The 112,769-nt window shown below is 68.0% G+C and carries 103 protein-coding genes and 1 pseudogene; 39 read left to right on the forward strand and 65 right to left on the reverse strand.

Annotated elements, in window-relative coordinates; all coding sequences use genetic code 11:
* A pseudogene (locus tag OL599_RS13485) lies at window positions 1-567 on the forward strand (ornithine cyclodeaminase family protein); the annotation flags it as partial.
* A 3-nt stretch (window positions 568-570) separates the two neighbouring features.
* On the opposite strand, the gene OL599_RS13490 reads toward OL599_RS13485, so the two are convergent.
* The 4 genes from OL599_RS13490 to OL599_RS13505 form a co-directional block, all read right to left on the reverse strand.
* The gene (locus OL599_RS13490) at window positions 571-2,151 is read right to left on the reverse strand and encodes an ABC transporter substrate-binding protein (RefSeq protein WP_264714312.1); all 1,581 of its coding nucleotides are present in this window, start codon (window positions 2,149-2,151) and stop codon (window positions 571-573) included.
* Window positions 2,152-2,363: 212 nt separating this feature from the next.
* Window positions 2,364-2,924, reverse strand: a complete 561-nt coding sequence (locus tag OL599_RS13495) for a TetR/AcrR family transcriptional regulator (protein ID WP_264714313.1) — start codon at window positions 2,922-2,924, stop codon at window positions 2,364-2,366.
* A gap of 4 nt (window positions 2,925-2,928) precedes the next feature.
* Window positions 2,929-3,402 carry a nuclear transport factor 2 family protein gene (locus OL599_RS13500; protein ID WP_264714314.1) on the reverse strand — a complete coding sequence of 158 codons (474 nt, stop codon included), beginning with the start codon at window positions 3,400-3,402 and terminating at the stop codon, window positions 2,929-2,931.
* A 143-nt stretch (window positions 3,403-3,545) separates the two neighbouring features.
* A complete protein-coding gene (locus OL599_RS13505) occupies window positions 3,546-4,574 on the reverse strand; it encodes an L-idonate 5-dehydrogenase (RefSeq protein ID WP_264714315.1) in 1,029 nt (342 codons plus the stop codon).
* 76 nt (window positions 4,575-4,650) lie between these two features.
* On the opposite strand from OL599_RS13505, the gene OL599_RS13510 reads away from it, so the two are divergent.
* The gene (locus tag OL599_RS13510) at window positions 4,651-5,811 is read left to right on the forward strand and encodes a C45 family autoproteolytic acyltransferase/hydolase (RefSeq protein WP_264714316.1); all 1,161 of its coding nucleotides are present in this window, start codon (window positions 4,651-4,653) and stop codon (window positions 5,809-5,811) included.
* 114 nt (window positions 5,812-5,925) lie between these two features.
* Here OL599_RS13510 and OL599_RS13515 read toward each other — a convergent pair whose 3' ends face one another.
* Window positions 5,926-6,543 (reverse strand): LysE family translocator, encoded by a 618-nt coding sequence (locus OL599_RS13515; protein ID WP_264714317.1) that lies wholly within the window; start codon window positions 6,541-6,543, stop codon window positions 5,926-5,928.
* 378 nt (window positions 6,544-6,921) lie between these two features.
* On the opposite strand from OL599_RS13515, the gene OL599_RS13520 reads away from it, so the two are divergent.
* From OL599_RS13520 to OL599_RS13530, 3 genes are all read left to right on the forward strand, one after another.
* Window positions 6,922-7,533, forward strand: a complete 612-nt coding sequence (locus tag OL599_RS13520) for a hypothetical protein (RefSeq protein ID WP_264714318.1) — start codon at window positions 6,922-6,924, stop codon at window positions 7,531-7,533.
* Window positions 7,534-7,743: 210 nt separating this feature from the next.
* Complete coding sequence (locus tag OL599_RS13525; RefSeq protein WP_264714319.1) at window positions 7,744-8,028, forward strand: hypothetical protein; 285 nt, start codon at window positions 7,744-7,746, stop codon at window positions 8,026-8,028.
* A gap of 60 nt (window positions 8,029-8,088) precedes the next feature.
* Entirely contained in the window at window positions 8,089-8,829 is a 741-nt protein-coding gene (locus tag OL599_RS13530; protein ID WP_264714320.1) for an SDR family NAD(P)-dependent oxidoreductase, read from the forward strand.
* A gap of 28 nt (window positions 8,830-8,857) precedes the next feature.
* On the opposite strand, the gene OL599_RS13535 is transcribed toward OL599_RS13530, so the two are convergent.
* Complete coding sequence (locus OL599_RS13535; protein WP_264714321.1) at window positions 8,858-9,739, reverse strand: phytanoyl-CoA dioxygenase family protein; 882 nt, start codon at window positions 9,737-9,739, stop codon at window positions 8,858-8,860.
* Between the two features lie 118 nt (window positions 9,740-9,857).
* Between OL599_RS13535 and OL599_RS13540 the strand changes: the two genes are divergently transcribed.
* Window positions 9,858-11,153, forward strand: a complete 1,296-nt coding sequence (locus tag OL599_RS13540) for a GTP cyclohydrolase II (protein WP_264714322.1) — start codon at window positions 9,858-9,860, stop codon at window positions 11,151-11,153.
* Window positions 11,150-11,776: a uracil phosphoribosyltransferase gene (upp, locus tag OL599_RS13545; protein ID WP_264714323.1), complete on the forward strand. Its 627-nt coding sequence runs from the start codon at window positions 11,150-11,152 to the stop codon at window positions 11,774-11,776. The genes OL599_RS13540 and upp overlap by 4 nt, the downstream gene beginning before the upstream one ends.
* Window positions 11,777-11,975: 199 nt before the next feature.
* On the opposite strand, the gene OL599_RS13550 is transcribed toward upp, so the two are convergent.
* Window positions 11,976-12,197: a hypothetical protein gene (locus OL599_RS13550; protein ID WP_264714324.1), complete on the reverse strand. Its 222-nt coding sequence runs from the start codon at window positions 12,195-12,197 to the stop codon at window positions 11,976-11,978.
* Between the two features lie 90 nt (window positions 12,198-12,287).
* On the reverse strand, window positions 12,288-14,237 hold the full coding sequence (locus tag OL599_RS13555) for a S53 family peptidase (protein ID WP_347403206.1): 1,950 nt from the start codon (window positions 14,235-14,237) through the stop codon (window positions 12,288-12,290).
* Window positions 14,238-14,615: 378 nt separating this feature from the next.
* Between OL599_RS13555 and OL599_RS13560 the strand changes: the two genes are divergently transcribed.
* The gene (locus tag OL599_RS13560; RefSeq protein WP_264714325.1) at window positions 14,616-14,984 is read left to right on the forward strand and encodes a hypothetical protein; all 369 of its coding nucleotides are present in this window, start codon (window positions 14,616-14,618) and stop codon (window positions 14,982-14,984) included.
* A 15-nt stretch (window positions 14,985-14,999) separates the two neighbouring features.
* On the opposite strand, the gene OL599_RS13565 is transcribed toward OL599_RS13560, so the two are convergent.
* Window positions 15,000-15,851 carry a sulfotransferase family protein gene (locus tag OL599_RS13565; RefSeq protein ID WP_264714326.1) on the reverse strand — a complete coding sequence of 284 codons (852 nt, stop codon included), beginning with the start codon at window positions 15,849-15,851 and terminating at the stop codon, window positions 15,000-15,002.
* 341 nt (window positions 15,852-16,192) lie between these two features.
* Here OL599_RS13565 and OL599_RS13570 point away from each other — a divergent pair, with 341 nt between their 5' ends.
* Window positions 16,193-17,659, forward strand: coding sequence for an extracellular catalytic domain type 2 short-chain-length polyhydroxyalkanoate depolymerase (locus OL599_RS13570; RefSeq protein ID WP_264714327.1), 1,467 nt, complete (start codon window positions 16,193-16,195; stop codon window positions 17,657-17,659).
* A gap of 124 nt (window positions 17,660-17,783) precedes the next feature.
* Window positions 17,784-18,443 (forward strand): hypothetical protein, encoded by a 660-nt coding sequence (locus OL599_RS13575; protein ID WP_264714328.1) that lies wholly within the window; start codon window positions 17,784-17,786, stop codon window positions 18,441-18,443.
* Between the two features lie 111 nt (window positions 18,444-18,554).
* On the opposite strand, the gene OL599_RS13580 is transcribed toward OL599_RS13575, so the two are convergent.
* From OL599_RS13580 to OL599_RS13675, 20 genes are all read right to left on the reverse strand, one after another.
* Window positions 18,555-19,358 carry an undecaprenyl-diphosphate phosphatase gene (locus tag OL599_RS13580; RefSeq protein ID WP_264714329.1) on the reverse strand — a complete coding sequence of 268 codons (804 nt, stop codon included), beginning with the start codon at window positions 19,356-19,358 and terminating at the stop codon, window positions 18,555-18,557.
* Window positions 19,359-19,368: 10 nt separating this feature from the next.
* Entirely contained in the window at window positions 19,369-21,291 is a 1,923-nt protein-coding gene (locus OL599_RS13585) for a hydantoinase B/oxoprolinase family protein (protein WP_264714330.1), read from the reverse strand.
* 2 nt (window positions 21,292-21,293) lie between these two features.
* Complete coding sequence (locus OL599_RS13590; protein ID WP_264714331.1) at window positions 21,294-23,327, reverse strand: hydantoinase/oxoprolinase family protein; 2,034 nt, start codon at window positions 23,325-23,327, stop codon at window positions 21,294-21,296.
* A 5-nt stretch (window positions 23,328-23,332) separates the two neighbouring features.
* Window positions 23,333-25,024: a gamma-glutamyltransferase gene (gene ggt / locus OL599_RS13595; RefSeq protein WP_264714332.1), complete on the reverse strand. Its 1,692-nt coding sequence runs from the start codon at window positions 25,022-25,024 to the stop codon at window positions 23,333-23,335.
* Window positions 25,025-25,115: 91 nt separating this feature from the next.
* Window positions 25,116-26,045, reverse strand: coding sequence for a nucleoside hydrolase (locus OL599_RS13600; RefSeq protein ID WP_264714333.1), 930 nt, complete (start codon window positions 26,043-26,045; stop codon window positions 25,116-25,118).
* Window positions 26,042-27,106, reverse strand: coding sequence for a branched-chain amino acid ABC transporter permease (locus OL599_RS13605; RefSeq protein WP_264714334.1), 1,065 nt, complete (start codon window positions 27,104-27,106; stop codon window positions 26,042-26,044). Before OL599_RS13605 ends, OL599_RS13600 begins: the two co-directional genes overlap by 4 nt.
* A complete protein-coding gene (locus OL599_RS13610) occupies window positions 27,103-28,089 on the reverse strand; it encodes a branched-chain amino acid ABC transporter permease (RefSeq protein ID WP_264714335.1) in 987 nt (328 codons plus the stop codon). Before OL599_RS13610 ends, OL599_RS13605 begins: the two co-directional genes overlap by 4 nt.
* Window positions 28,086-28,814 (reverse strand): ABC transporter ATP-binding protein, encoded by a 729-nt coding sequence (locus tag OL599_RS13615; protein WP_264714336.1) that lies wholly within the window; start codon window positions 28,812-28,814, stop codon window positions 28,086-28,088. The genes OL599_RS13610 and OL599_RS13615 overlap by 4 nt, the downstream gene beginning before the upstream one ends.
* Complete coding sequence (locus tag OL599_RS13620) at window positions 28,807-29,574, reverse strand: ABC transporter ATP-binding protein (RefSeq protein ID WP_264714337.1); 768 nt, start codon at window positions 29,572-29,574, stop codon at window positions 28,807-28,809. The genes OL599_RS13615 and OL599_RS13620 overlap by 8 nt, the downstream gene beginning before the upstream one ends.
* Window positions 29,574-30,773 carry a substrate-binding domain-containing protein gene (locus tag OL599_RS13625; protein WP_264714338.1) on the reverse strand — a complete coding sequence of 400 codons (1,200 nt, stop codon included), beginning with the start codon at window positions 30,771-30,773 and terminating at the stop codon, window positions 29,574-29,576. The genes OL599_RS13620 and OL599_RS13625 overlap by 1 nt, the downstream gene beginning before the upstream one ends.
* Before the next feature lie 68 nt (window positions 30,774-30,841).
* Window positions 30,842-32,875 carry a hydantoinase B/oxoprolinase family protein gene (locus OL599_RS13630; protein WP_264714339.1) on the reverse strand — a complete coding sequence of 678 codons (2,034 nt, stop codon included), beginning with the start codon at window positions 32,873-32,875 and terminating at the stop codon, window positions 30,842-30,844.
* Entirely contained in the window at window positions 32,872-34,890 is a 2,019-nt protein-coding gene (locus OL599_RS13635) for a hydantoinase/oxoprolinase family protein (RefSeq protein ID WP_264714340.1), read from the reverse strand. The genes OL599_RS13630 and OL599_RS13635 overlap by 4 nt, the downstream gene beginning before the upstream one ends.
* A gap of 120 nt (window positions 34,891-35,010) precedes the next feature.
* Window positions 35,011-36,519, reverse strand: coding sequence for an ABC transporter substrate-binding protein (locus OL599_RS13640; RefSeq protein ID WP_264714341.1), 1,509 nt, complete (start codon window positions 36,517-36,519; stop codon window positions 35,011-35,013).
* 59 nt (window positions 36,520-36,578) lie between these two features.
* Window positions 36,579-37,514, reverse strand: a complete 936-nt coding sequence (locus OL599_RS13645) for an ABC transporter permease (protein WP_264714342.1) — start codon at window positions 37,512-37,514, stop codon at window positions 36,579-36,581.
* A 10-nt stretch (window positions 37,515-37,524) separates the two neighbouring features.
* Complete coding sequence (locus OL599_RS13650; RefSeq protein WP_264714343.1) at window positions 37,525-38,478, reverse strand: ABC transporter permease; 954 nt, start codon at window positions 38,476-38,478, stop codon at window positions 37,525-37,527.
* Between the two features lie 3 nt (window positions 38,479-38,481).
* Entirely contained in the window at window positions 38,482-39,444 is a 963-nt protein-coding gene (locus tag OL599_RS13655; RefSeq protein ID WP_264714344.1) for an ABC transporter ATP-binding protein, read from the reverse strand.
* Entirely contained in the window at window positions 39,441-40,406 is a 966-nt protein-coding gene (locus OL599_RS13660; protein ID WP_264714345.1) for an ABC transporter ATP-binding protein, read from the reverse strand. Before OL599_RS13660 ends, OL599_RS13655 begins: the two co-directional genes overlap by 4 nt.
* Window positions 40,403-42,031 (reverse strand): peptide ABC transporter substrate-binding protein, encoded by a 1,629-nt coding sequence (locus OL599_RS13665; RefSeq protein ID WP_264714346.1) that lies wholly within the window; start codon window positions 42,029-42,031, stop codon window positions 40,403-40,405. Before OL599_RS13665 ends, OL599_RS13660 begins: the two co-directional genes overlap by 4 nt.
* Before the next feature lie 192 nt (window positions 42,032-42,223).
* Window positions 42,224-43,888, reverse strand: a complete 1,665-nt coding sequence (locus OL599_RS13670) for a peptide ABC transporter substrate-binding protein (RefSeq protein ID WP_264714347.1) — start codon at window positions 43,886-43,888, stop codon at window positions 42,224-42,226.
* A 436-nt stretch (window positions 43,889-44,324) separates the two neighbouring features.
* Complete coding sequence (locus tag OL599_RS13675; RefSeq protein ID WP_264714348.1) at window positions 44,325-45,392, reverse strand: ketopantoate reductase family protein; 1,068 nt, start codon at window positions 45,390-45,392, stop codon at window positions 44,325-44,327.
* 71 nt (window positions 45,393-45,463) lie between these two features.
* On the opposite strand from OL599_RS13675, the gene OL599_RS13680 reads away from it, so the two are divergent.
* Window positions 45,464-46,327: an isocitrate lyase/PEP mutase family protein gene (locus OL599_RS13680; protein ID WP_264714349.1), complete on the forward strand. Its 864-nt coding sequence runs from the start codon at window positions 45,464-45,466 to the stop codon at window positions 46,325-46,327.
* On the opposite strand, the gene OL599_RS13685 is transcribed toward OL599_RS13680, so the two are convergent.
* Window positions 46,288-47,052, reverse strand: a complete 765-nt coding sequence (locus tag OL599_RS13685; RefSeq protein WP_264714350.1) for an RNA polymerase sigma factor — start codon at window positions 47,050-47,052, stop codon at window positions 46,288-46,290. The genes OL599_RS13680 and OL599_RS13685 overlap by 40 nt on opposite strands.
* A 127-nt stretch (window positions 47,053-47,179) precedes the next feature.
* Between OL599_RS13685 and OL599_RS13690 the strand changes: the two genes are divergently transcribed.
* Together OL599_RS13690 and OL599_RS13695 are read left to right on the forward strand one after the other, a co-directional pair.
* Window positions 47,180-47,422, forward strand: coding sequence for an anti-sigma factor family protein (locus OL599_RS13690; RefSeq protein WP_264714351.1), 243 nt, complete (start codon window positions 47,180-47,182; stop codon window positions 47,420-47,422).
* Between the two features lie 76 nt (window positions 47,423-47,498).
* Window positions 47,499-48,692, forward strand: coding sequence for an enolase C-terminal domain-like protein (locus OL599_RS13695; protein WP_264714352.1), 1,194 nt, complete (start codon window positions 47,499-47,501; stop codon window positions 48,690-48,692).
* A gap of 146 nt (window positions 48,693-48,838) precedes the next feature.
* Here OL599_RS13695 and OL599_RS13700 read toward each other — a convergent pair whose 3' ends face one another.
* From OL599_RS13700 to OL599_RS13720, 5 genes are read right to left on the reverse strand one after another with little or no spacing between them, the layout of a single operon-like run.
* A complete protein-coding gene (locus OL599_RS13700; RefSeq protein WP_264714353.1) occupies window positions 48,839-49,231 on the reverse strand; it encodes a Zn-ribbon domain-containing OB-fold protein in 393 nt (130 codons plus the stop codon).
* A gap of 5 nt (window positions 49,232-49,236) precedes the next feature.
* Window positions 49,237-50,406 carry a thiolase domain-containing protein gene (locus OL599_RS13705; RefSeq protein ID WP_264714355.1) on the reverse strand — a complete coding sequence of 390 codons (1,170 nt, stop codon included), beginning with the start codon at window positions 50,404-50,406 and terminating at the stop codon, window positions 49,237-49,239.
* Window positions 50,407-50,430: 24 nt separating this feature from the next.
* Window positions 50,431-50,844 carry a Rieske (2Fe-2S) protein gene (locus OL599_RS13710; RefSeq protein WP_264714356.1) on the reverse strand — a complete coding sequence of 138 codons (414 nt, stop codon included), beginning with the start codon at window positions 50,842-50,844 and terminating at the stop codon, window positions 50,431-50,433.
* A 2-nt stretch (window positions 50,845-50,846) separates the two neighbouring features.
* Window positions 50,847-51,968 carry an amidohydrolase family protein gene (locus tag OL599_RS13715; protein WP_264714357.1) on the reverse strand — a complete coding sequence of 374 codons (1,122 nt, stop codon included), beginning with the start codon at window positions 51,966-51,968 and terminating at the stop codon, window positions 50,847-50,849.
* Between the two features lie 10 nt (window positions 51,969-51,978).
* Window positions 51,979-53,049 (reverse strand): amidohydrolase family protein, encoded by a 1,071-nt coding sequence (locus OL599_RS13720; protein ID WP_264714358.1) that lies wholly within the window; start codon window positions 53,047-53,049, stop codon window positions 51,979-51,981.
* Between the two features lie 151 nt (window positions 53,050-53,200).
* Between OL599_RS13720 and OL599_RS13725 the strand changes: the two genes are divergently transcribed.
* Both OL599_RS13725 and OL599_RS13730 read left to right on the forward strand, forming a co-directional pair.
* The gene (locus OL599_RS13725) at window positions 53,201-54,013 is read left to right on the forward strand and encodes an SDR family NAD(P)-dependent oxidoreductase (protein ID WP_264714360.1); all 813 of its coding nucleotides are present in this window, start codon (window positions 53,201-53,203) and stop codon (window positions 54,011-54,013) included.
* A gap of 29 nt (window positions 54,014-54,042) precedes the next feature.
* Window positions 54,043-54,897 (forward strand): polysaccharide deacetylase family protein, encoded by an 855-nt coding sequence (locus OL599_RS13730; protein WP_264714361.1) that lies wholly within the window; start codon window positions 54,043-54,045, stop codon window positions 54,895-54,897.
* A 30-nt stretch (window positions 54,898-54,927) separates the two neighbouring features.
* Here the strand turns inward: OL599_RS13730 and cnbZ are convergent, their stop codons facing one another.
* Together cnbZ and tsaA are read right to left on the reverse strand one after the other, a co-directional pair.
* The gene (gene cnbZ, locus OL599_RS13735) at window positions 54,928-55,683 is read right to left on the reverse strand and encodes a 2-amino-5-chloromuconate deaminase CnbZ (RefSeq protein WP_264714362.1); all 756 of its coding nucleotides are present in this window, start codon (window positions 55,681-55,683) and stop codon (window positions 54,928-54,930) included.
* A 75-nt stretch (window positions 55,684-55,758) separates the two neighbouring features.
* On the reverse strand, window positions 55,759-56,244 hold the full coding sequence (tsaA, locus tag OL599_RS13740; RefSeq protein WP_264714364.1) for a tRNA (N6-threonylcarbamoyladenosine(37)-N6)-methyltransferase TrmO: 486 nt from the start codon (window positions 56,242-56,244) through the stop codon (window positions 55,759-55,761).
* Window positions 56,245-56,408: 164 nt separating this feature from the next.
* On the opposite strand from tsaA, the gene OL599_RS13745 reads away from it, so the two are divergent.
* A complete protein-coding gene (locus OL599_RS13745) occupies window positions 56,409-57,572 on the forward strand; it encodes a CaiB/BaiF CoA transferase family protein (RefSeq protein WP_264714365.1) in 1,164 nt (387 codons plus the stop codon).
* Here the strand turns inward: OL599_RS13745 and OL599_RS13750 are convergent.
* Entirely contained in the window at window positions 57,569-58,981 is a 1,413-nt protein-coding gene (locus tag OL599_RS13750; protein ID WP_264714366.1) for an amidase family protein, read from the reverse strand. The genes OL599_RS13745 and OL599_RS13750 overlap by 4 nt on opposite strands.
* Window positions 58,982-58,991: 10 nt before the next feature.
* Window positions 58,992-60,389 (reverse strand): aspartate aminotransferase family protein, encoded by a 1,398-nt coding sequence (locus OL599_RS13755; RefSeq protein WP_264714367.1) that lies wholly within the window; start codon window positions 60,387-60,389, stop codon window positions 58,992-58,994.
* Window positions 60,390-60,514: 125 nt separating this feature from the next.
* Between OL599_RS13755 and OL599_RS13760 the strand changes: the two genes are divergently transcribed.
* Window positions 60,515-61,642: an amidohydrolase/deacetylase family metallohydrolase gene (locus OL599_RS13760; RefSeq protein WP_264714368.1), complete on the forward strand. Its 1,128-nt coding sequence runs from the start codon at window positions 60,515-60,517 to the stop codon at window positions 61,640-61,642.
* A gap of 10 nt (window positions 61,643-61,652) precedes the next feature.
* On the opposite strand, the gene OL599_RS13765 is transcribed toward OL599_RS13760, so the two are convergent.
* Window positions 61,653-62,573 carry a dihydrodipicolinate synthase family protein gene (locus tag OL599_RS13765; RefSeq protein ID WP_264714369.1) on the reverse strand — a complete coding sequence of 307 codons (921 nt, stop codon included), beginning with the start codon at window positions 62,571-62,573 and terminating at the stop codon, window positions 61,653-61,655.
* A gap of 36 nt (window positions 62,574-62,609) precedes the next feature.
* Complete coding sequence (locus tag OL599_RS13770) at window positions 62,610-62,852, reverse strand: CDGSH iron-sulfur domain-containing protein (RefSeq protein WP_264714370.1); 243 nt, start codon at window positions 62,850-62,852, stop codon at window positions 62,610-62,612.
* Window positions 62,853-63,068: 216 nt separating this feature from the next.
* On the opposite strand from OL599_RS13770, the gene OL599_RS13775 reads away from it, so the two are divergent.
* From OL599_RS13775 to OL599_RS13785, 3 genes are all read left to right on the forward strand, one after another.
* Entirely contained in the window at window positions 63,069-64,175 is a 1,107-nt protein-coding gene (locus OL599_RS13775) for an efflux RND transporter periplasmic adaptor subunit (protein ID WP_264714371.1), read from the forward strand.
* A gap of 3 nt (window positions 64,176-64,178) precedes the next feature.
* Window positions 64,179-67,349, forward strand: coding sequence for an efflux RND transporter permease subunit (locus tag OL599_RS13780; protein ID WP_264714372.1), 3,171 nt, complete (start codon window positions 64,179-64,181; stop codon window positions 67,347-67,349).
* Window positions 67,350-67,486: 137 nt separating this feature from the next.
* Entirely contained in the window at window positions 67,487-67,864 is a 378-nt protein-coding gene (locus OL599_RS13785; protein ID WP_283949709.1) for a DUF3574 domain-containing protein, read from the forward strand.
* Here the strand turns inward: OL599_RS13785 and OL599_RS13790 are convergent.
* The 4 genes from OL599_RS13790 to OL599_RS13805 are packed head-to-tail and all read right to left on the reverse strand — an operon-like array spanning window position 67,856 to window position 72,258.
* Window positions 67,856-68,833, reverse strand: a complete 978-nt coding sequence (locus OL599_RS13790) for a sulfotransferase family protein (protein WP_264714373.1) — start codon at window positions 68,831-68,833, stop codon at window positions 67,856-67,858. The genes OL599_RS13785 and OL599_RS13790 overlap by 9 nt on opposite strands.
* An 11-nt stretch (window positions 68,834-68,844) precedes the next feature.
* A complete protein-coding gene (locus OL599_RS13795) occupies window positions 68,845-69,852 on the reverse strand; it encodes a GNAT family N-acetyltransferase (RefSeq protein ID WP_264714374.1) in 1,008 nt (335 codons plus the stop codon).
* Window positions 69,849-71,051, reverse strand: coding sequence for a pyridoxal phosphate-dependent aminotransferase (locus tag OL599_RS13800; RefSeq protein WP_264714375.1), 1,203 nt, complete (start codon window positions 71,049-71,051; stop codon window positions 69,849-69,851). The genes OL599_RS13795 and OL599_RS13800 overlap by 4 nt, the downstream gene beginning before the upstream one ends.
* Window positions 71,052-71,055: 4 nt before the next feature.
* Window positions 71,056-72,258, reverse strand: coding sequence for a pyridoxal phosphate-dependent aminotransferase (locus OL599_RS13805; protein ID WP_264714376.1), 1,203 nt, complete (start codon window positions 72,256-72,258; stop codon window positions 71,056-71,058).
* A 286-nt stretch (window positions 72,259-72,544) separates the two neighbouring features.
* Between OL599_RS13805 and OL599_RS13810 the strand changes: the two genes are divergently transcribed.
* Both OL599_RS13810 and OL599_RS13815 read left to right on the forward strand, forming a co-directional pair.
* On the forward strand, window positions 72,545-72,907 hold the full coding sequence (locus tag OL599_RS13810; protein ID WP_264714377.1) for a nuclear transport factor 2 family protein: 363 nt from the start codon (window positions 72,545-72,547) through the stop codon (window positions 72,905-72,907).
* A 35-nt stretch (window positions 72,908-72,942) separates the two neighbouring features.
* Window positions 72,943-73,248 carry a hypothetical protein gene (locus tag OL599_RS13815; protein WP_264714378.1) on the forward strand — a complete coding sequence of 102 codons (306 nt, stop codon included), beginning with the start codon at window positions 72,943-72,945 and terminating at the stop codon, window positions 73,246-73,248.
* Here the strand turns inward: OL599_RS13815 and OL599_RS13820 are convergent.
* The 3 genes from OL599_RS13820 to OL599_RS13830 form a co-directional block, all read right to left on the reverse strand.
* Window positions 73,233-73,931 (reverse strand): DUF1194 domain-containing protein, encoded by a 699-nt coding sequence (locus tag OL599_RS13820; protein WP_264714379.1) that lies wholly within the window; start codon window positions 73,929-73,931, stop codon window positions 73,233-73,235. The genes OL599_RS13815 and OL599_RS13820 overlap by 16 nt on opposite strands.
* Window positions 73,932-74,133: 202 nt before the next feature.
* Window positions 74,134-75,270 (reverse strand): alpha/beta hydrolase family protein, encoded by a 1,137-nt coding sequence (locus OL599_RS13825; RefSeq protein WP_264714380.1) that lies wholly within the window; start codon window positions 75,268-75,270, stop codon window positions 74,134-74,136.
* Window positions 75,271-75,335: 65 nt separating this feature from the next.
* Window positions 75,336-76,847, reverse strand: a complete 1,512-nt coding sequence (locus OL599_RS13830; protein ID WP_264714381.1) for a carboxypeptidase M32 — start codon at window positions 76,845-76,847, stop codon at window positions 75,336-75,338.
* 230 nt (window positions 76,848-77,077) lie between these two features.
* Between OL599_RS13830 and OL599_RS13835 the strand changes: the two genes are divergently transcribed.
* Both OL599_RS13835 and OL599_RS13840 read left to right on the forward strand, forming a co-directional pair.
* Window positions 77,078-78,550 carry an MBOAT family O-acyltransferase gene (locus OL599_RS13835; protein WP_264714382.1) on the forward strand — a complete coding sequence of 491 codons (1,473 nt, stop codon included), beginning with the start codon at window positions 77,078-77,080 and terminating at the stop codon, window positions 78,548-78,550.
* 15 nt (window positions 78,551-78,565) lie between these two features.
* On the forward strand, window positions 78,566-79,648 hold the full coding sequence (locus tag OL599_RS13840) for an alginate O-acetyltransferase AlgX-related protein (RefSeq protein WP_264714383.1): 1,083 nt from the start codon (window positions 78,566-78,568) through the stop codon (window positions 79,646-79,648).
* 111 nt (window positions 79,649-79,759) lie between these two features.
* On the opposite strand, the gene OL599_RS13845 is transcribed toward OL599_RS13840, so the two are convergent.
* From OL599_RS13845 to OL599_RS13855, 3 genes are all read right to left on the reverse strand, one after another.
* Window positions 79,760-80,182, reverse strand: coding sequence for a MaoC/PaaZ C-terminal domain-containing protein (locus tag OL599_RS13845; protein WP_264714384.1), 423 nt, complete (start codon window positions 80,180-80,182; stop codon window positions 79,760-79,762).
* A gap of 11 nt (window positions 80,183-80,193) precedes the next feature.
* A complete protein-coding gene (locus tag OL599_RS13850) occupies window positions 80,194-80,676 on the reverse strand; it encodes a MaoC family dehydratase N-terminal domain-containing protein (RefSeq protein ID WP_264714385.1) in 483 nt (160 codons plus the stop codon).
* Window positions 80,677-80,788: 112 nt separating this feature from the next.
* Window positions 80,789-81,184 (reverse strand): carboxymuconolactone decarboxylase family protein, encoded by a 396-nt coding sequence (locus OL599_RS13855; protein ID WP_264714386.1) that lies wholly within the window; start codon window positions 81,182-81,184, stop codon window positions 80,789-80,791.
* Between the two features lie 147 nt (window positions 81,185-81,331).
* Between OL599_RS13855 and OL599_RS13860 the strand changes: the two genes are divergently transcribed.
* Complete coding sequence (locus OL599_RS13860) at window positions 81,332-81,874, forward strand: MOSC domain-containing protein (RefSeq protein WP_264714387.1); 543 nt, start codon at window positions 81,332-81,334, stop codon at window positions 81,872-81,874.
* Window positions 81,875-81,919: 45 nt separating this feature from the next.
* On the opposite strand, the gene OL599_RS13865 is transcribed toward OL599_RS13860, so the two are convergent.
* Window positions 81,920-82,288 (reverse strand): DUF983 domain-containing protein, encoded by a 369-nt coding sequence (locus OL599_RS13865; RefSeq protein WP_264714388.1) that lies wholly within the window; start codon window positions 82,286-82,288, stop codon window positions 81,920-81,922.
* A gap of 161 nt (window positions 82,289-82,449) precedes the next feature.
* Between OL599_RS13865 and OL599_RS13870 the strand changes: the two genes are divergently transcribed.
* Entirely contained in the window at window positions 82,450-83,835 is a 1,386-nt protein-coding gene (locus OL599_RS13870) for an aminotransferase-like domain-containing protein (RefSeq protein ID WP_264714389.1), read from the forward strand.
* Window positions 83,836-83,878: 43 nt separating this feature from the next.
* On the opposite strand, the gene OL599_RS13875 is transcribed toward OL599_RS13870, so the two are convergent.
* Window positions 83,879-84,778 (reverse strand): LysR family transcriptional regulator, encoded by a 900-nt coding sequence (locus OL599_RS13875; RefSeq protein ID WP_264714390.1) that lies wholly within the window; start codon window positions 84,776-84,778, stop codon window positions 83,879-83,881.
* Between the two features lie 161 nt (window positions 84,779-84,939).
* Here OL599_RS13875 and OL599_RS13880 point away from each other — a divergent pair, with 161 nt between their 5' ends.
* The gene (locus OL599_RS13880; protein WP_264714420.1) at window positions 84,940-86,205 is read left to right on the forward strand and encodes a 3-isopropylmalate dehydratase large subunit; all 1,266 of its coding nucleotides are present in this window, start codon (window positions 84,940-84,942) and stop codon (window positions 86,203-86,205) included.
* Window positions 86,202-86,708, forward strand: coding sequence for a 3-isopropylmalate dehydratase small subunit (locus tag OL599_RS13885; RefSeq protein WP_264714392.1), 507 nt, complete (start codon window positions 86,202-86,204; stop codon window positions 86,706-86,708). The genes OL599_RS13880 and OL599_RS13885 overlap by 4 nt, the downstream gene beginning before the upstream one ends.
* A gap of 36 nt (window positions 86,709-86,744) precedes the next feature.
* Here the strand turns inward: OL599_RS13885 and OL599_RS13890 are convergent, their stop codons facing one another.
* The 7 genes from OL599_RS13890 to OL599_RS26060 all read right to left on the reverse strand — a co-directional run bounded on the left by OL599_RS13890 (window position 86,745) and on the right by OL599_RS26060 (window position 93,278).
* Entirely contained in the window at window positions 86,745-88,115 is a 1,371-nt protein-coding gene (locus OL599_RS13890; RefSeq protein ID WP_264714393.1) for a serine/threonine-protein kinase, read from the reverse strand.
* A complete protein-coding gene (locus tag OL599_RS13895) occupies window positions 88,112-88,987 on the reverse strand; it encodes a c-type heme family protein (protein ID WP_264714394.1) in 876 nt (291 codons plus the stop codon). Before OL599_RS13895 ends, OL599_RS13890 begins: the two co-directional genes overlap by 4 nt.
* A 37-nt stretch (window positions 88,988-89,024) precedes the next feature.
* Entirely contained in the window at window positions 89,025-90,071 is a 1,047-nt protein-coding gene (locus tag OL599_RS13900; protein ID WP_264714395.1) for a peptidoglycan-binding protein, read from the reverse strand.
* 138 nt (window positions 90,072-90,209) lie between these two features.
* The gene (locus tag OL599_RS13905; RefSeq protein ID WP_456306702.1) at window positions 90,210-90,869 is read right to left on the reverse strand and encodes an amino acid ABC transporter permease; all 660 of its coding nucleotides are present in this window, start codon (window positions 90,867-90,869) and stop codon (window positions 90,210-90,212) included.
* Window positions 90,869-91,537: an amino acid ABC transporter permease gene (locus tag OL599_RS13910; RefSeq protein ID WP_264714397.1), complete on the reverse strand. Its 669-nt coding sequence runs from the start codon at window positions 91,535-91,537 to the stop codon at window positions 90,869-90,871. Before OL599_RS13910 ends, OL599_RS13905 begins: the two co-directional genes overlap by 1 nt.
* A 6-nt stretch (window positions 91,538-91,543) precedes the next feature.
* Window positions 91,544-92,338 carry a transporter substrate-binding domain-containing protein gene (locus tag OL599_RS13915; protein WP_264714398.1) on the reverse strand — a complete coding sequence of 265 codons (795 nt, stop codon included), beginning with the start codon at window positions 92,336-92,338 and terminating at the stop codon, window positions 91,544-91,546.
* Between the two features lie 481 nt (window positions 92,339-92,819).
* A complete protein-coding gene (locus OL599_RS26060) occupies window positions 92,820-93,278 on the reverse strand; it encodes a DUF6494 family protein (protein ID WP_347403207.1) in 459 nt (152 codons plus the stop codon).
* Here OL599_RS26060 and OL599_RS13925 point away from each other — a divergent pair.
* From OL599_RS13925 to OL599_RS13955, 7 genes are all read left to right on the forward strand, one after another.
* On the forward strand, window positions 93,237-94,949 hold the full coding sequence (locus OL599_RS13925) for an NAD(P)H-dependent oxidoreductase subunit E (RefSeq protein ID WP_264714400.1): 1,713 nt from the start codon (window positions 93,237-93,239) through the stop codon (window positions 94,947-94,949). The two genes, OL599_RS26060 and OL599_RS13925, sit on opposite strands and share 42 nt — an antisense overlap.
* Window positions 94,946-97,699, forward strand: a complete 2,754-nt coding sequence (gene fdhF, locus OL599_RS13930) for a formate dehydrogenase subunit alpha (protein WP_264714401.1) — start codon at window positions 94,946-94,948, stop codon at window positions 97,697-97,699. Before OL599_RS13925 ends, fdhF begins: the two co-directional genes overlap by 4 nt.
* A 579-nt stretch (window positions 97,700-98,278) precedes the next feature.
* A complete protein-coding gene (locus tag OL599_RS13935) occupies window positions 98,279-99,082 on the forward strand; it encodes a cytochrome c oxidase subunit II (protein WP_264714402.1) in 804 nt (267 codons plus the stop codon).
* A 103-nt stretch (window positions 99,083-99,185) separates the two neighbouring features.
* Window positions 99,186-100,949 carry a cytochrome c oxidase subunit I gene (locus OL599_RS13940; RefSeq protein ID WP_264714403.1) on the forward strand — a complete coding sequence of 588 codons (1,764 nt, stop codon included), beginning with the start codon at window positions 99,186-99,188 and terminating at the stop codon, window positions 100,947-100,949.
* Entirely contained in the window at window positions 100,946-101,665 is a 720-nt protein-coding gene (locus tag OL599_RS13945; protein WP_264714404.1) for a cytochrome c oxidase subunit 3, read from the forward strand. Before OL599_RS13940 ends, OL599_RS13945 begins: the two co-directional genes overlap by 4 nt.
* A gap of 18 nt (window positions 101,666-101,683) precedes the next feature.
* Entirely contained in the window at window positions 101,684-102,406 is a 723-nt protein-coding gene (locus OL599_RS13950; protein WP_264714405.1) for a heme-copper oxidase subunit III family protein, read from the forward strand.
* Window positions 102,407-102,415: 9 nt separating this feature from the next.
* On the forward strand, window positions 102,416-102,751 hold the full coding sequence (locus tag OL599_RS13955) for a cytochrome C oxidase subunit IV family protein (protein WP_264714406.1): 336 nt from the start codon (window positions 102,416-102,418) through the stop codon (window positions 102,749-102,751).
* Between the two features lie 12 nt (window positions 102,752-102,763).
* Here OL599_RS13955 and OL599_RS13960 read toward each other — a convergent pair whose 3' ends face one another.
* Together OL599_RS13960 and OL599_RS13965 are read right to left on the reverse strand one after the other, a co-directional pair.
* Complete coding sequence (locus tag OL599_RS13960; protein ID WP_264714407.1) at window positions 102,764-104,110, reverse strand: sensor histidine kinase; 1,347 nt, start codon at window positions 104,108-104,110, stop codon at window positions 102,764-102,766.
* On the reverse strand, window positions 104,110-104,778 hold the full coding sequence (locus OL599_RS13965) for a response regulator transcription factor (protein WP_264714408.1): 669 nt from the start codon (window positions 104,776-104,778) through the stop codon (window positions 104,110-104,112). The genes OL599_RS13960 and OL599_RS13965 overlap by 1 nt, the downstream gene beginning before the upstream one ends.
* Before the next feature lie 133 nt (window positions 104,779-104,911).
* On the opposite strand from OL599_RS13965, the gene OL599_RS13970 reads away from it, so the two are divergent.
* The 4 genes from OL599_RS13970 to OL599_RS13985 all read left to right on the forward strand — a co-directional run bounded on the left by OL599_RS13970 (window position 104,912) and on the right by OL599_RS13985 (window position 108,141).
* On the forward strand, window positions 104,912-105,685 hold the full coding sequence (locus OL599_RS13970; RefSeq protein ID WP_264714409.1) for an ABC transporter ATP-binding protein: 774 nt from the start codon (window positions 104,912-104,914) through the stop codon (window positions 105,683-105,685).
* Window positions 105,686-105,698: 13 nt separating this feature from the next.
* Window positions 105,699-106,580: an ABC transporter permease gene (locus OL599_RS13975; RefSeq protein ID WP_264714410.1), complete on the forward strand. Its 882-nt coding sequence runs from the start codon at window positions 105,699-105,701 to the stop codon at window positions 106,578-106,580.
* Window positions 106,581-106,603: 23 nt separating this feature from the next.
* A complete protein-coding gene (locus tag OL599_RS13980; RefSeq protein WP_264714411.1) occupies window positions 106,604-107,626 on the forward strand; it encodes an ABC transporter substrate-binding protein in 1,023 nt (340 codons plus the stop codon).
* Between the two features lie 362 nt (window positions 107,627-107,988).
* The gene (locus OL599_RS13985) at window positions 107,989-108,141 is read left to right on the forward strand and encodes a hypothetical protein (protein ID WP_264714412.1); all 153 of its coding nucleotides are present in this window, start codon (window positions 107,989-107,991) and stop codon (window positions 108,139-108,141) included.
* 188 nt (window positions 108,142-108,329) lie between these two features.
* On the opposite strand, the gene OL599_RS13990 is transcribed toward OL599_RS13985, so the two are convergent.
* The 3 genes from OL599_RS13990 to OL599_RS14000 all read right to left on the reverse strand — a co-directional run bounded on the left by OL599_RS13990 (window position 108,330) and on the right by OL599_RS14000 (window position 112,406).
* Window positions 108,330-108,653 (reverse strand): hypothetical protein, encoded by a 324-nt coding sequence (locus OL599_RS13990; RefSeq protein WP_264714413.1) that lies wholly within the window; start codon window positions 108,651-108,653, stop codon window positions 108,330-108,332.
* A 464-nt stretch (window positions 108,654-109,117) separates the two neighbouring features.
* Window positions 109,118-109,585: a hypothetical protein gene (locus OL599_RS13995; protein WP_264714414.1), complete on the reverse strand. Its 468-nt coding sequence runs from the start codon at window positions 109,583-109,585 to the stop codon at window positions 109,118-109,120.
* Window positions 109,586-109,853: 268 nt separating this feature from the next.
* Entirely contained in the window at window positions 109,854-112,406 is a 2,553-nt protein-coding gene (locus OL599_RS14000; protein ID WP_264714415.1) for a zinc-dependent metalloprotease, read from the reverse strand.
* Between the last annotated feature and the right edge of the window lie 363 nt (window positions 112,407-112,769).

The following is a 112,769-nucleotide window of genomic DNA, read 5'->3' on the forward strand; positions in this document are numbered from 1 at the left end:
GCGGCGTCGCTGCTGATCGTCGGCGCCGGCCACGTCGCCGGCATGATGGCCGACGCCTACCGCGCCGTGCGCCCGATCCGCCGCGTGCGTGTGTGGAACCTGCGCGCGCCGAAAGCGCAGGCGCTGGCAGCGGAATTGCGCGGCCGCGGATACGACGCCGAGGCCGTCACCGATCTTGAAGCCGCGGTGCGCGCGGCCGATATCGTCACCTGCGCGACGCTCGCCACCGCCCCCTTGGTGCACGGCGCGTGGCTGCGGCCGGGCACGCATCTGGACCTGATCGGCGGCTTCAAGCCGGACATGCGCGAAGCCGACGACGACGCCATCCGCCCCGCCCGCGTGTTCATCGACACGCCCGCAGCACTCGCCGAGGCCGGCGACATCACCCAGCCGCTGGCATCCGGCGCACTGGCGCAGGACGCCATCGCCGGCACCCTCGCCGCGCTGTGCCGCGGCGAGAACCCTGGCAGAACCGCCGTCGGCGAGATCACGTTGTTCAAGTCGGTCGGCAGCGCCTTGGAGGACCTGGCGGCGGCGGCCCTGGTCTACCAGGACGCCGCCGCCTGAAGCTCAGACCCGCTTCACCCCCCAGAACAGCATCAGCCCGGCTTTCACGAAGCCGGTGAGGTTGCTGCGATGGGCCGTCGGTGTGAACCACTGGCCCACCGGGTAGAATGGCACGTTCTGGAACGCCAGGCGCTGCATGTCCTCGCAGATCTTCTTCTGCGATGCGAGGTCCGGCGCCTCGAACCACTGCTCGCGCAGCGCTTCCATCCTGTCGTCCACCGGCCAGCCGAACCAGCCGCCGTTGCCGTTGCCGCGCAGCGGGAAATGGCTGCCGGGGTTGGACACGCTGAGCCCGCCCCATGTGGTGCAGAAGCTGTTCCAGCCGCCTTTGTCGGACGGTTCGTGGTTGGCGCGGCGGGTCACCAGGGTGCCCCAGTCCATGCTGGTATACTGGGAGTTCAGGCCCAACGACTTGTAGAGCGCATCGGTCACCAGCGCCATCTGCTGCAGCTGCGGCTGGTCGGACGGCGACATCAGCAGGATCGGCTCGCCCTTGGTGCCGCTCTCCGCTACCAGCCGCCTGGCCAGCGCCACGTCGCGCTTGCCGGTCAGCACCTCAAGGTCGACATCGCTCGCGTAGGGCGAGCCCGGAATGAACACGCCGGCCTTGCGGCCCAGTGTCTGCTGCTCGCCAAGCACCGCATTCAGGTAGTCCTGCTGGTCGATCGCCGGCAGCAGCGCCCGCAGCAGCTTCGGGTTGTCGAATGGCGGCTGGGTGTGGTTGACGGCGACCACACCCAGCGCCCCCAGCGGGTCCAGCACCTGCACCGTGAGGCCCGGCGCAGTGCGCAGGCTCGGCAGCAGATCGAAGACCGGATTCTCCCACCAGTCCACCTCGCCACGCTGCAGCGCCGCCGAGGCCGTGGCGGGGTCCATGATGTTCCACTCGACCCGGTCGAAATTCACCACCTTGCCGCCGGACCAGTAGCTCGGGGCCTCCTGGCGCGGCACGTATTTCTCGTTCTTCGCCCAGGCCGCGGATGCGCCGGACACCCACTCGTCCTTGAGGAATCTGAACGGCCCGCTGCCGACATATTCGGTGATCTGGGTGAACGCATCGGTGACGGCGACGCGTTCCGGCATGATGAAGCAGCCGGTGGCGCCGAGCGCATAGGGCAGCAGGGCAAACGGTTTTGTCAGGCGGATATCGAATCGCTTGTCGTCCACTGCCTTCATCTCGGCGGTCTGGCTCAACAGCCGCTGGCCGAAGCCGTCGCGCTTGCCCCAGCGCCTGATGGAGGCGATGCAGTCCACGGCGCGGACAGGCGCGCCGTCATGCCACATCAGACCGTCGCGCAGGGCGATGCGCCAGGTGAGTCCGTCCGCGGAAATCTCGTGCCCGGCGGCCATTTGCGGCCGCGGGATCAGCCCCTCGTCAATGCCGTACAGCGTGTCCCACACCATGTAGCCGTGCAGCGCAGCCACGGTCGCGGTGGTCCAGATCGGGTCGGGATTGGCCAGGTTCGCCTGCGGCACGTAGCGCAGGACCTTCGCCCCCTGCGCCACCGCAGGCCGCGCCAGCCCGGTGGCGGCGGCGGCCAGCGCGGCCCCGCCGGCAGACAGAACGCTCCGTCGCTTGATCATGAAACCCTCCCCTTGCTTGTTTGCAGCGAGCGTCTCGATCCAGGCGGATCACCGCACCGGCCGCGGTATTCCGTCGGCGTGCGGCACGGCGCATGCTAATCCAAACGCGCGTCCGGGGGGGCGCCGACGCGCGGGCTTCTCACCATATCGCGCCGCCCCTGGCAGCTTGCGAAGGGCGGATCGTCAGCGCGGCGGACGCGAGAGCGACCGGCTCACGCCGTCTCGAGCCGCGCCTTCAGGCGCTCGAGCGCGCGCTGGAACGAGCCGGGATCGTTCAGTGCCCTGGCCAATACCAGGCTCCCCTGGATCGCAGCGAGCACTTCCTCCGCGAGAGTCCGCGCGGTCTCCTCGTCCCGGCCTGCCCGCACCAGGGCGCCGCGCAGCGCGTCGTTCCAGACGGCGAAGTAGGCGTGGATCTGCGCGGCGAAACGATCGCGTGCATCACCAAGCGCGAAGGCACCGACGAGGCACACCCGCTGCCCGGACCGGAAATACGTGTCCACGGCCTCGAACATCCGGCCGATCGCGCGCCGCGGGTCGTTCTCGTCGCGCAGCGGCTTGAAGACGCTGGTCTCGAACCAGGCGCCGATCTCGCCGAGCACGGCCGACGCCATCTCCTCCTTCCCGCCGGGAAAGAAGTGATAGAGGCTGCCCTTGCCGAGATTCGTCCGCTGCCCGATCAGCGCCAGGCTGGCGCCTTCGAAGCCATGCTCGCGGAACACCTCGGTCAAGGCCGGCATCACGTCGGCGCGCTCGCTCACGACTCTCGGCACGAAGTCACATCCCGAGGTCGCTCAGGCCCGGGTGATCCGCGGGCCGCGGGCCGCTCCGATCCCAGTGGAACTTCCGCTCGGACTCCTTGATGGGAAGGTCGTTGATGGAAGCGTGGCGCCGCCGCATCAGGCCGTTCGCGTCGAACTCCCAGTTCTCGTTTCCGTAGGCGCGGAACCAGTTGCGGGCGTCGTCGCGGAACTCATAGGCGAAGCGGACCCCGATTCGGGTTGCATCGAAGGCCCAAAGCTCCTTGATGAGACGGTAGTCCAGCTCCCGCACCCATTTCCGCTTCAGGAACGCGATGATCGCGGTACGGCCCTGCACGAACTCGGCGCGATTCCGCCAATCGCTGTCTTCCGTGTAGCCGAGGGCGACGCGCTCGGGATCGCAGCTGTTCCAGGCGTCCTCCGCAGCGCGGATCTTCTGGATGGCGGTTTCGCGGGTGAATGGCGGCAACGGCGGGCGAGCGGCGGACATGGGTCTCTCCTGTGGCTGGCGTCTCGGCTGTACCGAATGGAAATGACTTGACCATTCGGTACAGTCGCGACGCCAGACTGTCAAGGCGCTTCAGGCAAGCCCCCCGTGCCGGCCGTCTGGTCCGCCGCTCCCCGCCGCCAGTCCTATAGTGCGAGCTGCACCTTCATGGCCCGCTTGCGGTCCGTCGCCAGCGTGAACGCGCGGGTGGCCTCGGCCAGCGGGACGATCTCGGTCAGCAGCGGCGCGACGTCCAACGCCCCGCTGGCCAGCATCTGCACGGCCAACTCGAACTCCGCGTGGAAGCGGAACGTGCCGCGCAGCGTCATCTCCTTCGCCACCACCACGTTCAGCGGCACCGGCGTCTCGGCCGCGCCGATCCCGACCTGCACGATCGTCGCCCGCGGCCGTGCCGCCTGCAACGCGCCGGCCAGCGCGGCACCGCTGCCCGAGGCCTCGAACACCACGTCGAAATACCCCTTGTCCGCGCCATAGGCCGCGAGCGCCTGCGCGTCCGTCGCCACGTTGATGGTCCGGTCCGCGCCGATCCGCCGCACGGTCGCCAGCGGCTCGTCCATCAGGTCGGTCGCCACGATCTCGCGGGCGCCGGCATGGCGCGCGACCATGGCGCACAATGCGCCGATCGGCCCGGCCCCGGTCACCAGCACGCGCCGGCCCATCAGCGGGCCGGCCTGACGCGCGGCATGCAGACAGACCGACAGCGGCTCGGCGAAGGCGGCGCGGTGCAGCGGCATGTCCGCCGGCACCGCCTGGCTTTCGGCGCACACCAGCACTTCGCGGAACCCGCCCTGCACATGCGGCATCCGCATGGCGCTGCCGTAGAAGCGCATGTCCAGGCAATGCTGCTGCTGCCCCTCCAGGCAGTAGCGGCAGGCGTTGCAGGGCAGGCTGGGATTCACCGCCACCGTGTCGCCGGGCCGCACCCGCGTGACCGCGCTGCCGATCTCCACCACCTCGCCGGCGACCTCGTGGCCCAGGATCATCGGTTCCTGGATGCGCACGGTGCCGAACCCGCCGTCGTGGAAATAATGCAGGTCCGAGCCGCAGATGCCGCCGTTGCGGATGCGCAGCTTCACGTCCCGGGCGCCGAGGCCGGGTGTGTCGCACTCCTCGATTCGAAGATCGTGCGGCGCATGGATGACGGCGGCCTTCATGACATTCCTCCCTGGGCATTCCGCCCACGCCGCGACAGGATACTATGGCCGGCACCCACGGCAACCGGAGGCAACCATGACCGAACCCTTCCCACTGATCGATGTCTCCGGCCCGCCGCATGAACGTGGCCGCCAATACGGCGAACAGGCGGCCGCGCGCATTCGCAAGGGCGTGGCGCATTACAGCGGCCAGCTCGCCCGCCTGGGCCTGAACGAGGACGGCATCGACGCCCTGGTGCGCGCCTATCTGCCGGTGATCGAGCGCTTCGACGCCAGCTACATCGAGGAGATGCAGGGCATCGCCGCCGGCGCCGAGATCACGTTCGCGCATGTGGCGCTGCTCAATGCCCGCACCGAGATCCTGAAGCTCGCCGAACGGCCGGACCTGCGCGCGAAGCTGCACGAGCCAGACGGCTGCACCGGCGTGGTGGCCATGCCCGCCGCCACCGCGGACGGGTGGCTGCTGCATGCCCAGAACTGGGACTGGAAGGCGGAATGCGCAGAGACCGCCGTGGTGCTGCGCATCCGCCGCGACGACGGACCGGATATCCTGACCTTCACCGAAGCCGGCGGCCTTGCGCGCTCCGGCCTCAATTCCGCGGGCATCGGCATCACCGCGAACTACCTGCAATCCGACCGCGACTACCGTGATGTCGGCGTGCCACTGGCGCTGATCCGCCGCAAGGTGCTGCAGGAGCCGCATGTGGCCCTGGCCATGAAGGCCGTGTATGCAACAGCGAAGTCGGCCAGCAACAACATGATCGTCAGTTGCAGCACCGCCCCGGCCGGCGGCGCGCCCGCCGACGGCGTCGCCATCGACTTCGAATGCGCGCCGGACGAAACCTTCCAGGTGCATCCGGAGCACGGCCTGCTGGTGCACGCCAACCATTTCGTGAGCCCGGTGGCGCTGGCAAAGCTGAAGGACACCGGCATCGCCAGCACGCCGTGCAGCCTGTACCGCGACCTGCGCGTGCGCGACCTCCTGGCGCCCGCGATCGGCGGCATCACCCTGCGCCACATCAAGGCGGCGCTGGGCGACGATTTCGGCTCGCCCTGGTCGGTCTGCCGCCCTCCGCGCCCGAGCCTGGAGAACAACCTCACCGCCACCGTCGCCATGGTGGTGATGCAGCCCGCGCGCGGCATCATGGAGGTCGCCCCCCTACCCGCCCTCGGCGCCAGGTTCACCACCTACGCCCTGGCGGCGGACCAAGCCGCCACCCGCGCCGCGGCGGAGTAGCCGGCGCGCCCCTGGAGCATGATCGGTGCAGACAGAAGCACCGACCATGCTCCAGGTCTTTGTTTTGTCGCGTGATTCGCGCCTCCGTGTGATTCCACCTGTGGCGATGACGCTCTATTTGTGCCGCGCCAGCGCCAGCCCGACTCCGGCGCCGATCAGCAGCCCGCCGGACAGCCGGTTGCGCAGCTTCCCATGCGTCGCCAGCACCCCCCTGGCGCGCCCGGCCAGCACGGCCCAGCCGCCGTCCAGGAGCACCGCCACCGCGACGAAGGTCACCGAAAGCAGCGCCAGCTGCGCCGCGAAATCGCCATCGGGCGAGATGAACTGCGGGAAGAAGGCCCCATAGAACAGCAGCGTCTTGGGATTGGTCAGCGATACCAGCAGGCCGCGCGCGAAGATCTCGCGGGTCGAACGCTTCTGCGGCCGCGCCTGCGTAAGATCGACCGGCATGGCGCGCCACTGCCGCACCCCCAGCCACACCAGATACGCGACACCGAGCCAGCGGATCCATTCGAAGGCCTGCGCCATCACGCCCATCAGCGCGGTCATGCCCAAGGCGGTCAGCGCCAGCTGCACAAGCATCGCCGTGCTGGTGCCGACAACCGTCAGCAACCCATAGCGGGTGCCATAGGCCACGCTATTGGCCACGATCAGCGCCACGTTCGGGCCAGGGATCAGCATCAGCACGCTGGTGGCCAGGATGAAGCCCAGATAGAGATTTATGTCGATCACGGGACGATCCTTCGCGGAACGGGGTGGGGCGCAGGCGTGGCCGGGAAAAAGCGAAGGCCCCGTCGGTCGCTGCCGGCGGGGCCTTTCGGTGCTTCGGTTCGCGGCGCGGGCGGAGCAGCCGGAGCTGGTCCTAGCCTGCGCGCGACCCGGGCTTGCATGCACCGGCGGCGCCGCCTTGGGGGCAACGTTGCGGTTGGCGTCCGGTGCTGCGGAATTTCGATGTCACGCGGGAACGCTAGAAGCCCGGCCGGCCGGGCGTCAAGCGCTGCCTGCGCCGAACGCGGTTGTTGACGGCTGCACGGCAAGCGGGAACTGTCCACGCAACGCCGGCACCGAGGCATGCAAGCCGCGCATCGACGAACCGGACAGGAGGAAGCCATGGCCGACCCGACCGTCTTTCCCGGAACTGTCGAATGGTCCGGGGAGAACCCCGGGATCTCCTTGAAGGAGCAGCCGGACGGCCCGTTCACCACCCTTGCCAGCTTCTTTCGCGTGGTGCTCTCGCCGCATGGCCGCGGCCACGCGCTGGTGTTGATGCAGTCCCCTGAGGACGCCGACCCGCCGGCCGAGCGGGCAAACTGGTGCCTGCACGACAACGAGGCGCTGGCCCGCTACCTCGTCGCCGACTTCGTCGCACATTTCGGCGCCTTCCGCGGCCTGCCGGGCCTGCAGGGGCTGAACTATCGCCAACTCGACGGCGTTCAGGCCTCAGGCGATCCGCGGACCAGCTACAGCGAGTCGGTGAAGGCCGGGGACCTCACGGTTCAACTCGCCTGGAGCGGCCTCGGCCAGCCCTTCTGCTTCGTGCTGCCGCCGGACAGGTCGGCGACCGGCCGGCACCACATGCCCAGCCTGTTCGTCGGCTGCCAGGATGCGACGGTGTCGGTGAACGGCCAGCTTCGCCCGGGCCGCCCGGTGCCGCGCGACATCGCCGGCCGGACGATCAGCACAGCGATGCTTGCGTTCTCGGAGACCTGGATCAAGGCGTAGGATCGGCTCTGGCCGGGCGCTTCATGGTCGACGCGTGCAGATGCGGCGGGTAAGCTGGCCCGACCTGCCCACCATCGCACCGCGCTGGAGGGTAAGCGCTTGCCGGGTGTACGACCATTCGAGTGAGGCCGAACGTGACTCCGCCACCTTCCCGACGAGGCGCCGCATGAGTGGTGTCTGGGCGCGCGCCGGGCGCCACCCTTGGTCGGCATGAACCAGATCGTCAGCCTCGTCCGTGCCGTCGACGACACGCTGTGGGCGGTGGTCGCCTCGGTCGGCCGCCACAGCCGGGTGGCCGACATCTATGCCAGCCGCGACGCGGCCCTGGCCGACCGGGCTTGGCGGGAGCAGCAGGTCAGCGCCTATGCCGCCTTCCTGCGCACCTGCCGCCAGCCGGCGCCGCGCTACAGCGTGGCCCCGGTGCGGCGGACGGACCTGCCGAAAGGCTGGAAGCCGCTGCCGGCGCTCGGCTTCCTGCGCGGCCAGTTCATCTGAGCCGGCCGGCCGAGCCACGCTGCTTGCCGGATGTGCCGGCTGCGAGGATGATGGCACCCGATGGAAACGCGCCAGAAGATCCTTGTCCTCACCGGCGCCAGCCGGGGCATCGGCCACGCCACGGCCCGCCTGTTCAGCCACGAGGGCTGGCGGGTGATCACCGTGTCGCGGCATGCCTTCTCGCCCAAATGCCCATGGTTGGCCGGGCCGCAGGACCATCTGCAGCTCGATCTCGGCGATATCGGCGCGCTGCCGCATGGCATCGCGGAGATGCAAAGCCGGCTTCCCGACGGAAAGCTGGATGCGCTGGTCAACAACGCCGCCATATCGCCCAAGGGACAAGGCGGCGCGCGGCTGGGCGTGCTGGCGACCGACCCATCCACCTGGCTGCAGGTGTTCAACGTGAACCTGTTCGCGGTGGCGCTGCTAGCGAAAGGTCTGATCGATAATATTTCGTCAGCGAACGGTTCCATCGTGAACGTCACCTCCATCGCCGGCTCGCGGGTGCATCCGTATGCCGGGGTCGCCTACGCCGCCTCCAAGGCCGGGCTGGCGGCGTTGACGCGGGAGATGGCGGCGGAGTTCGCGCCGCGGGGGGTGCGGGTGAACGCGATCTCACCGGGCGAGATCGACACCGCCATCCTGTCGCCGGGCACCGCCGCCTTCGCCGACCGCGAAGTGCCGATGCGCCGGCTGGGCCGGCCGGAGGAAGTGGCGTCCTCGATCCACTTCCTGTGCAGCGACGCCGCCAGCTATGTGAACGGCGCGGAGCTGCACATCAATGGCGGCCAGCACGTCTGACGGCGCGGCCGCCACCCGGGCGTGACCCTCAGCCGCTGGTATCCACCGGCTCGATCCGGCGTGGCAGGCCGTTGCGGTAGGTGTAGTTGCTCTGGGCCGGGTCGCCGTGCGGCACGGTGCAGCCGGCATAGGCGCCGGTCTCGTCGTGGAACAGGCGCTGGTGGTCTTCCACGCTGCCCCAGACGGCACCGGTCTGGTGATAGTGGAACTGGATGGCGCGGCGGCGCAGGTCGGATTTGTTGGGCGCCGTGAAGTGGTGCAGCAGGGAATGGAACACCAGGGCGTCCCCCGGCTGCATCTCGATGGCGATGCGCTCGCGGGCGCGGACCTTGGGCGGGATGATGCGGCAGCGGTTGAAGTCGTTCTCGTGGACATGGGGCACGGCGCCGTCGAGATGCGAGCCGGCCACCAGCTCCATGCAGCCGTTCATCTTCAGGGCCGGGTCGAGCGCGATCCAGACGCCGGCGATGAGGCCAGGATCAGTGACGCGGAAATAGGCGGCATCCTGGTGCCAGGGCTTCTCCGAGCCGATGCGGGGCGGCTTCACCAGGGCCATTTCCTGGAACAGCACCCTGCCCTGGCCAAGGATCTGGTCGAGGATGCGGTGCAGGCGCAGGCTGTTGGCGGCGGCCTTCAGCGCCGGCGCGTCCTCGACATAGTCCATGTATTTGCGGATGTGCAGCTCGCGGTCGGCAGGCGACAGGCCGGCGGGGCCCACGCCGGTCTCGAACATCAGCTGGGTCTCGCGGGCCGGCAGGCGGCCGGTGGCGAGGTCCGACAGGGCCTGGACGCAGGCCGCAATGGTGCGGGGCCCCAGCAGATTGCGGATAACGACGTAACCGTCGCGGCGGTACTGGGCGATCTCATCCACGCCGAGCAGGCCTGTGTCGCGCACGGGTGCGATGTCCATTTGTTCCCTCCTTCCCATATTTCGCATGAGTATTGCCGAAGTTGCGGACGCGCCAAAGCCTATTGGAACTTCGGGCGTTTCGTCCGTAACCTTTGGTTTCACGACGAAGGCCTGACGCATGAAAACCACCAGCCGTACCGGATCGTCGAATATTCCGCTGGCCAATGACCGCCGGAACACGCGTGCGATCGTGCTGACATCGCACCCCGGCAACGATGCCGCCCGCCTGTTGCCGATCGCCTGGGGCGCGGGCGCCGCACAGGCCCGCGGGCCCGTGGTCGGCACGCTGCACAACCCCGGCGGACGCAACGCCATCGGCACCCATGCCGGCGCCTATTCCCTGTATCGGGCGCTGGCGGTGGCGGCCGGCCAGTTGAACGCCGAGCACCGGCCGGACCTGACCAACACGGCTCCGGCCGTGCCGATCGGGCCGTTCCCGCAATGGAGCGATCCCGACCGTATCGTGAGCATGGACCCCTGGGGGCACATGACCGGCCAGGCGTTCGGCGCGCAACTGGCGCAGGGCTGGGACATCCGCCCGACCATCGCGGTGACGAAAGCGCACATCAACATGCCGGAGATCCTGGCGGCGATACGCGCCGGGCGGCTGCAGCCGGATGGCGACGTGCTGAGTGCGAACGGCGACGCGCGGGTGACGAAGGTGGCGATCGAGCCGGTGTGGTGGCTGCCGGGGGTGGCCAGGCGCTTCGGCATCTCCACCACCGACCTGCGGCGCGGGCTGTTCGAGCAGACCGGCGGGATGTTCCCGGAACTGGTGACGCGGCCGGACCTGGACGTGTTCCTGCCGCCCATCGGCGGCATGACGGTCTACCTGTTCGGCGACCCCACGACGCTCGGCCGCCCGGAGACGAAGATCGCCTGCCGCGTGCACGACGAGTGCAACGGCAGCGACGTGTTCGGCAGCGACATCTGCACCTGCCGGCCCTATCTGGCGCACGGCGTCGAGGTCTGCATCGAGACGGCGCAGGCCGGCGGCGTGGGCGTGATCGTCTACAACCGCAAGGAAGGCCGGGCGCTGGGCGAGGTGACGAAGTTCCTGGTCTACAACGCCCGCAAGCGCCAGGAGGGCGGCGACCGGGCGGAGAGCTATTTCCTGCGCACCGAATGCGTCGCCGGCGTGAATGACATGCGCTTCCAGGAGCTGATGCCGGACGTGCTGCACTGGCTGGGCATCGCCCGCATCGACCGCCTGGTGAGCATGAGCAACATGAAGTACGCGCCGATCGTGGCCAGCGGGATTGACGTGGTGGAGCGGGTTCCGATACCCGACGCCCTCATCCCCGCCGATGCCAGCGTAGAGATGGACGCGAAAAAGGCCGCCGGCTATTTCACCGACAGCGTTCCTGAAGCGGACGAATTGAAACGGGCCAAGGGCCGGGGTTTGGAAGAATGAACGTTACGGTCCTTGACCACCCGCTGATCCAGCACAAGCTGACGCTGCTGCGGGACAGGGAGACGAGCACGGCGGGATTCCGGCGCATCGCCCGCGAAATGAGCATGCTGATGGCCTATGAGGTCACCCGCGGGCTGAAGCTGGAGATGATCGAGATCGAAACGCCGCTGGAGCGGATGGAAGCGCCCCAGCTGTCGGGCAAGAAGCTGTGCTTCGTGTCGATCCTGCGAGCGGGGAACGGTATCCTTGAAGGGATGCTGGACCTGGTGCCGGGGGCGCGCGTTGGTCATATCGGGCTGTATCGCGATCCACAGACGCTGGTGCCGGTGGAATACTACCTGAAGCTGCCGGACGATATCGGCGAGCGGATGGTGATCGTGGTGGACCCGATGCTGGCGACGGGGCATTCCGCGGCGGCGGCGGTGGGGCGGCTGAAGCAGGCCGGCGCCGCGCAGATCCGCTTCGCCTGCCTGCTGGCGGCGCCCGAGGGGTTGGCGGCGCTCCAGGCCGAGCATGGAGATGTGGAGGTGTTCACCTGTGCGGTGGACCGGCAGCTGGACGACCACGGCTACATCCGGCCGGGGCTGGGCGACGCCGGGGACCGGCTGTACGGGACGAAGTAGGCCGGCGCGCCCGGGCCGTTCCGGGTGGCGAGGACGTGGCAGTACGGACCTGCTGCCACAGAAAGAAGGCTCTCCCGAGGGGAGAGCCAAGTCTTCGCGGGAAGGCGAACCGGCGCGGACCATTCGACCGTGCCACCGCCCCCCGTCTCAGCTCAGCCGCATCACGCTCCGCTTCCGGGCGAAGGCCGGGAAGCCGGGCTCACAGGAAATAGTAGACCTGCACGTTGCCGTTGGGGAGATCGGAGAGCGATGCTTCGCCGGCTCCCTGAGGAGGCGGGGCGTTGAGGAACGCCACGGCTGCGGCAGGCGTGGCGACCGTGACGGTTCGCCAGATCTTCACCGACGGAGCCACGGCCTGCGCCGCGGCAGCCGGCGCTTGCGCACGTTTCAGGAGAACCGCGTCCTCTGCTGATAGCGACATTTACGTGTCCTTTCCCAAGAGATGGGCAACCCGCTTGCTGACGCGAGGGCTGCGAGACTGTGCCCCTCGCGTGCGGGGCGTCGCGGGCATTCACCCCGGACCCGATGATCCGCCCAGGCCGTAGACCCACACATTGACCGTGGCGGCGCCAGCGGTCCCGACCGCGTCGGCGGAGATCGCGAGCCTGGTACCGGGTATCTCGTAGACGCGCGTGATCTGCGCGTGCGACGCGACCGGCAACACGTCGAGCAGGCCCACCGGTTCGGTGCCCTCGGTCATGGTCAGGCGGATGCTGGCACTGGCGCCATTGTCGGCGTGCTCCTCGGCGACCACCCGAATCCGCTCGAAGCCGTGCACGTTGATCACCCCGAGGTCGCGCGACATGCCCGGCATGATCGTCACCCCGCCAGGCGATGTCCGGAATGCGAGTGTCGTCGCCTTCGGCCCGCCTGGCGGCGGCGACGGTTGCGGTTGCGGCTGGGGCGTCACGCCGGCAAGGCTCGCCGCCAGCTTCGCGCCGTCGGGCGATCCCAGGCCGGTGCAGGCGTCCCAGCCCGGCTGCGCCTGATAGGGGCCACCCTGTCCGCTGGCGTCGTTGTTGCCGGAGACGATGTCGTGGAAGGCGCCGGCCGCGGGCGGGATGGCGTAGATCCGGGTATTGAGGAAGCCGGCATTCCCGCCGTTCATCTGGTTGATGCGCGCCGTGAGCCCGGCCCATAGCGGCGCGACGGCGCTGGTTCCGCCATAGACGAGCTGCTGACCGTCGATCAGCACCTGATACCCCGTGGCGGGGTCCGCGTTTGCGGCAACGTCGGGCACGCCGCGGCCGGCATGGCCATCGTCGCCGGCCGGGGGAATCGCGGCCGTGGCCTGGTAGTCCGGAGCGGGATAGAGACGGCTGACGCCACCGCCGGTGGCTCCGCCGCCATGATTCCAGGTGCTCTCGTCCGCAATGCCGCCGTTTGCGGACACCAGCGTGGTTCCGCCGCAGCCGGTGACCCAAGGACTTGCCGCTGGATAATCGGGGTGCAGGAGGCCGTCGTTCACGCCGTCGCTCGAACCGCTGTCACCCGATGCCGCGAACACCGATACGCCGAGCAGGGCGGCGTCCTCGAACGCCTGGTCGATGGCTTGCCGCGTCGCGGCGACCCACTCGTCCTCGGCGGCGCCCCACGAAATCGAGATGACCGATGGCGTGTTGGCCGCGTCGTGCACCGCTGACGAAACCGCGTCGATGAAGCCCTGGTCCGTATTGGGTGCGAAATAGACCACCTGGCGCGCGCCTGGCGCGACCGCACCGATCACCTCGATGTCGAGACCGACCTCGCCATCGGGGCTGGTCGGGTCGCCGGTCGGCTGGTTGCCGGCACCGTCGATCGCGACGCTGGTGACCTGCGGCCGATTGACGCCGAGCTGGGCGAAATAGGCATCGAGGTCGGCGTCGTTATAGCCGCCGCCGAATTCGAGGATGCCGATGGTCTGGCCGGAACCGTCCGTGCCGGCAGGAAAGTCGTACAGCTCGGCTATCCGCGTTGGCGCGAACGTTCCGTTCGTCGTGCCGACGCCTGCAGCCTTGCGAAAATGCGGCCGTACGACTGGGCGATCGTCGAAGCCGGCGACGGTCTGGATGATGCCGTGCAGGTGCTCCGGAACATGGAGGGGGCCGACCCGGCCGCGATGCCGGCCGCCGGCGTGCTCGACCTGGACCACCGACGTGCCGAATGCCGCGCTGAGATCGGCAATCCTGCCGCCGAGGACGATGCGGCGCTGTGCGGGCAACGTTTCGACCACGTCGATGCCGTATTTCCGCGCGTATGCCGCGACCGCATCGAGATCGGCGGCACTGGCTCCGTGGGCCGCGGCGAACTGCTCGCGGGTGAGTTGCTGCTGCGCCTGCAGGCGTTGCTGGTGGAGATCCGCATTGGCCCGGCGCACGATGACGGTCACCGTGATCCGTTCCGCTGGATCGGCAGGGCCGAGAACCTTTGCGCCAGGCAGCAGATGGCGCTCGCTGCCGGAGAGCGGCAACATCTTGACCATGGATCTTTCCCTGGTTCTCGGGCTTCGCCGTGCTCCGCGGGTGAAAGGCAGATGTCCGGCGCATCACGAAGGGCCTGGACGAGCCTTCAAACTCTCTGCGGGCACATTGCGGTATGATTTCAGCACAAGCATCCGCTGCGACGCAAATCACGTTAACGTCACGTAACCAACCAGGGCTCTCGCAAACGGGCGATGCGGGCGCCGTCCTGGCCGTTACACGAAATTGATGCAGGCGAAACCGGGCAACCTCCGAAGGCCGGGTATCGCACGGTCATGGATATGGCGTCTGATGCGCTGGGGCCGGGTCCCGATCTCGCAATGTGCGGGGCAGGATCGACGTTCCCGCTGCACGACGAGCCGCTTGCGAAGGAGGCGCGCATGAGATTTCGCCAGTTGTGGCCGGTGGCGCTGTTCGCCGCGCTGCTGTTCTTCGCCGCCGGCTGCGCACGCGGGCCCTCAGGACCGACAACGAGCGCGTTCGACGGCACCTACCAGGGAACGGCCTACAACATCGGCGATCCTGGCGGCGGTTGCGTGCTGCGCACGCCGACGAGCGTGATGACGGTGTCCCAAGGGTATGTCCAGTTCGGACAATACAGCGGGACGGTTTCGCCTTCCGGTTATGTGCAGATGCTCCACGGGTGGTTCAGCGTCTCCGGCCAGTTCGGCGGCGGCAAGTTCCAGGGTGAGGTGCGCTATCCGCAGCCGGGCTGCCTGTACCGGCTCGACATGCCGCGCATCGCGTAGGCACGCGCTGCGGCATCAGTGGTGGGCCGGGATCGCCGGACCATGATCCGGCGCCATGGCAGCGGCGGCGGGGGCGGCCGCGCGGAAGCGCGACAGCGCCCATTGGTAGAGTTCGAGATCGAGGCTGTTGGCGTCGAGCAGGCGCTGGAACAGGGCGGGGCCGAGTTCGTCGCTGGCCCGGTCCCATTCGTCGCGCTCGGAACGGAAGGCGGGGTTGGTGCTGTTGGCATGGACCTCACCGGCGAACAGGCCGGGGAAGCGCGTGCCGTAGGCGCGGTCGAACCACCGCAAGGAGTCGGCGAAGCGGCGCACGATGCCGAAGGCGGGCCAGGACCGCAGCAGGGCGCGGGCTTTGCGCAGGTCGGACGCGGTCGCGTGGGTGTGCCAGATATGGGGGGTGCGGAATGAGGCCGCGGAGAGGTGGATGACCTGGTAGTTGCGGATGACGACGCCGCCGCCATCCGGTTCATCGAGCGCCCAGGCGACGAAGCCGGCGAACGAGCGGGCGGCGGCGATGCCTGCGCCCGGCTGGGTGGGATCCTGCGCGAGGTAGCGATAGACCGAGCGGGCGCGGTCGATGGGATCACGCAGGAAGACGATCGGCGCACAGCCCCGCGCCGGCAGCGGCGGGCGTGCGAGATGGCTGGAAACGGCGCGGATGTCGGGGTGGGCGGCAAGGTACGCCGCAAGACGCCGTGCATCGACGATGTCGACCGGGGTGGCGCCTTCGAACGCGGCCCAGGACGATCCGAAATAGCCGGCCAGAAGACTGTCGACGCTCGTGCCGGCGTTCTTGAAGATGTGATAGTGGATCAGCGCCGTTCGTCGCCTGATGCGCAAGGTTGGCCATGGCCTGACGAGTTGCATGATCAATGCTCCCTCCCGGACCTGGCGGAGCACGGCCCAGGCGGGGCCGGCCGCGCCAGACGGATGGCGCCGCGGTCACGGCGGCGTTTCGTTGCGCAAATGAAGTCGATGCGAAAGACGTACTGTTACAGTATCCGTTTAATCCAGGCGACCTTGCACCGGGCTCGCCATGGCATTTCAAAATGGCAATCCGTTGCCAACGCGCCTCGTGCATGATGGCGCGCGCAACACGTTCCTGTGCGCGGCGGGTTAATCAGCGACAGACCGCCGGCCCGTGCGCTATTGCAGTGCAGCACGCTTGGCTATCGCAGCCACCTCCGCACAAGCAACGGAACACGTTCATGTTCGGCCGTCTCGTCTGGCGCAACGCGCTGCGCTGCGGCATCGTGGCATCGGCCTGCCTGTTGGCGTACGCGCCGGTAGCGGCGCGGGCAGCCGAGCCCGCCGTGCTGCGCGGCTACAACGCCGACATCGCGCAGAGTTCAATCTCAGGCATCTCCTCGGGCGCGTTCATGGCGGTGCAATTCGCCACCGCGTGGTCTTCGGTTGTCCGGGGCGTCGGGGTGATCGCGGGTGGGCCGTTCTACTGCGCCCAGGCGTCCTCGGCGGACATCATCAACGGCTATCTCCAGCCGCTGATGACGGCGACGGGGCCATGCATGCAGGGGCCGGCGCCGGACGTGGACGGGTTGGTGGCGAGCGCAGAGCAAATGGCGACGGCACGGGAGATTGACCCCACCGACAACCTGCGCCGGCAGAAGGTCTATGTGTTCCACGGCTACAACGATGCGGTGGTGGCGCGATCGGTCACCGACGCAACCGTCGCGTTCTATCGCAGCTATCTGGGCGATGCGGGGCGCGGCGATCTGTTCTACCAGACCGCGGTCGGGGCCGGGCATTCGCAGGTGATCCTGAAGCAGGCGCACGCGAACGGATTGAACGGATGCGCCGACAACACCGACCCGTATATCGACCAGTGCGGCTACGACCAGGCCGGGATCATCCTGCAGCACATCTACGGTGCGCTGAATCCGCGCGATACCGGGAAACCGGCGGGGATGCTGAAACGTTTCGACCAGACGACATACACGGCCCCATTCGGCGCTTCGGTGCTGAGCATGGGCGACACCGGATACGTGTATGTTCCCGATGCCTGCGCCCAGGGAGCGGCGTGCCGCGTGCACATCGCCCTGCACGGCTGCAAGCAGGATGCGGGGGACATCGGCACGCGCTTCGTGGAGCATGCCGGCTACAACGCCTGGGCGGACAACAATGGCATCATCGTGCTGTATCCGCAGACCACGGCCAGCTTCGGCCCGGACGTCATCGCGCCGGTGAACCCGCAAGCATGCTGGGACTGGTGGGGTTATGTGACCCACGATGCCAGCTATGTCACCAAGGGCGGGCGCCAGATTGCCGCGATCAAGGCGATGCTGGACGCGCTGACCGCCGGGGCGAAGCCGGCGCCACCGGCCGCCGGGGCGGCGGGCGTGGCCCCCGGAGGGCTGGTGGCCACCGATATCGCCGACGACGCGGCCGCGCTGGCCTGGACGGCGGTGGCGGGCGCCGACTTCTATCGCGTCTACCGGGCGGGGACGCAGGGCGAATTCCTCCCCGCCGGCAGTGTCGCAGGACCGAGCTTCGGGGATTCGGGGCTGGCGCCGGCAACAAGCTATCGTTGGCGCGTGACCGCCGTGGTGGGCGGGATCGAGGGGCCGGCCTCGGCGTCGGTTGCTGCTGCCACGCGCGCCACGCCGCCACGCTGCGATCAACCCGGGACATGCCCGGTGGCGCAGGCGGGCAATTGACGGCGCTTCCCCTCCCCTGCGCGTTCAAGACCACCGGACGGGGGCCAGCGTCGAAAAATTGGTGGGTGACACCCTGGCTCCGGGATTCTATCAGGCAGCCTGAACAACTGACGGATGCGTAGAGGTGTTCCGTTTCGTCAAACTCGCGGCTTCGGTGATTCTGCTGGCCTCGGTGGCCGGGTGCGGGCCGGATTACTCGCCGAATACCTATTCCGGCGCCGCGGTCCAGCAGGCGAACAAGGTCGACAGGGGCGTGGTGGTCGGCGTGCGGACCGTGGACGTTTCCGCAGCCGGGGCGGTGGGCGCGGTGACTGGCGGGGCCGCCGGCGGAATCGTGGGCTCACAGACCCCGGGCGGCGGGGTGGCGAGCGCGTTCGGGGCGCTGGGCGGGACCGTGCTGGGCGGGCTGGTCGGCACGACGGTCGAGCACACGGTGGCGGATACCAAGGCCTTCGAATACGTCGTGCGCAAGCCGAACGGCGACCTGCTGTCGGTCACGCAGAAGGACGCGACGCCGCTGTCGCTTGGCCAGAAGGTATTGGTGATCGCCGGGGCGCAGGCGCGGATCGTGCCGGACTACACCGTGACGGTGGAACCGGAGGCGCCGGCCGCCTCCGCCAGCGACAAGGCGGAGACGAAGGACGTCCCGGCGCCGGTGACCGCCGCGCCGCTGGAAGCGCCCGCACCGGCCGCGACCTTGCCTGCGGCCCTGCCCTCGCTTGTGCCCCATATGAGCCTGCTGGACGCGGTGCCGGGGGCAAAGCCGGCCGCCGCCGCGCCGTAGAGCAATATCGCTGGAGGTGGACTCACCGGGCGATAAAATTGCTCGTCAGAACAATAAGCTAGAGCATGATCGGTGCTTCTGTCTGCACCGATCATGCCCTGGCCAGGACGATCACCGCCAGGCGAGCAAGGCCAGCATGACCGTGCCGACGATGATGCGGTAGCAGGCGAACGGCGCGAAGCCGTGGCGGCCGACATAGGCGACCAGGCTGCGCACCACCAGCAGTGCCGCCACGAAGGCCAGGACGAACCCGATCGCGATCAGGCCGGCACCGTCGAGGGTCAGCGTGTCCCGGTTCTTGTAGAGGTCGTAGGCGGTGGCGCCAAACATGGTGGGAATGGCGAGGAAGAACGAGAACTCGGCCGCCGTCCGCCGCTCCACGCCCAGCACCAGGGCGCCCATGATGGTGGCGCCGGAGCGCGAGACGCCGGGGACCATGGCGAGGCATTGGCAGAGGCCGATGCCGAGGGCCAGGCGCGGCGTGAACGTGGCGATGGATGTGTGCCGCGGCGTCGGGCGCGTGCGCTCGATCGCAAGGATGGCGATGCCGCCGAGGATGAGGCTGACGGCGACGACCCAGGGCGAGAACAGGACCGACTTGATGAAGCCGTGGGCGAACGCGCCGATGACCGCGGCCGGCAGGAAGGCCAGCAGGATGGCCAGGATGAAGCGGCGCACCGCCGGATCGGTGGGCGCGGTGACGACGACGCGCAGCAGCGTGCGGGCATAGGCGACGCAGACCGCGAGGATGGCGCCGAGCTGGATCGCGACCTCGAACACGCGGCCGGGCGGGCCGTCGAAGCCGATGAGGTCCCCGATGAGGATCATGTGGCCGGTGGAGGAGACGGGGATGAACTCGGTGAGGCCTTCGACAATGCCGAGGAGGGCCGCTTCGAGCCAGAGCTGGTCGATCATGGGTATCCGATCAAGGGTCAGGAGCGGCAGCGACGGCCGCCGGGGTAACGGAACCGTCGGTGCAAGCGAGGTCTGCGCGCAGGGCGGCGAGGATGTGGGCGCGCAGGGCGGCGGGTGCCGCCATCGCGCGCGTGGCCAGGGCCATGCTCGCGGCAGGCGGCCATTTCGCTTCCAGCGCCGTGCGCGCCGGACCGAGGCTGAAGGAGCCGGGCGGCGGCCGGGGTCCGGCGCGCAGCGCTGCGGTGGCTTCGGCGTCGCCGGCGACACCGTATTGCGCGCGCGCCTGCTCGGCGGTCAGCAGGCCGTCTGCGACCTCGGACAGGACCAGGGCGGGGTCGCGGGTGAATGGGTCGCCGAAGCCGCCGCCGCTGGGGGTGATCATCCGCAGCACGTCGCCGCGCCGCATCTCCAGCACGTCGATCTTGCCGATATCGCGTTCCTCCGGGGTGCCGGGATTGAGGACGGCGCTGGCGGCACTGCCGCAGGCGCCGCCGGCCACGCCCCAGGGCTGGACGCGGAAGCGGTCGAGGCCGCGCACGGTGACGGTGGCGGCGAGGCCGCGATTCTCCAGCTCGATGCGCATGGCGTAGCCGCCGCGGTGCCGGCCGGGCGCGGCGCTGCCGGGCTCGAAGCGGAAGCTGCGCAGGACGAGGCTGGTCTCGACCTCCACCACCTCGGCGGGCGCGGAGCGGAGGAAGGCGACGGGCTGGTCGATGCCGTCCACGCCGTCCGCACCCTGGCGGCCACCGCTGCCGCCGATGAAGGGCTCGACGACGCTGACATGGCGGCGGCCGGTGCGGGCATCGACGGCGGCGACGGAGATGATGCCGGCCTGACCGGAGCCGGCGGCGGCGAGCCCGCCCGGGAGCGCCTGGTTGAGGCAGCCGAGCACGGCGTCATAGACGCGCATCACCGCGACCCAGCGGTTGCCCATGGCGGCGGGAAACTCGGCGTTCATCAGCGTGCCCTTGGGGGCATGGGTGCGGATCGGGCGGATGATGCCGCCGGTAACGGGGATGGTGGGCTCGACCGTCTGGATCCAGTTGATCACGGGCATGCACAGGAACGGGTGCGCCCGCTCGCCGGTGACGAAGTTCAGCGCGTAGCGGACCTGCGGGTCACTGCCGGAGAAATCGACGGCGAGGCTGTCGCCGGCGACGGTCATGCGCGCGTGCAGGAAGATATGGCCGTCGCCGTTATAGGCCTCGAGATAGTCGCTGAATTCGTAGCTGCCGTCGGTGAGCCGCGCGATCGCCTGGCGGGCCTTGAGCTCGGACAGGGCGATGACGTCGGCGATGCTGTCGCGCAGGGCGGCGGTGCCGTAGCGGGCGCACAGCTCCTGCATACGGGTGTCGAGCAGCGCGAGGCCGGCCAGCATGGCCTGCAGGTCGCCCCAGATCAGCTCGGGGATGCGGCTGTTGTCGGCGAAGAAATGCCAGAGCTGCGCGTTCAGTTCGCCTTCGCGGTAGAGCAAGGCCGGGCGGATGCGCACGCCTTCCTGGAACACCTCGTAGCTGGTGGGCGAGATGCTGCCGGGCACCGCGCCGCCGATGTCGGAGGCGTGGATGAAGGCCCAGGCGAAGGCGATGATGCGGCCGTCGCGGAACACCGGGCGCAGCAGATGGATGTCCATCGTGTGGGTGCACAGCGCATCGCCGGAGAACGGGTCGTTGGTGATGACGATGTCGCCGGGCTTCAGCGTGTCGAGGCCGATCTCGTCGACGAGGCCGCGGACGTTCTGGCAGACGGACGAGGTGACGCCGGCGCGCATGGGATAGGCAAAGAACTCGCCGTCCAGGCTGGCAAGGGCGACCTGGTAGTCCTGCGTCTGCTTGACGAAGGTGGTGTAAGCGGTGCGGTAGGCGACGTTGCTGGCCTCCTCGGCGATGGCGGCGAAGCGGTTGCGCATCACTTCGGTGCGGACGGGGTCCATGCCTAGCGCTCCCGGTCCAGGACGAGATCGCCATAGGGGCCGACGGCGACGGTGAAGGCGGGCGGCACCACGACGGTTGCCGTCTCCTGCTCGATGATGGCGGGGCCGGCCGCGCGCCAGCCGACGGGCAGGTCGGCCCAGGCGAACAGGGGCGTGTCGTGCCAGGCGCCGGCGAAACGGGCGCGGCGGGTGCGGTGCGGCGGGGTGCCCTGGGCGAGCGGGCGCGCCACCGCCCCGGGGCGCGGCAGGTTGCCGCGAACACGCAGGCGCAGGGCCATGATCTCGATGTCCGCGCGCGGGCTGGCATGGCCGAACAGGCGGCCGTGCTCGGCGTGGAAGGCGGCGGCGATGGCGGCAAGGTCGCCCCGCTCGGCGGTGGACGCGTCAAGGCCGACGCTGACGTCGAAGGACTGCCCGGCGTAGCGGATATCGGCGGCGTATTCGAACGCCGGCGCGGCATCGCCGGCCTGGGCCGCCAGCCAGTCCGCCCCCTGCCCGCGCAGGCCGGCGAAGATGGCGGCGACGGCGGCGGCGTCGAGCGCCTCGCCATGCACGCTGCGGACGACGTCGTAGAGCAGGTCGGAGACAAGGCAGCCATAGGCGCAGAAGACCGAGGCGACGCGCGGGATCACCACCCGGCCGATGCCGATCTCGTCGGCAAGCAGGGGGCCGTGGATGGCGCCGGCGCCGCCGAAGATCATCAGCGTCAGCTCCGCCGGCGCCACGCCGAGGCGGGCGATGAAGGGCAAGGCGTTGGCGAGCATGTTGGCGGTCGCGACCGCGAGCACCGCTTCGGCGGCGGCGGCGCTGTCGCGCGACAGGGTCGCGGCAATCGGCGCCATCGCGGTGTCCGCAAGGGCGCGGTGCAGGTGCAGGCCGCCGGCGAGCGGCGCGTCCTCGGACAGGTAGCCGCAGAGCAGGTAGGCATCGGACACGGTGGGCAGCGTGCCGCCCCGGCCATAGCAGGCCGGGCCCGGTGCCGCGCCGGCGGAGCGCGGGCCGACTTTCAGCACCGGGCCGTCGAGCCAGGCGATGGAGCCGCCGCCGGCGCCGATCGCCTCGATGGCGGTCACCGGCATCATCAGCGGGAATTCGCCGACGCGGCCGTCATGCGAGACCATGATCCGGCCGTCGCGGATCATCGAGATGTCCGTGCTGGTGCCGCCCATGTCCATGGTCAGCAGGTTCGCCTCGCCGAGCATGGCGCCGAGTGCGGCCGAGGCGGTGACGCCGGCGGCCGGGCCGGAGAGCAGCGTATGGATGGGCATGCGCGTCGCCTCGCCGGCCGCCATGACGCCGCCATTGGACTTGGTGACCAGCAGGCGCGCCTTCGGCAGGGTCGTCGCGAGCCAGCCCTCCAGCTCGGCGATGTAGCCGGACATGGCGCGGCGGGCGTAGGCGTTCAGCAGGGCGGCGCTGGCGCGTTCGTATTCCGATTGCTGCGGCCAGACCTCGTGGGACAGGACGACATCGACATCGCCCAGGGCGGCGCGGATCGCCGCGCCGGCGGCCTGTTCATGCGCGGGGTTGCGGTAGGCGTGCAGGAAGCAGACGGCGATGGCGGCCGCCCCGCTGGCGATCGCCGCGCGCGCGGCGGCGACAACGCCGTCGGGGTCCAGGGGGCGGTCGATGCTGCCGTCGGCAAGAATGCGTTCGTCGATCTCATGCACGCGATGACGCGGGATCAGCGGCGCCGGGCGGCGGGCGAACAGGTCCACCGGCCGGTCGAGGCGCAGGCGGGCGACACCGAGGATGTCGCGGAACCCTGCGGTGACCAGCAAGGCGAGCGGCGGGCCACTGCGCTCGATCACCGCGTTGGTGCTGACCGTTGTGCCGTGCACGATCAGCATCTCCTGGTCCGCGCGGATGCGGCCCTGCGCCAGCAGGGCCTCCAGCCCGCGCTGCACGCCGGCGGCGAAATGCGGCGGCGTGGACGGCACCTTCAGCGCCGCCACCGCGGTGTAGCCGGCCGCCTCGCCGTTCCACACCGCGAAGTCGGTGAAGGTGCCGCCGATGTCGATGCCGATCCGCAGCATTGCCGTCAGCGCCGCGTCTCCAGCACGAAACGCACGCCGGCCCGGGCCAGGCCGCCGCCGGTGCCCATCGGGGTTCCGTCGGCCCGCCAGCAGGCGGCGCCGGTCATGCTGCCGTCCTCGTGGAACTGGATGGCGTTCATGCCGCCGGCGACCGTGGGCATCACCTGGATGGTATGGCCGCGCGCGGCGAGGCCGGCCTGCACCGCCTCGGGGATGCTGCCCTCCACTTCCAGTTGCACGCCCTCGGTCCAGATGCGCGGCGCCTCGACCGCCTCCTGCAGGCTCATGCCGTGGTCGATGAGGTTGACCAGGGCCTGCATGGCCGAGGGGAAGATCTTCTTCCCGCCGGGCAGGCCGAGCGCATAGACGACATTCCCGTCGCGCAGCGCCATCACCGGGCTCATCGAGGTGGTGACGCGCTTGCCCGGGGCGATGGAGAGGGCGCGGCCGGGGCGTGGGTCGAAGTTGGACATGTAGTTGTTCGGGATCATCCCGGTGCCGGGAACGATGTAGCGGGCGCCGAAGAGGTTGTTGATGGTCTGGGTGCTGGCGACCACGTTGCCCATGCCGTCCGCCACCGTCAGATGCGTGGTGTGCGTGCCTTGGCCGGGCGAGACGCCGGGGCCCCAGGCCTGGGCCTTGGCGAGGTCGATGCGGGCGCGGCGCTCGGCCGCATAGTCCTTGCTGATCAGGCGGGCGACCGGAACGGCGACGAAATCGGGATCGGCGGTGGCGGCGGCGCGGTCGGCGAAGGCGATCTTCAGCACCTCGGCCAGCAGGTGCAGCGTGTCCACGGTGCCGAAGCCCATGGCGCCGACATCGTAGCCTTCGAGGATGTTCAGCATCTGCAGGATGTGCACGCCGGAGGCCGCGGGCGGCGGCGGGCCGACGATCTCCCATCCGCGATAGGGCGCGCGCAGGGGCGCGCGTTCGACCACGCGATAGGTGGCAAGATCGGCGCGGGAAACATAGCCGCCGGTCCTGGCCATGTGCTCGGCCACCAGGTCGCCGAGCGGGCCGCCATGCAGGGCCCCCTCGCCTTGCTGGGCAATCAGCGTGAGCGCCTCGGCATAGTCGCCCTGCACCAGGCGGGTGCCCGCGGGGAGCACGCTGCCGCCGGGCATGTAGCGGGCGGCGATGAGGGGGTCCTTCACCAGGTCGGCGACGGCGGAGGTGATGCAGTCGTTCAGGTACGGCGTGACGGTGAAGCCGCGCGCGGCGAGGCGGATGGCCGGCTGCATGACGTCGGCGAGCGGCATGGTGCCGAAACGTTGCAGGGCGAGGCACCATGCGCGCAGCGAGCCGGGCGCCGCGACGGATTTCGGGCCGACCGTGTTCTCCTGGTCTGCGACATCGAACACTTCCGGGGGCGCACCGGGGATCGGGCGATACATGTCCGGGGTGCCCGCGCCGGGCACGACGCTCATGCCGTCGAGGACGGTATGGGTGCCGTCCGCGGTGCGGATATGCGCGGTGCCGCCGCCGATGAGGCCGATCATCATGGGCTCGACGACGGTGAGCGCAAACTGGGCGGCAACGGCGGCGTCGATGGCATTGCCGCCGGCGGCCAGCATCTCGGAGCCGGCCGCGGAGGCCAGGGGGTGGTTGGTGACGACCATGCCACGGCTGCCGGTGGCGGGGCGCTTCTCGGTGGTGAAGGTGGTGGCGGCGCGGGTGCGCCAGGCGCGTACGGACATGTCGTTCGAATCCCCCTCAGGTCGTCCCGGCAGGTTGGCATGGCGGCGCCGGGTGCGCCATCCGGGGCCGCCTCCGTCGCGTTTCCCGGGATTACGGCAGCGCCGCGATCCGTTCCGCCAGCAGCGCAAAGAACGCCGCCGGGTCCAGCGTTTCCAGCAGGCGGGCATTCGGCGGATCAGGCAGGCGACCCCAGCGGTCGATGACGGTGCGGCCGCGGCAGGGGCCGGGGCCGAGATCGACAGAGGCGTGAACAGCGCGGTGGGTGAACAGGCCGGGTGCGACGAGCCAGCCGACGGCGCAGGCGTCATGCTGCGGGTGGCCCTTGCCGCCCAGGCGCCTTGATGGCGGCACGGAGGACATGATCGCGTGGGCCGCGCGCAGGCAGGCGCCGCCGGGGTGGGCGCGCAGGGTGTCCAGCCAGGACGGGGTGCAGAGTGCCTGGGCCGTGAGCTCCAGGGTCGCCAGGGTGACGGGGCGGCCACAGGCTAGGACGACGGCCAGGGCCGCGGGGTCGTTCCAGGCGTTGAACTCGGCGGCGGGGGTGACGTTGCCTTCGCTCCAGGCGCCGGTCATCAGCACGATCTCGGCGACTCGGTCGGTGAGCGCGGGTTCGGTTGCGAGCGCCAGGGCAAGATTGGTGGCGGGGCCGATGCCGACGAGGGTGATTTCGTCCGGAGCGGCCTGGCGCAGCAAGGCGCGGATGGCGTCGGACGCCACGCCAGGAGCAGCCGGCGGGCCGTCCGGCAGGACGACGCCGCCGAGCCCGTTCTGGCCGTGCACGCGGGGCTCGGCGACGAAGCTGCCGAGCAAGGCGCGGTCGGCGCCGCCGATGACGGGAATGCCGGCGCCGGCCAGGCCGACCAGCGCGCGGGCGTTGGCCAGGGTGCGGTCGAGGCCGACATTGCCGCCGACGACGGTGACCAGGCGGACATCGAGCTCGGGGCTGGCAAGCGCGAGGAACAATGCGATGGCGTCGTCGGTGCCGGGATCGCAGTCGATGACGATCTTGCGGGGACTCATGCGCGGCTCCTGCGGCGGAGGCTGCCGACGATGCCGGCGGGGAGGAAATACACGATGAGGATGAACAGCACGCCCAGCCACAGCAGCCAGCGGTCCGGGTGGAACAGGGCGGGCAGCAGCGGCAGCGCCCCGGCAGCGTCGGACAGGGCCTGCAGCCCGGGCTGGAGGTAATACTGGGCCAGCACGATGACGGCGGCCCCCAGCGCCGGGCCGTACAGCGTGCCCATGCCGCCGATGACCACCATCAGCAGGACGTCGACCATGATGGCGAAGGACATGGTGGCCTCGGGGCCGTTGTAGCGCAGCAGCAGCGCCATCAGCGCGCCGGCGATGGCGGCCATGCCGGCGGACAATGCGCTGGCCAGCGTACGGTAGACGATGGTGCGGTAGCCGAGGGCCTCCGCACGGAACTCGTTCTCGCGGATGGCTTGCAGCACGCGGCCGAAGGGCGAGTTGACGATGCGCAGCATCAGCCAGAACAGCGCCAGCGAGACGGCGAAGATCAGATAATAGGTGATGAGACGGCCGTCGATGCGCACGCCCAGGACAGGGTCGGAGAGCAGGCGGAAGGCAGGGCTGAGGATTCGCGGGAGCGAGAAGGTCAGCCCGTCCTCGCCGCCGGTGATGTCGCGCCACTGGGTCGCCAGGAGCTGGGCGAGGCTGGCGACGGCGAGCGTGATCATGGAGAAGAAGATCTTCCGCACGCGCAGGCTGAGCAGGCCGATGGCCGCCGCGATGCCGGCGGCGAGAGCGGCGCCGCCGAGGCCGCCGGCCAGCACTGCGTCCCAGCCGATCCAGCCGTTGGCCAGCGGGATCGCCACGCCATAGGCGCCGATGGCGAAGAACATGGTGTGGGCGAAGGAGACGATGCCGGTATAGCCGAGCAGGATGTCATAGCTGGCGGCAAGCACGATGAAGATGCAGATGCGTGCGGCCGCGGCCACGGAGCGCGTGCCCGGGAACAGGAACGGCGCGAAGGCGAGTGCGACCAGCAGCACGAGCAGCAGGGCGGTGGCGACCGGATGGCCGGGACGGTCGCCGGAGACGATCCGCCACCTCATTGCTTCGCCACCGGGAACAGGCCGCGCGGGCGCCACAGCAGCACCGCGACCATGAGTGCGATGTTGCAGCCCAGGGCGAGCTTCGGCGACAGGTAGCCGACATAATTGGCGGTCAGCCCGACCAGGATGGCACTGGCGAAGCAGCCGGTGACGGAGCCCAGGCCGCCGATGATGATGACGATGAAGATGAGGATGGTCATCTCGTCGCCGATCGCGGGGGTCACAATCTCCTGGTAGACGCCCCACATCACGCCGCCGATGCCGGCCAGCGCCGTGCCCGCCACGAACACGCCAACGAACAGGCGGCGGATGCGATAGCCGAGGGCTTCGACCATTTCGCGGTTCTCGACGCCGGCGCGCACCAGCAGGCCGATGCGGGTGCGGTTCAGCACGAGATGCATGGCGAGGAAGATCAGCAGGCCGAGCGCGACCGCGACCATGCGGTACGCCTCGATGGCGGCACCGCCGGCGATGAAGCTGCCGCGCAGCGCCGCGGGCTTGGGGATCTGCAGCGGTTGCGGCCCCCACAGCACGATGACGAGCTGCTGGGCGACGATGAGGCCGCCCACGGTGATGAGGATCTGTTGCAGATGCGATCCGTAGACGCGGCGGATGATGACACGCTCGAACGCCCAGCCGACCGCGCCGCTGACGCAGGCGGCCACCAGCACCGCGGCGGCGAGCGCGATCAGGTTCAGCATCACGCTGTCCGCCGCACCCAGTCCCGCGAGCCGGCCGAGCACGCTGACGGCGACATAGGCGCCGAGGGTGATGAAGGCGCCATGGGCGAAGTTCAACACGTCCATCAGGCCGAAGATCAGCGTGAGGCCGGAGGCCATGAGGAACAGCATCATGCCCATCGCCGCCCCGGCCACGGTGAGGGTGAGCCAGGTGGGGAATGCCATCGCCGGCAGCGCGAGCACGGCGACGACGGGAAGCACGAGATAGGGGGCCCAATCCGGGCGGGCCTTGGCGCCGGTCATTGGTGGCTGGCCAGGCTGAGACCGAGCAGGCGCGATTGCAGCGCCTCGTCGGCGGCAAGAGCGGCCATCGTGCCGGTGTGCACCACGCGGCCGTCGTCCATCACCGCGACGTTGTCGCCGAGCGAGCGGGCCATGTGGAAATTCTGCTCGACCAGCAGGATGGTGGTGCGGGTCTGCTTCAATTGGCGGAAACCTTCGATGAGATGCTCGATGACGGCGGGGGCAAGGCCCTTGGTGGGCTCGTCGACGACCAGCAGCCGGCGTTCCTCCACGATGGCGCGGCTGATGGCGAGCATCTGCTTCTGGCCGCCGGACAGGCCGCCGGCCGCGTCGTGCCATTTCTGCTTCAGCACGGGGAACAGGGCGAACACGCCGTCGAGGCGGGCTTCGTCGAAGCGGCCGGACGTCGTCGCCAGCAGCATGTTCTCGCGCACGGTGAGCTGCGTGAAGATGCCCATGGTCTCCGGCACGTAGGCGATGCCGCGCCGGGCGATGTCCGGCGTGGCCATGGCGGTGATGTCGGCGCCGCCGAAGGTGATGCGCCCGGCGCTGGCGCGCCACAGGCCCATGATGCTGCGCAGGGTGGTGGTCTTGCCGGCGCCGTTGCGGCCGAGCAGCACGGTGAGGCGGCCCTTGGGCACCACGAGATCGACGCCGTGCAGGATGTGGTAGCGGCCGATATGCGTGTGCACGCCTTCGAGAGTCAGCAGGGCCGGCTCAGGCATTGGCCGGGCGTACGCCGAGATACGCCTCCTGCACGATGGGCGAGGCCACGACTTCGGCGGGGTCGCCATCGGCCACCAGCGCGCCCTGGTGCAGCACGATGACGCGGTCGGCGAGGCGGCGGACGACATCCATCTTGTGCTCGACGAGCAGGATGGTCTTGTCGCCCTCCTGCTTGATCGCCTCGATGAGGTCGAGGATCACGGGCACCTCGTCGACGCTCATGCCCGCCGTGGGTTCGTCGAACATGAAGATCTGCGGCTCCAGCGCCAGCAGGATGGCGACCTCGAGCTTGCGCTGGTCGCCGTGGCTGAGGGCGGCGGCGGGAACTCCGGCACGGTCGGACAGACGCACGCGGGCCAGGCAAGCCTGGGCGCGGTCGATCAGCTCCGCGTGATCCGAGGCCAGGCCCAGGAAATGCAGGCCGATGCCGGCGCGGGCTTGCACCGCGAGCCGCACATTCTCAAGCACTGACAGGTCCGGGAACAGGTTGGTGAGCTGGAAAGCGCGGCCCAGGCCACGGCGGGTGCGCAACGGTGCGGCCAGGCGGGTGACACGCTGGCCGTGCAGCAGCACCTCGCCGGCGCTGGCACGGAGCTGGCCGGAGATCAGGTTGAAATAGGTCGTTTTCCCTGCCCCGTTCGGACCGACGATCGCCGTGAGCGTGCCGGGATGAAAAGCGCAGGTGACGGCGTCCACCGCGACCTGACCGCCGAAGCGGATGGTCAGGTCGCGGGTTTCCAGGACCGGCCCGGAAGGCATCAGCGCTTGTTGGTGATGGGCAGATTCATGTCTTCGATCTTGAATTCGCGCGTCAGCACGGGGATGGCCCAGGGCGCATTCGGATCGATCTTCAGCGAGAAGCCGAACATCGACTGCAGCGCCTGATGGTCTTCGGCGCGGAATTGCACCCGGCCTTTCGGGCTGTCGAACGCCATGCCCTCCATGGCGGAAATCAGCGTGTCGGCGTCGGTGGCACCCTTGGTCTTCTCAAGCGCGGCCACCACAGCCAGGGCGGTGACCATGCCGTTGGCGGTGAAGAAATCCGGCGGCTCGTTGAAGCGCTTCATGTGCTCGGCGACCAGCCAGTCGTTCACAGGGTTCTTGGGGATATCGTAATAGTAGTAGGTGGCGCCTTGCATCCCCGCGAGGGTGGGGATCGATTTGTAGGATTTCAGCACCGGCAGAAGGTTGCCGCCGGTGGCGAGATGGATGCCCAGGCGCTGCGGATCGAGGGCAGCGATCTTGCCCATCGGATCGGCGCCGGCCCACATCACGAACAGGATCTTCTCGCCCTGCTCCTTCGCCAATGCGTCGAAGATGCGCTGCGCGGGCGCGGTGAAATCGCTGGTGGTGGGGGGTGCGAACTCCGCGTGCACCAGCTTGGCGCCTGTGGGCTTCAGCGCCTCCTGGAACGCGGCAACACCATCGCGGCCATAGGCGTAGTCCTGCGCCAGCACGGCGACGACGACACCGGGCTTGCCGATCGACAGCGCGTTGGAGATGGCGTCCTGCGACGAGTTGCGGTCGACGCGGAAGATGTAGCGGTTCCACTTGTCGCCGGTGATGCTGTCGGCGACGGCGCCGTCGACGATCAGCACCTTCTTGTAGTCCTGCGCCACCGGCAGCATGGCCAGCGCCACCGCGCTGCTGGTGCCGCCGACGGCGAGATCGGCGTCGTCGTCGCTATAGGCCTCGGCGAGCAGGTTGCGGCCGACATCGGGCTTGGTCTGGCTGTCCTTCTCGATCAGCTCGACCTTGCGGCCGGCGACGATGCCGCTGCCTTTGGTGGCGTATTCCAGGCCCATCTTGAACCCGGTGGCGAGCTGCTTGGCATAGACTTCCAGCGGGCCGGTCTTGTCGCCGATCAGGGCGACCTTCACCGGCTTGGCAGGCTGCGCATATGCCGGGACCGCGAGCCCCAGAAACAATGCGGCAGCGATCCAGGAAAGGAGTCGCATGGGATTTCCTCCTCGACGTGTCGGCAGGCGACGCAGGACCGCCAGCCGGTCGCCGACGAGGGATCCGCCTATGGCGACGAGCTGGCGCGGCGGCGTGTATAGCCGAATACCGAGTATTGCGAAACGGTAGGCCGCAATGGTTTATGGCGGGCAGCGAGGTCCGCGAGTGCCGTGGCGACACGCATGACCGGATCGGGCACGGGCGTGGTGCCTATGGCCTGGAACAGCTCCTTCTTGAGGAAGGCGCGCCAGTGCAGGGGAATGGCGGCCATCGCCTGGCCCATGGCGGCATACGCTTCCGGTGTCCAGACCGCTTCATGCGCAGTTCGCTCCGGTCCGAAGGCGAACAGGGGGTGCGGCGGGCGCCGGGCCGTGCGCAATGCCGCGGTGGCGGCTGCATCGAGTTCACCTTCGACGATGACGACGCCGTAGTCCCGTCGCGCCGCCTCGGCCGACAGGAAGCCGCGCTGCACATCCAGCAGCACGGCGTCGGGATCACGCGTGAACGGGTCGCCACGCCCGCCGCCGCCGGGCGAGACGATGCGCAGCACGTCGCCGGGATTGAGCTTGACGGTGTCGATGTTGCCGAGTTCGCGGGCGTGGTTCGTGCCGGGATTGAGCGTGAACGTGGAAGGCATGCCGGGGCCGCCGCCCAGCAGCCCCCAGGGGCGGAAGCGGCAGCGGTCGCGGTTGCGCGCGGTGACCATGCTGCCCGGATTGGCGACCGTGAACATCAGTTCGGTGGCGAGGCCGCCGCGCGTGGCCCCTGCCCCGCCGGTGTCGGGGGCGAGGCCATAGCGGAGGATGCGCACGGGGACTTCGGTTTCGGTGATCTCGACCGGCGTGTTCTTGAGATAGGCGGCGTCGGCGCCCGAGCCGTCGGTGCCGTCGCGATGCGGCATGCCGCCGGCGCCGCCGACGATCGGGTTGATCGCGGCGATCAGGCGCCGCCCGGTGCGGTCGTCCGAGGTCATGACGTTGACGATGCTGCTCGACCCGGCGGGGGCCGCCGGCATGCGTTCGGGGGCCGCGCGGCAGAAGGCGCCGAAGACGAGGCTGCGCAGGCGGGCGCAGGTGAGGCTGCGCATGCCGACGGCGGCCGGCGGCAGCGGGTTCACCACCGAGCCCTCCGGCATGATGCAGGTGAACGGGCGGGTGAGGCCGTAGTTCAGGGTGATGCCCCGGTGCAGCGTGAACAGCACGTAGTAGACGCCGACCAGGACCAGGGAATGGCGTGGCCGGCCGCCGGTGGGAACGTTCAGCGAAGCGGCGACCTGCGGGTCGGTGCCGGTGAAGTCGAGCACCGCGGAATCACCGGATATGGACAGGCGCAGAGCGAGGCGCACCGGCTCGCCGCCGGGCAGGTCCTCGTCGCAGTAATCGACGAAGTCGTAGTCGCCGTCGGGGATCGAGGCGAGCACGGCGCGTGCCTGCGCCTCCGCATAGTCCTGGAGGTCGGCAAGGCCGTCGATGAAGCCCTGCCGGCCGAAGCGCTCGATCATGCCGCGGATGCGCCGTTCGCCGGTGGCGGTGGCCCCGAGGATGGCCTTGAGGTCGCCGAGGTTCTGCTCGGGCACGCGCACATTGGTCAGCAGCACGCGCAGCAGCTCGGGGTCGATGCTGCCTTCCTTCACCAGGCGGAGCGGCGGCAGACGGATGCCTTCCTGCTGCACGTCGGTGAGCGTGCGCGACAGCGAGGCGGGCACGGCGCCGCCGACATCGGTGTTGTGGATGTGGCCGGAGGCATAGGCAACGATCTCGCCGTCGTGGAACACCGGGCGCCAGACGTGCAGGTCGGGCGCGTGGGTGGCGAGGTAGCCCGCATACGGGTCCGAGCAGGCGCAGACGTCGCCGGGACGCACGCCCTCCACCATGGCCATCGCCTCGCCGTAATCGAGGCCGGGATACCAGGTGGCGCCAAGGTCCATCGGCGTGGCGCAGGTCTTGCCGTCCCGATCCAGGATCTGGATGGTGAAGTCCTCGGTCTCCTTCACGAAGGTCGAATGGGCCGTGCGGTACAGCGTGTAGGCCATGCCCTCGGCCGCGGCGCGGCAATGGTTGGCGATGATTTGCAGCGTGACGGGATCGGTGCGCAGCGTCATAGGGTCACCAGCAGATGGCCATGGGATTGCACGACGGCCTGCGACTGCGCGGGCAGCAACACTGTGGTGTCGTCCTGTGCCACCACGGCGGGGCCGGCGATGGTGTGGCCGGCACGCAGGTCCGCACGACGATACAGCGCGACATCGCGCCACGCGCCATCGAGGAAGATGCGGGTCGGCCGCGATGGCGGCGGGCCGTCGGCCGGCAGCAGCACCGGCGAGGCGATGCCGGGCGCCCCGGCGCGGATGGACAGACGCAGGTTCACGACCTCGACCGCGGCGGCGGGATCGGCGTGATCGAACACCGCGTGGTGGCGGGCGTGGAAAGCGGCGGCCATCGCCGCGCAGGTGACGGCGGTGAGCGGGACCTCGATCTCATAGGACTGGCCGCGATAGCGCATGTCCGCGGAGACCTGCACCACGCCGGCGACGCCGGGCTCGCCGACATCGGCGAGCCAGGCCTGTGCGTCGCGCTCCAGGGCCGCGAAACCATCCTTGAAGGCATCGACCGATTCCGGCGCCAGCGGCAGCATCACGGTGCGCAGCAGGTCGTTGCGGATCTCCGCGACGAGGCCGCCCAGCGCGCAGACCACGCCGGGCGCGCGCGGCACCAGCATCCGGCGCAGGCCGAGCTCGCGCGCCAGGGCGCATCCGACCATGGGGCCGGCGCCGCCGAAGGCGATCAGCGTCATGTCCGTGAGATCGACGGCGTTGCGCGCGAACAGCTTGGAGAATTCGAGATACATGGCCGACACCGCGACCGCGGCGATGGCCTCGGCGGTCTCCTCCTCGCTGCGGCCCAGCCGCGCCGCGACCTTGCCGACGGCGACGCGCGCGGCATCGACATCCGGACGCACCGCGCCGAAGCCGAGCGCGCCATGGCCGAGCACGCCGCGCACCGCGAAGGCATCGGTCAACGTGGCCTCGGTGCCGCCGCGTCCGTAGCAGGCCGGGCCCGGCATGCTGCCGGCGCTGTCCGGGCCGACCTTGAGCAGCCCGAAGGCGTCGACCCGCGCGATGGAGCCACCGCCGGCGCCGATCGAAGACACCGCAACCGAGGGCACGAACAGCGGGAAGCCACCCACGTTCTCGCCGGCGGCGAACTGCGCCTGGCCGTCCAGCAGCAATGCCACGTCGGCGCTGGTGCCGCCGACATCGAGCGTGGCGGCGTGGCGGATGCCCGCTTCGGCCGCAACGAACGCGGCCCCCATGACGCCGCAGGCCGTGCCCGAGAGCAGCATGCCCACGCAGTCGCGCCGGCCCTGCCGTGCCGCCATGACGCCGCCGTTGGAGCGCGTGATCAGCGGGCGGGCGACGACGCCCGCCTCGGCCAGCACGGCTTCCAGGCGTTCGAGATAGAGCGCCACGCGCGGATGCACGTAGCCGTTCAGCACCGCCGTGCTGGTGCGCTCGTATTCGCGGATGGCCGGCCAGATCTCGGTGGAGCGGAACACGAACAGATCGGGCGCGCGCGCGGCGACGATGCGAGCGACCTCGATCTCATGCGCCGGATTCCGCCACGCATGCAGCAGGCAGATCACGACGCCGGCGCAGCCGCGTGCGCGCGCGCCGGCAATGGCGGCGTCGACGCTGGCGGGATCGATCGGCTGCAGTTGCGTGCCGTCGGCCAGCAGGCGGCCGGCGACGGGAAAGACGCGGTCCTTGGGCACCAGCGGGGCCGCGCGTTCGCCGAACAGGCTGTAGGCGTCGGGCATGCGCAGGCGCGCGAGTTCCAGCACGTCGGTGAAGCCGTCCGTGGCGAACAGAGCCAGGGTGGCACCCCGGCGCTGGATGATGGTGTTCACGCCGACCGTGGTGCCGTGGGTAAAGCGCGTGACCTGCGCGAGGTCCACGTCGTGCAGCCGGGCGACATCGGCGATGGCGGCGGCGACGTCGACCCCCGGCAGGTCGGGGCGCGAAAGCACTTTCAGTGTGTGGACCGCGCCCGTGGCTTCGTCATGGGCGCAGAGATCCGTGAAGGTGCCGCCGATATCGACACCGAGCCGCCAGCCCATGCCGCCTCCCTTTCATGACGGAATGGCGCAGCGTGGCAGCCGCATCCGGGTCTGTCCAGCACGGCGCCGGTTGTTTGCCGTGCCGGTCGTTTGCCGTGACGGGCGTCGCGGCAGCGGCGATCAGGCCAGCGACATCCAGCGGATGTCCTGGGCATCGCCGATCGGGCAGAACCGCACCCCGCGCACGTTCCTGGTGAACGGGCCATACCATTTGGTGTTGTAGATGAAGAGGCCGGCCGCCTCCTCGACGAGGATGCGCGACACCTCCTCGTACATCGGCTGCCGCTGCTCGCGGTCGGTGAGCAGCAGGGCCTTGTCGGTCAGCTCATCGACCCGCGCATTGCGGTAGAAGCTGGGGTTGCCTGAGCCGATGTTGCGGCTGTTGTAGATGTAGCCGGTCCAGTTGTGCGGATCGGCGAAATAGGCGCTGCGCCACAACGGAATGAGGTCATGGGTCCGGTCGGGGTCGTTGTACTTGCCCTGGATCACCGACCACGGCTCGGAGACCAGTTTGGCCTCGACGCCGATCTTGGCAAGGCCGTTCTGCAGCAGCAGCGCGGCCTGCTCGCTCTGGCCGAATCCGGCCAGCACGCCGATGCTCAGCGGCCGCAGCGGCGCCTTGACCATCGCCAGATGCTCCTTCGCCTTGGCGAGGTCGTAGGTGTAGCCTTTCAGGTCCTTCGGCGCGCCCCACATCGTGTTGGGAATGATGCCGGGATTGCGCGCGACCGATCCGCCCAGGATCTGGTTGTTGAAGGCGTCGTAGTCGAAGGCATAGCTGAGCGCCTTGCGCATGTTCACGTCGTTCAGCGGCGCGCGCTGGTTGTGGATGATGAAATACATCGTCCGCAGCGACTCCGCTTCCTCGATGCGGATGCTGTCGCTTTCGCGCAGGCGCTTGATCTGGTCGAGCGGCAGGTAGCCGTCGGTGATGTTGAAATCGCCCTTCAGCATGCCCAGCACGCGGCTGGTGGTCTCCAGCACCACGCGGAACTCGGTCTGGTCGACATGCGGCTGGTCCCAGCCCATGAAATGCCCGTCGAACCGGTCGGCCTGGAAGCCGACTGCGGGGTCGAAGCGGCGCAGGCGGAAATTGCCGGAACCGGCCTCGTTGCGGTTCAGCCAGGCGGCACCCCAGTCGCCGGACGCCTCGTTGGCGCGCACCAGCCTGGAATTCACGATCCAGAGCTCCGAGAGCACGGACATGAACACCGCGAATGGCTGGTTCAGGGTGAAGCGCACCGTGCCGGGGTCGATCGCGGCTGTCTTGCCGGGATCGATCGCCCCCTTGAACAGGCCGTAGGCGCCCTTCTTCATGCCCAGCAGGCGTTCCATCGAGAACACCACGTCATCGGCGGTGATGGGCGTGCCGTCGTGGAAGCGTGCGCCCTTGCGCAGGGTGAACGTGTAGGTCAGCCCATCCGGCGAGATGTCGACCTTTTCGGCCAGCCACAGGACCAGCTGCGGCGGATTGTCCACCCAGCGCACCAGGCAGTCGTACATGTTCAGGCGCGAGGCGATGCGGCCGATGTCGAACACAGCGTGCGGATCGAGCGTGTCGTAAGGGCTGTTGTTGGCGGTGACGATGCGCCGGATGCCCTGGGCCCGCGCCCCATTTCGGCCCGCCATAACTGCGGCCCCCGATCCAGCAATTAGCGAACGGCGGCCGAGTGTCATGGCGAGTTCCCTTATCGTTCGGAGCGCGGATCGAAGGCGTGTTGCAATCCGTCGCCCAGGAAGTTCACGGCAATCACGGTCACGAAGATCAGCAGGCCGGGATAGACGGCCAGCGCCGGCGCGGTGGTCACCAGCTCCTGCGCATTGTTCAGCATGTTGCCCCAGCTTGGCGTGGGCGGGACGATGCCGAATCCGAGGAAACTGAGAACGGATTCGAACAGGATAACCCGCCCCACTGTCAATGTGAAAGCGACGATGATGGGGGTGGCGACGTTGGGCAGGATATGCGTCGGCATGACATAGAGCGGCCCGGCGCCGCTGGCGCGCGCCGCGCGCACGAAGTCGCGTTCCTTGATCGACAGCGTCGCGGCGCGCACCAGGCGGGCGATCGCCGTCCAGTCCACGATCGCGATGATGATCACGATGCGCCAGAACCCGGCGGCGCCGGACCGCGCGAACTCGCTGGAGAAGCCGAGCTTGGTGAGGTCGACCGCGCCCAGCACGATCAGCAGCGGCAGCAGCGGCAGCGCGATCATGCCGTCGGTAAAGCGCATCAGCAGCGCGTCGACGCGCCCGCCGAAATAGCCGGCGAAGACGCCGACGACCAGGCCGAAGATGCCGCCCACGGCCGTCGCCAGCAGGCCGACCAGCAGCGACATCTGGCCGCCGACCATCAGGCGGATCAGCTCGTCGCGCCCGGCCTCGTCGGTGCCCAGCCAATGCTCGGCCGAGGGCGGATCAAACCGCGCCAGCAGGTCGGTCGCGTCCGGGTCCATGCCCAGGACGTGCTGCATGGGAATCGCGGCCAGACAGAACAGCGCCAGCAGCAGCAGCACGACCAGGCTGGCCATGCCGGCGCGGTGGCGACGGAAGCGGCGCCAGCGCAGGCGCCAGGGGCCGATCGCGGCCTCGGTGCGGGGAACGGCGGTGGCGGTGGTGGCGCTCATGTCGGTGCGCTCACGTCAGGGCGATCCGTGGATCGAGCCAGCCATACGCAAGATCGGCGACGAGGTTGCTGAGCAGCGTCACCACGGTGGCGAACAGCAGCCCGGTCAAGGCGAGGTTGAAGTCGTTGCCGAGGATTGCGTCGTAGATCATCTTGCCCATCCCCGGCTGGGCGAACATCGTCTCGGTCAGCAGCGCGCCGTTGAACAGCACGCCGAAGCTGAGCGCCATGATGGTGACGACCGGGATCAGCGCGTTGCGGAAGGCATGGACCAGCACCACGCGCCACTCGGCGGCCCCCTTGGCGCGCGCAGTGCGCACATGGTCCATGCGCAGCACCTCGATCATGCTGGCGCGCACGTATCGGGTGAAGCCGCCGGTGCTGGCCAGGGCCAGCGTGATCACCGGCATGACCAGATGCAGCGCCTGGTCGCGAAAGCCGCCGTCGCCGACGGTCGCAATGCCGCTGGCGGGAAACCAGTGCAGTTTCACGGCGAAGACCAGGATCATCATCAGCGCCAGCCAGAACACCGGCACGGAGATGCCGGCAAACGCGAACAGGCTGATCACGCCGTCGAGGATGCCGCCCGGCTTCAGCGCCGCCAGGATGCCGAGGATGAACGCCAGGATGACGCTGGCAATGAAGCTGATGATCATCAGCTTGCAGGTCTGAATAAGCGCCGGCACCAGCACGCTCAGCACCGGCAGCGAGTGGGTGCGCGAATAGCCGAACTGCCCGACCAGCGCATCCTGCAGCCAGCGCAGGTAGCGCAGCATCAACGGCTGATCCAGGCCATAGAGCTTGCGCAGATGCTCCACCACCTCGGGCGTGGCGCCCGGGTTGCTGGCCAGCATGATGTCGAGCGGGTCGCCGGGCATCAGGCCGATCAGGCTGTAGATGACGAACGACATCACCAGCAGCACGAGCAGCGCCTGGAGGATGCGACGCAGGATGTAGCGCGTCATCGGCTACTCCTTGAAATGGCAGGCGGACATGTGCGCGGCACGTCCGGGCGCGGGTTCGAGGATCGGCGCCGTGGTGCGGCAGACATCCTGCGCTTTCGGGCAGCGCGGATGGAACACGCAGCCGGGCGGCGGGTTCAACGGGCTGGGCATCTCGCCCTTGATGGTCTGGCCGCGTGCCCGCTTGCGGCCGATGCGCGGCACCGCATGCAGCAGCGCCTGGGTGTAGGGGTGCGAGGGGCGGTCGAACAGCAGCTGGCGCGGGGCCAGTTCCACGAGGCGGCCGAGATACAGCACGGCCACGCGGTCCACCAGATGGTTCACCACAGCCAGGTCGTGGCTGATGAACAGGTAGGACAGCCCCAGCCGCTCCTGCAACTCCTTCATCAGGTTCAGCACCTGGCTCTGGATCGACACGTCCAGCGCCGAAAGCGGCTCGTCGGCCACGATCAGGGCGGGATCGGGCGCCAGCGCGCGGGCGATGGCGATGCGCTGGCGTTGGCCGCCGGAGAACTCGTGCGGATAGCGGTTCAGCGCGTCCACCGGCAGGCCGACCTGCTCGACCAGCGCCGCGGTGCGGGCACGCCGCTCGGCTGGCGTGCCGATGCCCTGGATGCGCAGCGGCTCGGCGATGATGGCCGAGACGGGCATGCGTGGGTCCAGCGCGCCGAACGGATCCTGGAACACGATCTGGATGGAGCGCCGCGCCTGCGGCCAGGTCGCGCGGTCGAGCGTGCGGCCGCGGAAGCGCAGTGTGCCTGCGGTCGGCGGCTGCAGGCCGGCGACGACGTTCCCCAGCGTGCTCTTGCCGCTGCCGCTTTCGCCGACCAGTGCCAGGGTTTCGCCTTCGCCGATGGCGAAACTGACATTCTCGACGGCGCGCAGGATGCGCGGCTTGCCGCCGAGGAAGCCGCCGCCGCCGAGGTGGAAATGCACGCTGATGCCATCGAGGGCGACGAGCTCGTTCATGCGGCGGCCTTGAAGCAGGCGGCGAAGTGGCCGGGGGCGATCTCCTCCGCCGGCGGTTCGGCGGCACGGCAGCCGGCGTCGGCCAGGGCGCAGCGATCGGCGAAACGGCAGCCGCGGGCGCCGGCATCCAGGTCGGGCACCCCGCCGGGAATGACCGGCAGGCGCGCCACGCGTTGCTCGGGGTCCGGCAGAGTAGCGATCAGGCCCTGGGTATAGGGATGGCGCGGATTGGCGAACAGCGCGTCGGCGGGCGCCCGCTCGACGATGCGCCCGGCATACATGACGATGATCTCGTGCGCGATCTCCGAGACCACCGCGAGGTTGTGGCTGATGAACTGGATGGCCATGCCGATCCGGTCCTGCAGCTCGAGCATGAGGTCAAGGATCTGCGCCTGGATGGTCACGTCCAGCGCCGTGGTCGGCTCGTCGGCAACCAGCAGGGCGGGTTCGCAGGCCAGCGCCATGGCGATCATGGCGCGCTGGCGCATGCCGCCGGAAAGCTGGTGCGGATAGGCGCGGGCGCGCTCGCGCGGCGAGTTGATGCCCACCGCCTCCAGCATCGCCACCGCATTCTCCCCGGCTTCCTTCCAGCCGAGATGCTTGTGCAGCACCTGCACTTCCGCGATCTGGGCACCCACCGGCATGACCGGGTTGAGGGCGGTCATCGGTTCCTGGAAGACCATGGCGATGCGGTTGCCGCGCAATGCGCGCCATTCGGCCGCGGACTGGCCGATCAGTTCGCGCCCGTCGAAGCGGATGGAGCCCTCGGCCCGGCCGGGCGGCGGCACCAGGCCCATCAGCGCCAGCGCGGTCATGGACTTGCCGCAGCCGCTCTCGCCGACCACGCCCAGCGTTCGGCCCGGCGACAGCGCGTAGTCGATGCCGGCGACGACGTGGCGCAACCCGCCGGCGCGCGGGAAACCCACCCGCAGGCCGCGAACCTCGAGAAGCGGCGCGCTCATTCCGACCGCCAGAACTCGGACCACAGGCTGCTGTCGTCGGAATGCCCGGTGGGGGTTACGCCCTTCAGCCATTTCGGCAGCACATATGCGTCGGCACGGAAGAACAGGGGCAGCACGGGCAGGTCGTCGGCGTAGATGCGCTGGATGTCCGCCCAGGCAACCTTCTGAGCCGCCGGGTCGAGGTTGGTTTCGGCTGTCAGGATTGCTGCGTCCATGGTGGGGTTTCGATAATCCATGTAGTTGGTGCCGCCATAGTTGTTGGCTGCCGTCGGGATCTGATCGGTTGCGAGAGTCTGGCGCGGCGGATAGCTGATGCCGAAGCTCCAGGCATACATGGCGAGGCCAGTGAACACACGCTGCTTGAGCGTCTCGCCGAAGAAGGTGCGCGCCGGCTCGTTCCTGATGGTCACCTCGATGCAGGCGTTCTTCCACTGGTTCTGCAGCACCTGCTGCTGCAGTTCGCGCAAGCGATTGCCGGCGGTGGTGCCGAACGACAGCGACAGCCGCGCGCCGGCGGCATTGCGGCAGACGCCGTCGGGGCCCGGCGTCCAGCCGGCCTCGGCCAGCAATGCGCGGGCCCGCGCGGGATCGTAGGGATAGGACGTGACGCCGTCGGCATGCATGGGATCGAGCGGACTGACGAAGCTGTCGGCGACCGGCTGCATGCCTTCAAACAGCCGCTCCACCAGGGTGTTGCGGTCCAGCGCAAGCAGCAAGGCGCGGCGCACGCGAATGTCCTGCAGGATCGGATTGTCCAGGTTGAGGTCGATATGCTCGTAGGTCAGCGCCGGACGGAAGATATACGTGAACCGGTCCGGCTGCTGCTTGCGCAGTTGCAGCACCTGGTCGATCGTCAGCGAGGGCGCATCGCCGGGCGCCATGTCCACGTCGCCCGCCAGAAGGTTCGCCTGCAGCGCGGCGGTGTTCCCGATCGCTTTCAGGACGATCCGCCGGATGCCCGGCTTCGTGCCCTTCCAGTACGGGTTCGGCTCAAGGACGACGAGCTGGCCGGGCTGGTAGTCCGTGACCAGATAGGGGCCGTTATAGAGGCCCGGCGTGGTCGGGGCGCGGTTATAGGTGGTCTGGTTCCTGTAGTCGCCGGTGCCCGCCACCCGGGCAAAGACCGGACCCTCGAGATGCTCGGGCAGGATGGCCGGCAGGCGGTCGTACAGGGTGCTGATCTCGTCCAGGTGGAGCACCGCGGTGTGGTCGTCGATGACGTCCACGCTGGCGACGCGCCCCCACACGCGGGTGTTGGCGAAGCCGGAGGTCGGGTCGCGGCCGACTCTTGCGGTGAAGGCAAGATCGGCGGCCGTGACGGGGCGGCCATCACCCCACAGGATGTCATCGCGCAGCTTGACGGTGACGGCCATGCCCTTGCCGCCGCCGGCGCGATCCTCGATCCGCACCAGGCCGTTCTGCAGCGTCGGCAGCGCGGTGCAGAGCATGCAGGTGTTGATACCGTCCTTGTCGAACGCGGCGATCGGACGCAGCGCGAAGGACAGCGTGTAGCTCTTGATGACCTCGGGGTCGATGTTCGGATGCATGCTGGAGGGGAACTGCGACACGCCGATCGTCAGAACGTCCTTCGCATACGCAGCAGCGCCACCAACCAGAAGCGCCACGACGCATAGACACAGCCGCAGTGTCACGACACCGCCACCCCCACTGCCTTCCGGCCGATTTATGCAAGCCCTGCGCCATGCGTGAAAGCAAAAACTGGCTGCAAAGACAAAACCGGCGGGAACGGCCATGTGCCGTCCCCGCCAGTGGGTTCGTGCCAGCCGGTTCAGGCCGGAACGCTCAGGCCGATCCGTTCAGCCCGGGTGCCAGTTCTCGGACCAAAGGATGCTGGCGTCGCTATGGCCGGTCGGCGTGTAGCCCTTCAGCCATTTCGGCACCACATGCGGCTCGGCACGGAAGAACAGCGGCAGCACCCGAACCTGCTCGGCGTAGATCCGCTGCATGTTCGTCCAGATCTGCTTCTGCTTGACCGGATCCAGCTCGGTTTCCGCCTTGGCGATGTCGGCGTCCAGCTGCGGGTCACTCATGGCGATGGCGTTGGAGCCGCCCCAGTTGTTCGCCGCCGTGGGGATGTTGTCGGTGCCCAGCGTGCGGCGCGGGGATTCGCCGACGCCGCTGGACCAGCCATACATGATCATCCCCGTGTACTGGCGCTTCTTCAGCGTCTCGCCGAACAGGGTGCGGGCCGGCTCGTTGCGGATCGTGACGTCGATGCAGGCGGCCTTCCACTGGTTCTGGAGCACCTGCTCTGTCAGCTCGCGCAGGCGATTGCCGGCGGTGGTGTTGATCTCCAGCGACAGCCGCTCGCCCTTGCCGTTGCGGCAGATGCCGTCGCTGCCGGGCTTCCAGCCGGCCTCGGCCAGCAGCGCCTTGGCGCGCGCCAGATCATACGGATAGGTCGGGACATCCTTCGCGTAGTTGGGATCGAGCGGATTCACCCAGGTGTCCGCCACCGGCTGCATGCCCTCGAACAGCCGCTGCACGATGGTCTTGCGGTCCATGGCGTACAGCAGCGCGCGCCGCACGCGCACATCCGCGAGGATCGGGTTCTCGATCTTCAGGTCGATATGCTCGTACGTCAGGCTCGGCTTGAAGATGTACTCGAACTTGTCCGGGTTCTGCTTGCGCAGCGCGATCACCTGATCGATGGTCAGGCCGACGCCTTCGCCGGGGACCATGTCCACGTCGCCCGACAGCAGGTTGGCCTGCAGGGCGGCAGTGTTCTCGATCAGCTTCAGAACGATACGCTTGAAGCCGGGCTTGGTCCCGGACCAATAGGGGTTCGGCTCCAGCACGATCTGCACGCCGGACTGGTAGTCCGCGACGCGGTACGGTCCGTCATAAAGGCCGGGCGTGGTGGGCGCACGGTTATAGGCGGTCTGCTTGACGTATTCGTCGGCATTGCCGGCCTTCGCATAGATCGGGCTTTCGACATGCTCGGGCAGGATCTGGTCCCACTGGTTGTAGTCGACCCGCACCTTGTCGAGATGCAGCACCACGGTGCGCTCGTCGACGATGTCGAGCGACGTGGCGCGGCCCCAGGAGTGGCTGTTGCTGAAGCCCGAGGCCGGATCGCGGCCGAGCTTCCAGGTGAACGCCACGTCCTTCGAGGTCACCGGCGTGCCGTCGCCCCATTTCAGGTCGGGCTTCAGCGTGATGGTGACCGCCATGCCCTTGCTGCCATCCGGCCGGTCCTCGAACTTCGCCAGCCCGTTCTCCAGCGTGGGCAACTCGGTGCAGAGCAGGCAGGAGTTCTTCCAGTCCTTGTCGAACGCGGTGATCGGGCGCAGGACGAAGCCCAGCACATAGGCCTTGATCACCAAGGCATCGATGTTCGGATGCAAACTTGAGGGAAACTGCGCGATCCCGATCACGAGATCGTCCTTCGCCTGTGCCGGCGAATTCAGCAGCGGCAGCGCCATCATCACGATGGCGGCAAGCGCGGCGCGGAGTTTCATGTGTCCAGACCCTGGCGAGATTGTGTGGAAGATGTCGGCGTGGCGATGAAAGAAGACAATGCTGCCTTCTGTCAACGACGGCAGTCAGTAACTGTCAAGACTGCAAAGCAGCTTGCTCCGCCGCGCCGACTGTCGCAGGGCAGCCTGCCGCAACCGATGGGGTGCCGCAAAACCAGGAACGGCGGTTCGTCGTGGCCCGCCCGTTCGCTGGCGGCGGTTTCTGCTCGACCCGAATGGCCGCCATGCGGCCCATCCACGCCCCGACATGGCAACGGCCTTCCCGGCCGTGTGCGTCGCCGGCGGGCCGCGTTTCGCCAATCGTCAAGAATTGTTGCGGCGGTTATCGCAAGGCGCGCTTACAGTTCGTAGCAATTTTCCTGCACCTGCTCCGCCGGATGTTTTGTGCTGGCCGAGCGTGGGTGTGCAGGGCTGCCCATCAGGAGGCATCCAGCCCGGTCACATTCTCCGGCTGGGCCGGCACCTCGCCGCGCTCGACTCGCTTGACCATTGCGGTCAGGGCCGCGTGCGCGCCGGCGGGGCGGCCGATCTCCGTCCCCTTGGCGGCGATGAAGCCGTTCATGAAGTCGATCTCGGTGCGCCGCCCCTTCAGCATGTCCTGGCCCATCGACGGGCGCTGCAGCTCGCTGCGGACGCCGCTGTTGGTGCCGGCCAGCATGATCGCCTCGACCTCTTCCAGCGCCTTGGCATCGCCCTCGGATGCACGGGCCAGGCGTTCCGGGTCCAGCTTGCCGATGTGTTCGAGTTCGTAGCCCAGCGCCTGACCGATGCGCACCGCCTCGCCGCCCAGGCGGATGCAGAAGCGGCGGATAGCGTCGTCGCGGTCGACCGCGTTGCCGGGCAGGCCGGTCGCGGCGGAAACCCCGTTGCGCATGCCGTTCAGGCACAGCTTCGACCAGCGCTCACCCCACAGATTGGTCGTGACCTTCACGCTGTCGATCGGCGCGATCATGGCGGCCAATTCCTCGGCGCGCCGGGTCACGCGGCCGTGCACCTCGCCCACGCGGAAGACCGTGTGCGACGCCCCGCCCTTCGGGACCGTGCGGCGGATATGGCCGGGCTCGTACAGGTCGACGGAAATCGCCGCGGCGATGCAGCCGACCACCCGGCCCCAACCGACGATGCCGGCGATGCGCTCCTCGTTGATACAATTCTGCAAGGACACCACGTAGCCGCCGGGCGACAGATATTGCCGCACCATCATGGTCGCCCACTCGGTGTCGTAGGATTTCACGGAGACGATGGCGATATCGATGGGCCGCTGCCGGGCAATGGATTGCAACTCGGTCAGGTGCATCGTGGGCACCCGCACGGTGCAGCGCTCCTCCGCGGTCAGGCCGTACAGGTTCAGGCCGTTGGCCCGGATCGCCTCGACATGCTCGGGCCACGGATCGACCAGCGTGACATCGAGGCCCAGCCGGGCGAGATGCCCGCCGACATAGCCGCCGACCGCGCCGGCGCCGATCACCGCGATGCGTGAATCCATGAACCCGTCTCCCCCTCGACCTTGTTATCGGTCACAGTAGACCGGCAATTCCACAGGGAGAACAACACACCATGAGCTTCACCGACCGGCGGCAGCGCTTCCGCGCCATCCTGGCAGGCACAAGGTGCGTGCATCCCGGTTCGGTGTTCGATCCGATCTCGGCCCGGATCGCCGAGGACCTGGGCTTCGAGGTCGGCATGTTCGCCGGCTCGATCGCCTCGTTCACGGTGCTGGGGGCGCCCGATATCGTGGTGCTGACGCTGACCGAGTTCGCCGACCAGATCCGCCGCATCACCCGCGCCGGCGCCCTGCCCCTGCTGGTCGATGCCGACCATGGCTACGGCAACGCGCTGAACGTGATGCGCACGGTGCAGGAGCTGGAAGCCGCGGGCGTTGCCGCCATGACCATCGAGGACACGCTGCTGCCGCGCGCCTATGGCGACGGGCGCACGCAGCTTCTGTCGATCGAGGAAGGGCTCGGCAAAGTCCGCGCCGCACTGGCCGCGCGCACCGATCCGGCGCTGACCATCGTCGCGCGCACCAGTGCCGTGGCTGTCACCGGGCTGGACGATGCGGTCGAGCGCGCGCGCGCCTACACCAGGGCGGGTGCGGACGCGCTGTTCTTCACCGGCATCGGCACGCCGGAGCAGTTGCGGGCGATCCGGGCGGAAACCCCTCTGCCGATCATCCTCGGCGGCACCGACGGCGACCTCGGCGGGCGCGACGGCATGGGCGCGCTGGGCGTGCGCGTGGCGCTGCAGGGCCATCAGCCGTTCATGGCCGCGGTGAAGGCGGTGCACGACACGCTGAAAGCGCTGCGCGAGGGCACGGCGCCGAAGGATCTCGCCGGCCAGCCTTCGGGCGAGCTGATGAAGCACGTGACCCGTGACGCCAGCTACGCCGAGGCAATCCGCAGCTTCATGGGCGGCAAGTAAGCCGCGCCGGCCGCTGCCAGTACGGCTGCCAGCCGCCCCAGCGCCTGGCCGGCGGGCCGCTGGTGGCGCGGCGCCCGGGGCACAGGCGTGGCGGCCGGCGCGGCCGACCCGGATACCTCGTCGATCGCCTTGCGCACGCGCCCGCGCGCCCGGTGCAGCAGCACGCGCTGGTTCTCGGCACTGATCTGCAGCAGCGCGCAGGCCTCTTCGGCGCTGTGCCCTTCGATGTCCCGCAGGATGATCACGGCCCGTTGCCCGGCCGGCAGGTGCTCGATCACGTCGCGGACATGCCGCCATAGCTCGCGGCCGCCCACCACGCGCTCGGGGTCCAGCTCATCCCATAGCCTCGGCGCCTCGCGCCAATGCCCGTCGACCACGAAATGCGTATGGTCGACGGCGCGTTCCTCGCCATGGAAGCCCTCCAGGACCGTGGGCAGGGACACCAGGCGCCGCTCGCGCGTCGCCCGGGTGCGGGCGCGGTTCAACACGATCGTGAACACCCAGCTGGCCAGGCTCGATCGCCCCTCGAACCGGGCGATTCCGGAGAAGACCGCCAGCCAGGCGTCCTGCACCACCTCCTCAGCCTGCGCCCTGCTGCCGATGATGGCGCTGGCGACGCCCACCAGGGAGCCATGGAACCGCCGGATCAGCCGCCGGTAGGCGTGCTCGTCGCCGCTGCGCAGCAGCGCCAGGAACTCCGGCTTGTCGAACTCGGCATGGCTCATGGCAGAGGGCATCCGGTTGCGCGATGGGGACGAATCTAGCGGATCATGCGGATTGGCGTAATGCTCTGCTTGATGACGAGTCTCATTTAACGGACGCCATTGCCGCCCGAGACCGCGGAGGAACGCCGTGCTGACGTGCCGTGATGTGACCGAACTGGCAACCGACTACATGGAGGGCCACCTGTCGCCGGGAGCGCGGCTGCGGGTGCGGCTGCATCTGTTCCTGTGCAGCATGTGCCGCGCCTATATCGACCAGCTGCAGAAGACCAGGCGGCTGCTGCGGGGCCTGCCCTTGTCCACACCGCCGGCCGATCTGGAGGCGCGTCTGATCGAGACGGCCGTGGCGCTCCCGCCCGACCGGCCCGGATGACCGCAATCCCTTGGTATCGTAGCATCGCCCAGTAAGGCTGCCGCCCCGGGGCGCGCGGCCATCGGGGGGTGGCAAGATGCAGATCACGACGGTGCGACTGCGTCGCCTGCGCGGCACGATGCGGACCGATGGCCCGATGTGGGAGGAGCGCCTGGTGCGCCCCATCGACATCTATGCCGAATACCGTGGCAGGCCCGATTTCGAAGGCGGCGTCCAGCTGGACACCGGCCGGTTCCGCATCGAGGCCTGTTTCGTGGAGATCGACACCGACGAGGGTGTGAGCGGCATCGGCGGCCCGCTGCCCGAGAGCGTGGCCGCCATCATCGCCTGGAAGCTGCGGCCGATCCTGCTGGGGCGCGACCCCATCGCCACCGAGACGCTGTGGGACCAGATGCACCGCATCATGGTGCATGGCCGGCAAGGCGAGACGATGCTCGCCATCAGCGCCGTCGATTGCGCGTTGTGGGACCTGAAGGGGCGCTGGCTCGGCCAGCCCGTGCACCGGCTGATCGGCGGGCCCACCCGCGACGCCATCCCCGCCTATGCCAGCATGCTCGGCTTCGACGTGCTCGACCCAGGCCGGGTGCGGGCGCGGGCGCAGGCGTTCAAGGCGGCCGGCTACACCGCACAGAAATGGTTCTTCCGCCATGGGCCGATGAGCGGGCCGGAGGGAATGGGCAAGAATGTCGAGCTGGTGCGCACCCTGCGCGACGCGCTGGGGCCGGACGACGACATCATGCTGGATTGCTGGCAGGCGATGGACGTGCCGTATGTCATCGAGTTGGCTCGGCGCATCGCCGAGTACCGGCCGCGCTGGCTGGAGGAGTGCGTCATGCCCGACCGCGTCGACAGCTACCGGCGCATCAAGGACAAGATCTCCATCCCTCTCGCCGGTGCCGAGCACGAATACACACGCTGGGGCTTCAAGCGCTTCATCGACGCCGGTGCACTCGATGTGCTGCAGCCGGACATCTACTGGTGCGGCGGCTTCTCGGAGACGTTGAAGATCGCGGCCCTCGCGACCACGCATGACCTGATCGTGATCCCGCACGGGCATTCCACGAATGCGGGCATCCATTTCTCGGTCACGCAGTCGCCGATCCACACGCCATGGCAGGAATACCTGGTGAAGTGGAACGACATCCACCAGTACTTCCTCGCGCATCCCGTGCGGCCGGTTGGCGGCATGCTGGCGCCGCACGACCTGCCGGGGATGGCCATGCAGCTCGATCCCGCGAAGATCGAGGAGGAAGCCGAGATCTTCTCCTGATACCGACTGCCCTTGACGATGACCCTTCCATCGTCAAGGGCCGTTGGTATCGCGCGCCGGGTTGGTGGGCGGTGGCGCGCAAAATAACGACTCATACCAGCGGTCATTCTTCATGGCCGCTGGTATGACCCCCTCCCCGCCGATCGTCAGGCCGGCGTGAAGCAGGGCACCGGCGGCCCGCCTTCGGTGGGCATCAGCACCAGCTTCACCGCCTGGCCGATCTTCAGCGCATCGAAGTCGCACTGCACCAAGTTGGTCAGCATCGTCGTGCCTTCGTCCAGCGTCACATAGGCGATGGCGTAGGGCTCGGCGGCGCGGCGCATCACGCTGTAGCTGTAGATCCGGCCGGTGCCCTTGGACTCCACCCATTCGGTCTTGTCGCTCATGCAGAACGGGCAGATGGCGCGCGGATACCAATGCGGCTTGCCGCAGGCGGTGCAGCGGCGGACCAGGAACGTTCCGTCGGCCGTCGCCTTCCAGAACGCCTCGGTCTCGGGGGTGGGGGTCGGAGCCGGGATCTTGCGCTGTACGTTCGCCATGTCGGTCACTCCCGCTCCATGATCAGGGTGGCACTGCCGTGCCGCGTGCCCAGCAGCCCGCCGGTGCCGTGGGCCAGCGCCACGTCGCAGTTCCTGACCTGCACCGCCGGATGCGCCTCGCCGCGAAGCTGCCGCACGGCCTCGATCACCTTGGTGATGCCGCCACGATTGGCCGGGTGGTTGTTGCACAGGCCGCCGCCATCGGTATTGAACGGCAGCTTGCCGACGCCGGAAATCAGGTTGCCGTCGGCGACGAACTTGCCGCCCTCGCCCTTGGCGCAGAAGCCCAGATCCTCAAGCTGCATCAGCACGGTGATGGTGAAGCTGTCGTAGATCGAGGCGTATTTGATGTCGGACGGCTTCACCCCAGCTTCGGCAAAGGCCGCGGCGCCGGAATAGCGGGCGCCGGAATAGGTCAGATCGACCGCGCCGCCCAGCTGGCCCTTCGGCGCCTCGCCGGCGCCGATCACCTTCACCAGCGGCCGCTTCAGGCTTTTGGCGACCTCGGGCGCCACCACCAGCAGCGCGCCGCCGCCGTCGCTGATGACGCAGCAATCCAGCCGGTGCAACGGATCGGCGACCATCGGCGAATTCACCACGTCTGCCACGGTGACGACGTCGCGCAGCATCGCATGCGGGTTGTGCTGGGCGTGATGCGACGCCGCCACCTTGATCCAGGCCAGCTGCTCGCTGGTGGTGCCGAACTCGTGCATGTGGCGCATCGCCACCATGGCGTAGGCGTTGGCGACGGTGACGCCGTAGGGATACTCGAACTGCACGTCCGGCTGCGCCAGGTTGCCGGCGCGCGGCTGGGTACCGGTGGCCATGCCTTCGCTGCGCGGGCGGCCGGCCAGCGTGATCAGGGCCACGCGACACTTGCCGGCGGCGATCGCCTCGGCCGCGTGCGCCACGTGCAGCAGATAGGACGAGCCGCCGACATCGGTGGAATCGACGTGCCGGACCCGCAGGTTCAGATAGTCGACCATCGAGAGGGGCCCCATGCCCGGCGCGTCGCCGGCACAGAAATACCCGTCCACATCGTCCTTGGTCAGGCCGGCATCCGCCAGCGCCCCGATGGCCACTTCCGCGTGCAGTTGCGCGAGCGACTTGTCGGGCGCCTTGCGCGTGGGATGCTCGTACGCGCCGGCGATATATGCCTTGCCCTTGATCGTCATCGTCTCCCCTTCATACCGATCGAATCAGACTTCGACGACGATGTAATCCTGCTCGACCGATACGGCAAACGTCTCGGCCACGAACGGGCCGCGGGCCACGGCCTCGCCGGGCTCGACGCTCACCTTGTAGAGGCGCACCTTCACGTCATCGGGATCGCACCACGATTGTCCGGTGCGGACATCGTATTCCCAGCCGTGCCAGGGGCATTTCAGCATCTCGCCGCGGCGGCTGTAGTCGAAACGGCCGGGCTCGCGAGAGGTGACGAGGCCGACAAGCGGCCCCTTGCACAGCGCGCCGCCCTGGTGCGGGCAGCGATTGAGCAGCGCGAAATATTCGCCACCGATATTGAATACGCCGATCTCGCGGCCGGCGACGGTCAGCAGCTTGCGCGCGCCGGGCGGGATCTCGGTGACGGTTGCCACCACATGGCGCGCCATGCTCAGGCCAGCCCGTACACCGCGCGCGCGTTGCCGCTATAGACCATGCGCCGTTCGGCATCGGTCATCCGGCATTTGAACGCGAATTCCGGATTGTCCATATCCCAATGCGGGTAATCGGTGGCGAACAGCACGCGGTCCCAGCCCAGCCAATCCAGCACGGCACGCAGATCCTCGGGGCGCTCGGGCTCATCCACCGGCTGGGTGGTGAACCACAGATTCTTGCGGATGTATTCGGACGGCGGCCGCGTCAGATGCGGCACTTCCTCGCGCATGCGCGCCCATTGCCGATCGAGGCGCCACGCCACCGACGGCACCCAGGCGAAGCCGGCCTCGACGATCACGACCTTGAGGCTGGGGAAAAGCTCGAACACGCCTTCGCACACCAGGCTGATCACGACTGCCTGTTGCGACAATGCCACCTCGTGCTGCTCCTCCACATAGTACGACGGCCAGCCGGCGCCGCTGATGGCGTGGCCGTTGAAGCCCGATGTGTGCAACCCGACCGGCAGGCCGTGGCGCGACGCAGCCTCGTAGATCGGCCAGTAGCGGCGGCGGCCCAACGGCTCGATGGTGTGGGTGACCATCGAGATCTGCACGAAATCCGGGTTGCCTGCCCAGTGCTCGATTTCCGCCACCGCCGCCTCGGCATCCTCGCCGGGAACCACGATCGCGGCCTTCAGGCGCCGTTCCTTCTGCGTCCAGTTCTCGTATTGCCACTCGTTGACGGCGCGGCAGATGGCGGTGCCGAATTCCTGGTTGCGCTGATCCATGCCTTGCGGCGTCAGCAGATGCAGCATGCCGTATTCGATGTTGTAGCGGTCGAGCAACTGCGCGCGCAGGAACGCGAGATCCGAGCCGGGCGGCCCGCCATCGGGCGGCCAGGAATCGGTGCGCGACAGCGCCGGTGCCACTTTGGGATAGGGCGACGAGCCCACGAACGGCACGGGATGCCGGTGGCCGTAGGTATCGAGGTGCTCACGCCAGCGGCGCGACAAGTACGGATGCAGGTCTTTCGGCGATCGCAACGCATGATGCACGTCGCAATCGATGACCCTCAGCCTGGAGCGCGACTGCCGCTCCAGCACCGGCGCGCCAACCGCACGGCCGCCATCGGGGCTCATTGACCGTTCCTCATTGAAGCGTCTCCTTCAATCGCGGATAGGTTGCCAGCGGGTTGTCCACGAGCACGCGCTGCTTCAGCCCGGCCGGGAACCCGGCGGGAAACGCCTTCATGCCCTCGAAATGCCAATGCGGGTAATCGGTCGAGAACAGCAGCATCCGGTCCGAACCGATCTGGTCGATGACCTTCTCCAGGCTGGCCGCGTCGGGCGGCGCGTCGGTCGGCTGCAGGGTCACGCGCACATGGTCGCGAATGAGCTCGGCCGGCGGGCGGTCCACCCACGGCACTTCCGCCCGCACACCGCGCCAGGTCTTGTTGGCACGCCACATGAAGCCGGGCAGCCAGGTGAAGCCGGATTCGATCAGCACCACGGTCAGGCCGGGGTATTTGACGAACACCCCTTCGTGCACGAGGCTCAGAAGCTGCGCCTGGAAGGCCTGCGCCTGGGCGGCATAATCCTCGATGTAGTATGAGGGCCAGCCATTTCCGGTGGTCGCGTGGTGCGCGGTGCTGCCGGCATGAATGCCGATCGGCAGGCCATGCCGCTCGGCCGCCGCATAGATCGGCCAGTGCACGCGCTTGCCCAGCAGCGTCTCGCCCATGGCCAGCAGCAGCACCTGCACGAAGCGGCGGTCGCTGGCGCGGCGGTCGATCTCCGCCACCGCCTGCTCGGGATCCTGCGGGGCGATGACGATGGAGGCACGCAGGCGCGGTTCGCGGTCCAGCCACTCGGCGGCCATCCAGTCGTTCATGGCCCGCGCGAGCGCGGTGGCGAAATGCGGGTTGTGGAGCGCCTGCACACCATAGAGCGGGTTGCAGATGGCCGCTTTGGTGCCGAACGCACCCAGCGCCTGGGCCCGCAGCATTTCGAGGTCGCCACCCGGCAGGCCCTTGGGTGGCCGCCAGTCGGCGCGCCCGTTCGCCGCGATGCCGGGGGGAAAGGAGGCAAGGCCGAGGCCATCGATCCCTCGCGTGACGACCTGCTCGCGCCAGTAGTCATCGAGATACGGCAACAGCGCAGCCATTCCAGGTACGGCCGGGTGGACGTCGCAGTCGATGCCGCCGGGGGTTACCCCCTTCATGGCCACACGCCTCCCTCGCGATTCCGTCCCGTCGTTGCGCCAAAGGCTACACCCCCCACACCGGCCCGTCCACCGATGTGCGGCTTTGACAGGACAAGCTCCGCCGCCCGATGCTCGGCTCCGGAAAGATCAACGCGACGGAGGCCTGCGCATGGCGTCACCCGGCCCGATGGGCTTATCGAGGCTGAGCGGACAGCCGGCCGTGGTCACCGGGGCTGCCGGCGGCATCGGGCGCGCCATCGCGCTGCGCCTGGCCCGCGAGGGTGCGCCGGTGCTGGCGGTCGACGTGAAGGCCGAGGACCTTGCCGCCACCGCCGCGCTGGCGCAGGCCCAGGGCACGCCGGTCGAGACCATGGTCGCCGATGTCGCTTCGGCCGACTCCCCCGCGGCCATCCTGGACCATGCCATCGCCCGGCATGGCAGCGTGCGGGTGCTGGTCAACAATGCGGGAATCGGCGGATCGCACCGCGCCGGAGACACCGACGACGCCGAGCTCGACCGGTTCCTGGACATGAACCTGCGCAGCGTGTTCAGGATGTCGCGCGCCGCGGTCCTGCGCATGCCGGCCGGCGGCGCCATCGTCAACATCGCCTCGATCTTCGGCATGACCGGGTTTCCCGGCAGCGCCGCCTATGCCGCCGCCAAGGCCGGCGTGATCGGCATCACCCGGCAGATGGCCGCCGATTACGGGCCCGCAGGCATTCGCGTCAACGCAATCTCGCCCGGCCTGATCGAGACCGGCATGACGCGCCGGCGCATCGAGAGCAGTGCCTGGTTCCGCAGCCAGATGACCGACATGACCCCGCTGGGCCGCAACGGCCAGCCCGAGGACATCGCGGCGGCGGCCGCGTTCCTGTGCTCGGACGACGCCGGCTTCATCACCGGCCAGGTATTGGTGGTGGATGGCGGCTGGCTGGCCACACGCTATCGCGACGGGATGGACGCTCCACCCGTGTTGCGCTGACACGTTCCACGACAACCAGGAGACCCGGCATGGCCGATCTGTTCGTCTGCCTCACCTTCGATCACGACAACACCTCCTCCGCCATCGCGCGCAACAATGTGACGCCTACGGCGATTTCGCGCGGCGATTTCGGCATCGCCGCCACCAGGCGAATCCTTGCGCTGCTGAATGCCGAGCGCATTCCCACCACCTGGTTCATCCCGGGCCACACCATCGACAGCTACCCATCCTGCGTCGCCGCCGTGTATGCGGCCGGGCACGAGATCGGCAACCATGGCTGGACGCACCGCGTTCCCTCCACGCTCGGCGCCGAGGGCGAGGAGCAGGAGCTGGTGCGCGGCAACGAGTCGATCATCCGGCTGACGGGACGGGCGCCGCGCGGCTACCGCTCGCCGGCCTGGGACCTCAGTCCGCACAGCATCGACCTGCTGCTGAAGCACGGCTTCGTCTATGACAGCAGCATGATGGGGCATGACTACATCCCCTATCAGGCGCGCAACGGGGACAAGATCACGCTGCTGGAGCCGCTGGTCTTCGGGGCGGACACCAAGCTGGTGGAAATGCCGATCAGCTGGTCGCTCGATGACTACCCGCATTTCGAATACACGCGCTCGGACGCCGGCATCCTGCCGGGGAACATGAACGCGCGCATGGTGATCGAGAACTTCATCAACGAATTCCGTTACATGAAGAAGCACAATGACTGGGGCATCCTGACCTATACGTTCCACCCGCACGTGATCGGGCGCGGGCACCGGATGCTGATGCTCGAACACATGATCGAGACACTGCGCCGCGAGGGCGCCACCTTTGTGACCATGGAGACCGCGGTGGACGAATATCGCCGCAAGTTCCCTGAAGGAGTCAGCCTGCGCGGCGGCTGAACCGGCCCGGGGCGGCGCAGCGGGCCTGCTTCAGCCTGCCACCACGCGCTCGCTGTGCACGCCCCGGCAGTCCATTTCATATTCCAGGTCCACCACTGGCGGGCGATGGAACTGCCAGGTCACGCCATGGCGCGCGGCGCCGCGGCGGACCAGCGCGTCGGGCAGGAACGGGGCGATGTCGTGCACGGTGTAGACCTGCACGCCCGTCGTGTCGGCCCAGCCGAAGCCCAGGGCGGCCATGCGCCGTTCCATCTCGCCCAGCACCCAGTCGGCCTTCATGCGGATCCCTGCCGGCGAGATGTCACCGAGCGCCACGGTGAAATCGCGATAGTTGCCCCTGCCCTCCTCCACCTCGCCGCTGCCGGCGATGACGAAGGACGGCGCGGCGGCGGCATCGGGCACGGTGTATGAGAACGCGTGGAAGCCCGGGGTCGCCGGCGGGTCGATCGCCGGGCAGACATTGGCGCGGGCCACGGGATTGTCACCGCGGGCGAGCAGGCCCCACTCGCTCAGTACACCCGCGTACGCCTTGTTGAAGTCGAGGAAGCCCTGCTCGGTGAACGGTGCGGGAGAACGAAGCTCGCAGGCGCAGAAGGCGGCCAGCGGTCGGCCGGCGGCGCGCAACGTCTCGGCAATGCGGGCGAAGCCCTGCAGCAGCGGGACGGGATTGGCGAAGCGCACGCGCTCGACGCGATAGCCCGGCAGGGCCGCGACACCGGCGGAATACTGGAACACGCCCTTGATGAAGCGGTAGCCGCCCTGCGGCGCGTCGATGATCTCGGCCATGCTGTCCTCCCGTTCTGCAGTGCAAATGCTAGCGGCAGGACGGCGCCCTGCCCATGGTCGCACGCGGGTAGGAGGCTACCCGCGCGGGCGCAGCGTCGCGTGCCGGGCGAGCCACCCCATGTCGGCATCAGGCTCGGCATCCGTGGTCGGCAGGTACGGCTTGATGTCGAGCAGCGGCGTGCCATCAAGGCAATCGAGGTAGCGGACGCGCAGCCGCCCGGGTGCGTCGAAGCCGTCGAAGGCAACGACCGACAGGCCGATCGGATTCGGCCGGCGCGGCGCACGGGTGGCGAATACGCCGCGCGGCTGGGTATCGAAGGGCGGCGTGAACACCAGTTCGGCTTCGCGCGCGTGATCCATCCAGTAGAGCAGGATCAGGTGGCTGAAACCGTCCAGTCCTTGCAGGCCGGGAATGAACTCATCGAACACCGTTGCGTGGCAGAGCGGCGGCGGATCCGGTTGCCGCCCGTTGCGCGGACACGCCGCGACGCTGCGCCAGGGGGTGGACAGCACGCCGATCGGACGCAGCCGGATCGCGGCCTCGGTGGCGTCGGTCGGCATGGTCAGCACTCCTTTCGCCATCACAGGTGGCAGTCTGCCCGAAAGCCGGCCGTGGAGCAGCCACACCCGCCCCAGCTTGACACGCGTTCGCCGCGGCTCCCACCGTTCCCGCCGCAGCGATGCGGACGCACCTTGGACCTTCTGGAAGTGGGACGCAGCACGCCATGCCCGACGCAAGCCAGGCCACAAAGCGCCCGCCGCCGCTCGCCGGTGTGCGCGTCATCGACCTCACGCAGGTCTATAACGGCCCCTACGCCACGTTCATGATGGCGCGCAACGGCGCCGAGGTGATCAAGATCGAGCCGCCCGGCGGCGAGCATCTCCGCCGTCGCGCCAGTGGCTCCGACCTGCCCTTCGCCATGCTGAACGGCAACAAGCGCAGCGTGGTGCTGGACCTGAAGACGCCGGAGGGTGTGGCCACTGTGCTGAAGCTGGCGGACAGCGCCGATGTGCTGGTGGAGAATTTCACGCCCGGCGTCATGGCCCGCCTCGGCCTCGGCTGGGACGTGCTGCGCGAACGCAACCCGCGCCTGATCTACGCCTGCAGCTCCGGCTATGGCATCGACGGACCATACCGCGACTATCCCGCCATGGACCTCAGCGTGCAGGCGATGTCAGGGATCCTGGGGATCACAGGCTTTGCGGACCAGCCGCCGGTCAAGACGGGTGCGACCCTGTGCGACTTCCTCGCCGGCACGCACGTCTACGCCGCGGTGGTGACGGCGCTGTTCGAACGCACCCGCTCCGGCCTCGGCCAGATGGTCGAGATCGCCATGCTGGAGGCGGCCTATTTCTCCCTGACGTCCAATCTCGGCACGTTGTTCCGCGCGGGCGGCGGCGAGGTTGGCCGCACCGGAAATCGCCATGGCGGCCTGTCGATCTGCCCGTACAACGTCTATCCCGCCAAGGACGGCTTCGTTGCCATCCTGTGCAGCAACGACAAGCATTTCGCTTCGCTGACGAAGGCACTGGACATGCCGGAACTCGGCAACGACCCGCGCTATGGCACCAACAAGGGCCGTGTCGCCGCCATGGAGGCGATCGACGCCTGTATCGGCGCGCGCATGTCCACGCTCACGAAGGCGGAAGCGTTCGCGCGGCTGATGCGCCACCACGTGCCCTCCGCCCCCGTGCGCACGTTGCGCGAGGTCGTCGACGACCCGCATCTGCACGCCCGCGGCGCGCTGCGCTGGATCGACCATCCGCAGCACGGTCGCCTGGTGATCGCGGAGTCTCCCTTGCGCCTGCATGGCTGCGAGCGCGCGGACGACGCCCCCAGTGTCCCGCTGGGGCAGGACACCGAGGCCGTCCTCCGGTCGATCGCCTAGCCGAGCTTCGGCCGCTTGTCCGCCCAGGGCAGCACCTTCTCGAACGCCGCCGAGGCCTGGAACACGCCGAGGTCGTCGAAGCGCTTGCCGACGATCTGCAGCCCCACCGGCAGCCCTTCCGCCGTGAAGCCACAGGGCACGGTGGCCGCGGGATTCCAGGACATGTTGAACGGATAGGAGAACTCCGCCCAGCTCAGCCAGTCCCATGGGTGTTCGGGCCAGTGCGCGGGCTGCAGCCGCTCCGCCGGGAAGGCGGCCACGGACACGGTGGGGGTGACCAGGAAATCCCAGTCCTCGAAGAACATCTGGATGTCCGCGATATACGCCATCTTGCGCTCGCGCAGCGCCTGATAGCCGGACATCGTGACGTCGGCCCCCTCACGGATGCAGGCCACCAGGCCCGGGTCCATCTTGTCCGCCCACTCCGGCAGATAGCGTTGCAGGCGCGTCATGTGCGCCGACCAGAACCCGCGGGCGAGTTCCGGCCCCTTCGGCCCCCAATGCGGCGTCACCTCCTCCATGACAGCGCCGGACGCGGCAGCGAAACGCTCGGCGGCACTGCGCACCAGTGCGGCGACGTCGGGATCGACGCGTGCATGGCCGAGATCGGGGCTGAAGGCGATCCGGCGCCCGGCGATGCCGTCGTGCAGCCGGCCCAGATAGTCCGCCGGCCACGTTTCGCATGTCGTGTGGTCCAGCGGATGCGGTCCGGCCATCACCGCCATCATCAGCGCCGAGTCCGCCACCGTGCGCGTCATCGGCCCGATATGGGAGGTGTAGTCGCCGGCGCCCACGGGATGGTACGGCACCCGGCCAAAGGTCGGCTTCAGCCCGTAGATGCCGCAGAAATGCGAGGGCATGCGCACCGACCCCGCACCATCACTGCCCTGGTGCAATGGCCCGTAGCCGGCCGCCGACGCCGCCCCCGCGCCGGCCGAGGAAGCGCCGGCGTTGTAGCCGAATTTCCACGGGTTATGCGTGATCCCCGTCAGCGGGCAGCGGCTGACGCCGGTCCAGCCGAACTCCGACGTGGTGGTCTTGCCCAGCACGACGCCACCGGCATCCTGCAAGCGAGTCACCACCGGCGTGTCGATCGGCGGGCGATTGCCCTGCATGATCCGGCTGCCGGACTGGGTCGGCATGTCCTTCGTCCAGGCCAGGTCCTTGATGGTGACGGGCACGCCGTGCAGCGGTCCGATCGGCCCCCCGCTCATCAGCGCCGCCTCGGCCTTGCGGGCCGCATCCATCGCCTGATCGCCGGCCAGGAAAGCAAAAGCGTTGACCTTCGGCTCCAGCCGCTCGATGCGCGCCAGGATGGTCGAGACGACCTCCACCGGCGAGATCTTCTTCTGCCGGATCATCGGCGCAAGTTCGGTCGCGGGCAGGAAGCCCAGATCCTCGTCGTTCATGTCGTTTCCTTCAGGCGGGCAGTTCGTTCTCGGCGCGCAGCATGCGGATGGACTCGCGGAAGGCGGCAACGGTGTCCGCGATGTCCGAGGCCTGATGGGCCGCCGAGGTGAAGCCGCCCAGGCGCGGATTCAGGTCCACCCCGTTCACCAGCATCGCCAGCCGCATGCGCGCGGAGAGCTGCGCCGGCTGGGCCTTCAACTCGTCCATGCTGGCGGCATGCGGGTCGAACGTCGCCGGCGTGATGTCGCGGCCCTGCGGGTTCATGAACAGATGGAAGCCGGAGGTGGTGCCGTACACCGCCCAGGGCACCCGCTCCTGCGTCAGCACCTCGTTGAGCCCGGCGCGCAGTTCCGCGGCGCGGGCCGAAGCGACATCGTTCGCATCGGTCTCGGCCAGGATCGTCAGCGCCGCGATGCCGGCTGCGGCCGACACCGGGTTGGCGTTGAACGTGCCGGGATGGCCGATCTTCTCGCGCCCGGCAGCGGCCGCGGCGGCGAAGTCCAGCAGGTCCAGGATGTCCTTGCGCCCCGCCACCGCCGCACCGGGCATGCCGCCGGCGACGATTTTCGCGAAACTGGAAAGATCCGGCCGGATGCCGAACGCCACCTGGGCGCCACCACGCGACGTGCGGAAGCCGGTCACCACCTCATCGAAGATCAGCAACGCCCCGTGCGCCTGGGTCAGCGCGCGCAGGCCATGCAGGAACTCCGGCTTCAGCGGCACCTGGCCGAACGACGAGCCCGTGGGCTCCAGGATGATCGCGGCGATGTCCGGGTTGGTCTTCAATACCGCCGCCACCGCATCGATGTCGCCGGGGCTCACCAGCACTGTCTTGTCGGCGATCCCTTGCAGCACGCCGGGAGTCGGCGAGCCGTCGAAATGGTTCGAGTAGCCGCTGGTCATGTGATCGTGCCAGCCGTGGAAATGGCCCTTGAAGCGCAGCAGCGTCGATCGCCCGGTGAAGGCGCGCGCCAGGCGCACGGCCATCAGCGTGGCCTCGGTGCCCGAATTGGTGAAACGCACCCGCTCGGCCGAGGGGATCAGCCGCTGGATCGCCCGCGCCCAGCCGATCTCGCGGGGGTGGCTGGCGCCGAACTGCGAGCCCTCCGCGGCCGCTTCGGCGATGGCGGCGGCCACCGTCGGGTGGCCATGGCCGAGGATCAGCGCGCCATGTCCGCCGAAGAAATCGACGTAGCGGTTGCCGTCCACGTCCCATTTATGCGGCCCCTGGGCGCGGGCCACGTAGATGCCGTACGGGTCGACATGGCGGGCATCGTGCGTGATGCCGCTCGGCAGCAGGTCCGCGGCCTGGCGCGCCAGGTCGGCCGAGCCGGGCGTGCGCTGGCGATATGCCGTAACGATGCGGGAATTGATGCGGGGGTCGTCAAGGACCATTGCCGTTGACATCGGCGCCTCCTGAGCATGAAGCGGCCAGTGTGCGACGGTCCGCGCCGCTTGGGGAGGGGTTGCGTAAATCTTTCCGTCCGCCGACCATCGGCGGACGCAAAAGACGCAAGGATGGAGGCGGCCGGATGTTCGATCTCGTGTTGCAAGGCGGTCGTGTGATCGACCCGGCGCAGAACCTGAACGAGGCGCTCGATGTCGCGTTCGCCGGCGGCAAGGTGGCCGCGATCGGCAAGGACCTCGGCCCCGCCGCCGAGACCCGCGACGTGTCGGGCAAGATGGTGGTGCCCGGGCTGATCGACCTGCACACCCATGTCTATTGGGGCGGCACCTCGCTCGGCGTGGACCCCGACGACTACGCGCGCTTCAGCGGCTGCACCACGCTGGTGGACGCCGGCTCGGCCGGCCCGGGCAACATCCACGGGTTCCGCAAGCACGTCATCGAGCGGTCGGACGTGCGCATCCTGCCGTTCCTGAATATCGCGTTCCCCGGCATCTTCGGCCTGCACTGGGAGGTGAGCTTCGGCGAGTGCAGCGACCTGCGGCTGGTCAACTCCCGCGTCTGCCTGGCCGTGGCCAAGGAGCAGGCCGACCTCATCGTCGGCATCAAGGTGCGTGTGGGCGGCGGCACCTCCGGCGCGCTCGGCATCGTCCCCATGCAGATGGCGCTGGAAGTGGCCGAGCATATGGGCCTGCCGCTGATGAGCCATCTGGACGCGCCGCCGCCGCCCCGCAGCGAGGTGATGAAGCTGATGCGCGGCGGCGACATCCTGACGCATTGCTTCCGCCCCTTCCCCAACGCCCCCGCCGCCGCCGACGGCAGCGTGGAACAGGACGTGCTGGACGCCCGCGCCCGCGGCGTGATCTTCGACATCGGCCATGGCCGCGGCTCGTTCGGGTTCGAGACCGCCATGGCCATGCTGAAGAACGGCTTCCTGCCGGACGTGATCTCGTCCGACGTGCACCTGACCTCGATCGGCGGGCCCGCCTACAACATGCTGGTCACCATGTCGAAGTTCCTGCGCATGGGCGTGCCGTTGAACGAAGTGATCCGCGCCAGCACCATCAACGCCGCCAGCGCGGTGCGAGTGCAGGACCGCGGCACGCTGAAGCCCGGGCTGCTGGGCGACGCCACCATCCTGGAGATGGAACGGGGAAAGTTCACCTTCATGGACGTGGTGGGCGAGACGCTGGACAGCGACGAGCAGTTGGCCTGCCGCGGCATCGTGCTTGGCGGCAAGTGGTGGCACGGCTGAGCCCTGCGGCTCAGCCGATCTCCCGCAGCCGCTTCTCCTGCCGGGCCAGCAGGAACTCCACCTCGGCGATGTCGCGCGCCGTCAGCGTCACCCGCGGCGCGCGCTGCGCAGCGGACGGAATCGCGCCGCGCCTGGCCAGCACGAATTTGCGCACCGCCAGCCCCGGTCCCGGCTGCTGCTCGTAGCGCGCCAGCGGCAGATAGGCGTCGAAGATGTCGGCGGCTCGGCCGGGGTCGCCGGCTTCGTGCGCGGCCACGACGCCTGCCATCATTTCGGGAAACGCGAACCCGGTCATCGCCCCGTCGGCGCCGCGGCGCAGTTCCTCGGGCAGGAACAGCCCGCCATTGCCCACCAGGATGCTGATGCGGCGCATGTCCGGCACGTCGCGCAGCGCCGAGATCTTGGCCAGCCCGGGCCAGTCCTCGTGCTTCAGCATCACGCAGGTCGGCAGCGCATCGACCACGCGGCGGATCACGCCCGGTGCGATCTGCACGCCATTGGCCTGCGGAAAGTCCTGCAGCACCCAGGGGATATCGCCCAGCGTCTCCGCCACCTGGCGGAAATAGCCGAAGATGGCATCGTCCGTGCGCAGATTGGGTTGCGGCGCCACCATCACCCCGGCCGCGCCCCCCTCCATCACCGCCGTCGAGAGGTCTCGCATCGCCGCGAAGCCCGGGCTGGACACGCCGACCACCACTGGCACACGGCCGGCCACGCGCTGCACGACACGCCGCGTGAAAACCAACGCCTCCGCGCCGGACAACTTTGGCGCCTCGCCCATCATGCCCAGGATGGTCAGGCCGGTGGCGCCACGCTCCAGATAGAACTCCACCAGCCCATCCGTGCCCGCCAGGTCGAGCGCGCCGTCGTCGCGGAACGGCGTCACGGCAATGATGAAAACGCCGCGCGCGGTCTCGTCCAGCCGGTTCATGCCGTTCCGCCTTTTGCCTTGTCCCGAGCCGCCGCCTTAAACGGTTTTGTGCGTGCCGTCGCAGAGCGGCCGGTGGCCGCTGTGCTTGCAGGCGCAGAACCACACGTCGCCATCCTTCTCGGCCTTGTAATGCACGGGCGTGAACGGCCCGCCTTTATGGGAGCCGTCGCAGAAGGGCTGTGTGCCGCTCTTGCCGCAAGCGCACCAATAATACGACTTCCCGGCCTCCACGGTGACCTTGATGGGTGCCCTTGCGGCAATCACGGGTGATTCGGACATGCTTCTGCTTCCTGCCTGCTGGCCACGCATGGGCCGCACACGACATCGTAACGCCCGCCTCGCCCGGCTGCCAACTCGTCCGCCCGCCCCTGTGCGCCTGGCGTTTTTCGCCGCAATCCCGGCATCGCTGGCCCGGGACATGTCCGGCGCCACGATTCCACGCTCCGCGGCAAATCCATGCTATTTGTTTGAACGGCCAGTCGACGGAGAACCAGCATGCGCCGCCTGCACTACGCTGCCGCCCTTGCCATGTGCCTCGCCCAGCCCGCGTTCGCCCAGCCCGCGGCGGCCCCGCAGGCGGCCATGGTCGGGACTGTCATTGCCGCCAAGCAGGACGTGACCAAGGGCCTGGACTTCGTCGGCCGGGTGGAGGCCATCCAGCGCGTCGACATCCACGCCCGCGTCACCGGATTCCTGGAAGCCGTCCTGTTCACGGAAGGTTCGACCGTGAAAGAGGGCGATAAATTGTATCAGATCGAGCGGCCGCCGTTCGAGGCCGCCGTGCTGCAGGCCCGCGGCAACCTGGTCCAGGCGCAGGCGCAGTATGCGAATGCCACCCTGGAGCGCCAGCGCGCCGAAGAACTGGTCAAGACCAGCGCCGTATCCGTTGCGATCCGCGACCAGCGCGTGGCGGCCGAACAAAGCGCGCAGGGCCAGGTCATCGTCGCGGAAGCCGCCCTGCAAACCGCTACGATCAATCTCGGCTACACCGCCATCACTGCCCCGATCACCGGCAAGATCGGCCGCACCCTCGTCACCAAGGGCAACGTCGTGGGGCCGGACAGCGGCACCCTCGCCCAGATTGTCAGCGAGGACCCGATGTACGTGACCTTCCCGGTCAGCAACCGGGAGTTCCTGCGCATGCGCCAGGCTGGCGGCCAGGTGGATGTCAACGCGATAGAGGCTGTCATCCGCTTCGCCGATGGCTCGACCTATGACCAGCGCGGCCGCATCACGTTCGTCAATGTCAGCGTCGACAAGGCCACCGATACGCTGCTGGTGCGTGCCAGCGTGCCCAATCCCACCGGCGTCCTCGTGGACGGGGAGTTCGTCCGCGTTCTGGTCCAGGGCGACAAGCCGGAACAGATGGTGGTCGTGCCGCAGGCGGCCCTGATCGCGGACCAGGAAGGCATTTATGTCTTCATCGTCGAGGGCGGCAAGGCCGTGGTCAGGCGCATCAGGACCGGCGGCGAGACCGGCCGCGATGTCATCGTCAACGACGGCCTCAAAGGCGGCGAGCAGGTGGTCGTGCAAGGCCTGCAGAGCCTGCGGCCCGGCGCCGCGGTCATCGCCACGCCGCTGGCTCCGGCGGCGGGAGGTTAGCCCGTGATCTCCTCGGTCTTCGTCGACCGGCCCAGGCTGGCCATCGTCATCGCCATCGTCACGACGATCGCCGGCCTGTTGTCGCTGTTCGTCATCCCCATCGCGCAGTACCCGGACATCGTGCCGCCGCAGGTATCCGTGACGACCAGCTACCCCGGTGCCTCCGCCGCCGTCGTCGAGGCCACGATCGCCCAGCCGATCGAGGCGCAGGTCGTCGGCGTCGACAAGATGATCTACATGAAGAGCGTGTCCGGCAACGACGGCAGCTATTCGCTCACCGTCTCGTTCGAGCTCGGAACCAACCCCGACATCAACACCGTGAACGTCAACAACCGTGTGCAGACTGCGCTGGCGAAACTGCCATCGGATGTCCGCCAGCAGGGTGTCACGGTGAAGAAGCAGAACTCGGCGCTGCTGGGGGTGATCTCCGTCTATTCGCCGAAGGGAACGAAGGACTCGCTGTTCGTCTCCAACTACGTCACGATCAACCTGCTGGACCGGATCAGGAGCACGCCAGGGGTCGGTGACGCCACCCTGTTCGGCCCGCAGGACTACGCCATGCGGGTCTGGATCCAGACCGACCGCCTCACCGGCCTCGGGCTCAGCGTCAACGACATCATCCAGGCCATCCAGAGCCAGAACGTCCAGGCCGCGGTCGGCCGCATCGGCGCCCGCCCGATCAGCAATGACCAGCAACTCCAGCTCAATATCCAGACCAAGGGACGCCTGACCACGGCCGATGAATTCGGCCAGATCGTCATCCGGACCAATCCGGACGGTTCCGTGCTGCGCCTGCGCGACGTGGCGCGGCTGGAACTCGGCGCGGCCAACATGGACCGCGATACCAGGCTGAACGGCAAGGCCGCCACCATCATCGGCGTCTATCAGTCGCCAGGCGCGAACGCGATCACGACACTGGCGGCCATCCGCGGCAACCTCGCCGAGTTGGAGCGCGGCTTCCCCGAAGACCTCGCCTGGAAGGTCACCTACGACCCCACCACCTTCGTCACCGCCACCATCCACGAGGTGCAGAAGACACTGGTCGAAGCCTTCGTGCTGGTCGTGCTCGTGGTCTACCTGTTCCTCGGCAGCTTCCGCGCCACCCTGATTCCCACCGTGGCCGTGCCGGTCAGCCTGATCGGCGCCTTCATCGTGATGAACGCCATCGGCTACTCGGCCAACACGGTCTCGCTGCTCGCGGTGGTGCTGGCCATCGGCATCGTGGTGGACGACGCCATCGTCGTGGTGGAAGCAGTCGAGCACAAATTGGAACTGCATCCAGAGATGTCGCCGGCGGACGCGACGAAGGAGGCGATGCGCGAGATCACGGCCCCCATCATCGCCATCACGCTCGTCCTGTTGTCCGTGTTCGTGCCGATCGGCTTCATCTCCGGCATCTCCGGCGAGTTGTTCCGCCAGTTCGCCGTGATGGTATCGGTGTCGATGTTCCTGTCCGCCATCAATGCGCTGACACTCTCGCCGGCGCTGTGCGCCATCCTGCTGAAGGCGCATCACGGGCCGCGCCGTGGACCGATCGGCATCGTGATGCGCTTCATCGATCGCGTGCGCGACGGCTATGGCGCCATTGTCGCCCGCCTCGTGCATTTTGCCATCATCAGCGTCCCGGTCGTGGCGCTCGCCTTCGCGGGTGTGATCGGCCTCGGCAAGATCACGCCGACCGGCTTCGTGCCGCAGGAAGACCAGGGCGCATTCTTCGTGGTGATGCAACTCCCTGACGGCGCCTCGGTTGGCCGCACGCTGGACGTGGTCAAGCAGGTCGAGGGCATCCTCGCCAAGGAAGACGCGGTCGCCGATTACACCGCGGTGGCCGGCCTCAACTTCATCGACAACTATTCGCAACCCAACGCCGGATTCTTCATCGTGAGCCTCAAGCCGTTCGAAGAGCGGCCGGGACCGCAAAACGGCGCGGACGCAATCATTGCCCGCCTTGCCCAACAGTTCCGCTCGATCCGCGACGGCAGCGTGGTGCCCATCGCCCCGCCGCCGATCCTCGGCCTGGGTACCGGTGGCGGCTTCACCTACGTGCTGCAGGACGTCACCGGAGGCGACCCGAAGGCCATGGCGCAAGTGCTGCGCGGGCTGATCATCGCGGCGAACCAGGACAAACAGCTCAACCGCGTCTACAGCACGTTCACCGCCTCCGCCCCCTCGATCTTCCTCGACATCGATCGCGACAAGGCGCAGGTGCTGGGCATTCCGCTGACGTCGCTGTTCCAGGCGCTGCAGACCAACCTGGGCGGCTACTACGTCAACGACTTCAATCTTTTCGGCCGCACCTGGCAGGTCCAGGTGCAGGCCGAGGCCGAGGACCGCGCCTCGATCAACGACATCAACCGCATCAACGTGCGCAGCAGCACGGGCGAGATGGTCCCCTTGCGCAGCCTGGTCGAGCCGCGCGTCGTGCTCGGTCCGCAGGCGCTGATCCGCTTCAACAATCTGCGCGCCGTGACCATCCAGGGCGAACCCGCGCCGGGCGTTTCCTCCGGCGAGGCACTGGCAGCGATGGAGGCGGTGGCCGCGCGCACGCTGCCGCCGGGCTTCCGCGGCACCTGGACCGACACCGCCTTCCAGGAAAAGCGCGCCAGCGGCCAGACCAGCATCATCCTGGCTTTCGCCGTGCTGTTCGCCTACCTGTTCCTCGTGGCGCTGTACGAGAGCTGGACCATTCCGGTGCCGGTCCTGCTATCGGTCTCGGTGGGCATCCTCGGCTCATTCGTAGGCATCGTGCTGTTGGGCCTGACGCTTGACCTCTACGGCCAGATCGGCCTGGTGGTGCTGATCGGGCTTGCGGCCAAGAACGGCATCCTGATCGTGGAGTTCGCCAAGGAGGCGCGCGAAAAGGGCCAGCCGCTGCTGCAAGCGGCCGCAGAGGGGGCCCGGGCGCGGTTCCGCGCGGTGATGATGACCAGCTTCGCCTTCATCCTCGGGCTATTGCCGCTGGTCGTCGCCACCGGCCCCAGCATGCTGGCGCGGCGCAATGTCGGAACACCCGTCTTCGCCGGCATGATCGCGGCGAGTTTTCTGGGAATCTTCGTCATCCCGCTTCTGTACGTGGTCTTCCAAGGCATCCGCGAGCGGATCAAGGGCAAAGGCCGGGCGGTGGCGCCGGCAATGTCAACGCCCGAAAAGCAGCCGTCGACCGCTGCCAAGTGAGCGGTCGGCACCGGAAGGAAACCGCATATGACCGCATCGGCCGTGCTGGCGGTATCGCGCATCGCACGGGTGCCGAGGTCGTTCTTCCGGTCATGCGCCGAGCCAATGGTCTGGCCTGCCTCACGCTTGCCTTGGTGTTGGCGGCCTGCGCCGCCTCGCCGCCGGCGGCGCGCTGTGCCGGTATGCGCGGCGACCCCGCGATCACCGTCCAGCTTCTGTTCGGGCGCTCGTTGCGCGGGGGCGGCAAAGTGGGCGACGTGGCATGGCGGGATTTCCTGGCCGCCGCCGTCACGCCCCGCTTTCCCGATGGGCTGACCGTGCTGGACGGCTATGGCCAGTGGCGCCAGCGCGCTACCGGGCGCGTGATCTCCGAGCCGTCAACGGTGGTGGAAATCGTCACCGAAGCATCGCCCGACACCTTCCAGCGGCTCGATGCCATTCGCACGGAATACAAGGCGCAGTTTGTCCAGGACTCCGTCGGGCTCGTCGTCAGCGAGGCATGCGCCTCATTCTGATGCCCGGTCGGGCCCCAATGCCCGCAGGTCGGCGACCGAAGCGCGCAATTGGTCGCGCTCCGCCACGATCTCGGCGAGCCGGACGCGCGCCGCGTCCAGATGCGGGACGCTAAGACGGTCGATCTCGCCCACCACAAGGCCCAAGGGGTCGAATACGGACCGCAACTCCGCCTCGCCGCCATCGATCGCGCCTTGCGCCGCCTGCCACAGCGCGAGCGACAGCGCCCCGGCCGTGGCCACGACACCAGCCGGCTGCCCGGCATGCCGCCGGACGTCGAATGTCCGCAGTGCCGGCGCCAGATGGCCCTCGATCGCAGCGGCCACGCTCTCCGGCGGGTTCGGCCAGGTCAGTTGCAATCCCGCCGCAATCCGCGCCACCGTGCCGCGCCAATCCGCCAGCAATCCCTCGAAGCTGGTCCATACGCGTGGGAAATCGCGGCTGAACGCCTCTGCCCCGAGCAGGTCGCGCACATACAGCAGTTCGCTGGTCCGCGGATCGGTGCCATCGCGATGGCCCAGCGAACCCACCACCTCGGCGGGATGGCGCAGCGGCAGCACACCACGTGGCGCGATCCCCAACTGCTGCAAGGCGCGCCGGTAGATCGGCATGAGCCGGCATAGCCGGGGGTCCTTGATCACCAGCAGCTTCGCGTCGCCATAATCCTGCGCAATGCGTTCCGCCACGCGCTCGGCGAACTCAGCCGCCTGCGGACCGTCAAACCAGGCCGGCGGAATGGCGATCGGGTCCCACCAGGTTGCGCCGTGGGACCGCAGAATCTCGTCGTTGAGTTGGAGCAGCCGGAGCGGCTCGAAATGGCCGCGCTCGTTTCCCCGCCCGGGCCCCAGAAGCTCCTCCGGCAGCGCCACGCCGAGCAGATTGAGCACGCGTGTGAGGGCGGAACTGCCGGAGCGGCTTACGCCGATGACCAGTATCGCAACCCGTGCTGCCGGTCCCGTGCCTGCGGTCACGACGGCCGCGCTCAGCCGACGTTCTTCCAGAAGTACACGGTATCGCCGAGGGTACCGTCGGCATTCACGGCGAAGCCTGGAATGCGTCCCGCCTCCTGCCACCCCATGCCGCGATACAACGGCTCTGCCGCGTCGCCGGCGCGTGTGTCCAGCACCAGCAGGCGGCGCCCTTCGTCGCGTGCCTCCTGTTCGATGCGTTCCATCAGCAGCCGGCCCACGCCGCGGCGGCGGATGCCGGGCCGCACGAGCAGCTTCTGCAGGTCGGCGCGGTGCGGCTGGTTCTCCGGCATGTCGAGGTCAAGCATCACGATCCCGGCCAGCAGTCCGTCCACCCACGCCGCCAGCAGAACGCGCCTGCCGCCGGCCACGTCTGCGGCCATGCGGCGCCAGAACGCCGCCGCCTTGTCGAGCACCAGCGGCGGCAGGAACGACACGGAGGCGTCGTTATCGACACATTCTTTCAAAATCAATGCCAGGCAGCCCTCGGCTGAGGCCGCTCCGGCGGCATCCAGCCGCTCCACGTGCACGCCGGCCAGCGGCTTCGTGTAAGCGAATTCAATGGAGTTCGACTTGTCGTTCAGTGCCCGGATCGGGCCGGAGCGCACATAGCTGCGCTTCTCGTAGAAACGATGGGCCCGGTCGAAGCGGGTATCCGTCCACAGCTTCATCCGCTGTGCGCCCTGGGTGCGGGCATGCGCCTCCGCCGCCTCGATCAGGGCATGCGCGAGGCCGCCGCCGCGCATCTCCCGGGCGGCGTACATCTTGCAGATTTCCCACGATTCTTCGCCGTCGCGCAGCGGCCGGGTCGCGACCATGCCGACCACCCGGCCAGCAACCTCGGCGGCCCACAACGCCCCGTCCTGCCCGGCGTAGTAGCTGGCGAGCGCCCGCAGTTCCGGCACTTCGCCGTCCAGGTCCATCACGCAGCCGGGATATTCGGCCCAGCAGGCGTCGATCAGGGCGATGAAACCCTCCGCGTCGTCATCCCGCCCGGCCCGCAGGATGGCGGCCGAAGTCACCTGAACCCTCCCACGAAGGCGGCGATGCGCTTCACCGCCTCGGCCAGGCTGGCATCGTCGGTGGCGTAGCTGATGCGCAGATAGGGGCTCATGCCGAACGCGGCGCCATGCACCAGCGCCACATGGCCCTCGTCCAGCAGCGCGAGGGCGAAATCCTCGTCGGTTTCGATCTTCTTGCCGCCGGCGGTGGTGCGGCCGAGGCAGCCGGCGATGTTCGGGTAGACGTAGAACGCGCCTTCCGGCCGGTGGCAGGAAATCCCGGGAATGGCGTTCAGCCCGTCCACCACCAGGTCGCGGCGGGTGCGATAGATGGCGGCCCGCTCGGCCACCAGCTCCTGCGGCCCGTCCAGCGCCGCGGCGGCGGCGGCCTGGCCAACGGTGGACACGCCCGCGGTGGCCTGCCCCTGCATGTTTACCATGGCCCGGATCAGGTCCTTCGGCCCGGCGCAGAAGCCGATGCGCCAGCCGGTCATGGCATAGGTCTTGGACACGCCGCTGACCGTCAGCACCCGGTCGCGCAGGCGCGGCTCTACCGCCACCAGGGTGTCGTAGTCGAAGTCGCCGTAGACCAGGTGCTCATACATGTCGTCGCACATGATCCAGACATGCGGATGCTTCAGCAGCACCTCGGCGATCGCCTTCAGCTCCGCGCGCGAGCAGGCCGCCCCCGTCGGGTTGTTCGGCGAGTTCAGCATCAGCCACTTGGTCTTCGGCGTGATCGCCGCTTCGAGGTCCTCGGGCCGCAGCTTGAAGCCGTTGTTCTGCGGGCAGGTCACGAACACCGGCTCGCCGCCCACCAGGCTCGCCATCAGCGGATAGGCGCCCCAGTACGGCGCCGGAATCACCACCTCGTCGCCCTCGTCCACGGTGGCCATCAGCGCGTCGAACAGGACCTGCTTGCCGCCATTGGCGACCATGATCTCGTCGAGCGCATAGTCCAGCCCGCTGTCGCGCCGGAATTTCCGCTGCACCGCCTCCTTCAGCCGCTTCGTGCCGTCCTGCGGGGGGTATTTCGTGTCCCCCGCCAGGGCCGCCTGGTGCGCGGCCTCGATCGCGTGCGGCGGCGAGTCGAAATCCGGCTCGCCGATGGTCAGCTGGATCACGTTGACCCCGGCCTCGCGCAACTTGCGGGCCTTGATGGTCATGGCGACGGTCGCGGCAACCTTGACCCGCGACAGGCGGCTGGCGAGTGCGGGCATGGCGTCAGTGCAGTCCTTCGCAGAAACGCTGGATGCGCGTGCAGGCCTCGCGCAGGCTTTCCGTGTCGGTGGCGTAGCTGATGCGGAAATGGCCGGGATACATGAACGCCGCACCGTGCACGGCGGCCACCCCTTCCTCCTCCAGCAGCGCGATCACGAAGCTCTCGTCGTCGGTGATCCGGGCGCCGCCCCTGCTGGTCTTGCCGATGCAGCCATGCACCGAGGGGAACACGTAGAACGCCCCCTCGGGCCGGTGGCAGGTGAGGCCCGGCGCCTTGTTCAGCATGTCCACCACCATGTTGCGGCGCTGGCGGTAGACCTCGACCATCTCGCCGATGAATTCCTGCGGCCCGGTCAGGCCCTCGACGGCGGCGGCCTGGGAGATGCTGCTGGTGTTGCTGGTGGACTGGCTCTGCAGCTTGTCCAGCGCCTTGATCAGCGGCAGCGGCCCGCCGGCGAAGCCGATGCGCCAGCCGGTCATGGCATAGGCCTTGCTGCACCCGTTCATGGTCAGCGTGCGGTCCTTCAGGCGCGGCTCCACCTCCACGATGGTGGCCGGCTTGAAGCCGTCATAGGCGAGCTTCTCGTAGATATCGTCGGTGAAGATCCAGACATCCGGGTGCTTCAGCAGCACGTCGCAGATCGCCCGCAGCTCGTCCTTGGAATAGGCCGCCCCGGTGGGGTTGCAGGGGTTGTTGAGGAAGAACCACTTCGTCTTCGGCGTGATCGCGGCCTCGAGGTCCTCGGCGCGCAGCTTGAAGCCGTTGTTCTGGCCGCAGGGCACGAATACCGGCGTGCCGTCGGCCAGGGAGACGATGTCGGGATAGCTGACCCAGCACGGCGTCGGGATGATCGCCTCGTCACCCTTGTTCATGGTGGCGATCATGGCGTTGAAGATCACCTGCTTGCCGCCGGTGGAGACGATGATCTCCTCGGGCTTGTAGTCCAGGCCGCTGTCGCGCTTGAACTTCTCCGCCACCGCCTTGCGCAGCGCCAGGGTGCCGGCGACATCGGTGTATTTCGTCTCGCCCGCCTGGATGGCGCGGATGGCCGCATCCTTCACATTCTGCGGCGTATCGAAATCCGGCTCGCCGGCGGACAGGCTGATCACGTCGCGCCCAGTGGCCTTGAGCGCGCGTGCCTTGGTCGAGATGGCGATGGTCTGGCTCGGGCTGATCCGGTCCAGGCGTTCGGCGGTGAGCTGCATGTGCGTGTTCTCGGCCTCTGATCGAAGTCGGTGACCCTAATGCGGCGCCTCCGCCCGGGCAACCGGGGCAAGGCGCCCCTGCCAGATGAAAAGCGGCGATGAGGGCGGGCTCCGGGCCGCACCGTCCACGACCCAGGCCCGAACCGCGCCCGTGCCCCCTCCGACGCGCCGTCGTCCGCGGGCACCTTCGATGGCTCCAATGGGCCATGCCACCGATGGCTCCTTCGCGGGAAGCGGGCCCCCTTGCGGGTGCGTCACGATGCGGCTGCCAAGGAGGAGACGAAGCATGAGCGAATCAAGCCCGCGCATCAGCGTCGCCGCGCTGAAGCAGGCGATCGAAGGACGCGACGCCGAGGCGTTGTTGCGCCTTTATGCCGACGACGCGAAGATGGTCATCATCGACCGGCAGCACCCGCCCAGCGCGCCCCTGGAAATCGACGGCCGCGCGGCCATCGGCGCGTACTGGCACGATGTGTGCGGCCGCGCGATGACCCACCGCATCGAGGCGGGCCTCGCCGACGACACCCACCTCGCCTTCACCGAATCCTGTGCCTATCCGGACGGCACCCGCGTGTTCTGCTCGGCCATGCTCGACATCGCCGGTGGGCGTATCACCCGGCAGGTCACGCTGCAGGAGTGGGACGGCTGAGCGGCCACACAGACATATCGTAAAGGAGAGCGCCCATGCTGATCGCCCGCTGGCAGATCGACGCGCGCTTCGGCCACAAGCAGAAGGTCATCGACATGCTGCGCGACTGGACTTCCACCATCGCGCCGCAGGCGGGCCTCACCAGGGGCCAGATCCTGACCGGCTCGATCGGCGCGCTGGAAGCGACCGTGGAGCACAACTGGCAGGTCGACGACCTTGCCGAGTTGGAGCGCGCCTGGGCGAAGCTCGGAACCATCGCGGCGCATGCGCAATGGGGCAAGGACCTCGAGCCGTTCGTGGTGTCCGGCACGGCGAAGTGGAATGTCTACCGCATGCTCTGAGCTGTGGCGTGCGCGCCGCGGGCGTCCGTGGCGATCTCGGTGATCAGCTTACGCAGGATCGCGTCGGCAAACCTGTCATAGCTGTCGATGGCGATGACAAAGGCGCCGGGGCCGCCGATCACCTGGTCGCGGTAATGGATGTCGAGGTCGGGCTCGATGGTCAGGATCGGCAGGCCGTTGATCGTCACGCCGCGGCGCACCGCGTCGTCACGGGCATCCTCGGCGGGCCGGCCGATATTGTTGGCGCCGTCGCCGGAGATGTCGATCACCCGCCGCTCACCCGCAAACCCGCCGCGCTGGAACAGCGCGACGCCATAGTCGATCATGCCGCTGATCGAGGTGCCGCCGCCGAACAGCCGCCGCGGCGCGGCCTCGATCGCGGCGGCGACGGCCTCGGCGGAGCGTTCGTCGCGAATCGCCATCCAATCCACCACCAGCACATGCAGTGCCGGGCCGGTCCATTGCACCATGGCCACCGCGATCGCCTGCGTTGGCCCCGACCGGATCGCCTGCAGCACCAGTGGATTGCGGAATGCCGCGACATAACCACGCTTCTGCAGCTCGAACCGCGCCTGGTTGACGCTGCCGGACGCGTCGACGCCCAGGACCAGCTGCAGATCGACCGGCTGCTGCGCCGCCGCCCCGGCAGCAAGGCCCAGCAGCAGCGCAGCGATGCCGGCCACCTGCGCTGCGATCCGGCGACACACGGAAAGGCGGCCTGGCATCGATCCGAGCCTCTCGGCTGTGGAGTGCGGCCAGGAGGTTGGCGCGCCGGCTGCTTATCGTCCAGCAGAATGCAGGGCCCGGTACCCATGCCAATGCCTCACGTGGCGTCAAAACAAGAACCGAAGCGCGATCGGTGCCGATAGACGCACCGATCGTGCTTCAGTGATCCAGCGCGTGCCCGACCGCATACAGCGCGCAGCCGGCGCCATTCCTGTTGCAGTTCCGCAACGCCGTTTGTTTCGCCTCGTCCGCCGTCCGGGCCGTGTACGCCCAGCCGCAGGCCCCGTCCGGATTGACCGCGAACGCCTTGGCTTCGGTACGCGCGGTCACATAGTCCGCGAAGCCGGCACGACAGGTTGCACCCCGCACGAACGGCGGGGCCGGCAGATCGGGCAGTGGCGGCAGGTCAACGACGACTTTCGTGGGCAGTAGCAGCGAAGCCAGGAATGGCTCGACGGCGGGCCACCACAGCGTCGCGTGGCCAGCGGCCAGCAGCGTGTGGCCGTCTGCCCTGAACGGCGGCAGCATCTCCAGCCGCGCCGGCGCGCCGCCGGCCACATAGGCGTCGAACATCCGCCGTGCCAGCGCAGGGCCAAAGAAATGGTCATTCTCGGCATAAATCCACAACGCCGGTGCGCGAGCGGAGCGACCAAACGCCCCGGCCGCCTGCACCAGCCGCTCGGCATCGCAAACCTGGTCCGGGGCAGCGGAGCCGCGGCCGCCGGCAAAGGCGATCACGCCCAGTACGCCCGGCGGGTTGGCGGCCCCGGCGGCGGTGACCGCGAAGCCGCCGGTGGACAGTCCCAAAAGCACCACCCGGTCCGGGTCGGCCCAGGGCTCCTGCCGCAGCGCCGCCGCCGCACCCGTGACATCCTCGGCCGATATCCGGGCGACGCGCAGGTAGTCGCGATTATTGCATGGTCCCGCGCCGCCCTCGGCATAGGGCCCGTCGGACTTGCCGAAGCCGCGGCGCAGGATGGCGACCGCCGCGTAGCCGCGCTGGGCAAAGGCAACGGCGGCGGTGTTGAAGCTCGCGGGCGACGTGCGCGCGATCGCCGCGGCGAATTCCGCGCCGGTTCCGCGCGGCGTCCCGTGCACCATTACCACCACAGGAAACCGCCCGGGCCGGTCGGGACGAATGACCAGCCCTTCCAGCGCCGCCTTCCCGCCGCCGGGCAGCGCGACGTGTACCGCGAGCGGGGCGCGGACCAATCCCGGCAGCATCGTGGGCTCCGCGGCCCCCGCGTCTGCGGCGAGCACGACGAACAGGCTGAGGAAGCAGAGAATGAGTCGCACTGGCCAGTCCCCCCGAGATGGCGCGCCGGCGGCGCCGCCCTGGCGATTGCGGCCGCCCGACATTCTCAGCCAGAGGCGAATTTCGCCGACAGGTAGCCCAGATACGGCTCCGGCGACAGGCCGCTGCCGGTGGCGCGCCGGAGGATCTCGTCGCGGCCGAAGCGGCGCCCGTGCTGCCATACCTGCGCACGCAGCCAGTCGCGCAGCGGGGCATAGTCGCCCCGCGCGAGCGCGTCGTCCAGTCCGGCCACCTGCCCGCGCGCCGCCGCGAACAGTTGCGCCGCCATGACGTTGCCGATGGTGTAGCTGCAGAACGACCCGATCATCCCCGATGACCAGTGGATGTCCTGCAGGCAGCCGCTGCGGTCGTCCGGCACCTCCAGCCCCAGCTGCTCGCGCATCGCCGCCGCCCAGGCCCCCGGGATGTCGGCCACCGCGATGTCTCCGGCGATCAGCGACGCCTCCAGTTCCACGCGCAGCATGATATGGAAGTCGTAGGTCAGCTCGTCCGCCTCGGTGCGGATCAGGCCGGGCGACGCGGCGTTCACCGCGGCGTGGAACGTGCTCGCGTCGACGTCGCCCAGCGCGTCCGGGAAGACGTTCCGCACCTCGGCGAAATGCAGGCGCCAGAAGCTTCGGCTGCGCCCGACATGATTCTCCCACAGGCGGGACTGGGACTCATGCACACCGAAGCTGGTGCCGCCGACGGCGTAGAGGCCCATCAGGTCCGTCGCCAGCGCCGTGCGGGTGTAGGCGGGATCGATGTTCTGCTCATACAGCGCGTGGCCGGTCTCGTGCATCGCGCCGAACAGCGCCGGCGCCAGCGCGTCGGGGCGATAGCGCGTGGTGATGCGCACATCCTCGCGGGTGAACGACACCTCGAACGGATGCACGGTGGTGTCGAGCCGGCCACGCGCGAAATCGTAGCCGAGGCGCTGCGCGAAGCTGCGCGCGACCGCGCGCTGGCCCTCCTCGGCGAAGCCGCGATGGAGGAAGTCGGTGCGGGGGGTGCGGGCGCGCGCAGCCTGCAGGATGGGCGCGAGCCCGTCCCGCAGCCGGGCGAACAGGCGGCGCAGGCTCGTGATCGACTCGCCCGGCTCGTAGAGCTGCAGCAGCGCGTCGTACGGATGGTCCTGCCAGCCGGCGGCGTCGGCGAATTCCCGCGCCAGCGCGAGAGTGGCCTCCAGATGGGGCGTGAACAGGGCGAAATCGTTGGTGGCGCGCGCCTGTACCCAGGCGGCATTGGCCAGCCCCCGCACCGCCGCGCGGCGCGCCACGAGCGCCGCAGGGATGCGGCTGTGGAATGCCACCGCCTCGCGCACCGCCGCCACCGACCGGCGATCCGGATGGTCCTCCGGCAGCCCGGCCACCGCCCGCTCGGCACCGTCGAGCGCCCGGCGCGTGTCGTCGGCGATCAGCAGGTCGCGCGCCAGGCCGGTCAGGGTCGCGATCTGGTGGCTGCGGCTGGCTGCACCGCCAGCGGGCATCATGGTGCGGGAGTCCCAGACCAGCACCGAGCTGGCACACAGCACGTCGTTGACGGCAGCGATCCTGGCGTTGAGGTCGGCGAGGCTCATGGCGTGCTCCTGGCGGCAGGACTGGGCTTCTAGCGCAGGGGTGTGCGGCCACAAAGACCCGCACGTGACCGGTTCATTCCCGGGCACGCACGAATTAACGGTCTCCGCCCCATGCGGAAACGCGATTTTCACGATTTCGTGAGCGACCGTCGCCTACGGTCGTACCCGAGTTGGGCGGCGCAGGCCGGCGCGAACCCGAACCGTCGGAGCCTTCGGACGATCGCGCCAGCATGCTGTTCAATTCGTACGCCTTCATCTTCGGCTTCCTTCCCGTCACCCTCCTGGGCTTCTTCCTGCTCGGCCGGCGTTCGGCGCTTGCGGCCGCAACCTGGCTCGCTCTGGCGTCCGTCGTGTTCTATGCGTGGTGGGACTGGCATTTCAGCTTCGTGCTGCTGGCCTCGATCCTGCTCAACTACGCCGCCGGCCGGATCCTGGCCGCGCGCGCGGCAGCCGGCAGCGAGGTGCGGTGGCCGCTCCTGCTGGCGGTCGGCGCCAACCTGCTGGCGCTCGGCTACTACAAATACATGGGCTTCTTCGCGGTCGCGGCGGCGGAGCTGCTGCGGCTCGACCTGCCGGTGGCCCAGGTGGCGCTGCCGATCGGCATCTCGTTCTTCACCTTCACCCAGATCGCGTTCCTGGTGGACGCAGCGCGCGGCCGGGTCAGCGAGCCGAGCTTCGTGCACTACCTGCTGTTCGTGACCTATTTCCCGCATCTGATCGCAGGTCCGGTGCTGCACCACGCCGAGATGATTCCGCAGTTCCGCCGCAAGGAGGCCTATGCCCCGCGCGAGGAGGCCATCGCCGTCGGGCTCACGGTGTTCCTGTTGGGACTGTTCAAGAAGGTGGTGCTGGCCGACGAGGTTGCCGTCTACGCCAATGCCGCCTTCGCGCCCGGGCACGCGCCGTCGCTGGGCTGCGTCGAGGCCTGGGGCGGCACGCTCGCCTACACGTTGCAGATCTATTTCGACTTTTCCGCCTATTCCGACATGGCCGTGGGATTGTCGCGGCTGTTCAACATCCGCCTGCCCGCGAATTTCGAATCGCCCTACCAGGCGTGCTCCGTCATTGATTTCTGGCGCCGCTGGCACATCACGCTGTCGCGCTTCCTGCGCGACTATCTCTACATCCCGCTCGGCGGCAACCGGCGCGGCAGGCTGCGGCGCCACGCCAACCTGATGGCGACGATGGTGCTGGGCGGCCTGTGGCACGGCGCCGGCTGGACCTTCCTGATCTGGGGCGCGCTGCACGGGTTTTACCTCATGCTGAACCACGCATGGCGGCATGCCTGCAGCAAGGTGGGCATCGCGCCTGGCGATTCGATTGCCGGCAGGATTGCCGGCTGGGCCGTTACGTTCCTCGCGGTGATGATGGCCTGGGTGTTCTTCCGCGCGCCCGACCTGCAGACGGCCTTCACCGTGCTGCGCGCGATGGCGGGGTTGCAAGGGATCGCGCCGCCGGTGGCAATGGACGCACGCGAAATACTGCTGCTGACGGCGCTGTCGGCGATCGCGCTGCTGGCGCCGAACATCCGTCAGATCATGGGCCGCAACGACCTCGTGCTTGGCCCCGTGCCCGCCACGCGGCCGGACCGGCGTCTGCAATGGCGGCCCGGCGTGGCCTGGGCGACCGCCTGCTTCGGCATGTTCGTCGTCTCGCTGCTGCAGATGACGCGGGTCAGCCAGTTTCTCTATTTCCAGTTCTAGGCATGGCGCGTCGTGATGTACCGCCTCCATAACCGCATCCTGGTCGGGCTGTGTGCGCTGGCAGCCTGCGTCGTGCTCGGCACCGCGTTGTGGCTCGAGCCGCTGACCGGCGACCTGACGCGGCTTGGCGGCTATGCCGAGAACAGCTTCGGCTGGAACGGTGTGGAGGACGTCTTCGCACCCCCGCTCGCGCAGCACGGCAGGCAGGGGACACATTACGACATCGTGGTCATCGGCGACTCGTTTTCTTCGCGCACCAGCCGCGACCGGCAAACCCGCGAGGGCGGATTCTGGACCGACTTCCTTGCCGCCGAGACCGGCCTGTCGGTCGGCGTGTTCGATGTCGCTGCGATGCCGCTCGAGCAGCGGCTGGATAGCGTGGCCGCCACCGCCGAGCCGCCGCTGCTGGTGATCCTCGAACTTGCCGAGCGCACATTGCGCGCCCGCCTCGGTGGGGGTGCGGGGATCTGCGCCAGCGGGGCGGCTGACCTCGTTGCGGCGCCCGACCTGGCGCCTTTGCCGGCCCTTCCGGCCCCGGTGCGGCGCAACGGCCGGACCCTGCTGCACCCGGTCTCAGCAGACCAGGCGGCGGATCACCTCAAGAAGACGCTCATCCGCGCGGTGCTTGGCGTGGATAGCACGCCGGTCGTGCGGCTGGACCTGTCACGCGACGACCTGTTCACCAGCCGGCGTGCGGACTCCCTGCTGGTCTACCGTGAGGATTTCGACAAGCGACGCTGGACCGGGGATGACTGGGATGCGATCCGCTGCCGTCTCGCCGCCGCGCAGCGCCATATCGAGGCCGATGGCCGGATCGGGTTCCTGTTCCTGATGGCACCTGACAAATCGTCGGCCTACGCGGAGTACCTGCGGACGCCTTACGCGCAAGTCGATACAATGTCGCAACTCCGGCGAGAGCTCACCGGACCGCGCATGCCGAGGCTCGATCTGGCGCTGCGCGCGGCCATTGCCCGTGGCGGGCGGGACATCTACCTGCCCAACGACACGCATTGGGGCAGCGCGGGATCGCGCATCGCGGCGCAGGTGGTAATCGACGACCTGCGCCGGACCTACGCCGCCCTACCGCCCACCGACTGACGCGATACTGGCGTGACCCCGGCGGCGATCCGCGCCAGACTTCGCATCGTCGCGGCAGGACGGGGACGGCTTCGATGACCGGCGGGCCTGACCGGAAAACGCGCCCGGCGCTCAGGGATCGATGCGGGCGGTGGCCGTGCCGCTCATGACTTCCTTGCCGTCCTGGTTCACGGTCGAGACGGTCAGGTCGGCGAACAGCTTGCCGTCCTCCTCGCGGATGGCCGCAACCGTGGCCGTGGCATCAAGCGTGTCGCCCGGCCACACCTGGTTGGTGAAGCGGACACCGAACCTGTTCAGCCGCCCGGCGCCGACATAGTTGGTCAGTACCTTGCCGGTGAGACCCATTGTCAGCATGCCGTGGGCGAACACGCTTCTGTAGCCGGCGACCTGGGTCGTATAGACCTCGTCGGTGTGCAGCGGGTTGTAGTCGCCGGAAGCGCCGGCATATTGCACGATCTGCGTGCGCGAGAGGTTGTCGACCACGCGCTCCACATGGGTGTCGCCAACCTTGAGGGTGGATGCCTTGAGAGCCATGCCTGCCGCCCTCACCCTTCGCTGACGGGACGTTCGGGGGTCACGGCCACGCTGCGCGCGGTGACCACCAGTTCGCCGGTCTTGTCGCGGTATTCGACGATGCGTTCACGGAACGTCAGCTTGCCCGCGCGCCTGCTTTCCTTCTCCCAGGTCTTCCCCGGCCTGATCTCGACCGTCAGCACGTCGCCGGGGCGCAAGGGGCGGTGGTACTCGAAATGCTGTTCGGCATGCAGGGCCCCGCTGGTTGCGGGCTGGCCTTCGATTCCGCTGGGCGTACGGCCGGAGCCGAACCAGGGTTGGCCGGGCTTCGGGCGCAGGTGGTAGTCGGGATCGAACTGGGCGACGGCCTGCGGGAAGGTCGGGGGGGCGATGACGCCCCCGACTTCGGATTGCGCCGCCGCCGCGGCGTCGTGGTAGACGGGATTGGCATCCCCGATGGCGCGCGCGAACATCATGATATGCGTCGCCTCGACGGGAAACGTGAGCTTCGTCAACAGCATCCTCCAATTCTCGGCACGGCGTCGCGGGCCAGGCCCGATGGTCTCGCCAGGATAGCCGATCCGCTCGCGAAGGCGACCCGCCCTCCCGCGCGTCCGGCCGGTGCGGCTAGCCCTTCAGCGCCTCGTCGATGTCCTGGCCGTAGAAGCTGGCGTAGCTGTTGCCCTCCAGCGCCAGACCGACGATCTCGACCATCTCGGCAAGCTGTTCCTCGGTCGCACCCTTCTTCTTGGCCAGGGCGGTGTGCGAGGCGCTGCAATAGTGGCACCCATTGGCGATGCTGACCGCGAGGTAGATGAGCTCTTTGGTCGGCGCATCGAGCGCGCCCGGCTGCATCACCGCCTTCGCCCGCTCCCAGAACCGCCGCATGACCGCCGGGTGGCGTGCCATGGCCTTCCAGGCATTGTTGACGTCGGGCACGCCGCGCGCCGCCTTGATGTCATCCATCACCGCCCGCGCCTCCGGCGCCGCCTCCGCATACTCGATCAGCTTGCCGTAGCTCACGCCGTCCTCCCCCACAGATCTCCCCGCGACTGTTGCATGGATGGGACACGACGGAAACGCGGCCCCGGGCCGGTTCTTGATGCGCGCCGCGGTCTGGACAACAAAGAGAACCGCACCGGCCACTGCCGGGAATGGGAGCGCGAGCCGATGGACGGGACGGTGACGGCGGTGAGCCGCGACGCGGCGCATATGTTCAGCAAGCCGACGCAGGACAGCATCCGGCTCCTGGCCGGGCTGGGTGTGGAAGGCGACGCGCATCTCGGCGTTACCGTGAAGCACCGCTCGCGGGTGGCTCGTGACCCCAGCCAGCCCAATCTGCGCCAGGTCCACCTGATCCATGCCGAGTTGCATGACGCGTTGCAGGCTGCCGGTTTCGACGTTGCGGCCGGGCAGATGGGCGAGAACATCACGACGCGCGGCCTCGACCTGCTCGGCCTGCCCACCGGCGCAAGGCTGCATCTCGGCGACACGGCCGTGGTGGAGATTACCGGCCTGCGCAACCCGTGCGCCCAGCTCGACCACTTCCGGCCAGGCCTGATGGCGGCAGTGCTGGGCCGCGACGCCGACGGCAGGCTCATTCTCAAGGCCGGCGTGATGGGTGTCGTGCTGGCCGGCGGCGACGTGCGACCCGGCGATCCGATCCGCATCACGCTGCCGCCGGAACCACACACCCCGCTCGAACGGGTCTGATGCCGATCGTCAGGCCGGCAGCTTGATGGCGTGCTGCGGGTGCCGTCAGCGCGCCGGATCCTGGCGGGTCATCCCCGTTGCCCAGCACAGCCCGACGACGCCGCCTTTCAGGGGCGGCAACAGCAGCAGGCTCATCAACGCGGTCAGCGGCAGCCAGACCGCGAACTGCAGCCACATCGCCGGCTCGTAGGCATGATCCACCCACATGAACAACGGCACGATCACGTGCCCCACCACGACGATCGTCAGATACGGCGGCATGTCATCCGAGGGATAGACGGTATTGTCCGTGCCACACGCCTCGCAGGGCTGGCGCACCTTCAGGAATCCGCTGAAGAGGCGGCCTTGGCCGCAGGCCGGGCAGCGACGGGCCAGCCCTCGCCGGATGCCGGTCCAGATCGAATTGGTCTGCATCGTTCCTTCTCCGCCTCTGCCTGCCTGTCTCTGCCGTGCCCGGACCGCCGAAAGGCATTGTGATATTGCCGCCGATATTGTATGGAAACATTATCCATACAAAATCTGACATGCATGCTATTTGTATGGCACCTTCGCAGTCAATATCCAGGCATGATGTCATGCAATTTTGGCAGCCCGAGATCGACCCGACTCAGGGGCCCCTTTACCTCGCGATCGCCGATGCCATCGGGCAGGACATCGCGCGCGGCGCCTTGAAACCGGGCGACCGCCTTCCCCCGCAACGGCGCCTGGCCGAGGGCCTGCGCGTCGATCTCACCACCGTCACCCGCGCCTATGCGGAGGCGCGGCGACGGGGATTGCTGGATGCGACCGTCGGGCGGGGAACCTATGTGCGGGCCGATCCCCCGCCACCCACGGCCGGGGCGGAGCGTGCGGTCGTCGACCTGAGCATGAACTTGCCGCCGCAGCCGCCGGAACCGTCCTTGCGTGCCCTGCTGCAGGACGGCATTGCCGGCCTGTTGCGGCATGCGGACATGGCCACGTTGATGGCCTACCAGTCGGGCGCCGGCACCAGCCAGGACCGCGAAGCCGCGGCAGCCTGGCTGCGGCCGGTGATGGGCGAGACGGACCCCGGCCGCATCCTGGTCTGCGCCGGCGCCCAGAGCGCGTTGACCGCCCTGCTGACCCTGCTGGCCCGGCCGGGCGACACGATTCTCACGGAGCCGCTGACCTATCCCGGTCTACGGGCGATGGCCGCGCATCTCGGCATCCGCCTGCTCGGCGTTGCCGTGGACGCAGAGGGCTTGTTGCCGGATGCCGTGGCGCGCGCCTGTCGGGAGGCGCAGCCGAAAGCGCTCTATTGCATCCCGACCATCCAGAACCCCACCACGGCGACGATGCCGCCGCAGCGGCGGCAGGCCCTGGCGGAGGTGGCGCTCCGGCACGGGATCATCATCATCGAGGACGACGCATACGGCCTGCTGCCGACGGTCCCCTCCCCCGCCATCGCCACCATGGCCCCCGACGTCACTTATTATATCGGCACGCTCTCGAAATGCCTTTCACCCGGGCTGCGCACCGCGTTCGTCGCGGCGTCGGGGCCCGCACAGGCGCGATGCCTGGCGGCCGCGGTGCGGGCCACGTCGCTTATGGCGGCGCCGGTGATGACGAGCCTGGTCACGGCCTGGATCCGCGACGGCAGCGCCGAGGCCTTCCGCGGCGCGATCCGGCAGGAAATGACCGCCCGACAACAGATCGCGCGGGAAATGCTGCCCGCGTCCAGCCTGAACGCCCATCCCGAGGGGCTGCACGCCTGGCTGACCCTGCCGCCGCATTGGAATCGCATCGACTTCAGCGCCCATGCCCGCATGCAGGGCCTCGCGCTGGTGCCCAGCGATGCGTTCGTGGTGGGCCCCGAGGCGCCGAACAGCGTGCGCATCTGCCTTGGTGCGGCGGAGAGCCGGGCGGCCCTGCGCACTGCGCTGCAATCCGTCGCCGACGCGATGATCGCAGACGTACCGATACGTTTCACCGACGTCGTGTGAGCCCCCCGGAGCGCCGGCGACGGCGCGGCCGCCTTCGCGTACGTCATCCGCTGCCCTGGCGCAGATGCGCGAGCATCAGCCGCGCCGGAACCGGCAGGGCGGCCGCCTCGCGTACACAGATCATGAGCCGCCGCTCGACCCAGTCCTCGTCCAGCTTCACGCCGCACACGCCGACAGCTCGGGTGAAGGCCCCAAGCACCGTGCTGGGCGCCACGCTGATGCCGAGCCCCGCGCCCACCATCCGGCACACGGCGTCGAAGCTGGACAGGCGGAAGCGCAGCTTCACGGTCCGGCCAAGCCTGGCCGCCGCCGCGCTCAGCACCGCATCCCAGGCACTGCCGGCCTGCAGGCCGACAAAATCGTCGTCCAGCATGTCCGCGAGCCGCACCGCGGGCCTGCCGGCGAGGGCATGCCCTTGCGGCGCGATCATGACCAAACGGTCGGACCGGTAATCGAACACGTCCAGCCTTGGCGGCACCGGCACGCCCGTGGTGAACACGCCGATGTCGCTGCGCCCCTCAGCCACCGCCTTCAGAATGGCGGGGCTGTTGTCTTCCTCCAGGGCGATCTTGATGTCCGGGTAGCGCTGCACGAAGGCGTGCAGGTCCTCGGGCAGGAACTCGATGATCGAGGACTTGTTCGCCATCATGCGGACATGCCCTTTCGCGCCGCGCGCATAGTCGCCTAGCTCGTCCGCCAGCCGCTCCACGTTTCCCAGGATCGCGGCGGCGTGGTGCAGCAGGGCCTGGCCCGCCGGCGTCGGCTCGACGCCGCGCGGCAGGCGGTAGAGCAGAGGGACGCCAAGCGACGCCTCCAGTTCGGCGATGCGCTTGCTCACGGCCGAGACGGCGATGTGCTCGTGCGCGGCCGCGCGCGTCAGGTTCTTCAGCCGGGCGATCGCGACGAAAAGCCGCAAGGTCGTCAGGTCGAGGGGCGGGTGCATCGCGCCGGGCTCCTCTCATCCAATGGACAGTCTGGTGTGGAGCCTAACCGGATGGTTCTGCGTTCGCTATCCGCGAACGCAGACATGGCGAACGGTGGATGGATTCGCCCTTCTCTCCTGGCCTATTCAGGCGCCCGGTCCAGGGGGAAGCACCAGTGAGCATGACAGCGGTCGAGAAGATCTTCGCGGCCCATGCCGGCAAGGCCGGCACCGCCGCCGGCGAGATCGTGACGGCGCGGATCGATCGCATTCTTCTGCACGACATCACTGGCGCCCTTGCCATCGACCTGCTCGCGGCCATGGGCGCAGACCGCGTGGTCGAGCCGGACCGGGTGGTCCTGGTGGGCGACCACTACTCGCCGCCTCCCGACCCGACGGCGGCGGGCCTGCTGTCGCTGATGGAGCGGTTCGCCGCCGAGAAAGGCATCCGGCATCTGTTCACCACCGGCGAAGGCATCGAGCACACGCTGCTGCCCGAGCAAGGGTTGCTGCGCCCGGGCGACCTGGTCATCGGCACCGACTCGCACACCTGCACGGCCGGGGCCTTCGGCGCCGTCGGCACCGGCATGGGCTCGTCCGACATCGCCGCTGCGATGGCGCTGGGCGAGCTCTGGTTCAAGGTGCCCGAGACCATCCGCGTCACCATGACCGGCGCGCGCCGCCGCTACGTGACCGGAAAGGACCTCATCCTGCAGGTGCTGGGCGCCATCACCGCGGACGGCGCCACGTATAAGTGCCTGGAGTTCCAGGGCGACACGATCGAGGGGTTGAATCTCGACGAGCGCATGGCGCTCTGCAACATGGCGGTCGAGGCCGGCGCCAAGACCGCATTCGTGCCACCAGACGACAAGACCCGCCATTGGGCGCGGGAGAAGCACGGGGACGGCGGCATGGCGCAGGCCGTGTGGTCGGACCCCGACGCCACGTTCCAGACATCGCTCGATTTCGATGCCGGTGCCGTCGAGCCGCTCTGCGCCCGACCCTACGCGCCGGACAATGTCGCGCCGGTGGCGGCCACGGCCGGCGTCCGGCTGAACCAGGTCTATATCGGCAATTGCGCCAACGGCACGCTCACCGACCTGCGCCAGGCGGCGGAGATCCTGGCGGGACGCAGGGTTGCCAAGGGCGTGCGCTGCATCGTGGTCCCGGCGACCCGGCAGATCTATCGCGACGCCATGCGCGAAGGCGTGCTGGAGATCCTCGCCGCCGCCGGCGCGATCATCGGCCCCTCCACCTGCGGCGCCTGCGCCGGCCTGCACATGGGCGTGCTGGCTGAGGACCAGGTCGCCGTCGCCACCACCAATCGCAACTACCGCGGCCGCATGGGCGCGCACTCCTCGCAGGTCTATCTCGCCAACGCCTATGTCGCCGCGGCCAGCGCGGTGGCCGGCGAACTCATCCATCCCGCGGAGGTAACGGGCGCATGATCATCCAGGCAACCATCCGCAAGTTCGGCGATGACATCGACACCGACGTGATCATCCCCGCGCGCCACCTCACCTCCCGCGACCCGGCGGTGCTCGGGCGGACCTGCATGCAGGCGCTCGATCCGAACTTCGCCGAGCGGATCAACAAGGGCGACGTGATGGTGGCCGGCCGCAATTTCGGCTGCGGCTCCTCGCGCGAACATGCGGTGCTGGCGCTGCGCGGCGCCGGGATTTCCTGCGTTATCGCGCGCGGCTTCGCCCGGATCTTCTTCCGCAACGCCATCAACCAGGGCATGCCGCTGCTGACGTGCCCGGAGGCGGTGGACGCCGCGCAGGACGGCGCGCCCATCACCGTCGATGTGGCCAATGGCGTGATCGAGACCGCCGGCGCGCGGTTCACCGCACAGAAGCTGCCCGATTTCCTGCGTGGCGTGGTCGCGACCGGCGGATTGCTTCCCTATGTGCGGCAGCGGCTGGGCGCGGCCGGCGGAAGGCGGCCCTGACGGCATCAATCACGCATCGAGACTGCGCAACAATCGTTATTTCGGGCGATCGGGATCAGACCTCAGGAAGACATCCCGGTCGGCGGCGGAGTCGATATGCGTGGCGAGCTGGCGCCATAGTTCCGCTGCCGATCCGCTCTTCTCGGCCGCGCGCCTGACCAGGATCCGCGCCATCGGCCCGACAAAGTGCCGCAGCGCGCGCTCGGCACGCTCGATCTCCTCGGCCGGGATCTGCGTGCGCGCCGGCTCCGGGCTGGCCGTGCGATCCACCTGCGTGCGCCCGCCCTCCATGGTGGCGCCGCCCAGCACCTCCCGCATGAATTGCGCCCGCGCATCCGCCGGCTCGATGCTCTGCACCAGTGAGCCGCAGAGGTCCTCGATCGACCCGGCACGCCGAAGCGCGCTCTGCACGAGATAGTGCGCGATCGGGCCGACATGGCGGGCCAGCTTGCGCTCGATGTCGCTCAAGGCCGACTCGCCGAAGCCGGTGGTGGTGGCGCGGCCCGTCGCGGCAGGCGGCCGTGGGCGCAGGAGCTCGGTGCGGTCGCTATCGGCGGGCGAGGCTGCCGGCCAGCGCAACGCCGCGCGCAGCGTCTCGGCCATCTCCGCGGCCGATGCGAAGCGCTCCCGGGGATCCTTCGCCAGGGCCCTCTGCAGAACCGAACTCAATCCAGGCGGTGCGTCCGGGCGCCGGACTGTGAGGTCGGCGGGCACCTGGTTGAGCAGCCGGTACGTGATCTCGGCGAAGTTGCGGCCCGGGAACGGCCGCTCGCCGGCGAGCAACTCATAGAGCACCACGCCTGCCGAGAACAGGTCGCTGCGCAGGTCGATCGTGTCGCCGCGGCACTGCTCGGGTGACATGTAGCTCGGCGTGCCGACCATCGCGCCGCTTTGGGTCAGTTCCGAGCCGCTGAGGCGCGAGATGCCGAAATCGGCCACTTTCACGCGCCCATCCGGCAGCAGCAGGACGTTGGCGGGCTTGATGTCGCGGTGCACGATGCCCAGGCCGTGCGCGCAGCCGAGTGCCGCGAACACCTGCAGCAGCACGTCCACCGCCGCGCTCGGGCTGAAGCTGGGGCCATCCGCGATCACCCGATCCAGGCTCACGCCTTCGACGAACTCCATTACGAAGAACGGGTTGCCCTCATGCGTGGCGAAGTCGTGGACGGCCACGATGTTCGGGTGCACGCAGCGTCCGGCCGCCTGCGCCTCGCGCTGGAACCGCGCGAGGATGTCGGCGCGGTCCATGCCCTCCAGCAGGTCGGTGCGCACCAGCTTGATGGCCACCGGCCGGTCGATCACCGGATCATGCGCACGATAGATCACGCCCATCGCACCGCGGCCGACGAGCCGCTCCACGCGGTAGCGGCCGATCTGCTCTGGGAGCGCGGGAGCGTTCGGGATCACTGGCCTTCCAGCAGTTTCATCGCGTTCGCCAGGCTGCGCCGCATCCGGTTGAAGGATTCCGCGAGCGAGGCAATCTCGTCACGTCCCTTCACCTGGACTTCCGCTCCGCTCATGTTGCCCAGGCTGACCTCGCGCGCAATGGTGGAGATGCGGCGCACCGGCTTCACGATCACGAAATGCAGCAGCAGGTTCAGCAGCAGGATCGTCACCAGGAATGCGATCGCGAGTCCCAGCAGGGAGATGCGAAACGCCTCGTTGGCGCGATCGAACGCCACGTGCGTCGGCACGGAGACGATCTGCGCCCCGATCACGTCGTTGAGTTGCCAACCGAAGCCGTTCGCACTGCCATAGAGGTCGATCATGCTGGGCGGTGCCGCGGCGGGCGTCGAGTGGCATGTCAGGCAGGCCGGGTCGGTAATGCGGATCGGCGTGGACGTGGACAGGATCGGGCCGACCGGGCTGTCGCGCATGCTGACGAACTGCTTCAGCGAGGGATCGCGCTTGAAGGCGGAGATGATGTCGGTCTCCCAGTCGGTGGCCCGATCGGCCGGATTGGTCGGGTTGAGCGCCGCCTCCTTGTAAGTGTAATCGCGAAACTGCCGCTGCAGCGTCCGTAGATTGGTCTGCGCCGCCCAGGACGGCACGGTGTGCGGCAGGAACCGGGTCTTGCTCTGCTCGGTCAGCAGAGGCTCGATCTCCTTGGACGTGTAGTCGCGGATCGCGCTCGCAGCGGCGGTGATGATCGCCGCCTCCTGCAGCACCTCGCGCTGCGCATTCTCGTGCAAGGCCCGGTAAGAGAGGGCGGCGGCGATCGACAGGCCGATCAGCAGGGCCACCAGCATCACCAGGTTGAACTTCGCCTTCAGCCCCATCCGCGCGCTCCCTTGCCACTGTCTTGCGCCGGACGTGTCAGCGCTTCGCAACCAGGCGGTTGGCCTCCTCGGCCGTCAGGCGCCCGGTCATCTCGGCGCCGATCTCATGCTGGAAGCGCCGTATCGCCGCACGGGTCTCCGGGCCGAAGACTCCGTCCACGCGGCCGGCATAGTAGCCGAGGCGGACCAGCGCGTCCTGCACTCGTTGCCGATTCGCCTCGGTCATGCCGGCCTCGTCGGGTATCGTTGCCGCCAAGATCGCCGGCGCAACGGCTGGCAGCGCCGCCGGGGGCACAACCGCGGGGCTGCCGGGCTGCGCGGGCGGGAGTGGCGGTGGCGGGGCACCGGCGAGATAACCGGTGGCGACCGGCGGCCGGAACAGGCCGACCGCGGTCCCGCCCACACCCGTAAGCTGCTGTTGCACGGCCGCAAGCAGCGGGCCGGACTGCACGGTCGGCCCGGCGAGTGCCGCAGTGAGGGCAGTCGCGAGTGGCGTGACATCCGCGCCGTTCGGCGTCCCTGTCACCGCGATCGCGCCCACGCCATCCGGCGCCGGCACCTCGGCCAGCGTCTCGGTGCCGATGGGAACCGAGGCGTCGCCGACGGGCACGATGTCGATCGCCACGATACCGACCCGTGTATTGCCGCGCACCAACACGTCGAACAGCGCCTTTGCCAGCACACCCTGCGTCAGGGCGTCGGAAGGCCGCGTGATCGTGGCCGAGGCCGGCAGCACGAAAGGCCGGCCGTTGAACCCCATGGCGTGGCCGCAAAAATACATGACAACAGGACCACCGGGCTTGTCCGCGAGCCGCTTGGCAAGAGCGGCAATGGCCGCGTCGACGCCGCCACTCGACGCGTCGGTCCGCTCGATGACATCGAAGCCGAGAGTACCGAGCGCCGCCGCGACAGCGTGTGCAGACACCGGGCAGGCCGGCACGGCCGGCAGCGACGCGTAGGTGCCATTGCCGATCACCAGGGCCGTGCCGGCCGGCTGGGCCGTTGCGGCACCAGACCCCGCGGACAGGAGCGCAATGCAGGCGAGCGCGAAGGCAGCCGGGCCACACATCCTGTTCGGCGTCATGAAAGGTTGCTCCTCGGCCGCTGTTGCCGGATCATTCTAGAGCAGTATCGCTGGAGACGGAATGACCTGGGGATAGAATTTCTCGCCAAAACAATAACCTAGAGCATGATCGGTGCTTTTGTCTGCATCGATCATGCTCTAGGTCGCGAGCCCACCGGAGCCCTGAAGCCGCCGCTCAAGCAGCCGCGCGCACGACGACAGCGGGAAGCATAGTGCGAAATAGATGAGCGCGACGACGCCGTAGACGGTGAAAGGCTCGAACGTGGCGTTGTTGATGACATTGGCGGTTTTCAGGAGTTCGTCGAAGCCGATGATCGATGTCAGGGCCGTGCTTTTGACGAGCTGCACGAAAAACCCCACGGTGGGCGCGACCGCGATGCGCAGCGCCTGCGGGAGGATGACCAGCCGAAGCTGCTGGAGCCGATGCAGCCCAAGGCTGGCGGCGGCGTCCCATTGGCCGAGCGGGATCGCCTCCACGCAACCGCGCCAGATCTCCGTGAGGTAGGCGCTGGCGGAAAGCGTCAGCGCCAGGCCGGCGACGAGCCAGGGTTCCACGTCCACACCGACCAGCGGCAGGCCGAAGAACACCAGGAACAACTGCATCAGCAGCGGTGTGCCCTGGAAGACCTCGACATGCAGCGCCACCGCCGTTCGCAACACCCGGTTCGGCCCGACGCGCAGCATCAGCAGCAGAACGCCAAGGCTTCCGCCGCAGACGAAGCCGACTATGGACAGCAGCACGGTCCAGCGCGCCGCCAGCAGGAGGTTGCGCAGGATGTCCCACAGGGTGAACGCCATCAACCCACCCCCTTGCCAAGCAGGCCGCGCCCGATGGTCCTGAGGGTGCGGCGCAGCGCGACCGACAGGGCGAGGTAGATGAAAGTGATCAGCAGATAGGTTTCGAAGGCGCGGAAGGTCCGCGACTGGATCAGGTCCGCCTCGTAGGTCAGGTCGCGCACCGCGATCTGCGACACGACGGCGGATTCCAGCATGGTGATGACGATCTGGCTGGCCAGCGCCGGGAAGATGTTCCGCAGCGCCTGCGGCAAGACGATCAGCAGGAAGATCGATGCCCCGTGCATGCCCAGCGCACGCCCCGCCTCGCGCTGCCCGGGCGGCACGGCGTCGAGGCCGGCGCGCATGATCTCGGTGCCGTAGGCGCCGAGATTGACGGTCATCGCCAGCACCGCCGCCGCGAGCGCGTTGAACCGGATGCCCAGGCTGGGCAGACCGAAGAAGATGAAGAACATCTGCACGATGAACGGCGTGTTGCGGATGAGCTCCACGTATCCCGCCACGAGGCCGCGCAGCCAGGCGCGGCCGCTGCGCCGGCCCGCGGCACCCAGGATGCTCACCCCGATTCCGAGGATCGCGGTGGCCACGGTGAGCCCGACCGTGATCACCACGCCATTCGCGATCGCCACAAGGGAGTCGGCGAGCCAGCCGAATTCCAGGTGGTATTCCACCAGGATTTAGAGGTCCTTTGGGTCGAGCGGCTTCAGCAGCCACTTCAGCGAGATGTCGTTCAACGATCCGTCCCGCAGCATCCGCGCGATCTCCTGGTTCAGGACCTGCTTCAGCTGGGGCTCGCCCTTGTTGAGGGCGATGTGGTCCGGCGAGCTCAACAGCTCGAATTTCTGCTCGGGCTCTATGGCGGGGTGGCGCGCCAGTACCGAGGCGCCGACGTCGTTGCCGACGGCCATGAGCTGCACCTGGCCCGACAGGAAGGCCGCGATCACGCCGTTGTAGTTGTCGAACCGCTTGACGTCCGCCGTCGGCGGGGCGGCGGCAGTCAGCGACGTGTCCTCAAGCGTTCCGCGGTTCACCGCGATCGACTTGCCCGCGAGGTCGGCCGGCCCCTTGACCTGCAGCGATTTCGGCCCGAGCACGGCGATATAGTACGGGGCGTAGGCATCGGTGAAGTCGATGACCTTCTCGCGCTCGGGGCTGTGGCCGACGCTGAGCAGGATGTCCACGCGATGCTCGGTCAAATAGGGGATGCGGTTCTGCCCGGTGACGCCGACGAGCTTGAGCCTGACGCCGAGATCCTTCGCGATGGCGTTCGCCACGTCGATGTCATATCCGTGCAGGCTCATGTCCGAGCCGACAGAGGCGAAGGGCGGGAAGTCCTCGAAGACGCCGACCGCGATCACGCCAGCCTTCTTGATGTCGGCGAGCGCATCGGCCCGGGCCGGGGCGGTCGCCGCAGCGCAGCACAACAGCATCGCGGCCGTGAGGACGGCGCGGAGTGGCATCGGGACCTTCATCGTTGCCTCCTTTCCAATTGTTGCGGGCCGGACTTCAAGGACGGGGATCGGCGGACCAGAGCGGGACGCCATCGTCTGCATTGATGCTGGCGACGGTGATCGCGCTGGGACTGCGGCCGGGAAGGTCGGGCAGGCATCGTGGCCACGGTCGGGATCAGGCCGCGATCCGTCTCGAACCCCAGCCAGCCGCCATCAGATGCGGCAGGACCCGTGCGCCGGGGCCGTCGCGCAGCCGACGGCGCGTAACGTTCGACCACCTGGAGGCCTCCTTGGCCGCGTGGGAGTCCGTCCCTCTCCAGCACGGCCGCAGGGCAGTGCGATCCCGGACCACGCCGCAAGGTATAGCGGGCCCGCGGCAGCCGATCTCAACGCCGTGGCATCAAATAATGGTTTGGCGTGGCGCGGTGGCGGAGCCCGCTCGTGGTGGCGACCGGCAGGACGGAGGCTACGGCCGCCCCGATGCCTCACGGCCTCCGGCGCCCTAACCCAGCTCGATATCGTCCTCGACCACATGGCTGAGGTTCACCGCATCAATCTGGAGCGTCATCCTGGCGCGCAGTTTCGTGCCGGCCTGGATGTGCCCGGCCTTCTCCGCCTCGCGGACGGCGTTCTCCATCTCGCGCTGCGACGTGACGCCGACGACCTTGAGGAATTTGCGGACTGACATGTTGAACTTGTCTTCGTCCATGCCGGCTTTCTCCCTGAATTGGCGCTGCAGGAGGCTCTGAACGACCTGAAGGCGCGCAGAAGCCGCCGCCCTGGTCGCCGTCAGCCCCGATGCTACCCGCCGGCGCCCCTCGGGGCCATAGCGGGGCCCGCCTTCCGGTCGAATCAGGGGCTTGGCTGATCGTCGCGATCCCACGATATGATCGGAGCCGAGGAGTCGCCAGGAGTAACCATGAACAATAATATCGTCGCCCAACTGCAACGTTCCCGCCATCCCGGGTCCGGCGTTGCCCGTGCCAGGCCAACGCCGAAGGGGCGATTCGTCGATCCCCGGGCACGCGAGGAGATCGAGACGCTGTTGGGCGACAGGCCGCGCCGGCCCGACCTTCTGGTGGAACATCTTCACCTCGTTCAGGACACGTACGGACAGATATCCGCCGCCCATCTCGCCGCACTGGCGGATCTCATGCGCCTCGCCTTCGCCGAGGTCTACGAGGTCGCGACGTTCTATGCGCATTTCGATGTGGTGAAGGAAGGCGACGCGCCGATGCCGCCGCTGACCGTCCGTGTCTGCGACAGCATCGTCTGCGCGATGCACGGATCCGAAAGCCTCCTGGCGGATCTCCAGGACCGGCTCGGCGCGGATGTGCGCGTCATCCGCGCGCCCTGCGTCGGCCTCTGCGACCAGGCTCCGGCCGTGGAAGTTGGCCACCACTTCGTGCACCACGCCGAAGTGGACAACGTCACGCAAGCGGTGCACGGCGGCCGCACGCATCCGGAGATCCCGGCCTATATCGATAACGATGCCTATGTCGCGAGCGGCGGCTACAGCCTGCTTCAGCGGATACGTTCCGGCGCGCTGCCGGTGGAGGCGGTGCTGCAAGCGCTCGAAAGCGGCGGACTGCGCGGTCTCGGCGGCGCCGGCTTTCCGACCGGGCGAAAATGGCGATCGGTTCTCGGCCAGCCCGGCCCCCGCCTCATGGCGGTGAACGCCGACGAAGGCGAGCCTGGCACCTTCAAGGACCGCCATTTCCTCTACAGCGATCCGCATCGTGCCCTCGAAGGCATGCTGATCGGCGCCCATGTCGTCGATGCCTCGGACGTCTATATCTACCTGCGCGACGAATACCCCATCGGCCACGCGATCCTGCGGCAGGAGATCGCGAAGCTGCCGCCGGGCGGCCCACGCATCCATTTGCGCCGCGGCGGCGGCGCCTATATCTGCGGCGAGGAATCCGCCATGCTGGAAAGCATCGAGGGCAAGCGTGGCCTGCCGCGGCAGAAACCGCCCTACCCGTTCCAGGCAGGACTGTTCGGCCGCCCGACCTTGATCAACAACGTCGAGACGCTGTTCTGGGTGCGTGACATCCTGGAGAACGGACCGGCCTGGTGGGCGAGCGAAGGACGCCACGGAGCGAAGGGCCTGCGCAGCTATTCGGTATCCGGCCGCGTCCGCGAGCCAGGCGTGAAGATCGCGCCCGCCGGCGTCACCGCCCGGGAGCTGATCGAGGAATTCTGCGGCGGCATGCAGGATGGGCATCGCTTCGCGGCCTATCTGCCCGGGGGCGCGTCCGGCGGCATCCTGCCCGCCTCCATGGCAGACATTCCGCTTGATTTCGGCACACTGGAAAAGCACGGCTGCCTGATCGGATCCGCGGCTGTCGTGGTCCTGTCCGACCAGGACGATGTGAAAGAGGCAGCGCGCAACCTGATGCGCTTCTTTGAGGACGAGAGCTGCGGCCAATGCACGCCATGCCGCGTCGGCACGCAGAAGGCGCGGATGCTGATGGAACAGTCGGTATGGGATCGCGCACTGCTCGGCGAACTTTCCGAGGTCATGCGCGACGCCTCGATTTGCGGGCTCGGCCAGGCGGCGCCCAATCCGGTGGACTGCGTGATCCGATACTTCCCCGAGGTCTTTGCAACCGAGAGGGCTCCGGCATGAGCAACGCCATCCTGTTCGAGCTCGATGGGCAGCCGGTCGAGGCCGAGCCCAGCGAGACGATCTGGCAGGTCGCCCACCGCCTTGGCACCGAGATCCCGCATCTCTGCCACGCGCCGGAGCCCGGCTACCGTCCGGATGGGAATTGCCGCGCCTGCATGGTGGAGATCGACGGCGAACGCGTGCTCGCCCCTTCCTGCACCCGCGCGCCCGTCGCCGGCATGAAGGTGCGCAGCGCCACCGAACGGGCCCGCAAGGCGCGCAGGATGGTAATGGAGCTGCTGGTTGCGGATCAGCCTGCGCGGCAGACATCGCACGATCCCACGTCAAGGTTCTGGGCCTGGGCGGACCGGCAGGGGGTGACCGACAGCCGCTTCCCGCACACCGACCGCTGGGCGCCCGATCCGAGCCACCCCGCGATGCGCGTCAACCTGGACGCGTGCATCCAGTGCAACCTGTGCGTCCGCGCCTGCCGCGAGGTGCAGGTGAACGACGTGATCGGCATGGCGCAGCGCGGCGCGCGCGCCAAGATCGTGTTCGACTTCGATGATCCGATGGGCAGCTCCACATGCGTCGGCTGCGGCGAATGCGTGCAGGCCTGCCCGACCGGCGCGCTCATGCCCGCCGCCTATCTGGACGACCGTCAGACGCGTGTCGCCTGGCCGGACCGGATGGTCGACAGTCTGTGCCCCTATTGTGGGGTCGGCTGCCAGGTGCGCTACCATGTCAAGGACGAGCAGGTGGTCTATGCCGAAGGGCGCGATGGCCCGGCCAACCAGCAGCGCCTTTGCGTCAAGGGGCGTTTCGGCTTCGACTACATCCATCACCCGCACCGGCTGCTGAAGCCGCTGATCCGCAAGGACGGCGTGCCCAAGCACGCGGCGGACATGGTGGACCCGGCAAATCCCTTCACGCATTTCCGCGAGGCGACGTGGGACGAGGCCCTGGACCGCGCGGCTGACGGGCTGAAGCGGATCCGCGACGCGCACGGCCCCGCGGGGCTTGCCGGCTTCGGCTGCGCCAAGGGCTCGAACGAAGAGGCCTACCTGTTCCAGAAGCTGGTGCGAACCGGCTTCGGCTCCAACAACGTCGACCACTGCACGCGACTTTGCCACGCCTCGTCCGTTGCAGCGCTGGTCGAGGGGCTGAATTCCGGCGCGGTCACGGCACCCGTTTCCGCCGCGCTCGACGCCGACGTGATCCTGGTGGTGGGTGCCAACCCGACGGTCAATCACCCCGTCGCGGCCACATTCATCAAGAACGCAGTGAAGCAGAACGGCGCGAAGCTGGTCGTGATCGACCCGCGCCACCAGTCGCTGTCGCGCCACGCGCTGCACCACCTGGCATTCAAGCCCGGAACCGATGTGGCGCTGCTCAACGCGCTGCTGCACACGATCATCGAGGAAGGACTGACCGACGAGCAGTACATCGCCGCCTGGACCGAGGACTTCGACCAACTGAAGCAGCGGGTGAAGGATTTCCCGCCGGAGCGGATGGCGGAAGTTTGCGGCATCCCGGCGCAAACGCTGCGGGAGGTGGCGCGGCTCTATGCGCGCGCCCGATCCGCAATCATTTTCTGGGGCATGGGCATCAGCCAGCACGTGCACGGCACGGACAACGCGCGCTGCCTGATCGCACTGGCGCTGATCACCGGCCACATCGGACGCCCGGGCACCGGCCTGCATCCTCTGCGCGGGCAGAACAACGTGCAGGGCGCATCGGATGCCGGGCTGGTCCCGATGTTCTACCCCGACTACCAGCGCGTGACGGACGTGGCCGTGCGCCAGGCTTTCGAAAAGCGCTGGCACATGCCACTTGATCCCGAGGCGGGCCTGACCGTCGTGGAGATCATGCAGGCGATTCACGCCGGCACGATCCGCGGAATGTACATCGAGGGCGAGAATCCCGCGATGTCCGATCCTGATCTGCATCACGCGCGCCAGGCGCTTGCGCGTCTTGAACACCTCGTCGTGCAGGATCTGTTCCTCACGGAAACCGCCTTCTACGCGGATGTGGTGCTGCCAGCCTCGGCATTCGCCGAAAAGACGGGCACCTTCACCAACACGGATCGTCGTGTGCAACTCGCGCGCCCCGTGATCGCATCGCCCGGTGAGGCACGGCAGGACTGGTGGATCATCCAGGAGATCGCCCGCCGCATCGGGCTCGATTGGCGCTATACGGGGCCGGCGGACATCTTCGCCGAGATGGCTGCCGCCATGCCCTCGTTCAACAACATCACCTGGGACCGGCTGGAACGCGAGGGCGCCGTGACCTACCCGGTGGATGCGCCGGACAGGCCAGGCAACGAGATCCTCTTCTCCGCCGGATTCCCGACGAAGACCGGCCGTGGGAAGATCGTGCCCGCCAATGTCCTGCCGCCAGACGAGGTGCCGGATGCCCGCTACCCCATGGTGCTTTCGACCGGACGGGTGCTGGAGCACTGGCACACCGGCGCCATGACCCGCCGCGCCGGCGTTCTGGACGCGATCGAGCCGGAAGCGATCGCGCTCATGTCTCCCCGCGACCTGTCGCGGATGGGGTTGGAACCCGGTGCCACGGTTCGCCTTGACACCCGCCGGGGCGCCGTCGAGACCCGGGTGCGGGTGGACCGCGACGTGCCGGACGGCATGGTGTTCATGCCCTTCTGCTACGCGGAGGCGGCCGCCAACCTGCTCACCAATCCGGCTCTCGACCCATGGGGCAAGATCCCGGAGTTCAAGGTCTGCGCCGTGCGGGTCACCCCGGCCGGGTGACCCACGGATTCACGGCCGCGCGACCGGGCGGGAACGGCTCCGCGGTGGTGCGCTGCCCGGGGGCGGCGGGATGCCGGCGTTCGCGCGGAAAATACAGGCGCCGGCCCCAGCCTCAATTCCCTTGATCCGCTCATGCGATGAGCCAATTGCACCATCGATGCGCTTTCCCGGACCCAAAGCTCGAACAGAAAGACAACTTGGCGGGACCGGCGTAGCTGTGTAGAGTTCGGTACTGCAACTCGCTGAAGTTGGCGGGCGTCGGGTGGGACTTGTGTCACCTCTGGCGTCGCGACTGCTCAGGCGAGCGACGGCGGCGACACGACCAGGACGGGTATGATGTCAGCCATCGATGCAAGGATGAGCCGCGCGTACCAAGGTGTCCGCAGGATCTGTCCGGCGGCGGTGAGCGAGGGCGCGGCTGCAGCACCGAGTCCTCTCGGTGGAAACCGGATGGCCTCCTGCCCGAGAGCCGGTCCGAAACCCGATTGCGCAACCTCTCGATCAGTCAAAATAACATACGATATTTATTCTTCCTTCAACCACATACCCGGCCGCCTTTACTTCGGAGGCGAATGAAGGATGGTTATCGCCCTTATCTTCGCATTGATCGTAATATTCTCGATTCTCTTTCATTTCTTGAGCCCGTGGTGGTTCACGCCGATCGCTTCAAATTGGCGTTACATCGACGACACCATCATCATCACGTTCTGGATCACAGGAGTGGTGTTCACCGCCGTCGTTCTGTTCATGTCCTATTGCGTCTACCGCTTCCGTCACCAGGAAGGCCGGCAGGCGGCCTACGAGCCGGAGAACAGGAAGCTGGAGTGGTGGCTTGCCATCGTGACCGCGTTTGGCGTCGCGGCCATGCTGACCCCGGGCCTGTTCGTATGGAGCCAATTCGTCACAGTCCCACGCGAAGCCACGGAGTTCGAGGTCGTGGGTCAGCAATGGCAATGGAGCTTCCGCTTGCCGGGCAAGGAGGGCCAACTCGGCACGTCCGACGCCCGGTTTGTCAGCCCCGACAACCCTTTGGGCTTGAATCCGGACGACCCCAGCGGGCAGGACAATATCGTCATCATCGGCGATGACTTGCACCTGCCGGTTGGCAAGCCGGTCAAGGTGTTGCTCCGCTCGATAGACGTTGTACACGATTTCTACGTGCCCGAGTTCCGCGCCAAGATGGATCTGATGCCGGGCCTGGTGACCCATTTCTGGTTCACCCCTACGAGAACAGGAACATTCGAGATTCTCTGTGCCGGATTCTGCGGCATCGGGCACCCGCAGATGCGCGGGAATGTCGTGGTCGACAACGAAGCGGACTACCAGGCGTGGCTGCAGAAGCAGCAGACCTTCGCGCAGCTATCGGCCCCTAAGAAGCAGTAGCTCCGGCCCTGGGTCTGGGGGGCGCGTCGCAGCAGGTGAGGATCTGCACGATGAGCCTCGAACGCATCGAGCCTCATCAGAACGTAGCGAGGAGGGATTTCTGATGACCGACGTCACCGTTCGTGCAGACGACGCAATCCCCGCCGCGGAAGTCGAGGACGTCGAGCTTTACCATCCGAAGAGCTGGGTGACGAAATACGTCTACTGCCAGGACGCCAAAGTCATCGCGATCCAGTACTCCCTCACCGCTATGGCGATCGGGTTGGTCGCCCTGGTGTTGTCGTGGTTGATGCGGCTGCAACTGGCGTTTCCCGGCAGCTTCTCGTTCATTGCCCCGACCGACTACTACCAGTTCATCACCATGCACGGCATGATCATGGTGATCTACCTGCTCACGGCGCTGTTCCTCGGCGGCTTCGGCAACTACCTCATCCCGCTGATGGTGGGCGCCCGTGACATGGTGTTCCCCTATGTGAACATGCTGAGCTACTGGATCTACCTGCTCGCGGTGCTGGTCCTGGTGGCGAGCTTCTTCGCGCCGGGCGGGCCGACCGGCGCCGGCTGGACCCTGTATCCGCCCCAGGCCATCCTCTCCGGCACCCCGGGACGGGATTGGGGCATCATCCTGATGCTCGCTTCCCTGATCCTGTTCATCATCGGCTTCACCATGGGCGGGTTGAACTACGTGGTGACGGTGCTGCAGGCCCGCACGCGGGGGATGACGCTGATGCGCATGCCGCTGACGGTATGGGGGATCTTCACCGCCACCGTCATGGCGCTGCTGGCCTTCCCGGCCCTGTTCGCCGCCTGCGTGATGATGCTGTTCGACAGGCTTCTGGGGACTAGCTTCTTCATGCCGAGCGTCGTCGAGCTTGGGTCATATCTGCAATACGGCGGCGGCAGCCCGATCTTGTGGCAGCATCTGTTCTGGTTCTTCGGCCATCCCGAGGTCTACATCGTCGCCTTGCCGGCCTTCGGCATCGTCTCCGACCTGATCAGCACGCATGCGCGAAAGAACATCTTCGGCTATCGCATGATGGTGTGGGCGATCGTCGCCATCGGCGCGCTCAGCTTCGTCGTATGGGCGCACCACATGTATGTCAGCGGCATGGACCCGAATTTCGGATTCTTCTTTGCCACCACAACGCTCATCATCGCCGTGCCGACCGCGATCAAGGTCTATAATTGGGTACTGACCCTCTGGCGTGGTGACATTCACCTGACTGTCCCGATGCTGTTCGCCCTCGGCTTCATCGTGACATTCGTGAACGGTGGGCTCACCGGCCTGTTCCTCGGCAACGTCGTCGTCGATGTCCCGCTTTCGGCCACCATGTTCGTCGTCGCCCACTTCCACATGGTGATGGGTGTGGCGCCCCTGCTCGTGATTTTCGGAGGAATCTACCACTGGTACCCGAAGATCACGGGGCGCATGCTGAACGATCGGTTGGGCAAGTTCCATTTCTGGATCACGTTCCTCGGCGCCTACGCGATCTTCTTTCCGATGCACTATCTGGGCCTGCTGGGCGTGCCGCGCCGGTATTACGAGCTGGGTGAGATGGCGTTCATTCCACCGTCGGCGGCGACCCTGAACATCTTCATCACCGCGGCCGCCCTGACCGTGGGCGCCGCCCAGCTGGTGTTCTTCTTCAACCTGGCGTGGAGCCTGTTCCGTGGCAAACTTGCCGGCAGCAACCCATGGCATGCCACCACGCTGGAGTGGCAGACACCCCAGACCCCGCCGGCGCACGGCAACTGGGGCAAGGAACTGCCGATTGTCTATCGCTGGGCCTACGACTACAGCGTGCCCGGCGCCGCCCAGGACTTCGTGCCGCAGAACCAGCCTGCGGCTACGGGAGCGGCGGCGTGAGCGCCATATTGATTTTCCTGGCTGTCATCGCGGGCATCGTCTTCTGGTGGCTGTCGCAGCAAAGGCTGATGGCGAAACCCTGGCTTGAGGAGGGCCCTACTGGCGGCTTCCCCGCGACGGCCCCCTCTTCGCTGCCGGCAGCGAAGATCGGATTGGGGGTGTTCCTGGCCGTCGTCGGCTCCCTCTTCTCGCTGTTGATCAGCGCCTATTTCATGCGCCTGAGCATCGCGCAATTGACCAGGACGGACACGGGGCTTCTCCCCACGCCGAATCTGCTATGGCTCAACACGGGCGTACTGGTCTTGAGCAGTGTCGCGCTGCACTGGGCACAGGTCGCCGCCCGCCGTGGCGAGATGGACAACGTACGGGCCGGCCTGCTGCTCGGCGGCGTGTCTGCCTTCACGTTCCTGGCAGGCCAGCTCATGGTCTGGCAGCAGTTGAGCGCCGCGGGCTATTTCCTGGCAAGCAACCCGGCCAACTCCTTCTTCTACCTGATCACCGGCGTGCACGGCCTGCACGTCGCCGGCGGCTTGGTGGCGCTGGGCAGGACCGGCGCCAAGGCCTGGCGCGGGATCGCGGCCGTCCGACTGCGCCTCAGCGTGGAGCTGTGCGCCATGTACTGGCACTTCCTGCTCCTGGTCTGGTTGATTCTGTTCAGCCTTCTGACGGGATGGGCGGGCGATTTCGTCGACGTCTGCCGCGCATTGCTGACCTAAGACGAGGACCCACAGCACATGGCAGAACCAGCGCTGACAAATACGGGAGAAGCCCTCACGCGGCCTGCAGGCTGGCAACAGATCGCCGCCGATTGGTCCTCGGACCAGCGCGCGTTCAAGAATGTGTCGTGGGGGAAGGTCATGATGTGGATCTTCCTGCTGAGCGACACGTTCATCTTCAGCTGCTTCCTGCTGTCATACATGACAGTGCGGATGTCCACGACCGTGCCGTGGCCAAACCCCAGTGAAGTCTTCGCCCTGACGATCGGCGGCAAGTCCATTCCGCTCATCCTGATCGCCATCATGACCTTCATCCTGATCAGCAGCAGCGGGACGATGGCGATGGCGGTGAACTTCGGCTATCGCCGCGACCGCGCCAGAACCGCTGCCCTGATGCTCGCGACCGCGGCATTCGGCGCAACGTTCGTGGGAATGCAGGCATTCGAGTGGACGAAGCTGATCACCGAAGGCGTCCGGCCCTGGGGCAACCCATGGGGTGCCGTTCAGTTCGGCTCGTCTTTCTTCATGATCACGGGTTTCCACGGCACGCACGTGACCATCGGCGTTATTTTCCTGATCATCATGGCGCGGAAGGTCTGGCGCGGCGATTTCGACCAGGAAAGGCGAGGCTTTTTCACCAGCAGGAAAGGAAACTACGAGGTCGTCGAGATCATGGGCCTTTATTGGCACTTCGTCGATCTCGTGTGGGTGTTCATCTTCGCGCTTTTCTATCTCTGGTGAGGGCGGGACATGGCACAGGCAAGCGTGCACGTCGCAGGACAGCAACACCCGATCAAGCTTTACCTCGTCGTCTGGGGGTGGCTTTTCGTCCTGAGCACATGTTCCTATCTCGTCGATTACTTCGACATTCATGGCTACCTCAGGTGGTTTCTCATCCTCCTGTTCATGGTCCTCAAGGCCGGATTGATCGTCGCCGTGTTCATGCACATGGCGTGGGAACGCCTGGCCCTCATGTATGCCATCCTGGTTCCGCCGGTGCTGGTATTGGTGTTCGTGGGCATCATGGTGTTCGAATCCGACTACACGCACGTCACCCGGCTGACCTTCTTCGGCATGGGCCCGTAGCGACGCGCGACGTCAGGCACAACCGCCCTGCGCGGGCAGGCTGAGGATCACCGCGAAGCCCTCGTCGGACCGGCTGCGAAAGCTCAGCGAGCCACGATGCGCGCGCATCACCTCCTCGGCGATCGCCAGGCCAAGGCCGGCGCCCAGGCGGTCGTCGGCGCGGCCGTGGAAAGCCTGCCGCACATGGTGCCAGCGCCCAGGCGGGATGCCCGGCCCGTCGTCGAGCACCTCGATGCTGGCCATTCCGTCCCGGCACAGCACGCTGAGTGTGACCGTCCGGCGCGCGCCGTGGCGCAGGGCGTTGTGGACGACGTTCGACAGCGCCTCTCGCAGGCTGACACGATCGCCGGCGGCGATCACCGGCCCTTCGGGTGCGTCGAAAGCAAGCACGATCGCGCCGGCGAGCGGCGCCAACGCCAGCAGGACCTGGCGGGAGAGGTCGACGATGTCGACCGGCTCGAACCGCACCACGCCGGCGCGATGGACCACCATGGCGTGGTCGAACAATTGCGCGGCCAGCCGTCCGAGTTGCGCCGCACGGTCCTGCACCCGTACGAGATATTGCCGACGTGCCTCCTCGGTCGGGGCGACGGCCATCAGGTCGAGTTGTGCGGCCAATGCGGCCAGCGGCGTGCGGACCTGGTGAGCGGCGTCGCCGATGAGGCGCTGCATCTGCCGCACATGTGCGTCCAATCGCGCCATGAAGGCGTTGATGGATGCCAGCAGCGTGTGGATTTCCGGCGGCGCCTCCAGCTCCAGCGGCCGCAGGTCCTGCGGGTCGCGCGCCGCGATCGCCTTCTCGACGCGCGCCAAGGGGATCAGCGCCAGCTTCACCGCGATCAGCGTGGCCCCGAGCCCGAGCACGCTCATGCCCAGGATCCCCACCATCGCCTTGCCCGTCAGGCTTTCCGCCAGCGCCTCGCGGGCGCGGAGGGTCTGCGCCAGCGTGACGCTGGCCCAGCCGCCCTGGATCAGCCGGAACGTGGTCGCGGCGCGGTAGGCATGGTGCATCAGCTCCACATCGCCCAGCACCGTCGCGGCGTGCGGCCCGCCGGGCGAGGGAAGATCCGGATTGCCGGCGACGACGACGCCGCGCGCGTCCACCACCTTGTAGGCAACCAGATCACGCGCCGACAGGCCGGCGATCACCGCGATCGGTGGCTCGACCGTCAGCACCCCGCCCTGCACGTACATGTTCTCGGCGATCTGCGCGGCGCCCGACACCAGCAGCGCATCATGCGCCTGGTCCGCCGTCAGCCGCGCGTAGTACCAGGCCGCGGTGGCAAAGCCGCCGGCGACCAGCGCGAATACCACGGACATCAGCAGGACGATGCGGGCGTGCAGCGAACGGGTCGGCATCAGCGCGTCACGATCTGGTAGCCGAGGCCGCGCAACGTCCGGATCTCGGCCGTCGAGGCGGCCAGCTTGCGGCGCAGCCGGGCGACGTATTGCTCGACCGCGTTGGCGCTGGCGGCGTCCTCCAGCCCGAACAGCCGGTCCACCAGCTGCTCCTTCGGCACGATGCGCCCCGGCCGGCTGGCCAGCGCCTCCAGCACCGCGAACTCCCGCCGCGTCAGCTCGACTGGCGTTCCGGCAACGGTGACGGTACGCCCTTCCATGTCGATGGTGATGTCGCCGCAGACGACCTGATTGGTCGCATTGCCGCTGCCGCGGCGTAACAGGGCGCGCACCCGCGCCTCCAGCTCACGGAAGTCGAAGGGCTTGGTCAGGTAGTCGTCGGCGCCCAGATCGAGCGCCGTCACCCGGTCGTCCACCTGCGAGCGAGCGGTCAGCATCAGCACCGGGGTCGTGGCGCGGCGGTGCCGCAGCCGGCGCAGGATCTGCATGCCGTCCACACGGCCCGGCAGCATCACGTCGAGGATGACGAGGTCGTAGCCCTGCAGCTCCAGCCGCTCCAGCGCCGGCGGGCCGTCGCGTTCCCAGTCGACCATGTGGCCAAGCCGGCCCAGCCGCGCCAAGACGGCCTCGCCGATGTCCTTGGTGTCCTCGACCAGCAGGACGCGCATGCCTCGACCCCGTGCTGCGGGAGGGGAACAAAAATTCGTGCAGGATGTCAGCCTGGTGACAGCTTCACAGGATAGAGACGCTGCCAAGGCCGCGCCAGTGATCGGCGCAAACGGACAACAGGAGGGAGGACGGATGGCCGAAGCCAGCCCGGGCGTGACGTCGCCCTTGCTGCGGGTCCAGGGCGTGACACTGCAGTACAAGACCACGGACTATGTCGTCACCGCCACCCATCGCGTCGATTTCGATGTCTACCCGTCGGACCGCTATGTGCTGCTCGGCCCCTCCGGCTGCGGCAAATCGACGCTGCTGAAGGCGATCGGCGGATACCTGACGCCGTCCGAGGGCAGCATCAGCCTGAAGGGGCGCCCGGTGCGCGCGCCTGGACCCGACCGGATGATGGTGTTCCAGGAATTCGACCAGCTCCTGCCATGGAAGACAGTGCAGGAGAATGTCACCTTCGCGCTCACCGCGTCCGGGAAGCTAGGGGCGGCCGAAGCCCGCGACCGTGCAGGTTATTATATCGAGAAGGTCGGGCTGCAGAAATTCGCCGGCAACTACCCGCACATGCTGTCCGGCGGCATGAAGCAGCGCGTCGCCATCGCCCGCGGCATGGCGATGGAGCCCGATGTCCTGCTCATGGACGAGCCTTACGCGGCACTCGACGCCCTCACCCGCCGCCGCATGCAGGAGGAATTGCTCACCCTGTGGGACGACACGCGCTTCACCGTGCTGTTCGTGACCCATTCCATCGAGGAAGCGATCCGTATCGGCACCCGCATCCTGCTGCTGTCGCCGCATCCCGGCCAGGTCAAGGCGGAGCTGAACAGCATCCCGCCCGAGGCGTTGGGCACCGCCGCCCAGGCGGAGCTGGAGACGCGCATCAACGACATGCTGTTCACGCATTGATGGAGCCCGCCCCATGACCACGATGCTGAACGCCTCCCCGACGGCCGCACGGCCGGAGATCATCCGCGAACCCACACGCGCAGGCACCGGCGCGATCCAGACGCCGATCTCCGCCTGGGAATCGGTCTACCGCATCGGCTTCCTGCGCAAGGGATTCATCCTCCTGGTGCTGGCGCTGATCTGGGAGGTGTACGGCCGCTGGCTCGACAATCCGCTGCTGTTCCCGGCCTTTTCCGAGACCGCCGGCGCATTGGTCGCCAACATCCTCAATGGCGTCATCCCCGAGCGTGCGGCGATATCGCTCCGCACGCTCGCCATCGGCTACACGATCGGCGTGTCGCTCGCCGCTCTTCTGACCATCGTCGCCATCGGCTCGCGCATCGGCACCGACCTGCTGGAAACGCTGACCGCCATGTTCAATCCGCTGCCGGCGATCGCGTTGCTGCCGCTCGCGTTGATCTGGTTCGGTCTCGGCACCGGCAGCGTCGTGTTCGTGCTGGTGCATTCGGTGCTCTGGGCCACCGCATTGAACACGCATGCGGGGTTCCGTTCCGTCTCCAATACGCTGCGCATGGTCGGGATGAACTATGGCCTGCGCAATTTCGGCCTGGTGTGGCACATCCTCGTCCCCGCCGCCTTCCCCAGCATCCTGACCGGCCTGAAGGTCGGCTGGGCCTTTGCCTGGCGCACGCTGATCGCGGCGGAGCTGGTGTTCGGCGTGTCGTCCGGCTCCGGCGGCCTCGGCTGGTTCATCTTCGAGAACCGCAACCAGCTGGAGACGGCGAACGTCTTCGCCGGCCTGTTCTTCGTCATCCTCATCGGCCTGTTCGTGGAGAACGTCATCTTCGCGACTGTCGAGAAGCGCACGATCCGGCGCTGGGGCATGCAGCACTGAATTTCCGACGGGAGAGAAGATCCATGAAACGACGTCACCTTATCGGCACGACCGCCGCACTCGGCATGGCCGGCGCCCTCGGCTTCAACATCCGCCCGGCGCGTGCCGAGGTGAGCAAGCTGCGCATCTCGCACGGCTACGGCATCCTGTATCTGCCGCTGATCGTCATGCGCGACCAGAAGATGCTGGAGCGCCAGGCCGAGAAAGCGGGCCTCGGCAGTATCGAGGTCACCTGGCAGACCCTGGACGGCGGCAACGTCATCAACGACGCGATGCTGGCCGGCTCGCTCGACATCGCCGGCACCGGCTCGCCGGGCTTCGTGACATTGTGGGCCAAGGCGCGCGGCATTCCGAAGGCCGAGATCATCGGTGTTTCGGGCATGAGCACCTGCGCCCTGGTGCTGAACGCCAACCGGCCGCACCTGAAGGCGCTGGCGGACTTCACGGCCAGCGACAAGATTGCGCTGCCGGGCATCAAGACCTCGCTCGCCGCGGTGGTGCTGCAGATGCTGGTGGCGAAGCAGTTCGGCCAGGCGAACTATGCGCGGCTGGATCCGATGACCGTCGGCATCCCGCACCCCGAGGCGGCGCAGGCGCTGATCAGCGGCAAGACCGAGATCGCGGCGCATTTCGCATCGCCGCCCTTCTCGATCATCGAGCTGGCAAGCCCCAACATCCACAAGGTGATCGCCGCAAGCGACGTGCTCGGCGATTCGACGCTGGACGTGATCTTCGCGCCGAAGCGCTTCGTGGACGCCAATCCGCGCATGATGGGGGCGTTCCTCGCCGCACAGGACGAGGCCAACGCCTTCATCGCGAAAGACCCGCTGGCCGCCGCGCAGGCCTTCAACCGGATCACCCGCACCACGGCGACCGACCAGGACGTCGTGAAGATGATCACCGACCCCGATACCCACTTCTCCGCCACCCCGCACGGCGTGATGGAATATGCCCGCTTCATGCATGCAGTGGGCTCGATCCGCGCGAAGCCGGATGGGTGGAAGGATCTGTTCATGCCGGAACTGCACGACCGCCAGGGCTCCTGAACCGCCATCGGCCAGATCATCTTCGCCGGCCTGATGAAGCTGCCTGGCGAACCCGTCGGGAGGCGACGCTTGAAGGGCGAATCCGCGTTCTTCAAGCGAGGCTCTCTCCTCCGGCTCCGCCTGATGCACCAGTGCAGACGCATGCGCGTGATTGAACGCCTGCGGTCCCGAGAATGCGGCCTGCCGCCTTCGTCAGCCGATTTGCCCGACGGCATCGGGTTTGATCCGATCCATGCCGGTCGCTCGAGCCATCGGACGCTCGCAGCAACGTTTCATCAGCTTATCCCTTCTCTGGATTCTTACCGCGACCTTCCTACATTCAGTGGGCATTCGGTCCTCGGCGATCTTCAGGAGCAGTCGCAATGGACGATGAGCTCGCTACGGTCGCGATCTTTGTGGTGCCGTTGGTGATCGGTGTCGTGGGCGGCCTTCTTGGCTGGTACGCCCGTCAGTATGCGGCGAAACATCGGAAGGCCATTCGCAAAAGGCACGAGGTCTCCGCTCCGCATATGTGAGGTTGCGTAGCTTTTCTGCGCCCGATCTCGCTTTTTTCGACCAGCGATGATGCTTTGCCAGCCACCGCAAGGACCTTGAACATCGCTCGTCCGGCCAAAAGCCGGCCCCAGGGCGCCCGTTCATTGCCCGTAGGGACGCGAGGAATCACCAGCAAGGTCCTGCCACATGCCAGGCAGGAGCGGCAGGATCAGGACGCCAATTTTTCGAAGCAGCCGCCCTTGAGGAGCGGGTCGTTCCTGTCATCGACCCATCTCTGAGAAAACCGCGTACATGCGTCCATCGTCGTGAACGATGGGCGTTCACCATCGGGAATTGGCGTACAAGTGTGTCCGTCATCATCTGCCGCGTTGCAGCGGAACCCCCGGAAATCGAAGACGTGACCGGGGATTTCCGTAGCCGCCTTTGCACCCGGCGTGGACGCTGCCGGCACGCCGTACGACAGGCCAATTCCGATCACCACTCCGGCGAGGAGAGGAGCATAGCTGAACAATGCAGCACGAGTCTTGTTCATTCTTGTGGCATCCATCCCCAGACACAGACAGTGAGTTCTTAACGGAACTTTAACTCAAGTCAATGCCACAAAAACAGGGAATTATCTAATTTTTATTACTTTGCGCCCGCTGCCGCCTGAAATTCATGGAATGCCCATCGTCCCTTGATGCCGCGGCGGTGATCTTGCGCGACCGAAAATTGCGACTTCGGTTGACCAGAGCAGATAAAATCGTCGACCTGAAAATAAAGGCGGGCCGATACCGACGTCATAGGAGGCTGTTGGATCAAGTCACTACTTATATAGACATGGCGAATATTTGGACCATCTGGCAGCGCCGCATTGCCGCCGCCCTGGGGCGTCTCGGTTGGGAGGGCGAATGAGCGAACGACACTCCGCCCACCTGGGCGACATCCAATCCAGAATCCCCCTGATTCACCCGACTCAAAACGGTCCTGGCGCGCCGGAGGTGGACGCAGCCATCGTCACTCCTGACGCGTGAAGCGCACCATCTGCTGGTTGCGTGGATGCGCCCAGTTGCCGATCACGGACATCCGCCAACCGATCGCGCACGACGCAATGTCGTGCAGCTCGGAGAGCGTCGTATGGAATGGATCGCGGTTCGGCGAGGTGACGATTCCCCCAGGCAACTGGGTGAACGTCTTGTTTGCTGCCTCCTGCGGAGCAAGGAATACCGTTACGTAGAGCTGCCCGCCAAGCCGGAAATGCGGCGCGACCGATGACAAACAGGCGCCCAGCCGCGCCATCGGTATGTGCGTAAACACCGACTGCGCCATACCAAAATCGAACATGCGCCGGAAGCCGGAGACATCGAAAGCGGCATTCGAGGTGAAGTTCCGGCGCGGAAAACGGCCGGCCAGCTGTGAATAAGCGCCGAACCGGAATCCCGCCGAAATTCGATCTACGACGTTGAGAATGCGCGGAAAAAACAATGCGACGGTGGGGTCCCGATCGGCGCCGATCGGGACCCCACCCGTTCGCAAATTATGACAGCGAATTCAGTATGTTGCACCGCTTTCCGGAGGGGTCCCTATTGGCCGATTATTCACAGGCAGCTCCCCTAAACAACAGCCTGCCGGTGAATCCGTGCCGAGCAAACCCGCCTTTCGCCTCAGTGTTTTTCCACGGTATCCTTGAGTTCCGCACAGGCGGTAGTGGGGGGGAGGCCGCTCGAAGAAAGCTGCGGCCCGCTTTTTGCCGTCAGATTGGCATGCCCGGTGGCGGTGGCAGGGTGCCAGGCTGCCGGAATCTGTCGGGTGCTTTGGCGAAGGTGCTGATCGTCTCCAGGGCCGCCTGGCGATGGGCTCGGGTCACCGGATCGTGCCCGCCATCGGCCAATCCTGGCACCAGGGCGGTACGTAATTCCTCGACCACATCGCGCACGATGGCCCGCACCAGCGGCGAAGCCTCCTCACTCGCGGCGAGGGCCAGAAGGTGGCGCAGGGCGACATGTTCCACCCGCAGCTTCGTCGCCTGGGCAAGGCCGGTTTCGGCCGGCGCGTACCAGGTGGCGTCCAGCGCCGCCTGCAACACCTCGTGCAGCCCCGGCAGGGAAGCGTCGCGCTGGTGATATTCCACCAACCTTCCCGCACGGTGTGGGTGGAACAGCAGGGCAAAGCTATGCGTCGCCGCACCCTTCGCTGCCCCGAGCGGATCGAAGGTCAGGCCGGTATGGCCGCGGAAGGAATCGCGAGTACGACCGTATTCGGGCGGGCGCGGCGGCAATTTCCGCAACAAGTCCTCGCTGAGGGTCAGGGTGGCTGGAGCGACCGTGGCTAGCACTGCCCGCAGGCCGCGCCACTGGTCCTCGCCCGGCACTATTTTGGTCACGAGCTGGCCGTCGCCCCGCATGGCATAACGGAATTCCAACCCGCCTACGAGCTTCACCGCCGCTTCCGTTTGGTAGCGGTGCAGCAGATAGAGGGGCACCAGCATATCGGCCAGCAACGCCATGGGGCGGCCTGGCTTGATGGCCTTCTCGCTGAAGCGAGCAAGTGCCGCCTCACGGATCGCGAGCAGGCGCAGCAATTCATCGGCCGGGTCTTCCCCGGTATCCCAGTTATGACCCTTCGGATGCACGCCGCTATCGGGCACCGCATCCTGCTGCGCAAGCGTGTAGAGGCCCTGACGCTCGGCATCCTCGAGGATGCGGTTCAGCCCGGCAGTTTCTTCCTCCGGCGTGGTGCCGGGCGGGAACTGATGATAGCCCCAGGTGATGGAAATTTCGTCCCAGCGGCCGATATGGTCTCCATAGGCATCCGCGAGGTCGACCTTGCCGTCGGCGTCCAGCTTCAGCAGCGGAGCCGGATAGTCGCAGACGGACATGTCCTGACCAAAGGTGCTGGCGACGTGGTTGTGGTCCAGCCCGAGCGTATGCCCGACCTCATGCGCCGAGAGTTGCCGCAGGCGCGCCATCATCAGGTCGTTCACCTCGGGGCATGGCGTCCCGTTCTCATAGGGCGAGAGCAGCGCCTCGGCGATGCCCCGGAGATGCCGGTCGCGCAGGGCCGTCAGCATCACCTCCCCCTTCAGGATCTCGCCGGTGCGCGGGTCCCAGATCATCGTGCCGGTGGAGAAGCCCCGCGTGGCGCGCGGAACCCAGGTGATCATGTTGTAGCGGATGTCGATCGGGTCGGCATGCTCCGGCAGCAGTTCCACCTGGAAGGCGTTGCGGAAGCCTGCCGCCTCAAAGGCCTTGTTCCACCAGCGCGCACCTTCCAGCAGCGCCGTGCGTATCGGCTCCGGCGCGCCGCGATCGACATAGTAGACAATCGGCTTCACGGGATCGCTGATCGCGGCGGTTGGGTCCTGCTTCTCCAGCCGGTGGCGGATCGCGTAATGCACATCGCCCGGCTCTTCCAGCGAGCGGGCGAAATCGTGGAAGATGACGCTGCTGAAGAACGATGAACGCGGATCGAAGACCCGGGGCTTGTAGCCATCGTCGGGCAATCGGATGAAGCAGTTGCGCAACCGCAGGGTGATGGAACGCGGGTCGGGTGTCAGCGCCGCCAGGCCTTCGCGCCGCCCATTGCCGTGCCAGAACGGAAGCTGGCTGGCATACGGGTTGGCGAAGGTGAGGATGCTTTCGACCTGGGTATTCAATGGGAAGGCGCCCGTGCCTTCCTCGGCGACGGCGCAGCGCGACGGGTCCAGTGTGTAGGTGCCCTCGCCCGCGCGACTCAACTGGCCCGCGATGTCGCGGGCGTCGCGCAGGAAGAACGCCGTGCCATCCACCAGCAGCTCGCCGTCTTCTTCCGCCAGGATGTCGAAGGCCCAGAGGACGGATTCGGGGAAGGCCTGCCGGACCGCCAACCGCTGCGGCGCCTCAAGCGAAGAGGAACGCCAGGCATAATTCACCGCGACAAGAAACAGCCGCGTCCCACGTCGCTCGAACCGCACGACATTCGGACGGGAGAGGCCGCCCCGTTCCAACCGGAAATCGCCGACAGCATGGGACAGGCGGTCGACATAAAGCAATTCCTCGCCGACCCGGCGGATCATCATGTAGAGCCGCCCGGCCATCTTGTCCCACAGTAGCGGAACGAAACCGTCCAGCCGTTGGCACTGGGCCGTTTTCACGCCCATGGGCGACGCCTCATCCCTCACGTCCGCATCTCGTTCCGGCGCCCGCCGGACGGGAGACGCAGCTTTGTCGATTCGATCATAAACAGGATGCGATGATGTCATGTTGCGGAGAAGTTTCACGCCTCGGCCGGCCACGTCAATACCGCTTCTGCGCCACCGCTTCTGCACCGTCCGCGGCTTCGATTTGCTGCACCGTCGCACGCAACAGCCGGTCCAGAACCAGGGCGCGCTCGATCTGCGCGATTCGGGTGAGCGATCACCATGGTATCCTGGACGATGGAAATCGGCGCTGGCGCGCTGCTCCCCGCCGCTTCCCGCATCTCATCCCACCGCAGCTAGGCACGCACCAGCCGATCCGGCAGCCCTGGCCCGGTGCTACCGCAAACGACGGGCGCGGTTGTGCAGCTCGTCAACGGCGAGTGTGCGGCGATCAACGCTCTGCCGGCCGCCGCGCCGGCGGCCAGGACGCCTGTGCCCGTGGTCGCTGCGCCTCCTGTTGCCGCCGCGCCCGCTTCGACGCCCCCATCTACC

It is taken from the genome of Limobrevibacterium gyesilva (assembly GCF_025989185.1).
Classification (GTDB): Bacteria; Pseudomonadota; Alphaproteobacteria; order Acetobacterales; family Acetobacteraceae; genus Limobrevibacterium; species Limobrevibacterium gyesilva.

Excerpts from the sequence above, each read along its gene's own strand:
- OL599_RS13660 (WP_264714345.1), bottom strand. The coding sequence starts at position 40,406 with ATGAGCGCGCCGCTTCTCGAGGTTCGCGGCCTGCGGGTGGGTTTCCCG.
- OL599_RS13505 (WP_264714315.1), bottom strand. The coding sequence starts at position 4,574 with ATGAAGGCCGCCGTCATCCATGCGCCGCACGATCTTCGAATCGAGGAG.
- OL599_RS13810 (WP_264714377.1), top strand. The coding sequence starts at position 72,545 with ATGAGCGAATCAAGCCCGCGCATCAGCGTCGCCGCGCTGAAGCAGGCG.
- OL599_RS13865 (WP_264714388.1), bottom strand. The coding sequence starts at position 82,288 with ATGCAGACCAATTCGATCTGGACCGGCATCCGGCGAGGGCTGGCCCGT.
- OL599_RS13835 (WP_264714382.1), top strand. The coding sequence starts at position 77,078 with ATGCTGTTCAATTCGTACGCCTTCATCTTCGGCTTCCTTCCCGTCACC.
- OL599_RS13620 (WP_264714337.1), bottom strand. The coding sequence starts at position 29,574 with ATGCCTTCCGGGCCGGTCCTGGAAACCCGCGACCTGACCATCCGCTTC.
- OL599_RS13775 (WP_264714371.1), top strand. The coding sequence starts at position 63,069 with ATGCGCCGCCTGCACTACGCTGCCGCCCTTGCCATGTGCCTCGCCCAG.
- OL599_RS13585 (WP_264714330.1), bottom strand. The coding sequence starts at position 21,291 with ATGGACCCCGTCCGCACCGAAGTGATGCGCAACCGCTTCGCCGCCATC.
- OL599_RS13565 (WP_264714326.1), bottom strand. The coding sequence starts at position 15,851 with ATGCAACTCGTCAGGCCATGGCCAACCTTGCGCATCAGGCGACGAACG.
- OL599_RS13520 (WP_264714318.1), top strand. The coding sequence starts at position 6,922 with ATGGCCGACCCGACCGTCTTTCCCGGAACTGTCGAATGGTCCGGGGAG.
- OL599_RS13990 (WP_264714413.1), bottom strand. The coding sequence starts at position 108,653 with ATGAACAAGACTCGTGCTGCATTGTTCAGCTATGCTCCTCTCCTCGCC.
- OL599_RS13970 (WP_264714409.1), top strand. The coding sequence starts at position 104,912 with ATGGCCGAAGCCAGCCCGGGCGTGACGTCGCCCTTGCTGCGGGTCCAG.
- OL599_RS13765 (WP_264714369.1), bottom strand. The coding sequence starts at position 62,573 with ATGAACCGGCTGGACGAGACCGCGCGCGGCGTTTTCATCATTGCCGTG.
- cnbZ (WP_264714362.1), bottom strand. The coding sequence starts at position 55,683 with ATGGCCGAGATCATCGACGCGCCGCAGGGCGGCTACCGCTTCATCAAG.
- OL599_RS13580 (WP_264714329.1), bottom strand. The coding sequence starts at position 19,358 with ATGATCGACCAGCTCTGGCTCGAAGCGGCCCTCCTCGGCATTGTCGAA.
- OL599_RS13760 (WP_264714368.1), top strand. The coding sequence starts at position 60,515 with ATGTTCGATCTCGTGTTGCAAGGCGGTCGTGTGATCGACCCGGCGCAG.
- ggt (WP_264714332.1), bottom strand. The coding sequence starts at position 25,024 with ATGTCCGTACGCGCCTGGCGCACCCGCGCCGCCACCACCTTCACCACC.
- OL599_RS13750 (WP_264714366.1), bottom strand. The coding sequence starts at position 58,981 with ATGAACGACGAGGATCTGGGCTTCCTGCCCGCGACCGAACTTGCGCCG.
- OL599_RS13815 (WP_264714378.1), top strand. The coding sequence starts at position 72,943 with ATGCTGATCGCCCGCTGGCAGATCGACGCGCGCTTCGGCCACAAGCAG.
- OL599_RS13745 (WP_264714365.1), top strand. The coding sequence starts at position 56,409 with ATGCCCGACGCAAGCCAGGCCACAAAGCGCCCGCCGCCGCTCGCCGGT.
- upp (WP_264714323.1), top strand. The coding sequence starts at position 11,150 with ATGAACGTTACGGTCCTTGACCACCCGCTGATCCAGCACAAGCTGACG.
- OL599_RS13540 (WP_264714322.1), top strand. The coding sequence starts at position 9,858 with ATGAAAACCACCAGCCGTACCGGATCGTCGAATATTCCGCTGGCCAAT.
- OL599_RS13950 (WP_264714405.1), top strand. The coding sequence starts at position 101,684 with ATGGCAGAACCAGCGCTGACAAATACGGGAGAAGCCCTCACGCGGCCT.
- OL599_RS13510 (WP_264714316.1), top strand. The coding sequence starts at position 4,651 with ATGACCGAACCCTTCCCACTGATCGATGTCTCCGGCCCGCCGCATGAA.
- OL599_RS13680 (WP_264714349.1), top strand. The coding sequence starts at position 45,464 with ATGAGCTTCACCGACCGGCGGCAGCGCTTCCGCGCCATCCTGGCAGGC.
- OL599_RS13590 (WP_264714331.1), bottom strand. The coding sequence starts at position 23,327 with ATGCTGCGGATCGGCATCGACATCGGCGGCACCTTCACCGACTTCGCG.
- OL599_RS13705 (WP_264714355.1), bottom strand. The coding sequence starts at position 50,406 with ATGACGATCAAGGGCAAGGCATATATCGCCGGCGCGTACGAGCATCCC.
- OL599_RS13635 (WP_264714340.1), bottom strand. The coding sequence starts at position 34,890 with ATGGGCTGGCGGCTCGGTGTCGATATCGGCGGCACCTTCACGGATCTC.
- OL599_RS13955 (WP_264714406.1), top strand. The coding sequence starts at position 102,416 with ATGGCACAGGCAAGCGTGCACGTCGCAGGACAGCAACACCCGATCAAG.
- tsaA (WP_264714364.1), bottom strand. The coding sequence starts at position 56,244 with ATGCCGACCGACGCCACCGAGGCCGCGATCCGGCTGCGTCCGATCGGC.
- OL599_RS13695 (WP_264714352.1), top strand. The coding sequence starts at position 47,499 with ATGCAGATCACGACGGTGCGACTGCGTCGCCTGCGCGGCACGATGCGG.
- OL599_RS13755 (WP_264714367.1), bottom strand. The coding sequence starts at position 60,389 with ATGTCAACGGCAATGGTCCTTGACGACCCCCGCATCAATTCCCGCATC.
- OL599_RS13700 (WP_264714353.1), bottom strand. The coding sequence starts at position 49,231 with ATGGCGAACGTACAGCGCAAGATCCCGGCTCCGACCCCCACCCCCGAG.
- OL599_RS13915 (WP_264714398.1), bottom strand. The coding sequence starts at position 92,338 with ATGAAGGTCCCGATGCCACTCCGCGCCGTCCTCACGGCCGCGATGCTG.
- OL599_RS13925 (WP_264714400.1), top strand. The coding sequence starts at position 93,237 with ATGAACAATAATATCGTCGCCCAACTGCAACGTTCCCGCCATCCCGGG.
- OL599_RS13615 (WP_264714336.1), bottom strand. The coding sequence starts at position 28,814 with ATGCCTGAGCCGGCCCTGCTGACTCTCGAAGGCGTGCACACGCATATC.
- OL599_RS13985 (WP_264714412.1), top strand. The coding sequence starts at position 107,989 with ATGGACGATGAGCTCGCTACGGTCGCGATCTTTGTGGTGCCGTTGGTG.
- OL599_RS13640 (WP_264714341.1), bottom strand. The coding sequence starts at position 36,519 with ATGGCGGGCCGAAATGGGGCGCGGGCCCAGGGCATCCGGCGCATCGTC.
- fdhF (WP_264714401.1), top strand. The coding sequence starts at position 94,946 with ATGAGCAACGCCATCCTGTTCGAGCTCGATGGGCAGCCGGTCGAGGCC.
- OL599_RS13715 (WP_264714357.1), bottom strand. The coding sequence starts at position 51,968 with ATGAGCCCCGATGGCGGCCGTGCGGTTGGCGCGCCGGTGCTGGAGCGG.
- OL599_RS13960 (WP_264714407.1), bottom strand. The coding sequence starts at position 104,110 with ATGCCGACCCGTTCGCTGCACGCCCGCATCGTCCTGCTGATGTCCGTG.
- OL599_RS13650 (WP_264714343.1), bottom strand. The coding sequence starts at position 38,478 with ATGACGCGCTACATCCTGCGTCGCATCCTCCAGGCGCTGCTCGTGCTG.
- OL599_RS13550 (WP_264714324.1), bottom strand. The coding sequence starts at position 12,197 with ATGTCGCTATCAGCAGAGGACGCGGTTCTCCTGAAACGTGCGCAAGCG.
- OL599_RS13730 (WP_264714361.1), top strand. The coding sequence starts at position 54,043 with ATGGCCGATCTGTTCGTCTGCCTCACCTTCGATCACGACAACACCTCC.
- OL599_RS13725 (WP_264714360.1), top strand. The coding sequence starts at position 53,201 with ATGGCGTCACCCGGCCCGATGGGCTTATCGAGGCTGAGCGGACAGCCG.
- OL599_RS13555 (WP_347403206.1), bottom strand. The coding sequence starts at position 14,237 with ATGGTCAAGATGTTGCCGCTCTCCGGCAGCGAGCGCCATCTGCTGCCT.
- OL599_RS13800 (WP_264714375.1), bottom strand. The coding sequence starts at position 71,051 with ATGCCCGCACTCGCCAGCCGCCTGTCGCGGGTCAAGGTTGCCGCGACC.
- OL599_RS13975 (WP_264714410.1), top strand. The coding sequence starts at position 105,699 with ATGACCACGATGCTGAACGCCTCCCCGACGGCCGCACGGCCGGAGATC.
- OL599_RS13625 (WP_264714338.1), bottom strand. The coding sequence starts at position 30,773 with ATGCGACTCCTTTCCTGGATCGCTGCCGCATTGTTTCTGGGGCTCGCG.
- OL599_RS13980 (WP_264714411.1), top strand. The coding sequence starts at position 106,604 with ATGAAACGACGTCACCTTATCGGCACGACCGCCGCACTCGGCATGGCC.
- OL599_RS13605 (WP_264714334.1), bottom strand. The coding sequence starts at position 27,106 with ATGAGGTGGCGGATCGTCTCCGGCGACCGTCCCGGCCATCCGGTCGCC.
- OL599_RS13770 (WP_264714370.1), bottom strand. The coding sequence starts at position 62,852 with ATGTCCGAATCACCCGTGATTGCCGCAAGGGCACCCATCAAGGTCACC.
- OL599_RS13895 (WP_264714394.1), bottom strand. The coding sequence starts at position 88,987 with ATGGGGCTGAAGGCGAAGTTCAACCTGGTGATGCTGGTGGCCCTGCTG.
- OL599_RS13610 (WP_264714335.1), bottom strand. The coding sequence starts at position 28,089 with ATGACCGGCGCCAAGGCCCGCCCGGATTGGGCCCCCTATCTCGTGCTT.
- OL599_RS13675 (WP_264714348.1), bottom strand. The coding sequence starts at position 45,392 with ATGGATTCACGCATCGCGGTGATCGGCGCCGGCGCGGTCGGCGGCTAT.
- OL599_RS13860 (WP_264714387.1), top strand. The coding sequence starts at position 81,332 with ATGGACGGGACGGTGACGGCGGTGAGCCGCGACGCGGCGCATATGTTC.
- OL599_RS13535 (WP_264714321.1), bottom strand. The coding sequence starts at position 9,739 with ATGGACATCGCACCCGTGCGCGACACAGGCCTGCTCGGCGTGGATGAG.
- OL599_RS13870 (WP_264714389.1), top strand. The coding sequence starts at position 82,450 with ATGCAATTTTGGCAGCCCGAGATCGACCCGACTCAGGGGCCCCTTTAC.
- OL599_RS13570 (WP_264714327.1), top strand. The coding sequence starts at position 16,193 with ATGTTCGGCCGTCTCGTCTGGCGCAACGCGCTGCGCTGCGGCATCGTG.
- OL599_RS13560 (WP_264714325.1), top strand. The coding sequence starts at position 14,616 with ATGAGATTTCGCCAGTTGTGGCCGGTGGCGCTGTTCGCCGCGCTGCTG.
- OL599_RS13965 (WP_264714408.1), bottom strand. The coding sequence starts at position 104,778 with ATGCGCGTCCTGCTGGTCGAGGACACCAAGGACATCGGCGAGGCCGTC.
- OL599_RS13840 (WP_264714383.1), top strand. The coding sequence starts at position 78,566 with ATGTACCGCCTCCATAACCGCATCCTGGTCGGGCTGTGTGCGCTGGCA.
- OL599_RS13885 (WP_264714392.1), top strand. The coding sequence starts at position 86,202 with ATGATCATCCAGGCAACCATCCGCAAGTTCGGCGATGACATCGACACC.
- OL599_RS13720 (WP_264714358.1), bottom strand. The coding sequence starts at position 53,049 with ATGAAGGGGGTAACCCCCGGCGGCATCGACTGCGACGTCCACCCGGCC.
- OL599_RS13845 (WP_264714384.1), bottom strand. The coding sequence starts at position 80,182 with ATGGCTCTCAAGGCATCCACCCTCAAGGTTGGCGACACCCATGTGGAG.
- OL599_RS13875 (WP_264714390.1), bottom strand. The coding sequence starts at position 84,778 with ATGCACCCGCCCCTCGACCTGACGACCTTGCGGCTTTTCGTCGCGATC.
- OL599_RS13530 (WP_264714320.1), top strand. The coding sequence starts at position 8,089 with ATGGAAACGCGCCAGAAGATCCTTGTCCTCACCGGCGCCAGCCGGGGC.
- OL599_RS13830 (WP_264714381.1), bottom strand. The coding sequence starts at position 76,847 with ATGAGCCTCGCCGACCTCAACGCCAGGATCGCTGCCGTCAACGACGTG.
- OL599_RS13500 (WP_264714314.1), bottom strand. The coding sequence starts at position 3,402 with ATGTCCGCCGCTCGCCCGCCGTTGCCGCCATTCACCCGCGAAACCGCC.
- OL599_RS13490 (WP_264714312.1), bottom strand. The coding sequence starts at position 2,151 with ATGATCAAGCGACGGAGCGTTCTGTCTGCCGGCGGGGCCGCGCTGGCC.
- OL599_RS13805 (WP_264714376.1), bottom strand. The coding sequence starts at position 72,258 with ATGCAGCTCACCGCCGAACGCCTGGACCGGATCAGCCCGAGCCAGACC.
- OL599_RS13940 (WP_264714403.1), top strand. The coding sequence starts at position 99,186 with ATGACCGACGTCACCGTTCGTGCAGACGACGCAATCCCCGCCGCGGAA.
- OL599_RS26060 (WP_347403207.1), bottom strand. The coding sequence starts at position 93,278 with ATGGCGGGAACGTTGCAGTTGGGCGACGATATTATTGTTCATGGTTAC.
- OL599_RS13630 (WP_264714339.1), bottom strand. The coding sequence starts at position 32,875 with ATGACGCTGCGCACCGATCCCGTCACGCTGCAAATCATCGCCAACCAT.
- OL599_RS13880 (WP_264714420.1), top strand. The coding sequence starts at position 84,940 with ATGACAGCGGTCGAGAAGATCTTCGCGGCCCATGCCGGCAAGGCCGGC.
- OL599_RS13710 (WP_264714356.1), bottom strand. The coding sequence starts at position 50,844 with ATGGCGCGCCATGTGGTGGCAACCGTCACCGAGATCCCGCCCGGCGCG.
- OL599_RS13600 (WP_264714333.1), bottom strand. The coding sequence starts at position 26,045 with ATGAGTCCCCGCAAGATCGTCATCGACTGCGATCCCGGCACCGACGAC.
- OL599_RS13645 (WP_264714342.1), bottom strand. The coding sequence starts at position 37,514 with ATGAGCGCCACCACCGCCACCGCCGTTCCCCGCACCGAGGCCGCGATC.
- OL599_RS13525 (WP_264714319.1), top strand. The coding sequence starts at position 7,744 with ATGAACCAGATCGTCAGCCTCGTCCGTGCCGTCGACGACACGCTGTGG.
- OL599_RS13900 (WP_264714395.1), bottom strand. The coding sequence starts at position 90,071 with ATGACGCCGAACAGGATGTGTGGCCCGGCTGCCTTCGCGCTCGCCTGC.
- OL599_RS13655 (WP_264714344.1), bottom strand. The coding sequence starts at position 39,444 with ATGAACGAGCTCGTCGCCCTCGATGGCATCAGCGTGCATTTCCACCTC.
- OL599_RS13905 (WP_456306702.1), bottom strand. The coding sequence starts at position 90,869 with ATGGCGTTCACCCTGTGGGACATCCTGCGCAACCTCCTGCTGGCGGCG.
- OL599_RS13685 (WP_264714350.1), bottom strand. The coding sequence starts at position 47,052 with ATGAGCCATGCCGAGTTCGACAAGCCGGAGTTCCTGGCGCTGCTGCGC.
- OL599_RS13670 (WP_264714347.1), bottom strand. The coding sequence starts at position 43,888 with ATGAAACTCCGCGCCGCGCTTGCCGCCATCGTGATGATGGCGCTGCCG.
- OL599_RS13935 (WP_264714402.1), top strand. The coding sequence starts at position 98,279 with ATGGTTATCGCCCTTATCTTCGCATTGATCGTAATATTCTCGATTCTC.